This is a genomic window from Aeromonas sp. S15(2024) (assembly GCF_041402265.1).
GTDB lineage: Bacteria > Pseudomonadota > Gammaproteobacteria > Enterobacterales > Aeromonadaceae > Aeromonas > Aeromonas dhakensis.
Map to the genome: position 1 here is coordinate 1 of NZ_JBGLQY010000010.1, position 110,205 is coordinate 110,205.

At 61.0% G+C, this 110,205-nt stretch carries 123 protein-coding genes (1 of these 123 only partly in view); 46 read left to right on the top strand and 77 right to left on the bottom strand.

Annotated elements, in window-relative coordinates; all coding sequences use genetic code 11:
- Window positions 1-170 precede the first annotated feature (170 nt).
- The 28 genes from rplQ to rpsJ form a co-directional block, all read right to left on the bottom strand.
- Window positions 171-554, bottom strand: a complete 384-nt coding sequence (gene rplQ / locus ACB033_RS17660; RefSeq protein ID WP_005307999.1) for a 50S ribosomal protein L17 — start codon at window positions 552-554, stop codon at window positions 171-173.
- Window positions 555-597: 43 nt separating this feature from the next.
- Window positions 598-1,587 carry a DNA-directed RNA polymerase subunit alpha gene (rpoA, locus tag ACB033_RS17665; protein WP_005307997.1) on the bottom strand — a complete coding sequence of 330 codons (990 nt, stop codon included), beginning with the start codon at window positions 1,585-1,587 and terminating at the stop codon, window positions 598-600.
- Between the two features lie 25 nt (window positions 1,588-1,612).
- On the bottom strand, window positions 1,613-2,233 hold the full coding sequence (gene rpsD, locus ACB033_RS17670) for a 30S ribosomal protein S4 (RefSeq protein ID WP_005307996.1): 621 nt from the start codon (window positions 2,231-2,233) through the stop codon (window positions 1,613-1,615).
- A gap of 39 nt (window positions 2,234-2,272) precedes the next feature.
- Window positions 2,273-2,662, bottom strand: a complete 390-nt coding sequence (gene rpsK, locus ACB033_RS17675) for a 30S ribosomal protein S11 (RefSeq protein WP_005307993.1) — start codon at window positions 2,660-2,662, stop codon at window positions 2,273-2,275.
- A gap of 14 nt (window positions 2,663-2,676) precedes the next feature.
- Complete coding sequence (gene rpsM / locus ACB033_RS17680; protein ID WP_005307991.1) at window positions 2,677-3,033, bottom strand: 30S ribosomal protein S13; 357 nt, start codon at window positions 3,031-3,033, stop codon at window positions 2,677-2,679.
- Window positions 3,034-3,172: 139 nt separating this feature from the next.
- A complete protein-coding gene (gene rpmJ, locus ACB033_RS17685; RefSeq protein ID WP_005319705.1) occupies window positions 3,173-3,286 on the bottom strand; it encodes a 50S ribosomal protein L36 in 114 nt (37 codons plus the stop codon).
- A 27-nt stretch (window positions 3,287-3,313) separates the two neighbouring features.
- The gene (secY, locus tag ACB033_RS17690) at window positions 3,314-4,642 is read right to left on the bottom strand and encodes a preprotein translocase subunit SecY (RefSeq protein WP_005307989.1); all 1,329 of its coding nucleotides are present in this window, start codon (window positions 4,640-4,642) and stop codon (window positions 3,314-3,316) included.
- 8 nt (window positions 4,643-4,650) lie between these two features.
- Complete coding sequence (rplO, locus tag ACB033_RS17695; protein WP_005307987.1) at window positions 4,651-5,088, bottom strand: 50S ribosomal protein L15; 438 nt, start codon at window positions 5,086-5,088, stop codon at window positions 4,651-4,653.
- A gap of 2 nt (window positions 5,089-5,090) precedes the next feature.
- Window positions 5,091-5,270, bottom strand: coding sequence for a 50S ribosomal protein L30 (gene rpmD / locus ACB033_RS17700; RefSeq protein WP_005307985.1), 180 nt, complete (start codon window positions 5,268-5,270; stop codon window positions 5,091-5,093).
- A gap of 6 nt (window positions 5,271-5,276) precedes the next feature.
- Window positions 5,277-5,777 carry a 30S ribosomal protein S5 gene (gene rpsE / locus ACB033_RS17705; RefSeq protein ID WP_005307983.1) on the bottom strand — a complete coding sequence of 167 codons (501 nt, stop codon included), beginning with the start codon at window positions 5,775-5,777 and terminating at the stop codon, window positions 5,277-5,279.
- 14 nt (window positions 5,778-5,791) lie between these two features.
- Window positions 5,792-6,145, bottom strand: a complete 354-nt coding sequence (gene rplR, locus ACB033_RS17710) for a 50S ribosomal protein L18 (RefSeq protein WP_005340606.1) — start codon at window positions 6,143-6,145, stop codon at window positions 5,792-5,794.
- Between the two features lie 9 nt (window positions 6,146-6,154).
- The gene (gene rplF, locus ACB033_RS17715; RefSeq protein WP_005307981.1) at window positions 6,155-6,688 is read right to left on the bottom strand and encodes a 50S ribosomal protein L6; all 534 of its coding nucleotides are present in this window, start codon (window positions 6,686-6,688) and stop codon (window positions 6,155-6,157) included.
- Between the two features lie 13 nt (window positions 6,689-6,701).
- A complete protein-coding gene (gene rpsH, locus ACB033_RS17720; RefSeq protein WP_005307980.1) occupies window positions 6,702-7,094 on the bottom strand; it encodes a 30S ribosomal protein S8 in 393 nt (130 codons plus the stop codon).
- A 20-nt stretch (window positions 7,095-7,114) separates the two neighbouring features.
- Window positions 7,115-7,420, bottom strand: a complete 306-nt coding sequence (gene rpsN / locus ACB033_RS17725; protein WP_005307979.1) for a 30S ribosomal protein S14 — start codon at window positions 7,418-7,420, stop codon at window positions 7,115-7,117.
- A 10-nt stretch (window positions 7,421-7,430) separates the two neighbouring features.
- A complete protein-coding gene (gene rplE / locus ACB033_RS17730) occupies window positions 7,431-7,970 on the bottom strand; it encodes a 50S ribosomal protein L5 (protein ID WP_005307978.1) in 540 nt (179 codons plus the stop codon).
- A gap of 13 nt (window positions 7,971-7,983) precedes the next feature.
- On the bottom strand, window positions 7,984-8,301 hold the full coding sequence (gene rplX / locus ACB033_RS17735; RefSeq protein ID WP_005307977.1) for a 50S ribosomal protein L24: 318 nt from the start codon (window positions 8,299-8,301) through the stop codon (window positions 7,984-7,986).
- 11 nt (window positions 8,302-8,312) lie between these two features.
- Window positions 8,313-8,681 (bottom strand): 50S ribosomal protein L14, encoded by a 369-nt coding sequence (gene rplN, locus ACB033_RS17740; protein ID WP_005307975.1) that lies wholly within the window; start codon window positions 8,679-8,681, stop codon window positions 8,313-8,315.
- 147 nt (window positions 8,682-8,828) lie between these two features.
- Window positions 8,829-9,077, bottom strand: coding sequence for a 30S ribosomal protein S17 (gene rpsQ / locus ACB033_RS17745; RefSeq protein ID WP_005307966.1), 249 nt, complete (start codon window positions 9,075-9,077; stop codon window positions 8,829-8,831).
- Entirely contained in the window at window positions 9,077-9,268 is a 192-nt protein-coding gene (gene rpmC / locus ACB033_RS17750; RefSeq protein ID WP_005307965.1) for a 50S ribosomal protein L29, read from the bottom strand. Before rpmC ends, rpsQ begins: the two co-directional genes overlap by 1 nt.
- Window positions 9,268-9,681: a 50S ribosomal protein L16 gene (gene rplP, locus ACB033_RS17755; RefSeq protein ID WP_005307963.1), complete on the bottom strand. Its 414-nt coding sequence runs from the start codon at window positions 9,679-9,681 to the stop codon at window positions 9,268-9,270. Before rplP ends, rpmC begins: the two co-directional genes overlap by 1 nt.
- Window positions 9,682-9,694: 13 nt before the next feature.
- Window positions 9,695-10,408 carry a 30S ribosomal protein S3 gene (rpsC, locus tag ACB033_RS17760; RefSeq protein ID WP_005307962.1) on the bottom strand — a complete coding sequence of 238 codons (714 nt, stop codon included), beginning with the start codon at window positions 10,406-10,408 and terminating at the stop codon, window positions 9,695-9,697.
- Between the two features lie 3 nt (window positions 10,409-10,411).
- Entirely contained in the window at window positions 10,412-10,756 is a 345-nt protein-coding gene (gene rplV / locus ACB033_RS17765; RefSeq protein ID WP_005319741.1) for a 50S ribosomal protein L22, read from the bottom strand.
- 10 nt (window positions 10,757-10,766) lie between these two features.
- On the bottom strand, window positions 10,767-11,045 hold the full coding sequence (rpsS, locus tag ACB033_RS17770) for a 30S ribosomal protein S19 (RefSeq protein WP_005307960.1): 279 nt from the start codon (window positions 11,043-11,045) through the stop codon (window positions 10,767-10,769).
- A 22-nt stretch (window positions 11,046-11,067) separates the two neighbouring features.
- Window positions 11,068-11,889, bottom strand: a complete 822-nt coding sequence (rplB, locus tag ACB033_RS17775; protein ID WP_005307957.1) for a 50S ribosomal protein L2 — start codon at window positions 11,887-11,889, stop codon at window positions 11,068-11,070.
- A 15-nt stretch (window positions 11,890-11,904) separates the two neighbouring features.
- Window positions 11,905-12,207 carry a 50S ribosomal protein L23 gene (rplW, locus tag ACB033_RS17780; RefSeq protein ID WP_005307955.1) on the bottom strand — a complete coding sequence of 101 codons (303 nt, stop codon included), beginning with the start codon at window positions 12,205-12,207 and terminating at the stop codon, window positions 11,905-11,907.
- A complete protein-coding gene (gene rplD, locus ACB033_RS17785) occupies window positions 12,204-12,809 on the bottom strand; it encodes a 50S ribosomal protein L4 (RefSeq protein WP_005307949.1) in 606 nt (201 codons plus the stop codon). The genes rplW and rplD overlap by 4 nt, the downstream gene beginning before the upstream one ends.
- A 17-nt stretch (window positions 12,810-12,826) precedes the next feature.
- A complete protein-coding gene (gene rplC, locus ACB033_RS17790; RefSeq protein ID WP_005307947.1) occupies window positions 12,827-13,459 on the bottom strand; it encodes a 50S ribosomal protein L3 in 633 nt (210 codons plus the stop codon).
- A gap of 22 nt (window positions 13,460-13,481) precedes the next feature.
- Complete coding sequence (gene rpsJ / locus ACB033_RS17795; RefSeq protein ID WP_005307944.1) at window positions 13,482-13,793, bottom strand: 30S ribosomal protein S10; 312 nt, start codon at window positions 13,791-13,793, stop codon at window positions 13,482-13,484.
- A 364-nt stretch (window positions 13,794-14,157) separates the two neighbouring features.
- Here rpsJ and ACB033_RS17800 point away from each other — a divergent pair, with 364 nt between their 5' ends.
- On the top strand, window positions 14,158-15,072 hold the full coding sequence (locus ACB033_RS17800; RefSeq protein ID WP_017785388.1) for a DMT family transporter: 915 nt from the start codon (window positions 14,158-14,160) through the stop codon (window positions 15,070-15,072).
- Window positions 15,073-15,109: 37 nt separating this feature from the next.
- On the opposite strand, the gene envZ is transcribed toward ACB033_RS17800, so the two are convergent.
- Window positions 15,110-16,420: a two-component system sensor histidine kinase EnvZ gene (gene envZ / locus ACB033_RS17805; RefSeq protein WP_010635419.1), complete on the bottom strand. Its 1,311-nt coding sequence runs from the start codon at window positions 16,418-16,420 to the stop codon at window positions 15,110-15,112.
- Complete coding sequence (gene ompR / locus ACB033_RS17810) at window positions 16,417-17,136, bottom strand: two-component system response regulator OmpR (protein ID WP_005307934.1); 720 nt, start codon at window positions 17,134-17,136, stop codon at window positions 16,417-16,419. Before ompR ends, envZ begins: the two co-directional genes overlap by 4 nt.
- 225 nt (window positions 17,137-17,361) lie before the next feature.
- On the opposite strand from ompR, the gene greB reads away from it, so the two are divergent.
- Both greB and ACB033_RS17820 read left to right on the top strand, forming a co-directional pair.
- The gene (gene greB / locus ACB033_RS17815; RefSeq protein WP_042050306.1) at window positions 17,362-17,835 is read left to right on the top strand and encodes a transcription elongation factor GreB; all 474 of its coding nucleotides are present in this window, start codon (window positions 17,362-17,364) and stop codon (window positions 17,833-17,835) included.
- Window positions 17,836-18,114: 279 nt separating this feature from the next.
- Window positions 18,115-20,424 (top strand): Tex family protein, encoded by a 2,310-nt coding sequence (locus ACB033_RS17820; RefSeq protein ID WP_139726238.1) that lies wholly within the window; start codon window positions 18,115-18,117, stop codon window positions 20,422-20,424.
- A 58-nt stretch (window positions 20,425-20,482) separates the two neighbouring features.
- Here the strand turns inward: ACB033_RS17820 and ACB033_RS17825 are convergent, their stop codons facing one another.
- From ACB033_RS17825 to bioH, 4 genes are all read right to left on the bottom strand, one after another.
- Window positions 20,483-20,761 (bottom strand): hypothetical protein, encoded by a 279-nt coding sequence (locus ACB033_RS17825; protein WP_005307922.1) that lies wholly within the window; start codon window positions 20,759-20,761, stop codon window positions 20,483-20,485.
- 88 nt (window positions 20,762-20,849) lie between these two features.
- On the bottom strand, window positions 20,850-21,647 hold the full coding sequence (locus tag ACB033_RS17830) for a putative metalloprotease CJM1_0395 family protein (RefSeq protein ID WP_139726239.1): 798 nt from the start codon (window positions 21,645-21,647) through the stop codon (window positions 20,850-20,852).
- Window position 21,648: 1 nt separating this feature from the next.
- A complete protein-coding gene (locus ACB033_RS17835; RefSeq protein WP_017788654.1) occupies window positions 21,649-21,882 on the bottom strand; it encodes a flagellar basal body rod C-terminal domain-containing protein in 234 nt (77 codons plus the stop codon).
- Window positions 21,883-21,953: 71 nt separating this feature from the next.
- Window positions 21,954-22,718: a pimeloyl-ACP methyl ester esterase BioH gene (gene bioH / locus ACB033_RS17840; RefSeq protein ID WP_139726240.1), complete on the bottom strand. Its 765-nt coding sequence runs from the start codon at window positions 22,716-22,718 to the stop codon at window positions 21,954-21,956.
- Window positions 22,719-22,755: 37 nt separating this feature from the next.
- On the opposite strand from bioH, the gene ACB033_RS17845 reads away from it, so the two are divergent.
- Together ACB033_RS17845 and nfuA are read left to right on the top strand one after the other, a co-directional pair.
- Window positions 22,756-23,484 (top strand): ComF family protein, encoded by a 729-nt coding sequence (locus ACB033_RS17845; RefSeq protein ID WP_139726241.1) that lies wholly within the window; start codon window positions 22,756-22,758, stop codon window positions 23,482-23,484.
- Window positions 23,485-23,564: 80 nt separating this feature from the next.
- On the top strand, window positions 23,565-24,143 hold the full coding sequence (nfuA, locus tag ACB033_RS17850; RefSeq protein WP_011704302.1) for a Fe-S biogenesis protein NfuA: 579 nt from the start codon (window positions 23,565-23,567) through the stop codon (window positions 24,141-24,143).
- Between the two features lie 85 nt (window positions 24,144-24,228).
- On the opposite strand, the gene gpsA is transcribed toward nfuA, so the two are convergent.
- Genes gpsA through ACB033_RS17865 form a run of 3 tightly spaced genes read right to left on the bottom strand, consistent with a single transcriptional unit; the run spans window position 24,229 to window position 26,185 of the window.
- A complete protein-coding gene (gpsA, locus tag ACB033_RS17855; protein WP_025202380.1) occupies window positions 24,229-25,233 on the bottom strand; it encodes an NAD(P)H-dependent glycerol-3-phosphate dehydrogenase in 1,005 nt (334 codons plus the stop codon).
- 2 nt (window positions 25,234-25,235) lie between these two features.
- Window positions 25,236-25,706, bottom strand: a complete 471-nt coding sequence (gene secB, locus ACB033_RS17860) for a protein-export chaperone SecB (protein ID WP_005307878.1) — start codon at window positions 25,704-25,706, stop codon at window positions 25,236-25,238.
- Window positions 25,707-25,753: 47 nt separating this feature from the next.
- Complete coding sequence (locus tag ACB033_RS17865; RefSeq protein ID WP_005307875.1) at window positions 25,754-26,185, bottom strand: rhodanese-like domain-containing protein; 432 nt, start codon at window positions 26,183-26,185, stop codon at window positions 25,754-25,756.
- Window positions 26,186-26,510: 325 nt separating this feature from the next.
- Between ACB033_RS17865 and gpmM the strand changes: the two genes are divergently transcribed.
- A complete protein-coding gene (gene gpmM, locus ACB033_RS17870; protein WP_025202381.1) occupies window positions 26,511-28,040 on the top strand; it encodes a 2,3-bisphosphoglycerate-independent phosphoglycerate mutase in 1,530 nt (509 codons plus the stop codon).
- A gap of 9 nt (window positions 28,041-28,049) precedes the next feature.
- A complete protein-coding gene (locus ACB033_RS17875; RefSeq protein ID WP_139430983.1) occupies window positions 28,050-29,390 on the top strand; it encodes a peptidoglycan DD-metalloendopeptidase family protein in 1,341 nt (446 codons plus the stop codon).
- 110 nt (window positions 29,391-29,500) lie between these two features.
- Here ACB033_RS17875 and ACB033_RS17880 read toward each other — a convergent pair whose 3' ends face one another.
- Window positions 29,501-30,151, bottom strand: coding sequence for a Qnr family pentapeptide repeat protein (locus ACB033_RS17880; RefSeq protein WP_017778597.1), 651 nt, complete (start codon window positions 30,149-30,151; stop codon window positions 29,501-29,503).
- A gap of 90 nt (window positions 30,152-30,241) precedes the next feature.
- On the opposite strand from ACB033_RS17880, the gene ACB033_RS17885 reads away from it, so the two are divergent.
- The gene (locus ACB033_RS17885; protein WP_139726242.1) at window positions 30,242-31,249 is read left to right on the top strand and encodes a substrate-binding domain-containing protein; all 1,008 of its coding nucleotides are present in this window, start codon (window positions 30,242-30,244) and stop codon (window positions 31,247-31,249) included.
- A gap of 98 nt (window positions 31,250-31,347) precedes the next feature.
- On the opposite strand, the gene ACB033_RS17890 is transcribed toward ACB033_RS17885, so the two are convergent.
- The 3 genes from ACB033_RS17890 to ACB033_RS17900 are packed head-to-tail and all read right to left on the bottom strand — an operon-like array spanning window position 31,348 to window position 34,301.
- Window positions 31,348-31,989 (bottom strand): bifunctional 4-hydroxy-2-oxoglutarate aldolase/2-dehydro-3-deoxy-phosphogluconate aldolase, encoded by a 642-nt coding sequence (locus tag ACB033_RS17890; RefSeq protein WP_139726243.1) that lies wholly within the window; start codon window positions 31,987-31,989, stop codon window positions 31,348-31,350.
- Between the two features lie 9 nt (window positions 31,990-31,998).
- The gene (edd, locus tag ACB033_RS17895) at window positions 31,999-33,795 is read right to left on the bottom strand and encodes a phosphogluconate dehydratase (RefSeq protein WP_139726244.1); all 1,797 of its coding nucleotides are present in this window, start codon (window positions 33,793-33,795) and stop codon (window positions 31,999-32,001) included.
- Window positions 33,792-34,301, bottom strand: a complete 510-nt coding sequence (locus ACB033_RS17900; protein WP_005307862.1) for a gluconokinase — start codon at window positions 34,299-34,301, stop codon at window positions 33,792-33,794. Before ACB033_RS17900 ends, edd begins: the two co-directional genes overlap by 4 nt.
- Before the next feature lie 245 nt (window positions 34,302-34,546).
- Between ACB033_RS17900 and gntU the strand changes: the two genes are divergently transcribed.
- From gntU to ACB033_RS17920, 4 genes are all read left to right on the top strand, one after another.
- On the top strand, window positions 34,547-35,887 hold the full coding sequence (gntU, locus tag ACB033_RS17905) for a gluconate transporter (RefSeq protein WP_005307857.1): 1,341 nt from the start codon (window positions 34,547-34,549) through the stop codon (window positions 35,885-35,887).
- A 146-nt stretch (window positions 35,888-36,033) separates the two neighbouring features.
- Entirely contained in the window at window positions 36,034-37,383 is a 1,350-nt protein-coding gene (pssA, locus tag ACB033_RS17910; protein WP_005307852.1) for a CDP-diacylglycerol--serine O-phosphatidyltransferase, read from the top strand.
- Window positions 37,384-37,562: 179 nt separating this feature from the next.
- Window positions 37,563-39,632 (top strand): ATP-dependent DNA helicase RecG, encoded by a 2,070-nt coding sequence (gene recG, locus ACB033_RS17915; protein ID WP_042050321.1) that lies wholly within the window; start codon window positions 37,563-37,565, stop codon window positions 39,630-39,632.
- Between the two features lie 170 nt (window positions 39,633-39,802).
- Window positions 39,803-41,869 (top strand): AsmA-like C-terminal region-containing protein, encoded by a 2,067-nt coding sequence (locus tag ACB033_RS17920; protein ID WP_139726245.1) that lies wholly within the window; start codon window positions 39,803-39,805, stop codon window positions 41,867-41,869.
- Between the two features lie 62 nt (window positions 41,870-41,931).
- Here the strand turns inward: ACB033_RS17920 and ACB033_RS17925 are convergent, their stop codons facing one another.
- The gene (locus tag ACB033_RS17925; protein ID WP_139726246.1) at window positions 41,932-42,840 is read right to left on the bottom strand and encodes a bifunctional GNAT family N-acetyltransferase/hotdog fold thioesterase; all 909 of its coding nucleotides are present in this window, start codon (window positions 42,838-42,840) and stop codon (window positions 41,932-41,934) included.
- A 295-nt stretch (window positions 42,841-43,135) separates the two neighbouring features.
- Between ACB033_RS17925 and ACB033_RS17930 the strand changes: the two genes are divergently transcribed.
- Window positions 43,136-43,813: a spermidine synthase gene (locus tag ACB033_RS17930; RefSeq protein ID WP_162852114.1), complete on the top strand. Its 678-nt coding sequence runs from the start codon at window positions 43,136-43,138 to the stop codon at window positions 43,811-43,813.
- On the opposite strand, the gene dtd is transcribed toward ACB033_RS17930, so the two are convergent.
- The 3 genes from dtd to typA form a co-directional block, all read right to left on the bottom strand.
- A complete protein-coding gene (dtd, locus tag ACB033_RS17935; RefSeq protein WP_005307813.1) occupies window positions 43,802-44,239 on the bottom strand; it encodes a D-aminoacyl-tRNA deacylase in 438 nt (145 codons plus the stop codon). The two genes, ACB033_RS17930 and dtd, sit on opposite strands and share 12 nt — an antisense overlap.
- Before the next feature lie 80 nt (window positions 44,240-44,319).
- The gene (locus ACB033_RS17940; protein WP_010635440.1) at window positions 44,320-45,192 is read right to left on the bottom strand and encodes a virulence factor BrkB family protein; all 873 of its coding nucleotides are present in this window, start codon (window positions 45,190-45,192) and stop codon (window positions 44,320-44,322) included.
- Window positions 45,193-45,363: 171 nt separating this feature from the next.
- Window positions 45,364-47,175 carry a translational GTPase TypA gene (gene typA, locus ACB033_RS17945; RefSeq protein WP_005307808.1) on the bottom strand — a complete coding sequence of 604 codons (1,812 nt, stop codon included), beginning with the start codon at window positions 47,173-47,175 and terminating at the stop codon, window positions 45,364-45,366.
- 364 nt (window positions 47,176-47,539) lie between these two features.
- Between typA and glnA the strand changes: the two genes are divergently transcribed.
- From glnA to add, 5 genes are all read left to right on the top strand, one after another.
- The gene (gene glnA, locus ACB033_RS17950) at window positions 47,540-48,949 is read left to right on the top strand and encodes a glutamate--ammonia ligase (protein ID WP_005307807.1); all 1,410 of its coding nucleotides are present in this window, start codon (window positions 47,540-47,542) and stop codon (window positions 48,947-48,949) included.
- 91 nt (window positions 48,950-49,040) lie between these two features.
- Window positions 49,041-49,622 carry a DUF4124 domain-containing protein gene (locus ACB033_RS17955; RefSeq protein WP_139726248.1) on the top strand — a complete coding sequence of 194 codons (582 nt, stop codon included), beginning with the start codon at window positions 49,041-49,043 and terminating at the stop codon, window positions 49,620-49,622.
- An 80-nt stretch (window positions 49,623-49,702) separates the two neighbouring features.
- The gene (gene glnL, locus ACB033_RS17960; RefSeq protein ID WP_005307805.1) at window positions 49,703-50,758 is read left to right on the top strand and encodes a nitrogen regulation protein NR(II); all 1,056 of its coding nucleotides are present in this window, start codon (window positions 49,703-49,705) and stop codon (window positions 50,756-50,758) included.
- Window positions 50,759-50,767: 9 nt separating this feature from the next.
- A complete protein-coding gene (glnG, locus tag ACB033_RS17965) occupies window positions 50,768-52,186 on the top strand; it encodes a nitrogen regulation protein NR(I) (protein ID WP_371140667.1) in 1,419 nt (472 codons plus the stop codon).
- 141 nt (window positions 52,187-52,327) lie between these two features.
- Entirely contained in the window at window positions 52,328-53,329 is a 1,002-nt protein-coding gene (add, locus tag ACB033_RS17970) for an adenosine deaminase (RefSeq protein ID WP_324039928.1), read from the top strand.
- Between the two features lie 67 nt (window positions 53,330-53,396).
- On the opposite strand, the gene hemN is transcribed toward add, so the two are convergent.
- From hemN to ACB033_RS17990, 4 genes are all read right to left on the bottom strand, one after another.
- A complete protein-coding gene (hemN, locus tag ACB033_RS17975) occupies window positions 53,397-54,770 on the bottom strand; it encodes an oxygen-independent coproporphyrinogen III oxidase (protein WP_017778608.1) in 1,374 nt (457 codons plus the stop codon).
- Window positions 54,771-54,796: 26 nt separating this feature from the next.
- Entirely contained in the window at window positions 54,797-55,237 is a 441-nt protein-coding gene (locus tag ACB033_RS17980) for a DUF2489 domain-containing protein (protein WP_005307801.1), read from the bottom strand.
- Between the two features lie 11 nt (window positions 55,238-55,248).
- Window positions 55,249-55,827 carry a Der GTPase-activating protein YihI gene (gene yihI, locus ACB033_RS17985; protein ID WP_026141129.1) on the bottom strand — a complete coding sequence of 193 codons (579 nt, stop codon included), beginning with the start codon at window positions 55,825-55,827 and terminating at the stop codon, window positions 55,249-55,251.
- 830 nt (window positions 55,828-56,657) lie between these two features.
- Window positions 56,658-57,275, bottom strand: coding sequence for a cytochrome c (locus ACB033_RS17990; protein ID WP_005307797.1), 618 nt, complete (start codon window positions 57,273-57,275; stop codon window positions 56,658-56,660).
- Window positions 57,276-57,417: 142 nt separating this feature from the next.
- On the opposite strand from ACB033_RS17990, the gene yihA reads away from it, so the two are divergent.
- Entirely contained in the window at window positions 57,418-58,068 is a 651-nt protein-coding gene (yihA, locus tag ACB033_RS17995) for a ribosome biogenesis GTP-binding protein YihA/YsxC (RefSeq protein ID WP_005307794.1), read from the top strand.
- 790 nt (window positions 58,069-58,858) lie between these two features.
- On the opposite strand, the gene ACB033_RS18000 is transcribed toward yihA, so the two are convergent.
- From ACB033_RS18000 to ACB033_RS18040, 9 genes are all read right to left on the bottom strand, one after another.
- Window positions 58,859-59,119: a DUF1488 domain-containing protein gene (locus ACB033_RS18000; RefSeq protein WP_005307791.1), complete on the bottom strand. Its 261-nt coding sequence runs from the start codon at window positions 59,117-59,119 to the stop codon at window positions 58,859-58,861.
- Complete coding sequence (aroE, locus tag ACB033_RS18005) at window positions 59,116-59,937, bottom strand: shikimate dehydrogenase (protein ID WP_371140668.1); 822 nt, start codon at window positions 59,935-59,937, stop codon at window positions 59,116-59,118. The genes ACB033_RS18000 and aroE overlap by 4 nt, the downstream gene beginning before the upstream one ends.
- A gap of 102 nt (window positions 59,938-60,039) precedes the next feature.
- The gene (gene hemF / locus ACB033_RS18010) at window positions 60,040-60,948 is read right to left on the bottom strand and encodes an oxygen-dependent coproporphyrinogen oxidase (RefSeq protein WP_042005820.1); all 909 of its coding nucleotides are present in this window, start codon (window positions 60,946-60,948) and stop codon (window positions 60,040-60,042) included.
- A 106-nt stretch (window positions 60,949-61,054) separates the two neighbouring features.
- On the bottom strand, window positions 61,055-61,615 hold the full coding sequence (locus ACB033_RS18015) for a Sua5/YciO/YrdC/YwlC family protein (protein WP_123246588.1): 561 nt from the start codon (window positions 61,613-61,615) through the stop codon (window positions 61,055-61,057).
- Between the two features lie 133 nt (window positions 61,616-61,748).
- Window positions 61,749-62,252 carry a 5-(carboxyamino)imidazole ribonucleotide mutase gene (purE, locus tag ACB033_RS18020; RefSeq protein WP_005307779.1) on the bottom strand — a complete coding sequence of 168 codons (504 nt, stop codon included), beginning with the start codon at window positions 62,250-62,252 and terminating at the stop codon, window positions 61,749-61,751.
- A gap of 74 nt (window positions 62,253-62,326) precedes the next feature.
- Complete coding sequence (locus tag ACB033_RS18025) at window positions 62,327-62,884, bottom strand: type I DNA topoisomerase (RefSeq protein WP_139430997.1); 558 nt, start codon at window positions 62,882-62,884, stop codon at window positions 62,327-62,329.
- A gap of 55 nt (window positions 62,885-62,939) precedes the next feature.
- Complete coding sequence (locus ACB033_RS18030) at window positions 62,940-63,413, bottom strand: DUF494 family protein (RefSeq protein WP_005307774.1); 474 nt, start codon at window positions 63,411-63,413, stop codon at window positions 62,940-62,942.
- Entirely contained in the window at window positions 63,406-64,521 is a 1,116-nt protein-coding gene (dprA, locus tag ACB033_RS18035; protein WP_139726255.1) for a DNA-processing protein DprA, read from the bottom strand. The genes ACB033_RS18030 and dprA overlap by 8 nt, the downstream gene beginning before the upstream one ends.
- Window position 64,522: 1 nt before the next feature.
- Window positions 64,523-65,611: a LysM peptidoglycan-binding domain-containing protein gene (locus tag ACB033_RS18040; protein ID WP_139726256.1), complete on the bottom strand. Its 1,089-nt coding sequence runs from the start codon at window positions 65,609-65,611 to the stop codon at window positions 64,523-64,525.
- Between the two features lie 108 nt (window positions 65,612-65,719).
- Here ACB033_RS18040 and def point away from each other — a divergent pair, with 108 nt between their 5' ends.
- The 5 genes from def to ACB033_RS18065 all read left to right on the top strand — a co-directional run bounded on the left by def (window position 65,720) and on the right by ACB033_RS18065 (window position 71,601).
- Window positions 65,720-66,232, top strand: a complete 513-nt coding sequence (gene def / locus ACB033_RS18045; protein ID WP_005307765.1) for a peptide deformylase — start codon at window positions 65,720-65,722, stop codon at window positions 66,230-66,232.
- Between the two features lie 12 nt (window positions 66,233-66,244).
- Window positions 66,245-67,189 carry a methionyl-tRNA formyltransferase gene (gene fmt, locus ACB033_RS18050; RefSeq protein ID WP_139726257.1) on the top strand — a complete coding sequence of 315 codons (945 nt, stop codon included), beginning with the start codon at window positions 66,245-66,247 and terminating at the stop codon, window positions 67,187-67,189.
- Window positions 67,190-67,245: 56 nt separating this feature from the next.
- On the top strand, window positions 67,246-68,538 hold the full coding sequence (gene rsmB, locus ACB033_RS18055; protein ID WP_017785240.1) for a 16S rRNA (cytosine(967)-C(5))-methyltransferase RsmB: 1,293 nt from the start codon (window positions 67,246-67,248) through the stop codon (window positions 68,536-68,538).
- 147 nt (window positions 68,539-68,685) lie between these two features.
- On the top strand, window positions 68,686-70,062 hold the full coding sequence (trkA, locus tag ACB033_RS18060; protein WP_005307752.1) for a Trk system potassium transporter TrkA: 1,377 nt from the start codon (window positions 68,686-68,688) through the stop codon (window positions 70,060-70,062).
- A gap of 96 nt (window positions 70,063-70,158) precedes the next feature.
- On the top strand, window positions 70,159-71,601 hold the full coding sequence (locus tag ACB033_RS18065; protein WP_005307750.1) for a TrkH family potassium uptake protein: 1,443 nt from the start codon (window positions 70,159-70,161) through the stop codon (window positions 71,599-71,601).
- 128 nt (window positions 71,602-71,729) lie between these two features.
- Here the strand turns inward: ACB033_RS18065 and rmuC are convergent, their stop codons facing one another.
- Window positions 71,730-73,070, bottom strand: coding sequence for a DNA recombination protein RmuC (gene rmuC, locus ACB033_RS18070; protein WP_139726258.1), 1,341 nt, complete (start codon window positions 73,068-73,070; stop codon window positions 71,730-71,732).
- Window positions 73,067-73,282, bottom strand: coding sequence for a hypothetical protein (locus ACB033_RS18075; protein WP_005307744.1), 216 nt, complete (start codon window positions 73,280-73,282; stop codon window positions 73,067-73,069). The genes rmuC and ACB033_RS18075 overlap by 4 nt, the downstream gene beginning before the upstream one ends.
- A gap of 138 nt (window positions 73,283-73,420) precedes the next feature.
- Between ACB033_RS18075 and ACB033_RS18080 the strand changes: the two genes are divergently transcribed.
- Window positions 73,421-73,933, top strand: a complete 513-nt coding sequence (locus tag ACB033_RS18080; RefSeq protein WP_005307741.1) for a ferredoxin-type protein NapF — start codon at window positions 73,421-73,423, stop codon at window positions 73,931-73,933.
- A gap of 60 nt (window positions 73,934-73,993) precedes the next feature.
- Here the strand turns inward: ACB033_RS18080 and ACB033_RS18085 are convergent, their stop codons facing one another.
- The 6 genes from ACB033_RS18085 to ACB033_RS18110 all read right to left on the bottom strand — a co-directional run bounded on the left by ACB033_RS18085 (window position 73,994) and on the right by ACB033_RS18110 (window position 80,581).
- Window positions 73,994-74,446, bottom strand: coding sequence for an Rrf2 family transcriptional regulator (locus tag ACB033_RS18085; RefSeq protein ID WP_005307739.1), 453 nt, complete (start codon window positions 74,444-74,446; stop codon window positions 73,994-73,996).
- Window positions 74,447-74,744: 298 nt separating this feature from the next.
- On the bottom strand, window positions 74,745-75,584 hold the full coding sequence (locus tag ACB033_RS18090; protein ID WP_005307736.1) for a PfkB family carbohydrate kinase: 840 nt from the start codon (window positions 75,582-75,584) through the stop codon (window positions 74,745-74,747).
- 119 nt (window positions 75,585-75,703) lie between these two features.
- Complete coding sequence (ald, locus tag ACB033_RS18095; protein ID WP_139726259.1) at window positions 75,704-76,819, bottom strand: alanine dehydrogenase; 1,116 nt, start codon at window positions 76,817-76,819, stop codon at window positions 75,704-75,706.
- Window positions 76,816-77,571, bottom strand: a complete 756-nt coding sequence (locus tag ACB033_RS18100; RefSeq protein ID WP_139726260.1) for a glutamine amidotransferase — start codon at window positions 77,569-77,571, stop codon at window positions 76,816-76,818. Before ACB033_RS18100 ends, ald begins: the two co-directional genes overlap by 4 nt.
- Window positions 77,572-77,655: 84 nt before the next feature.
- Window positions 77,656-79,152: a CoA-acylating methylmalonate-semialdehyde dehydrogenase gene (locus tag ACB033_RS18105; RefSeq protein WP_139726261.1), complete on the bottom strand. Its 1,497-nt coding sequence runs from the start codon at window positions 79,150-79,152 to the stop codon at window positions 77,656-77,658.
- Between the two features lie 97 nt (window positions 79,153-79,249).
- The gene (locus tag ACB033_RS18110; protein ID WP_139726262.1) at window positions 79,250-80,581 is read right to left on the bottom strand and encodes an aspartate aminotransferase family protein; all 1,332 of its coding nucleotides are present in this window, start codon (window positions 80,579-80,581) and stop codon (window positions 79,250-79,252) included.
- 185 nt (window positions 80,582-80,766) lie between these two features.
- Here ACB033_RS18110 and ACB033_RS18115 point away from each other — a divergent pair, with 185 nt between their 5' ends.
- The 6 genes from ACB033_RS18115 to ACB033_RS18140 all read left to right on the top strand — a co-directional run bounded on the left by ACB033_RS18115 (window position 80,767) and on the right by ACB033_RS18140 (window position 86,006).
- Window positions 80,767-81,309 carry a cupin domain-containing protein gene (locus ACB033_RS18115; protein ID WP_005307724.1) on the top strand — a complete coding sequence of 181 codons (543 nt, stop codon included), beginning with the start codon at window positions 80,767-80,769 and terminating at the stop codon, window positions 81,307-81,309.
- A gap of 260 nt (window positions 81,310-81,569) precedes the next feature.
- Window positions 81,570-83,066, top strand: a complete 1,497-nt coding sequence (locus ACB033_RS18120) for an aldehyde dehydrogenase (protein WP_139726263.1) — start codon at window positions 81,570-81,572, stop codon at window positions 83,064-83,066.
- Between the two features lie 125 nt (window positions 83,067-83,191).
- On the top strand, window positions 83,192-83,365 hold the full coding sequence (locus tag ACB033_RS18125) for a hypothetical protein (RefSeq protein ID WP_005307716.1): 174 nt from the start codon (window positions 83,192-83,194) through the stop codon (window positions 83,363-83,365).
- A gap of 125 nt (window positions 83,366-83,490) precedes the next feature.
- Window positions 83,491-84,393: an EamA family transporter RarD gene (gene rarD / locus ACB033_RS18130; RefSeq protein ID WP_017766217.1), complete on the top strand. Its 903-nt coding sequence runs from the start codon at window positions 83,491-83,493 to the stop codon at window positions 84,391-84,393.
- Window positions 84,394-84,459: 66 nt separating this feature from the next.
- Entirely contained in the window at window positions 84,460-85,278 is an 819-nt protein-coding gene (locus tag ACB033_RS18135) for an AraC family transcriptional regulator (protein WP_139726264.1), read from the top strand.
- 80 nt (window positions 85,279-85,358) lie between these two features.
- Window positions 85,359-86,006: a LysE family translocator gene (locus tag ACB033_RS18140; protein ID WP_139726265.1), complete on the top strand. Its 648-nt coding sequence runs from the start codon at window positions 85,359-85,361 to the stop codon at window positions 86,004-86,006.
- Window positions 86,007-86,105: 99 nt separating this feature from the next.
- Here ACB033_RS18140 and mgtA read toward each other — a convergent pair whose 3' ends face one another.
- Window positions 86,106-88,868 (bottom strand): magnesium-translocating P-type ATPase, encoded by a 2,763-nt coding sequence (gene mgtA, locus ACB033_RS18145; RefSeq protein ID WP_139726266.1) that lies wholly within the window; start codon window positions 88,866-88,868, stop codon window positions 86,106-86,108.
- A gap of 228 nt (window positions 88,869-89,096) precedes the next feature.
- Between mgtA and ACB033_RS18150 the strand changes: the two genes are divergently transcribed.
- Window positions 89,097-89,321: a hypothetical protein gene (locus ACB033_RS18150; RefSeq protein WP_017778624.1), complete on the top strand. Its 225-nt coding sequence runs from the start codon at window positions 89,097-89,099 to the stop codon at window positions 89,319-89,321.
- A 776-nt stretch (window positions 89,322-90,097) separates the two neighbouring features.
- The gene (locus tag ACB033_RS18155) at window positions 90,098-91,207 is read left to right on the top strand and encodes a YeeE/YedE thiosulfate transporter family protein (protein ID WP_193557981.1); all 1,110 of its coding nucleotides are present in this window, start codon (window positions 90,098-90,100) and stop codon (window positions 91,205-91,207) included.
- Between the two features lie 78 nt (window positions 91,208-91,285).
- Here the strand turns inward: ACB033_RS18155 and ACB033_RS18160 are convergent, their stop codons facing one another.
- Window positions 91,286-92,491 (bottom strand): DUF2920 family protein, encoded by a 1,206-nt coding sequence (locus ACB033_RS18160; RefSeq protein WP_162519971.1) that lies wholly within the window; start codon window positions 92,489-92,491, stop codon window positions 91,286-91,288.
- A gap of 127 nt (window positions 92,492-92,618) precedes the next feature.
- Window positions 92,619-93,239, bottom strand: a complete 621-nt coding sequence (locus ACB033_RS18165; RefSeq protein ID WP_005307702.1) for a LysE family translocator — start codon at window positions 93,237-93,239, stop codon at window positions 92,619-92,621.
- A gap of 101 nt (window positions 93,240-93,340) precedes the next feature.
- On the opposite strand from ACB033_RS18165, the gene ACB033_RS18170 reads away from it, so the two are divergent.
- Window positions 93,341-94,225, top strand: coding sequence for a LysR family transcriptional regulator (locus ACB033_RS18170; protein ID WP_139726268.1), 885 nt, complete (start codon window positions 93,341-93,343; stop codon window positions 94,223-94,225).
- 9 nt (window positions 94,226-94,234) lie between these two features.
- Here the strand turns inward: ACB033_RS18170 and ACB033_RS18175 are convergent, their stop codons facing one another.
- On the bottom strand, window positions 94,235-94,909 hold the full coding sequence (locus ACB033_RS18175; RefSeq protein WP_005307696.1) for a chromophore lyase CpcT/CpeT: 675 nt from the start codon (window positions 94,907-94,909) through the stop codon (window positions 94,235-94,237).
- 270 nt (window positions 94,910-95,179) lie between these two features.
- Here ACB033_RS18175 and ACB033_RS18180 point away from each other — a divergent pair, with 270 nt between their 5' ends.
- The 4 genes from ACB033_RS18180 to ACB033_RS18195 all read left to right on the top strand — a co-directional run bounded on the left by ACB033_RS18180 (window position 95,180) and on the right by ACB033_RS18195 (window position 97,467).
- Window positions 95,180-95,836 carry a DUF3313 domain-containing protein gene (locus ACB033_RS18180; protein ID WP_139726269.1) on the top strand — a complete coding sequence of 219 codons (657 nt, stop codon included), beginning with the start codon at window positions 95,180-95,182 and terminating at the stop codon, window positions 95,834-95,836.
- Window positions 95,837-95,939: 103 nt separating this feature from the next.
- On the top strand, window positions 95,940-96,302 hold the full coding sequence (locus ACB033_RS18185; RefSeq protein WP_139726270.1) for a cystatin domain-containing protein: 363 nt from the start codon (window positions 95,940-95,942) through the stop codon (window positions 96,300-96,302).
- Between the two features lie 124 nt (window positions 96,303-96,426).
- Window positions 96,427-96,939 (top strand): cupin domain-containing protein, encoded by a 513-nt coding sequence (locus tag ACB033_RS18190; RefSeq protein WP_017783328.1) that lies wholly within the window; start codon window positions 96,427-96,429, stop codon window positions 96,937-96,939.
- A gap of 78 nt (window positions 96,940-97,017) precedes the next feature.
- A complete protein-coding gene (locus tag ACB033_RS18195; RefSeq protein WP_005307686.1) occupies window positions 97,018-97,467 on the top strand; it encodes an SRPBCC family protein in 450 nt (149 codons plus the stop codon).
- An 80-nt stretch (window positions 97,468-97,547) separates the two neighbouring features.
- Here the strand turns inward: ACB033_RS18195 and ACB033_RS18200 are convergent, their stop codons facing one another.
- Window positions 97,548-98,213, bottom strand: coding sequence for a hypothetical protein (locus tag ACB033_RS18200; protein ID WP_139726292.1), 666 nt, complete (start codon window positions 98,211-98,213; stop codon window positions 97,548-97,550).
- 188 nt (window positions 98,214-98,401) lie between these two features.
- Window positions 98,402-98,902, bottom strand: a complete 501-nt coding sequence (locus tag ACB033_RS18205; protein ID WP_139726271.1) for a DUF1993 domain-containing protein — start codon at window positions 98,900-98,902, stop codon at window positions 98,402-98,404.
- Between the two features lie 262 nt (window positions 98,903-99,164).
- Between ACB033_RS18205 and ydfZ the strand changes: the two genes are divergently transcribed.
- The 3 genes from ydfZ to ACB033_RS18220 all read left to right on the top strand — a co-directional run bounded on the left by ydfZ (window position 99,165) and on the right by ACB033_RS18220 (window position 100,994).
- A complete protein-coding gene (gene ydfZ / locus ACB033_RS18210) occupies window positions 99,165-99,362 on the top strand; it encodes a putative selenium delivery protein YdfZ (protein ID WP_010635475.1) in 198 nt (65 codons plus the stop codon).
- Between the two features lie 109 nt (window positions 99,363-99,471).
- Entirely contained in the window at window positions 99,472-99,612 is a 141-nt protein-coding gene (locus tag ACB033_RS18215; protein ID WP_162519972.1) for a hypothetical protein, read from the top strand.
- Window positions 99,591-100,994 carry a hypothetical protein gene (locus ACB033_RS18220; RefSeq protein WP_026141223.1) on the top strand — a complete coding sequence of 468 codons (1,404 nt, stop codon included), beginning with the start codon at window positions 99,591-99,593 and terminating at the stop codon, window positions 100,992-100,994. The genes ACB033_RS18215 and ACB033_RS18220 overlap by 22 nt, the downstream gene beginning before the upstream one ends.
- Window positions 100,995-101,090: 96 nt before the next feature.
- Here the strand turns inward: ACB033_RS18220 and ACB033_RS18225 are convergent, their stop codons facing one another.
- Window positions 101,091-101,432 carry an SH3 domain-containing protein gene (locus ACB033_RS18225; protein WP_139726272.1) on the bottom strand — a complete coding sequence of 114 codons (342 nt, stop codon included), beginning with the start codon at window positions 101,430-101,432 and terminating at the stop codon, window positions 101,091-101,093.
- Window positions 101,433-101,668: 236 nt separating this feature from the next.
- Between ACB033_RS18225 and ACB033_RS18230 the strand changes: the two genes are divergently transcribed.
- A complete protein-coding gene (locus tag ACB033_RS18230) occupies window positions 101,669-102,454 on the top strand; it encodes a hypothetical protein (RefSeq protein ID WP_139726273.1) in 786 nt (261 codons plus the stop codon).
- Window positions 102,455-102,600: 146 nt separating this feature from the next.
- Window positions 102,601-103,494 (top strand): LysR family transcriptional regulator, encoded by an 894-nt coding sequence (locus tag ACB033_RS18235; protein ID WP_139726274.1) that lies wholly within the window; start codon window positions 102,601-102,603, stop codon window positions 103,492-103,494.
- 109 nt (window positions 103,495-103,603) lie between these two features.
- Here ACB033_RS18235 and ACB033_RS18240 read toward each other — a convergent pair whose 3' ends face one another.
- Window positions 103,604-104,086 carry a hypothetical protein gene (locus tag ACB033_RS18240; protein ID WP_162519974.1) on the bottom strand — a complete coding sequence of 161 codons (483 nt, stop codon included), beginning with the start codon at window positions 104,084-104,086 and terminating at the stop codon, window positions 103,604-103,606.
- Between the two features lie 502 nt (window positions 104,087-104,588).
- Between ACB033_RS18240 and ACB033_RS18245 the strand changes: the two genes are divergently transcribed.
- The 3 genes from ACB033_RS18245 to ACB033_RS18255 all read left to right on the top strand — a co-directional run bounded on the left by ACB033_RS18245 (window position 104,589) and on the right by ACB033_RS18255 (window position 107,223).
- Window positions 104,589-105,749 carry a glycosyltransferase gene (locus tag ACB033_RS18245; protein ID WP_139726276.1) on the top strand — a complete coding sequence of 387 codons (1,161 nt, stop codon included), beginning with the start codon at window positions 104,589-104,591 and terminating at the stop codon, window positions 105,747-105,749.
- Between the two features lie 292 nt (window positions 105,750-106,041).
- A complete protein-coding gene (locus ACB033_RS18250) occupies window positions 106,042-106,479 on the top strand; it encodes a DUF2846 domain-containing protein (RefSeq protein WP_139726277.1) in 438 nt (145 codons plus the stop codon).
- Between the two features lie 213 nt (window positions 106,480-106,692).
- Window positions 106,693-107,223, top strand: a complete 531-nt coding sequence (locus tag ACB033_RS18255; protein WP_139726278.1) for a transposase — start codon at window positions 106,693-106,695, stop codon at window positions 107,221-107,223.
- Window positions 107,224-107,277: 54 nt separating this feature from the next.
- Here ACB033_RS18255 and ACB033_RS18260 read toward each other — a convergent pair whose 3' ends face one another.
- The 3 genes from ACB033_RS18260 to uvrD all read right to left on the bottom strand — a co-directional run.
- On the bottom strand, window positions 107,278-108,423 hold the full coding sequence (locus ACB033_RS18260) for a DUF1963 domain-containing protein (RefSeq protein WP_099358843.1): 1,146 nt from the start codon (window positions 108,421-108,423) through the stop codon (window positions 107,278-107,280).
- Between the two features lie 249 nt (window positions 108,424-108,672).
- Window positions 108,673-108,795, bottom strand: coding sequence for a hypothetical protein (locus ACB033_RS18265; RefSeq protein WP_265342823.1), 123 nt, complete (start codon window positions 108,793-108,795; stop codon window positions 108,673-108,675).
- 537 nt (window positions 108,796-109,332) lie between these two features.
- Window positions 109,333-110,205: the 3' end of a DNA helicase II gene (uvrD, locus tag ACB033_RS18270; RefSeq protein WP_139726280.1), read on the bottom strand. The gene runs 1,299 nt beyond the window's last position; the window shows 873 of its 2,172 coding nt (coding positions 1,300-2,172); the start codon falls outside the window, past its right edge; its stop codon occupies window positions 109,333-109,335.

Genomic DNA, 110,205 nt, shown 5'->3' on the forward strand with positions numbered 1-110,205 from the left:
AGTTGAGGCAGTTGAGGCAGTTGAGGCAGTTGAGGCAGTTGAGGCAGTTGAGGCAGTTGAGGCAGTTGAGGCAGTTGAGGCAGTTGAGGCAGTTGAGGCAGTTGAGGCAGTTGAGGCAGTATCAGAATCCACTAAAAGAAAAGCCGGGACAAGCCCGGCTTTTTCTTTTATCACTCAGCAGCTGCTTCAGCAGCGGCCGGGCGGTCTACCAGCTCAATGTAAGCCATAGGGGCGTTATCGCCAGCACGGAAACCGCATTTCAGAATGCGAGTATAACCGCCGGCGCGCTCCAGGTAGCGCGGGCCCAGTTCATTGAACAGCTTAGCCACGATCGCGTTATCGCGAGTGCGGGCAAATGCCAGGCGACGATTAGCAACGCTATCAGTCTTGGCAAGGGTGATCAGCGGTTCAACTACACGACGCAGCTCTTTTGCCTTAGGCAGAGTCGTCTTGATGATCTCATGACGAACCAGGGAGCTGGCCATGTTGCGGAACATAGCCTGACGATGGCTGCTGTTCCGGTTCAGTTGACGACCACTCAAACGATGGCGCATGACCTTATCCTTCTAACTAAATCTGTGAAACCCGTAATCTGGATTACTCGTCAGCGATGCTGGCGGGCGGCCAGTTCTCAAGGCGCATGCCAAGAGACAGACCACGGGAGGCCAACACGTCCTTGATCTCAGTCAGGGACTTCTTACCGAGGTTAGGAGTCTTAAGCAACTCAACTTCGGTACGCTGTACCAGATCACCAATATAGTGGATAGCTTCTGCCTTCAGACAGTTCGCAGAACGAACTGTCAGCTCCAAATCATCGACAGGACGCAGCAGAATCGGATCAAACTCGGGTTTCTCTTCTTTCTTCTCGGGCACGCTGACATCGCGCAGATCCACGAAGGCTTCCAGTTGCTCGGCCAGAATAGTGGCAGAACGACGGATGGCTTCTTCAGGATCCAGGGTACCATTGGTCTCCATGTCGATGACCAGCTTGTCCAAGTCGGTACGCTGTTCAACCCGTGCTGCCTCAACATTGTAGGCAATACGAACGATGGGGCTGAACGCGGAGTCCAGCAGCAGGCGACCGATAGGACGCTCTTCATCATCGTTGTGAACACGAGCAGAAGCAGGCACATAACCACGACCGCGCTGAACTTTCAGGCGCATGCTGATTTCAGCATTGGCACCAGTCAGGTGGCAGATTACGTGCTCCGGGTTTACGATCTCGACTTCATCACCGTGAGTGATATCACCAGCGGTAACGGGGCCTGTTCCAGACTTGGTCAGGGACAGAGTTACCTCGTCCTTGCCTTCCAGCTTCACAGCGATACCTTTCAGGTTGAGCAGGATTTCAAGAATGTCTTCCTGTACACCTTCTTTGCTGCTGTACTCATGCAGTACACCGTCAATTTCGACTTCAGTAACTGCACAACCGGGCATAGAAGACAGCAAAATACGACGCAGGGCGTTGCCCAGCGTGTGACCAAAGCCACGCTCGAGTGGCTCAAGAGTCACTTTCGCATGAGTCGGGCTAACTTGCTCGATGTCAACTAGCCGCGGTTTAAGAAAATCTGTTACAGAACCCAGCATTGTGTCCTCTCTTTAGAAGCTAGCTTTACTTGGAGTAAAGCTCGACGATCAGCTGTTCGTTAATGTCGGCAGACAGGTCGGAACGCTCTGGCAGACGCTTGAAAGCACCTTCCATTTTAGCGGCATCAACCTCTACCCAAGTCGGCTTCTCGCGCTGACCAGCAACCTCAAGGGCAGCTTTGATACGCGCTTGCTTCTTAGCCTTCTCACGAACGCAGATCACGTCCTCAGGGGAAACCTGGAAAGAAGGAATGTTCACAACGCGACCGTTTACCATGATGGCCTTGTGGCTCACCAGCTGACGAGATTCAGCGCGGGTAGCACCGAAGCCCATGCGGTAGACGACGTTGTCCAGACGACCTTCCAGCAGCTGCAACAGGTTTTCACCGGTGTTACCCTTTTGACGGGCAGCGTCGCGGTAGTAGTTGCGGAACTGTTTTTCCAATACGCCGTAGATACGACGAACTTTTTGTTTCTCGCGCAGCTGAACACCGTAGTCAGACAGACGCGCTTTACGCGCACCGTGTTGACCAGGAACGGTGTCAATCTTGCACTTAGAATCAATCGCACGAACACCAGACTTCAGGAAGAGGTCGGTGCCCTCACGACGGCTAAGCTTAAGCTTAGGACCGATATATCTTGCCATCTTCTTTCTCCAACAATCCTAGACCAAGTAGCTACAGCGTTACACGCGGCGCTTCTTGGGAGGACGACAACCGTTGTGCGGGATCGGAGTCACATCAGTAATGTTAGTGATGCGGAAACCAGCCGCGTTCAGAGCGCGGATGGAAGACTCACGACCGGGACCCGGACCTTTAACCATGACTTCCAGGTTCTTCACGCCATATTCTTTGGCCATCTCACCAGCGCGCTCGGCAGCTACCTGAGCAGCGAACGGGGTGGACTTACGAGAACCACGGAAACCGGAACCACCAGAAGTAGCCCAAGACAGAGCATTGCCCTGACGGTCAGTAATGGTCACGATTGTGTTGTTGAAAGATGCATGAACGTGCGCAATACCGTCGCTCACTTGCTTTTTAACGCGCTTGCGAGCACGAGTCGGAGTTTTAGCCATTTTCTACCTTCCCGTTACTTCTTGATAGCCTTGCGCGGACCCTTACGGGTACGAGCGTTGGTCTTGGTACGTTGACCACGAACAGGCAGGCTACGACGGTGACGCAAACCACGGTAGCAACCCAGATCCATCAATCGCTTGATGTTCATGGAAATCTGACGACGCAGGTCACCTTCAACGGTGAATTTACCTACTTGTTCACGCAGACTCTCGATCTGAGCTTCGTCCAGGTCTTTAATTTTCACATTCTCAGCGATACCGGCTGCGGCACAGATGGCCTTGGAGCGGGTACGACCGACGCCATAAATAGCAGTCAAAGCGATGACTGCATGCTTATGGTCAGGAATGTTAATGCCAGCGATACGGGCCACTATTCACTCCTACATATAGTAGATTACGACCACCACAAAGCCCGTGAGCGGATACGTGGCGGTCAACCAATACACAACAAAAGTTGGCTGGCTATATTAGCCAGCACAACTATTTGTTGCAAGTACTAACCGTAAAAAATTAGCCTTGGCGCTGTTTATGCTTTGGCTCGCTGCAAATCACACGCACCACACCGTGACGCTTGATGATTTTGCAGTTACGGCAGATTGCCTTAACGGAAGCACGAACTTTCATTGCTTAACTCCGTAACTACGCCGACCTTTAGCGGCCGTAGCCCTTCAGGTTGGCCTTCCTCAGGACGTCGCCATACTGATGAGACATCATATGGGTCTGAACCTGAGCCATGAAGTCCATGATAACTACCACGATAATCAGCAGCGAGGTGCCACCGAAATAGAACTGAACGTTCCAGGCAGTCATCAGGAACTGGGGTACCAGACAGATAAAGGTTATATAGAGCGCACCTGCCAATGTCAGGCGGGTCATAACCTTATCGATATAACGTGCTGTCTGCTCGCCCGGGCGGATCCCCGGGATAAAGGCTCCACTCTTCTTCAGGTTATCTGCTGTCTCGCGGGGGTTGAACACCAGCGCGGTATAGAAGAAGCAGAAGAAGATAATGGCTGCTGCATAGAGCATCTCATACAAGGGCTGACCCGGCTGCAGGACCATAGAGACCTGTTGCAGGATATCGGCAACCTTGCCCTCCCCCTGACCAAACCAAGAGGTAATGGTCCCTGGGAAGAGGATGATGCTGGATGCGAAAATCGCAGGAATCACACCGGCCATATTTACTTTCAACGGCAGGTGTGTGCTTTGCGCTGCAAATACTTGGCGGCCTTGTTGACGCTTGGCATAGTTAACGACGATACGACGCTGACCACGCTCCACGAACACCACAAAGTAAGTCACTGCGAAAACAATCAAGCCCAGCAACAACAACAGCAGGATGTGCAATTCCCCTTGACGTGCCTGTTCGGCCGTAGCGCCAATGGCATGAGGCAGACCAGCAACGATACCTGTGAAGATAATCAACGAGATACCATTACCAATCCCACGCTCGGTAATCTGCTCACCCAACCACATCAAAAACATGGTACCGGTGACCAGACTCACAACGGCCGTGAAATAGAAGCCCAAACCCGGATGAGTCACGAGTCCCTGCATCATATTCGGCAGACCGGTTGCAATACCAATGGCCTGGAAAGTTCCCAAAACCAGCGTGCCCCAACGGGTATATTGGCTAATCTTGCGACGGCCGGATTCACCTTCTTTCTTGAGTTCAGCAAGAGCGGGGTGAACCACAGTCAGCAGCTGGATGATGATCGAGGCCGAAATGTACGGCATGATCCCCAGCGCAAGAATAGAAGCACGCGAGAGTGCACCACCACTGAACATGTTGAACATCTCAATGATGGTGCCCTTCTGTTGTTGGAACAACTCGGCCAGTACGGCGGCGTCAATACCAGGAATCGGCACATAAGAGCCTGCACGGAAAACGATAATCGCCCCGAGAACGAAGAGCAGACGGCTCTTCAGTTCACTCAGACCACCCTGTGCTTTAACATCCAATCCTGGTTTCTTAGCCATTGTACTGATTATTCCTCGATTTTACCGCCAGCGGCCTCGATGGCTGCACGTGCACCCTTGGTGACGGACAGACCACGAACGGTCACAGCACGGTCAATGTTGCCAGACAGAACAACTTTAGCGAACACGATGTTTTTGGTAATAACACCGGCTTGCTTCAGAGTGCTCACGTCGACCACATCACCTTCTACCAGGGCGATTTCGTTCAGGCGCACTTCGGCAGAAACCAAAGATTTGCGAGAGAAGAAACCGAACTTCGGCAGACGGATTTTCAAAGGCATCTGGCCGCCTTCGAAACCGTTGCGGACTTTGCCGCCACCGGAACGAGAGGTTTGACCTTTAACACCACGACCACCGGTCTTGCCCAGACCAGAACCGATACCACGGCCCGGACGGTGCTTAACGCGCTTGGAACCAGCAGCCGGAGACAGAGTATTCAGACGCATGCTTAGCCCTCCACCTTAACCATGTAATAAACCTGGTTGATCATGCCGCGTACGCAGGGAGTATCTTCCAGCTCAACGGTGTGACCAATGCGACGCAGACCCAGACCACGCAGAGTCGCCTTGTGCTTTGGCAGACGGCCGATAGAGCTGCGAGTTTGAGTTACTTTTACAGTGTTAGCCATGTCGCATTACCCCAGAATTTCTTCAACGCGCAGACCACGCTTGGCAGCGATCTGTTCCGGGGATTGACCCTGAACCAGAGCGTCTACAGTGGCGCGAACAACGTTGATTGGGTTGGTGGAACCGTAGGTCTTAGCCAGCACGTTGTGGATACCAGCAACTTCCAGAACGGCACGCATAGCGCCGCCTGCGATGATACCAGTACCTTGAGAGGCCGGCTTCATGAACACGGTGGAACCGGAGTGAACACCTTTCACCGGGTGGTGCAGGGTGCCGTTGTTCAGCTCAACCTTGTTCAGGTTACGCTTAGCCTGTTCCATCGCTTTTTGAATAGCGGCCGGAACTTCACGGGCTTTACCGTAACCGTAACCTACACGGCCGTTACCATCACCCACCACGGTCAGCGCGGTGAAGGACATGATACGACCACCTTTAACAGTTTTCGAAACACGGTTTACTGCAATCAGCTTTTCTTGCAGTTCGCCGGCTTGAGATTCGACTTTAGCCATCTTCGACTCCTAGCTTAGAACTGAAGACCAGCGTCACGTGCAGCAGCTGCCAGAGCAGCGATGCGACCGTGATACTTGAAACCGGAACGATCGAAAGATACGTTCTGAACGCCTTTGGCAATGGCACGCTCGGCGATAGCCTTACCTACAGCGGTAGCAGCATCTGCGTTACCGGTGTATTTCAGAGCTTCACTGATGGCCTTCTCTACTGTGGAAGCAGAGGCCAGAACTTCGGAACCGTTGGCTGCAATAACCTGCGCATAGATGTGACGCGGGGTACGGTGAACAACCAGACGGGTAGCTCCCAGTTCCTGCATCTTTTTCCGAGCACGAGTAGCACGACGGAGACGAGCTGCTTTCTTGTCCATAGTGTTACCTTACTTCTTCTTAGCTTCTTTAGTACGCACTTGCTCGTTGGCATAGCGTACACCCTTGCCCTTGTAGGGCTCCGGAGCGCGGTAAGCACGGATATCGGCGGCGACTTGGCCAACCAGCTGCTTGTCGACACCACGCAGAACGATTTCTGTGGCAGTCGGGCACTCAGCGGTCACACCAGCCGGCAGCGCATGCTCTACCGGGTGAGAGAAGCCCAGAGCCAGCGCAACAGCATTGCCCTTGATGGAGGCTTTATAACCTACACCAACCAGCTGCAGCTTGCGCTCGAAGCCTTGGGTAACACCGATTACCATGTTGTTGACCAATGCACGGGCAGTACCGGCCTGAGCGTCAGCACCAGCGATGCCGTCGCGCGGGGCGAACTTCAGTACATTGTCTTCTTTGGTCACTTCTACACCGGCGTGAATAGAGCGAACCAGGGAACCTTTACCACCTTTGATGGACAGTTCCTGGCCGTTCAGAGTCACCTCTACGCCAGCAGGAATAGTGACGGGTGCCTTAGCAACACGAGACATTTCCTACCTCCTATTAAGCGACGTAGCAGATGATCTCACCGCCCATGCTTGCTTTACGGGCAGCACGGTCAGTCATCACACCTTTAGACGTGGACACGATAGCAACACCGAGACCGCCCATAACTTTCGGCAGATCAGTAGTGCGCTTGTAAATACGCAGGCCGGGACGGCTCACGCGTTGGATCAGTTCTACAACCGGCTTGCCCTGGAAATATTTCAGTTCAATTTCCAGTTCCGGTTTCACGTCACCAGCTACGGAGTAGCCAGCGATGTAACCTTCTTCTTTCAGCACTTTGGCAATAGCCACTTTCAGCTTGGAAGAAGGCATGGAAACCGCAACTTTGCTCGCCGCCTGACCGTTACGGATGCGGGTCAGCATATCCGCGATCGGATCTTGCATGCTCATAGTCTAACTCCCGAGATTCTTTACCAAGAGGCCTTTTTCAGGCCCGGAATTTCGCCCTTCATGGCATGCTCACGCACCTTGATGCGGGACAGACCAAACTTACGCAGGAAACCGTGCGGACGACCAGTAATGTTGCAACGGTTACGCTGACGGGACGGACTGGAATCACGGGGCAGCTGTTGCAGTTGCAGAACAGCATCCCAACGCGCTTCTTCAGAAGCGTTCATATCAACGATGATAGCTTTGAGCTCGGCACGCTTGGTCGCGTACTTGGCTACCAGCTTCGCACGCTTTACTTCACGTGCTTTCATGGATGTTTTAGCCATAACCCTAACCTTACTTGCGGAATGGGAAGTTAAAGGCAGCCAGCAGAGCACGGCCTTCTTCATCGGTATTCGCGGAAGTGGTGATGGTGATATCCAGACCACGAACGCGATCGACCTTGTCATAGTCGATTTCCGGGAAGATGATTTGCTCACGCACGCCCATGGAGTAGTTACCACGACCGTCGAACGCTTTAGCGTTCAGGCCACGGAAGTCACGGATACGCGGTACGGAGATGCAAATCAGCCGTTCCAGGAACTCCCACATACGCTCGCCACGCAGGGTTACTTTACAACCTATCGGGTAGCCTTCACGAATCTTGAAGCCCGCAACAGATTTGCGAGCTTTGGTGATCAGCGGCTTCTGACCGGAAATGGCAGCCATATCGGCAGCAGCATTTTCCAGCAATTTCTTGTCAGAGATCGCTTCACCAACACCCATGTTCAGGGTGATTTTCTCGATCCGAGGGACTTGCATGATAGTCTTGTAACCGAACTGCTTGGTCAGTTCATTTACTACATCTGATTTGTAGTAATCATGCAGTTTCGCCATCGTTAAACTCCAATTACTTCACAAGTTCGCCGGTGGATTTGAAGAAGCGAACTTTTTTGCCGTCTTCAATCCGGAAACCAACGCGGTCAGCTTTGCCAGTGGCAGAGTTGAACAGCGCTACGTTAGATACATCGATGGGGGCTTCTTTGGTGACGATACCGCCAGCCTGACCCAGTGCGGGTACCGGCTTCTGGTGTTTCTTCACCTGGTTGATGCCTTCCACGATTACCTTACCTTTAGCAATCAGAACTTGAGTGACTTTGCCACGCTTGCCCTTGTCTTTGCCGGTAAGAACAATCACTTCGTCTTCGCGACGGATTTTAGCTGCCATCGTTCGACTCCTTACAGTACTTCGGGTGCCAGGGACACAATCTTCATGAACTTCTCATTACGCAGTTCACGGGTCACCGGGCCAAAAATACGAGTACCGATCGGCTGCTGGTTGTTGTTAAGCAACACAGCCGCATTGTTGTCGAAACGGATGACAGAGCCGTCCGGACGACGAACGCCTTTACGGGTGCGTACGACCACCGCGTTATACACATCACCTTTCTTCACTTTACCGCGAGGAATAGCTTCCTTGATGGAAACCTTGATGATGTCGCCGATGCCGGCGTAACGGCGGTGCGAACCACCCAGAACCTTAATACACATTACACTGCGAGCGCCGGAGTTGTCGGCAACACCCAGCATACTTTGCATCTGGATCATCTTAGTGCTCCGCTTTGTTTACTTCTTATCCCTCTCGGGATCTGGCTGCCTTCAAAAGGCGCGAAACTATAACACAGGATTTTTAGAAAAGGTAGCCTAAAAAACAAACGGCCCCGTCAAGGGGCCGTTTAGACTACAAAGTACCGATTAGGCCTTTTCTACAACGGCAACCAGGGTCCAGGACTTGGTCTTGGACAGCGGGCGGCATTCGCGGATTTCCACGAGGTCGCCAGCTTTGCATTCGTTGTTTTCGTCATGCACGTGCAGCTTGGTAGTGCGCTTGATGATCTTACCGTAGATCGGGTGCTTTACCTTGCGCTCGATGGCGACGGTGATGGACTTGTCCATCTTGTCGCTGATTACACGACCCTGCAGAGTACGGATTTTATCAGTCATTACGCACCTGCCTTCTCAGTCAGTACAGTCTTGATACGTGCGACGTCACGACGCACTTGTTTCAGAGTGTGAGTCTGAGCCAGCTGGCCGGTGGAAGCTTGCATGCGCATGTTGAATTGCTCGCGCAGCAGGCCCAGCAGCTCCTGGTTCAGTTCTTCGACGCTCTTTTGACGCAGATCTTGGGCTTTCATCACATCACCGTCTTAATTACGAAAGTGGTCTGAACAGACAGCTTGGCTGCGGCCAGGGCGAACGCTTCACGCGCCAGAGCCTCAGGTACACCGTCCATCTCGTACAGAACCTTGCCAGGCTGGATCGGGCAAACCCAGTATTCCACGTTACCCTTACCTTTACCCATACGAACTTCGAGGGGCTTTTCGGTAATCGGCTTGTCCGGGAACACACGGATCCAGATCTTACCCTGACGCTTAACGTGACGGGTCATGGCACGACGGGCTGCTTCGATTTGACGAGCAGTCAGCTGGCCACGGGATGTCGCCTTCAGGCCAAAGGTACCGAAGGATACTTCGTTACCAGAGTTGGCCAGACCGCGGTTACGACCCTTGTGGGTCTTGCGGAATTTAGTACGCTTTGGTTGCAACATTTACCGAATCTCCTTACTTGGCAGCGCGGCGCTTGTTGTCACGCTTGGGCTTCGCAGGAGCTTGCTCTTGAGCAGCGGCAGCGTTGACAGCAGCCAGACCGCCCAGAACTTCGCCCTTGAAGATCCAAACTTTAACGCCGATCACACCGTAAGTGGTGTGGGCTTCAGAAGTTGCGTAGTCGATGTCGGCACGCAGGGTGTGCAGGGGCACACGACCTTCACGGTACCATTCGGTACGCGCGATTTCAGCGCCGCCCAGACGACCGGAAACTTCCACCTTGATGCCCTTGGCACCCAGGCGCATGGCGTTTTGTACGGCGCGCTTCATAGCACGACGGAACATTACGCGACGCTCCAGCTGGGAAGTGATGCTGTCGGCAACCAGTTTGCCATCCAGCTCCGGCTTGCGGACTTCGGAAATGTTGATCTGAGCAGGCACGCCAGCAATAGTGGCTACAGCTTTGCGCAGTTTTTCAACGTCTTCGCCTTTCTTACCGATCACAACACCCGGACGAGCGGTGTGAATGGTCACACGGATGCTCTTGGCCGGACGCTCGATGGTGATCTTGGACAAGGACGCGTTTTTCAGTTCCTTGGTCAGGAACTGGCGTACTTGAAAATCGCTGTACAGGTTGTCAGCGAAGTCTTTGGTGTTCGCGAACCAGGTAGAATTCCAAGGCTTGGTAATACCCAGGCGAATGCCATTAGGATGTACTTTCTGACCCATTGCTTATCTCCCAGCCTTAGCGTCGGATACCACTACGGTGATGTGAGCGGTACGCTTGAGGATACGATCCGCGCGACCTTTGGCACGAGGACGGATGCGCTTCATGGAGGGACCTTCGTCGACCATGATAGTAGCAACACGCAGGGCGTCGATGTCGGCGCCTTCGTTGTGCTCAGCGTTTGCAATGGCAGATTCCAGCACTTTCTTCACCAGAACTGCAGCCTTTTTCGGGCTGAAGGTCAGGATGTTCAGAGCCTTGTCTACGGACAGACCACGTACTTGATCGGCTACCAGACGAGCTTTCTGGGCAGAAGTACGGGCATAACGGTGTTTAGCGATAGCTTCCATCATTTATCCCTTAGCGCTTCTTAGCCTTCTTATCAGCAGCATGGCCGCGATAAGTACGAGTAGGTGCGAATTCACCCAGTTTGTGACCGATCATTTCTTCGGTAACGAAAACCGGAACGTGCTGACGACCATTATGGACAGCGATGGTCAAACCGATCATGTTCGGGATGATCATTGAACGACGGGACCAGGTCTTAACCGGCTTTTTATCCCCGCTTTCCACCGCTTTCTCTACCTTCTTCAGCAAGTGCAGGTCGATAAATGGACCCTTCTTGAGAGAACGTGGCATGGTGATTCCTCTATGTTAACAATTACTTGTTACGACGACGTACGATGTACTTGTCGGTACGCTTGTTCTTACGGGTCTTGAAGCCTTTAGCCTTCTGGCCCCATGGGGACACAGGCTGCATGCCCTTGTTACGACCCTCACCACCACCGTGCGGGTGGTCTACCGGGTTCATCGCCATACCGCGAACGGTCGGACGAATACCACGCCAGCGGTTTGCACCGGCTTTACCCAGTTGACGCAGCATGTGCTCGGAGTTACCAACTTCACCGATGGTGGCGCGGCACTCGGCCAGAACTTTACGTACTTCGCCGGAACGCAGACGCAGAGTTACATAGTTACCTTCACGAGCCAGGATCTGGATGAAAGTACCAGCGGAACGAGCCAGCTGGGCACCTTTACCAGGCTTCATCTCAACAGCGTGAACGGTAGAACCGACCGGGATGTTGCGCATCGGCAGGGTGTTACCTACCTTGATTGCGGCATCAGCACCAGAAGCGATTGCATCACCAGCTTTCAGGCCTTTCGGAGCCAGGATGTAACGACGCTCACCGTCTGCATACAGCACCAGGGCGATGTTTGCGGTACGGTTCGGATCGTATTCCAGGCGCTCTACTTTAGCCGGGATACCGTCTTTGTCGCGCTTGAAGTCGACGATACGGTAGTGTTGCTTGTGACCACCGCCGATGTGACGGGTGGTGATACGGCCGTTGTTGTTACGACCACCGGACTTGTCTTTCTTGTCCAGCAGAGCTGCAAAGGGCTTGCCCTTGTACAGGTCTTGGTTGACGATCTTGACGACGTGGCGGCGGCCCGGAGAAGTAGGCTTGCACTTAACGATTGCCATTTTTCAGAACTCCTCTTACTCGGCTGCGCCCATGAAGTCGATGTCCTGACCAGCTTTCAGGGTCACATAAGCCTTTTTCCAATCGGAACGACGGCCTACGCGTGCACCTGCGCGCTTGGTCTTACCCTTCATGTTCAGGGTACGGACGGTCTCAACTTCGACCTCGAACAGTTTCGCAACTGCAGCTTTGACTTCCGCCTTGGTGGCATCAACAGCAACTTTGAACACGATAGTGTTCTGCTTTTCTGCGACCATGGTGCTCTTTTCAGAGATGTGCGGAGCCTTCAGAACTTTCAGCAGACGCTCTTCACGGATCATGCCAGCATCTCCTCGATTTGCTTAACTGCGTCAGCAGTCATCAGAACCTTGTCGAAAGCGATCAGGCTGACCGGGTCGATACCGGCAACGTCACGCACGTCAACTTTGTACAGGTTACGAGCAGCCAGGAACAGGTTCTCATCGACTTCAGCAGTCACGATCAGAACGTCAGACAGTTCCATTTCTTTCAGCTTGGCGATCAGTTCTTTGGTTTTCGGAGCTTCGATGCCGAACTTCTCAACAACGATCAGGCGCTCTTGACGTACCAGCTCGGACAGGATGCTACGGATAGCGCCGCGGTACATCTTCTTGTTTACTTTCTGGCTGTGATCTTGCGGCTTAGCAGCAAAAGTCACACCACCGGAACGCCAAATGGGCGAACGGATGGAGCCAGCACGGGCACGACCAGTACCCTTCTGACGCCACGGCTTTTTGCCGCCACCAGACACTTCAGAGCGAGTCAGCTGCGCACGAGTACCCTGACGGGCACCAGCGGCATAAGCAACGACAACCTGGTGAACCAGAGCTTCGTTGAATTCGCGCCCGAAGGTAGTCTCGGAAACTTCAAGAGCGCTCTTGGCGTCTTTCATTACCAATTCCATTACTATCTCCTCAGACGTTACGCTTTGACGGCAGGTTTAACGATCACGTTGCCGTTGGTTGCACCCGGTACTGCGCCTTTGATGAGCAGCAGGTTGCGTTCAGCGTCAACACGAACCAGTTCCAGGTTCTGAGTCGTTACACGCTCAGCACCCATGTGACCAGCCATCTTTTTGCCCTTGAATACACGGCCCGGGGTCTGGTTTTGACCGATGGAGCCAGGTACACGGTGGGACAGAGAGTTACCGTGGGTCATATCCTGGGTGCGGAAGTTCCAGCGCTTAACAGTACCGGCAAAACCTTTACCCTTGGATGTGCCGGTAACGTCTACCAGCTTAACGTCAGCGAGAAGATCTACTTTCAGCTCGCTACCAACAGTGAAAGTTTCACCGTTGTTCAGGCGGAATTCCCACAGACCGCGACCGGCTTCTACACCAGCTTTGGCGAAGTGGCCAGCTTCCGGCTTGGTTACGCGGCTAGCTTTCTTGGAGCCAGTGGTAACCTGAATAGCGTTGTAGCCGTCGGTTTCTACAGATTTGACCTGAGTTACACGGTTAGCTTCAACTTCGATAACAGTCACGGGGATAGAAACGCCATCTTCAGTGAAGATGCGAGTCATACCCACTTTGCGACCTACAAGACCGATTGTCATTGTTATCAACCTCTTTCCGTAATTAACCCAGGCTGATCTGGACGTCTACACCAGCTGCCAGATCCAGACGCATCAGAGCGTCTACGGTCTTGTCAGTCGGCTCAACGATGTCTACCAGACGCTTGTGAGTGCGGATCTCGTACTGATCACGCGCGTCTTTGTTGACGTGCGGGGAGATCAGAACGGTGAAACGCTCTTTGCGAGTCGGCAGCGGGATAGGACCGCGAACCTGCGCGCCAGTGCGCTTAGCAGTTTCAACGATTTCCGCAGTGGATTGATCGATCAGGCGATGATCAAAAGCCTTCAGGCGGATACGGATTCTTTGGTTCTGCATTGACAGAGCTCCAATAGATAAAAGAACATAAATCAACACCGCCCGACCGAGATTACTCCCGCCAGAGGTGTGATTTTTCACGTTTCTCCCCATATCGGGGAGACTGTATGGCTGGCCTTCGCAAGCGAAAAACTCAGCAAGCAGACATGTCGTCTGGCTTACCTCATGGGTAAGCGGAGGGGATTATACGGATTTTTTCAATTTGCGCAAGGGAAGGCGAACAGAATGTGCACAATTTTATGTGACGGATGGATCTCTGCCGCCATCACATGATCCCCCGCTCCCCCGCCCGGCGCGGGTAACGACAATGTTGCAAACAGGCTGGTAGACTGTGCCACTGCCTTGATCACTGGAACGACGTCTCATGCTCAAAGATCAGAAAAAAGCCTATCAATATGGCCTCTGCGCCGTCGCCCTCTGGTCGACGGTGGCCAGCGCCTTCAAGATCTCCCTCACCTACTTCGAACCGGTACAACTGCTGCTGGTCGCGGCCTGCACCTCGACCCTGACGCTGGGGGTGATCGTGGCCTGTCAGGGCAAGCTGCCGCTGCTGCTCAGCTACATCAAGGGCCGCCCCCTCTACTACCTGGCGCTGGGAGTGCTCAACCCCTTCCTCTATTACCTGCTGCTGTTCAAGGCGTATGACCTGCTGCCCGCCCAGCAGGCGCAAACCCTCAACTACACCTGGGCCATCACCCTCAGTCTGCTGGCCGTCCCCTTCCTCGGCCAGAAGCTGCGCCGCCGCGACGGGGTGGCCATCGTGCTAGGCTACTTCGGTGCTCTGGTGATCGCCACCAAGGGGGATGTGTTCGGTCTGCAGTTCGACAGCCCCCTCGGCGTGACGCTGGCGCTGGTGTCGACCCTCATCTGGGCCGGCTACTGGATCCTCAACACCCGCAATCAGGGGGATCCTATCGTCAGCCTGCTGCTCGGCTTCATCATCAGCCTGCCGTTCATTGTCGTGGCGACCTGGCTGCTCTCCGATTTCGCCATGACCGCCTGGCAGGGATGGGCCGGCGCCATCTATGTCGGGCTGTTCGAGATGGGCTTCGGCTTCGTGCTCTGGCTGATGGCTCTGCGCCACGCCACCAACACGGCGCCCATCAGCAACCTCATCTTCATCTCGCCCTTTGCCTCGCTGGTGCTACTCAACCTGTTGATCGGCGAGACAATTCACCCGGCCACCCCCATCGGGTTGGCGCTCATCGTCGCCGCCCTGCTGATCCAGCAGCTGAAATACGGCAAGCGTTACCGCAAGGCGACCGAGCCGCAGGCCTGACAATGCAGAAGGGCGCATCCATGGATGCGCCCTTCGTTCAATCAATCCACTCCAGCGGCTGGTTCTTGGGCAGCCGGATCTCCACCAGCAAGCCCCCCTGCTCGGCACGCCCCAGCCTGATGGTGCCGTGATGCTGGGAGACGATCTTGGCGACGATGGCCAGCCCCAGCCCACTGCCGCTGCCGGTACGCGCCTCGTTGCCCTGGGTGAAGGGCTTGAGTACCCGGTAGTAATCCTGTTCCGGAATGCCGGGACCGTCATCCGACAAGCGCAGCCGGACCCAGTGACCGTCATCCTTGAGCTCGGCCTGCAGCCGGCTCGCCCCGTAGCGCAACGAATTGCCCGACAGGTTGTTGAGGATGCGCCGGATACTGATGGGATTGCAGGCGACCCGCACCGCCTCGGCTGGCAGCTCGAGCTCCACCTCCAGCCCCTGGTCGGTCTGCACCAGCAGCACATCGTGGATCAGCTGGGTCAGGTCCACCGGCTGGGTATCCAGCCCCTCGTCCGGGCGAATGTAGTCGATGAACTGGTCGATGATGCCGTTCGATTCGTCGATGTCCGCGTTGATGCTCTCCTTGAGATACTCATCCCCTGAGGACATCATCTCGGTCGCCAGCCGGATACGGGTCAGCGGCGTACGCAGATCGTGGGAAACGCCCGCCATCATCATGTTTCGCTCTTCGATAAGGCTCTTGATGGAACTCGACATGTGGTTGAAGGTGCGGGTCAGCCGGCGTACCTCCCGCGAGCCCTGCTCCCCCAGCGCATCGGGGAAGTTGCCGCGGGCAACCGCCACGGCCCCCGCCTCCAGCTCCTCCAGCGGCCGCACCAGCTGGCGGGCAAAGCGCCAGGCCGCGAACAGGGTCACCACCAGCAGCACGCTCATGTAGAGGATCAGCGGCTCGATGTCATCATCCTCGATCTCGGTCAGCGGGATGCGCACCCACACCTTGTTGGCCTGGGGCGGCTGGATCCAGATGATGTAGTGGTCCTGGATCTCGACCCGCACCTTGGTCTTTCCCCCCAACTCGCGACTGATGCTCTCTTCCAGATAGGTGTAGGGCTTGGACTCCTTGAGTCCGTGCTGCTCCGCCTCGGTCTGGGTATAGATGTCGCTGCCGGTCGCCACGTAGACCAGCGCCTCGGCATCTTCACTGAGCGCCAGCTGGTTGCTCTCGACCGGGAAGATGAGCTTGACCTGATTGGCCAGCAGGTGGCTGATCTGCTTGACGGTCGGCGCCAGCAGATAGTTGTAGAAGGTGGCATAGGAGACAAACTGATAGACCACCAGCACGGCGGCCAAAAACCAGAGCATGCGGGAGAACATGCTGCTCACTTTCTTCATTCGCCGTCACCGTCCGGCACGAACACATAGCCCAGACCCCAGACGGTCTGCAGATAACGGGGCTGCGCCGGGTCCTGCTCCAGCAGGCGGCGCAGGCGGGAGACCTGCACGTCGATGCTGCGCTCGGTGGCGGTATATTCGCGACCACGAGCCAGGTTCATCAGCTTGTCGCGGGAGAGAGGCTCGCGCGGATGGCTCACCAGTACCTTGAGCACGGCGAACTCACCGCTGGTCAGTGCCACCGGATCGCCATCGCGACTCAACTCACGGGTTGCCAGGTTGAGCTGATAGCTGCCAAAGCTCACCACCTTCTCGGCGGTAGAGGGGGCGCCCGGCAACTCGACGGTGTGGCGGCGCAGCACGGCCCGGATCCGGGCCAGCAGCTCACGAGGGTTGAACGGCTTGGGCAGGTAATCATCGGCTCCCATCTCGAGGCCGACGATGCGGTCCACCTCATCCCCCTTGGCGGTCAGCATCAGCACCGGGATCTGGTTGCCAGCTTCGCGCAGGCGGCGACAGATGGAGAGGCCGTCTTCCCCCGGCAGCATCAGGTCGAGCACCATCAGGCTGAAGTTCTCTCGGGTCAGCAGGCGGTCGGCCTGTTCGCCATTGGCGACGCCCCGAACCACGAACCCTTGTTCGGTCAGGTAGCGCTCCAGCAGGGAACGTAATTTCAAATCATCGTCGACGACCAGAACCTTGTATTGCTGACTCATTGCTTGCCTCTCCTCTCGATATGCTGCCAATACTAGAGCCCGGACTCGTAACGGCAAAGCATAAATATGTTACCGGTTATTGCCCGTACTGCTGGCATGACGCCTCTTTTCCCCTGCCCACAACGTCATCCGGCCTGCCAGTTTTTGCTCGACAGCAAGGCGACAGCGGATAAGATCTGCCGAGCCATAAGAGGCTCATCCGCCCCATCGACACAGGGACCCGCCATGAAGACCAAGTTGATCACCCGTGAAGGCTACAACAAGCTCAAGCAGGAGCTCGATCTCCTCTGGCGCGAGGAGCGCCCCGAGACCACCCGCAAAGTGGCCTGGGCGGCCAGCCTCGGCGATCGCAGCGAGAATGCGGATTACCAGTACAACAAGAAGCGGCTGCGGGAGATCGATCGGCGGGTCCGTTACCTGCGCAAGTGCCTCGAGGAGCTGGGGATCGTCGACTACTCCCCCGCCCAGGAGGGCAAGGTCTTCTTCGGCGCCTGGGTCGAGGTGGAAAACGAGGAGGGAGATACCAAGCGTTTTCGCATCGTCGGCTATGACGAAATCTTCGAGCGCAAGGATTACATCTCCATCGACTCCCCCATGGCCCGCGCCCTGCTCAAGAAAGAGGTGGGTGACGAGGCCATAGTGCGTACGCCAGTCGGTGACGCCTGCTGGTACATCAATGAGATCAGCTATCCCAAATAAGCCGCTGTCACGCCACAGCCACCAGCCCTGCCAACCGGCTACCACAGCCAGCATGGGTTTGCTTCGCCTCTCATCCAGGGCGGACACCGCCCTCTCTACCAGGGCTGGCATCCCGCTGCCCGAGCCCATATAGTGCTCACACCCGGCGCCTTGTGGCGCCAACCGGCCCGCGCGGCAGTGGCCTGGCTGATACCTTGAGTACCGCCCTGACAGCCTCTTGCCCGGCGACATCGCCCTCGCGCCAGCCCGTTGTTCTGGACCCGACTACAGAGACCCTCGATGCAAAGCCACGTAATAGAACATCAGATTGCCGGTGAGCTGAATGCCCGCCCGGAACAGGTGCAGGCCGCCGTTCGCCTGCTGGACGAAGGAGCCACCGTCCCCTTCATCGCCCGTTACCGCAAAGAGGTGACTGGCGGTCTGGACGACAGCCAGCTGCGCACCCTGGAGAGCCGGCTCGGTTACCTGCGCGAACTGGCGGATCGCCGCCAGGTGATCCTGCGCTCCATCGAAGAGCAGGGCAAGCTGACCCCCGAGCTGGCCCGCGAGCTGAGCGAGGCGGACAGTAAGACCCGGCTGGAAGACCTCTACCTCCCCTACAAACCCAAGCGCCGCACCAAGGGGCAGATGGCCATCGAGGCGGGGCTGGAGCCATTGGCCGACCTGCTGCTGAGCGACCCGATGAAAGATCCCGAACAGGAGGCGGCCCGCTTCCTCAATGCCGAGCAGGGGATCAGCGACAACAAGGCCGCCCTCGACGGTGCCCGCTACATCCTGATGGAGCGCTTCGCCGAGCAGGCGGATCTCCTTGAGAAGCTGCGGGACTATGTGTGGCAGAGCGCCACCCTGCGCGCCAGCGTGGTGGCAGGCAAGGAGCAGGAAGGGGCCAAATTCAAGGACTACTTCGAGCACGACGAGCCGCTGCACAAGGCCCCCTCCCACCGGGTGCTGGCCATGCTGCGCGGCCGCAACGAGGGGATCCTCAACCTGGCGCTGGTCACCGGTGACGACGAGAGCGCCAGCCCCTGCGAGGGGATCATCGCCCATCACCTCAGGCTCAACCTGCAAAGTCGCCCGGCCGACAAGTGGCTGCAGGGGGTGGTGAGCTGGACCTGGAAGATCAAGCTCTCCCTGCAGATGGAGACCGAGCTGATCGGCCGCATCCGCGAGTCAGCAGAAGAGGAGGCGATCAAGGTGTTCGCCATGAACCTCAAGGATCTGCTGATGGCGGCACCGGCCGGCATGCGCTGCACCATGGGGCTGGATCCCGGCATCCGCACCGGGGTCAAAGTGGCCGTGGTGGATGCCACCGGCAAGCTGGTCGATACCGCGACCATCTATCCGTTCGAACCCAAGCGCCAGATTGACCAGAGCCTCAAGACCCTGAGCGAGCTGTGCCAGAAGCACAAGGTCGAACTCATCAGCATCGGCAACGGTACTGCCTCACGGGAGACCGACCGCCTGGTGAGCGACCTGTTCGAGCGCTACCCGGCCGCCAAAGCCCAGAAAATCGTGGTGAGCGAGGCTGGGGCCTCGGTCTACTCCGCTTCCGAGCTTGCCTCCCAGGAATTCCCGGATCTGGACGTCTCCCTGCGCGGCGCCGTCTCCATCGCCCGCCGCCTGCAGGATCCGCTGGCCGAGCTGGTCAAGATCGATCCCAAGAGCATCGGCGTCGGCCAGTACCAGCACGACGTCGGCCAGAGCCAGCTGGCCCGCCGGCTCGATGCGGTGGTCGAGGATTGCGTGAACGCGGTGGGGGTGGATGTGAATACCGCCTCGGTCGCCCTGCTGAACCGGGTCTCCGGCCTCTCCCAGACCCTGGCCCAGAACATCGTCGCCTACCGCGACGAACACGGCGCCTTCCAGCACCGCCAGCAACTGCTGAAGGTGAGCCGGCTCGGTCCCAAGGCATTTGAGCAGTGTGCCGGCTTCCTGCGTATTCGTGGCGGCAGCAACCCGCTGGATGGCTCGGCGGTACACCCGGAATCCTACCCAGTGGTGGAGCGGATCCTCGCCAAACTGGAGCAGACCGTGGACAGCCTGCTAGGCAACAGCAGCCTGCTGCGCACCCTCAAACCCGCCGACTACACGGACGAGCAGTTTGGCGTGCCCACCGTCACCGACATCATCGGCGAGCTGGACAAGCCGGGCCGTGACCCGCGCCCCGAGTTCAAAACCGCCACCTTCAAGGAAGGGGTGGAGAAAATCAGCGATCTGGTGCCCGAGATGGTACTGGAAGGGGTGGTCACCAACGTCACCAACTTCGGCGCCTTCGTCGACATCGGCGTCCATCAGGATGGCCTGGTGCACATCTCCTCCCTGACCGATCGCTTCGTCAAGGATCCTCGCGAGGTGGTCAAGGCCGGCGACATCGTCCGGGTCAAGGTGCTGGAGGTGGACGTACCGCGCAAGCGCATCAGCCTGACCATGCGTCTGGATGAGAAGGCCGGCCAGCCGGCGCGCAAGCCGGCCGAGCCGCGCCATACCGGCAACAACGCCAAGTCGAAACAGGCCCCCCGTCAGAGCACCCCGACCGACGGTGCCATGGGCAGCGCCTTCGCCGCCGCCCTCTCCAAACTGAAGAAATAAGTCCCCAGAATGCAAAAAGCCCCGCGAGGGGCTTTTTTGTGCCGGTGGTGCTGCCGCCTCACTCGGCCAGTGCGCTCAGAATAGCGTCAGCCTCCTGATGGGCCGCCAGCACCTCCCGCAGCCGGTTGAATGCCTTGCAGGCCTCTTGTGGATATTTGCCATAAGAGACGACGCCGGTATGACTCCACCCTGCCGCCAGCATCACCTTTTTCTTGAAGTGGGTGCCTTCGGTACCGCCTCCACCGAGCTGCATCAAAAACTGCTCCATCTGGAGGTGCGGCGGAGGGACACGGGAGAAGGTGGCAAAATCTTCCGGTTTGACTTCATCAAAGTGCATGACGACTCCTGTGAGTGTGGATGGGATTACCCCTCAGAGTAGTTGCAAATAGTCGCGTGCGGGGGAAAAACAGGGGGAATTGCCAGGCTCAGACGCTCAGGTTGAAGCTCTGCGGAGTCGCTGGCTTGACCGCCTGCTGATAGCGCTGGGCAATGACCTGGTTGCGCTGCTCCATGTAACCATTCAACACCCCGGTCTTGGCACTGCCATCGGCCTTCAAGGTGGAGTCCGGATCGGCAGAGATCAGCGCCTTGCGGGCCTGTGCCTCCTTGGCCGCGGCACTCCTTGCCACACTCAGGTCCTGGGAGGAGGGTTGTGCCGGCGCCAGTGCGGCGGCACGTACCTGCTGCATCTTGGCGATGGTGGCCCTGGGGTCGCCGGGAATGACGCTGATGTCGATGGAAACGCCGCCACCGGTGGCATAGCGTTTGCCATCCGGCCCCATGGCAAACTGGTAGGTCGGGCTGCCGGCATACTGACCGCCAGTGCTCTGATGCGCCTGCTCGTGGGTTCGCACCTCCTGATCCCTGTCTGCCAGCTCCTTGACCTGCAGCTCCTGTTTCTGCTGCTGTTCTTGTTGTTTGGGATCCTGCTGCTTGTTGCGCTGGCCGTCTTCACCGGTGGCCTCGACGAAACGGTTGTCGACGGCAGCCTGCGGGTTGCCGGTCTGGGAGCCCTCCCGTGCCTGCTGGGAGGTCTGATTGGCGTTGGCCTGAGTGGATCTGGATTTGTCTTTCTGGGAGCCGACCTCGGGCTCGGCATTGAAGGCCTCGGTCTGGCGGCTCTGGGGGATGAGGGCTGCGCGGCGATTGTCAGTGCGTGCCGATTCCGTCTGCGGTTGCAGCTGGTTGGGAATGATGGTCGGCATACTGACATTGATGTTCATGTCACACCCGGATGTCGATCAGGGTTCCCATCATGTCGCTGGCGGTCTGGATCACCTTGGCGGAGGCACCGGCCTGCACCTCGGCACTCTTGAGGTTCACCAGTTCCTCGGGCAACTGTACTTTGTCACCGCTCGGGGTGTTGAGCCTGGCGATCTGATTGGATGCCTTGTCGGCGACCTGCTCCGCACGCTGGAACCCCTGTACACCGCTGTTCAATGCAGAATCTATACGCATGACAATTCTCCTCTGACTCTGGATTAATTATCCGTCACCCCAGAGGATTAATGAAGCAAATTGACTATTTTTCAACCTACAAAATGTTCAATGATTTCAATGAACTGCTGTGGATGAGAAATAAAGGGCGCGTGTGAGGCCTTTTCCAGCACCACACTGCGGCTGGCCGGGTAGCGCTCGTCCAGCAGAGGAATGGAGGCTTTGGGCACCAGCGAATCCAGCCGACCGTATACCCGCAGCCAGGGCAGGTTCAACTGCGCCAGCTCATCGCGCAGATCGACATCGGCCAGCAAATCGAGCCCCGCCTCCAGCGCAGCCAGCTGTGGGGCGGGCCGCTCCGCCAGCCAGTGGCGCAACTGACGGATGTCATCTCTGGCGTGTTCGCTGCCCATGGCCTGGATCGCCAGGAAGCGTTCGATGGTCTGCTTGAAGTCTCCCGCCAACATCTGGTTGAACCCGGTCAGCACCTTGGGGGCGATCCCCGGCCACTCGCCCTGGGCCATGAAACAGGGGGAACTGGCCACCGTGATCAAGGAGTGCAGTCGCTCGGGATGGTTCAAGGCCAATTGGCTTGCCACCAGGCCACCGAGGGACCAACCCAACAAATGGCACTGCTCCGGCAGGATGGCAGCAACCTGCTCCGCCAGCCAGGGCAGACTGTACTCGGCCTCACCCGCCAGCGGGCTGTTGCCAAAGCCTGGCAGATCCACCAGATGGACGCGATAGCGAGCCGCCAGGGCCGGCACAATGCCGTGCCAGACCGCGCCATTCATCCCCCATCCGTGCAACAGCACCAGATCGGGCCCCTGACCAAACCGCTCTACCGATACGCTCATCTAGACTCAAGATCCTGTTCACTCTGTTGGGGTCAGCATGTTAAAGCGGCTGCTCGCCAAAGCAAGTCCGATCCTCGGCAGTCATGCCGACTGGCAGGGCTGTTGCCTGCTCTGCCAGCAACCTTGCGATGTTGATCCCCTATTGTGCAGCTGGTGTCGACTGGCCCTGCAGCAGGCTGACCACAGCTGCCGCTTGTGTGCTGCCCCCTTGCCGGCACTGGATGAAGCACGCGAGCCGATCTGCGGTCGCTGCCAGCGCAGGCCGCCGCCCTGGGAGCGACTACAGGTCATCGGTGACTACCGGCCGCCCTACCCCATGCTGATCCCACGGCTGAAGTATTCCGGCCAGATCCTGTTGGCCCCGCTGCTCGCCAGGGTGCTGGCGGATCATCTGGATTGCCGCGAGCCGCCACAGGCCATCATTCCGGTCCCCCTGCACTGGTGGCGCCAGTGGTGGCGTGGCTTCAACCAAGCAGAAGAGATAGCCCGCGCCCTCGGCGAGCTGACCGGCATCCCCTGCGATAATCGGCTGCTGCGCCGGGTCAGGGCAACGCCGCAGCAGACCAAGTTGAGTGCGGGCCAACGGCGGCGCAATCTGCGCGGCGCATTCCAGATCCGCCCCCATGATTATCAGCACGTGGCGCTGCTCGATGACGTGGTCACCACGGGCGCCACCGCCGGCCACCTCACCCGCCTACTGCATGAGAGCGGAGTCACAAAGGTGGAAGTGTGGGCCATCTGTCGTACCCTCAAGCACCTCAAGTAGCCAACGGCACGCTACCCAAGCCTTGCCAACAGAGTTATCATGAATACCCTAGTCGTACACTCAGGTTTATGAGGATAGTGATGATCAGCATTTCCGACACCGCCCAGGCCCATTTCCGTAAACTGCTGGAAAAACAGCCTGATGGCACCAATATCCGGGTGTTTGTGGTCAATCCGGGAACCCAGAATGCCGAGTGCGGCGTATCATATTGCCCACCCGACGCGGTCGATCCGGAAGATCAACACCTGCCCTTCAGCGGCTTCGACTGCCTGGTCGACCCCCTGAGCGCCCCCTTCCTGGTGGATGCCACCATCGATTTTGTCACCGATCAGATGGGCTCCCAGCTCACTCTGAAAGCCCCGAACGCCAAGATGCGCAAAGTGGCCGACGACGCCCCGCTGATCGACCGTATCGAGTACGTGTTGATGTCCGAGGTGAACCCCATGCTGGCCGGTCACGGCGGCAAGGTCACCCTGGTCGAACTGACCGAGGACAAGCTGGCCATCCTGCAGTTCGGCGGTGGTTGCAACGGTTGCTCCATGGTCGATTACACCCTGAAAGAGGGGATCGAGAAGCAGCTGCTGGAGAAGTTCCCGGGCGAGCTCAACGGCGTCAAGGATGCCACCGAGCACCAGCGCGGCGATCACTCCTACTACTGATTTGCTGCCCTTGTGGTAAAGACATGCTGCAAAGAAAAGGCCCCGCCAGCTAGCGGGGCCTTTTGCATTCTGCGACGGGGGCGGATTATTCGTCCTTCTTGTCTCGCGACAGCAGGGCGATGGCCGCCTCTTTCGGATTCTTGCCTTCGTACAGCACCTTGAAGATCTGCTCGCAGATGGGCATCTCGACGCCACAGCGGGCCGCCAGCAGATGCACCTCCTTGGTGTTGCGATAGCCTTCCACCACCTGGCCGATCTCGGTCATGGCGGTGTTCACATCCTTGCCGGCCCCGAGGGCCAGACCGAAGCGACGGTTGCGCGACTGGTTGTCGGTACAGGTCAGCACCAGATCCCCGAGCCCCGCCATCCCCATGAAGGTCTTGGTGTCGGCCCCGAGCGCGGCGCCGAGGCGCTGCATCTCTACCAGGCCACGGGTGATGAGCGCGGTCCTGGCGTTGGCGCCAAAACCCAGCCCGTCGGAGAGACCGGCACCGATGGCGATGACGTTCTTGACCGCCCCGCCCAGCTGCAGACCGATGAAGTCCGGATTGGTATAGACCCGGAACGAACGGCCACAGTGCAGCAGCAGGGAGAGATCGTCAGCGAAATCGTCGTGGGTCGAGGCCACCGAGATGGCGGTCGGCAAACCGGCGGCCAGCTCCTTGGCGAAGGTAGGGCCGGAGATGACCGCCAGCGGCATCTCGTCACCCAGCACTTCGCGGGCCACGTCCTGCAACAGGCGGCCGCTGTCCGGCTCCAGCCCCTTGGTGGCCCAGGCGATACGGGTATCGGGGCGCAGGAAGGGTTTGACCCGGGCCAGTACCTGGCCGAACACATGGCTTGGCACGACCAGCAGCAGTACGGGGGCGGCTTGCACCGCCTGTTGCAGATCCGCGGTCAGCTGCAGATCGGCGGGAAAGGGGACATCCGGCAAGAATGCCTTGTTGCAGCGGTCCTGTTCCAGCTCGGCGACATGGGCAGGGTCGTGGCCCCACAGCAGGGTCGGATGACCGTTGCGCGCCAGAGAAATGGCAAGGGCGGAGCCGTAAGACCCCGCCCCCAAGACCGAGATAGCGATCTGGTCAGCCATTATCAGGCTTCCGCAGTCGCCTGCTGGGCCTGAGCCTGTGCCATGTGCTGGGCAAACAGGGCATCGAAGTTGACCGGTGCCAGGTTCAGCTGCGGGAAGGAACCCTTGCTCACCAGGTTGGCCACCGCTTCACGGGCGTACGGGAACAGGATGTTCGGGCAGAAGGCAGCTAGGCAGTGGGCCAGTTGCGGCTCCGGCAGGTTGCCGATGGTGAAGATACCGGCCTGCTGAACTTCACACAGGAAGGCAGTCTCGGTTTCCAGCTTGCAGGTGACGGTCAGGGTCAGTACCACTTCATAGACGCTGTCGGCCAGGATGTTGGTCTTGGTGTCCATGTCCAGCTTGACGTCCGGCTGCCACTCTTTCTGGAAGATGTGCGGGGTGTTCGGCGCTTCGAAGGAGACGTCCTTGGTGTAGACGCGCTGGATGTGGAATTCCGGTTGCACTTCCTGGTTGTTGATCTCTTCAGCCATTTTGTTTGATTCCTTTTTATGAAAATAGGTGGGCGCAGGCCCTTAAATCAGCGTTTTTTGGTCACCGGCAGATTTTCTGCACGCCACTGGGCCATGCCACCGCTGAGCACATACACCTGCTTGAAGCCGGCTTTGCTCAGTTGGCGACCCGCGCCACCAGCGGTCATCCCCGACTCGCACACCACTATGATGGGGGCATCTTTATGCTTTTCAACCGGGCCCAGGTTATTGCTCTGGATCTGGCTGAGCGGCAGGTGCTGGGCACCGGCCAGATGGCCCTTGGCAAACTCTTCCTGACTGCGAATGTCCACCACGGTGGCGTTTTCACGGTTGATCAGCAGGGTGGCGGTGTGATTGTTCACCGACTTGACCGGAGAAAAACGGGCACGCACCGTGGTGTAAACCAGAGTGCCCGCCAGGCCGAACCAGGCTGCGGTCAGCAGCGGGTTGCGGGCCGCAAAATCCAAATACTCTTGCATCTTCTACTATCCAGGGACCAAGACAAGTGCCCGAGTATACATGGGGACCCAGCCAAGATCAGCCATCTTGGCGGCAAAGCGGGAGCCGGCTCCCATCGGCTGGATACGGGATGCGACAGCAATATAAAAAGTGGTATCTGGCAGGCCTGACCGAGGATTCGTCGTGCAATGCGACAAGCCGGCGACAAAGGAGAAACAGGTCGGCAACAGCGTGCAGCCCCCACCGGACGAGGCTTGGCTATCAGGTGACTATTTCGGCAGATGTAGTAATATTACGCTAGTTTCACTTCCCGCAATTCATTCCTATCCGAGAGGACATAGCCTTATGTCAACAGCTAAGAAACCTTTGGTTCTGGTCATCATGGACGGTTGGGGCTACAGCACCAAGCAAGAGCACAACGCCGTCGCTGCCGCCAAGACTCCCAACCTCGACCGTCTCGCCCGTGACTACACCAGCACCCTGATCTCCGGCTCCGGCCTGGACGTGGGTCTGCCGGACGGTCAGATGGGGAACTCCGAAGTGGGCCACGTCAACATTGGCGCCGGTCGCATCGTCTATCAGGAACTGACCCGCATCTCCAAAGACATCCAGGACGGCCCCTTCTTCGAGAACGTGGAGCTGGCCAAGGCTGTTGACACTGCCGTGAGCAAGGGCAAGGCCGTGCACATCATGGGCCTGATGTCCCCGGGTGGCGTGCACAGCCACGAAGAGCACATCATGGGCATGATCGAGATGGCCGCCAAGCGTGGCGCCGAGCAGATCTACTTCCACGCCTTCCTGGATGGCCGCGACGTACCGCCGCGCTCCGCCCAGTCCTCCATCGAGCTGTTCGACGCCCTGTTCGCCCGTCTGGGCAAGGGTCGTTTCGCCTCCATGATCGGCCGTTACTACGCCATGGACCGTGACAACCGCTGGGATCGCGTACAGCAAGCCTATGACCTGATGACCCAGGGCAAGGGCGAGTTCACCGCCGACAGCGCCAGCGAAGCCCTGGCCGCCGCCTATGCTCGCGACGAGAACGACGAGTTCGTCAAAGCCACCCGCATCGGCGAAGCCGCCCCCATGCAGGATGGCGATGCGCTGATCTTCATGAACTTCCGTGCCGACCGCGCCCGCGAGATCACCCGCGCCTTCGTCGACAGCGACTTCACCGGCTTCGCCCGCACCGCCACCCCGGCGCTGAACTTCGTGATGCTGACCGAGTACGCGGCCGACATCAAAACCGCCTGTGCCTACCCGCCGACCGCCCTGGTCAACACCCTGGGTGAGTGGCTGGCCAAGCAGGGCAAAACCCAGCTGCGCATCTCCGAAACCGAGAAGTACGCCCACGTCACCTTCTTCTTCAACGGCGGCGAAGAGGCCTGCTTCACTGGCGAGGATCGCGAGATCGTTGCCAGCCCGAAAGTGGCCACCTATGATCTGCAGCCGGAAATGAGCTCCGAAGAGCTGACCGACAAGCTGGTTGGTGCCATCAAGAGCGGCAAATACGACGTCATCATCTGCAACTACCCGAACGGCGACATGGTCGGCCACACCGGCGTGTTCGATGCGGCCGTCAAAGCCTGTGAAGCCGTTGACCACTGCATCGGTCGCGTCACCGAGGCCCTGGCTGAAGTGGGTGGCGAGTGCCTGATCACCGCCGACCACGGCAACGCCGAGAAGATGATGGACGAAGAGACTGGTCAGGCCCACACCGCCCACACCAATCTGCCGGTTCCGCTCATCTACTTCGGTCGCAAGGCCGAGGTGCTGGAAGGCGGCAAACTGTCCGATCTGGCCCCCACCATGCTGACTCTGATGGGTCTGCCGGTGCCGCCGGAAATGACTGGCAAGCCCCTGATGATTCTGAAATAATCCTTCCCCATGCGGGGATGCGAAGTGATTTCAACCAAAACCAGTCGCGTCGGCCTGTTGGCCGGCGCGCTGTTTTTTTGTCTGTCGTTCGGGCCGGGCAAGGCCTGGGCTGCCAACCAGCAGCTGGGCGCCATGCAGTCCCAGATCAAGGAACAGCAGCAGACCATCAAGCTCAGCAAACAGGAGCTGGCCAAGCTCAACACCCAGCTCAAGGCCGATGAGCAGGCCATCTCGGCCGCCGCCGCCAAGCTCGACCAGACCAGACAGCAGCTCAGAGAGAACCAGCAGAAGCTGGTGGGGCTGCAACAGGACAAGCTGGACCTGGAACAGCAGGCCAGCCGCCAGAAGCAGTTGCTGGCCAAACAGGCGGAGAGCGCCTTTACCGCCGGCAACCACGATTACCTCAAACTGCTGCTCAATCAGCAGGATCCGGCCAAACTGAGCCGTTCCCTCGACTACTACGACTACCTCAACAAGGCACGCATCGAGGCCATCGAAGCCCTGCGGGCCACCCGCACCAAGCTGGCCAAAAACCAGCAGGCCACCAAAGAGACCGAAAGCCGGCTGCAATCCCTGCTCACCGAACAGCAGCAACACCATCAAAGTCTGCTGGCCAGCCAGCAGAGCCGTGCCAAGGTGCGCAACCAGCTGCAGCAGTCGGTACAGGATGACGAACAGAAGCTGACCAAGCTGGTCAAGGCGGAGAAAGCGCTGAAGGCCCGGCTGGAAGAGTTGCGCCGCCAGCGGGAAGAGCAGGAGCGCCGCGAGCGGGAGCGCCTTGCCAAGCTGAAGGCGGAACAGGAGCGGCAACGCAAGCTGGCCGAACAACGCCGCGCCGAACAGGAGCGGCTCGCCGCCCAGCAGAGCAAGGCGGCCCAGCAGCAGACCGCCAGCCGGGAGAGTACCACCAGCAAGCCTGAGCGGGGCTCCGGCATCAGCAGCGCCGGTTACTACAGCGGCCTCAAGACCAATGGCAGCCTACGCTGGCCGGTGCAGGGGCCGATCCTCATCGCCTACGGCTCGCCACGCACCGCCGAGCTGAAGTGGAAGGGCACCCTGATCGGCGCCAGCGAAGGGACCCAGGTCAAGGCGGTGGCACCGGGCCAGGTGGTCTATGCCGACTGGCTGGACGGCTTCGGCATGCTGCTGGTGATCGATCACGGTCGCGGCTACATGAGCCTCTACGGTCACAACCAGTCGCTGCTGCGCCAGGTGGGCCAGAACGTGGAACAGGGCGAACCGGTGGCGCTGGTCGGCGACAGTGGCGGCCAGGACAGACCCGGCCTCTACTTCGAAATTCGCTACCAGGGCGAGGCCATCAACCCCACCAAGTGGCTGGCCAAGCGCTGACGCCGACTTGCCTCCTCCCCCGACAGCCTGCCTTGCGCAGGCTGTCGTCCCTCCGGCAGCGCGCGGCGACGCGCTACCTTTGGTGAAAAATTACCTCTTTTTCAGGCTGTTCAAGGGAAGACGACCAGCCCTATCTGCTCCAGCAAGGCCTGTTGTTGATCTTCGTTGATCTGCACCCCGTGTAGATTGACCCGTCGCAGATCCAGCCCGGGCAGATCGCACTGACGCAGATCGCAGCCCTGCAGGTTGATGCGGCTCCAGTCCAGTTGGCCAAACTCGGAGCCGCTGAGATCCGAGCCCGCCAGCGAGGCGCCGAACAGGTTGGCCCCCTGCCAGCGATTGCCGCTCAATTCGCATTTTTCCAGCAGACAACCCTCAAAGTTGGCGTAGCTGAAGTTGTTGCCGGTGAGATGGGCTTCGCAGAAGTAGCTCTTGACGGTGATCTGGTTGGCAAAGCTGGCGCGGGAGAAGTTGATCCCCATCGCCTGGCAGTCGCGCAGCTCGAGCCCGAGGCACTGGCTGTGACTGAAGTCGGCCATGGTGAGATCGCAGCGCAGAAAACTCGCCTCGCGCAGATTGCAGCCCTGCAGCAAACAGTTCTGCTCGCTCTCCCGATCGTAGAAGCTGCAGTCGACGAAACGGCTCTCGCCGAGATCTAGCCTGGAGAAGTTGCAGCCGATGAAGCGGCATCCCTGAAACTGCTCCCCGGCCAGGTCCTGCTGCTCGAAGCGCACCCCCTCAAAGCACTTGGCCTTGATCATCCTGAGATTCCCCTTGTTGACGGCGTCATATGCTGACTTTGTTACAAAAAAACGGTAATGTTACACGTAACATTTGTCCCGGATCCAGAGATGAACGATACCCGCAAGCGCCGCCCCACCCTGCAGGACATAGCCGACCTGACCGGGGTCACCAAGATGACCGTCAGCCGCTACCTGCGCGACCCGCAAGCCGTGGCCGAGGGCACCCGCGAGCGGATCGCCGCCGCGGTGGAGGATCTCGGCTACATCCCCAACCGGGCGCCGGACATTCTCTCCAACGCCACCAGCAAGGCGATCGGCATCCTGATCCCCTCCCTCTCCAACCAGGTCTTCTCCGCCGTGGTGCACGGTATCGAGTCGGTGACTCGCCCCGCTGGCTACCAGACACTGCTGGCTCACTACGGCTACAGCCCGGAGCGGGAAGAGGAGCAGGTCGCCTCCCTGCTCTCCTATCACGTGGATGGGCTGATCCTCTCCGACAGCCAGCACACCGAGCGCACCCGCAAGATGATTGCCACCGCCGGCATCCCGGTGGTGGAGACCATGGATCTGCCGCAGAGCCCCATCGACATGGTGGTCGGCATGGATCACCGGGCGGCAGCCCGGGCCATGGTAACAGAGATGCTGCGGCGGGGCCGACGCAAGCTGATCTATCTCGGCGCCCGGCTCGACGTGCGCACCCAGCTGCGGATGGAGGGCTACTACCAGGCGATGCAGGATTTCGGCCTGAGCGGCCAGCACCTGCTGACCGAGCAATCCTCCAGCTTCACCCTCGGCGGCCAGCTGCTGGAGCAGGCGCTGGTGCGCTATCCCGATCTGGACGGCCTGTTCTGCACCAACGATGACCTGGCAGTGGGTGCCCTGCTGCAGTGTCAGGCCAAGTGGATACCCGTCCCCCAGCAGATCGCCATCGCCGGCAGCAACGCCCTCGACATCGGCCACGCCATGACCCCCAAGCTGGCCAGTATCGTCACGCCGCGCAAGGAGATCGGCCGTGCGGCCGCCACCATGCTGCTGGCCCGCCTCAACGGCCAGCCGCTGGCCGACACCCGGCTCGACATGGGCTTCTCCCTGTACGAGGGGGACAGCCTGGGCTGACGACGCACATCCCCGCCATTCAGCCATCACAGAGCAGGCCACCCGAGGGTGGCCTGCTTGCTTGGCACACGGAAGGTCCGGCTCACGCCGGCGTCAAATCAGGATGCGACCAGGGCGACGGCTTCGCGGGAGAGGCGGGTCACCTCTTCCCAGTTACCATTCTTCACAGCCTCTGCGGGCAGCATCCAGGAGCCGCCGACGGTGGCGACGCACTTGAGCGCCAGGTAGTCGGCCACGTTTTTCGGGCCGATACCGCCGGTGGGGCAGAACCGTACCTGGGGCAGCGGCGCGGCGATGGCGGCCAGCGCCTTGGTGCCGCCATTCGCCTCGGCCGGGAAGAATTTGAGGTGGTCGTAGCCCGCTTCCAGCGCCTGCATCACCTCGGATGGGGTGGCCACGCCCGGGATCAGCGGCGCCGTGCTCTTGGCTGCATGGGCCAGCAGGGCCGGGGTCATCCCCGGGGAGATGACGAAGCGGGCACCGGCGGCCACGGCGGCGTCAAACTGCGCGCAGTTGAGCACGGTACCGGCACCGACCATGGCCTCCGGCATCGCCTTGGCGATGAGGGCGATGGCCTCCAACGCCACCGGGGTGCGCAGGGTGATTTCGAACACCGAGATGCCGCCGGCCAGCAGCGCCTTGGCCATCGGCAGGGCCTGATCCAGCTCATTGATGACCATCACGGGTACCAGCGGGGAGGCGGCAAACACCTCGGCCGGGGTCACTTTCCAGTTCTGCATAGCTCTTCCTTAGTCAAAGATGGTGGCGCCACACTCGGCGCTCGATACCGCGCGACGCATCACGCTGAACAGTTCACGGCCCCACCCCTCTTGTTCCAGAGTGAGGTCGATCTCGGCCTGGGTACGGCCGCTCAAATCGGTCAGGCAGTCGAGGCTGCCGGTTACCGCATCCACCCGCAGCAAGTCGCCATCGGCAAGCAGGCCGATGGCCCCGCCGTGCAGCGCTTCTGGGGTGACGTGGATGGCGGCCGGGATCTTGCCGGAGGCGCCGGAGAGGCGGCCGTCGGTGACCAGCGCCACCTTGTGACCGGCTTTTTGCAGGTTGCCGAGCACCGGCATCAGCTTGTGCAGCTCCGGCATGCCGTTGGCGGCCGGGCCATTGTGACGCACCACGATGACGGCGTCCTGATTGAGATCCCCCGCCTTGTAGGCTGCTTCCACCGCATGCTGGGAGGAGAAGACCCGGGCCGGAGCTTCAATCACCCGATATTCGGGAGCCACGGCGGAGACCTTGACCACGGCGCGGCCCAGATTGCCGGAGAGCAGCTTGGTGCCGCCAGTGGCCTGGAATACGCTGCCGGAAGGCGACAGCACGCTCGCATCACTGCTCTCGCCCACCGGCTGCCATACCAGCTTGCCATCCACCAGTGCCGGACGGCTGAGGTAATCCTGCATCTCGCCGAAGACCGGGGTGGCATCCAGGTGGATCAGCCCCTCTTGCGCCAGCCGGCGCATCAGGCCGGGCACGCCACCCGCCTGCTCGAAGGCGTTCACGTCGGCCGGGCCGTTCGGGTACATGCGTACCAACAGCGGCACCACGTCGGAGAGATCGCTGATGTCATCCCAGGTCAGCACCAGACCGGCGGCGCGGGCCAGCGCCACCATGTGGATGCTGTGGTTGGTGCTGCCGCCGGAGGCGAGCAGGGCCACCAGCCCGTTGACCAGCGAGCGCTCGTCGATCACCGCACTCAGGGGGCGATAGGCCGGGGAGCCGGGGATCATGGCGCTGATGCGGCGGGCCGCCTCCTCGGTGAGGGCGCGGCGCAGCTCGCTGTGCGGGTGCACGAAGGCGGAGCCCGGCAGCATCAGGCCCATGGCCTCGAACACCAGCTGGTTGGTGTTGGCGGTGCCGTAGAAGGTGCAGGTACCCGCCGCGTGGTAGGCGCCGCACTCCATCTTGAGCAGGGCATCGCGACCCACTTCACCGGCGGCGTACTGCTGGCGCACCTTCACCTTCTCGTCGTTGCTGATGCCGCTCGCCATCGGGCCGGCCGGCACGAAGGCGGTGGGCAGATGAGCGTGGGAGAGCGCCCCCATGATCTGGCCCGGCGCTATTTTGTCGCAGATGCCGAGCAGCAGGGTGGCATCGAAGGTGTTGTGAGAGAGCGACAGCGCGGTCGCCTGGGCGATGAGATCGCGCGAAAACAGGGACATGTCCATCCCCGGCTGGCCCTGGGTCACCCCGTCGCACATGGCGGGCACGCCGCCGGCCACCTGGGCGCTGTGGCCGAGCTCAGCCAGCGCGGCCTTGATGATGTCCGGGTAGCCCTGATAGGGCTGATGGGCGCTCAGCATGTCGTTGTAGGCGGTGACGATGCCGACGTTGGCGCGGGTCATGTCGAGGATGCGACCCTTCTCGTCACAGCTGGAGGCGGCCACGGCATGGGCCAGGTTGCCGCAGGCCAGCGCGGCGCGGGTCTTGCCCTGATCGGCCTGACGCTGGATGCGGGCCAGGAAGGCCTGGCGACGGGCGGCACTGCGCTCGCGAATGCGGGCGGTGACGCTGGAAATAACCTGATGGATCATTGGGCTTGCTCCAGTGCGGTGACGGCGCGATCAACCACCTGTTCGAAGGTGCCGTCGATATCGATGTGGAATACACCGGCTTCGCCATCCGGGCGCTCCAGGGTATCGAACTGACTTTGTACCATGCTTTCGCGCATGAAGTGGCCCTTGCGGGCCCGCATCCGCTCGAGGATCAGCGGCTGGCTGCCGTCGAGGAAGAGGAAGCTGACCGACTCGTTGCCCTCGCGGATCTGGTCGCGATACTGCTTCTTGAGGGCCGAGCAGACGATGACGCCCACCTCGTTCTTCTGTTCCAGGCTGTAGGCCGCGTCGCGGATCCGCTCCAGCCAGGGAGCGCGGTCCTCGTCGTTGAGGGGGTTGCCACCGGCCATCTTCTGGATGTTGGCCCTGGGGTGCAGATCATCACCGTCGATGAACTTGGCGCCCAGCACGCTGGCCACCTTGAGGCCCACGCTGGACTTGCCGCTACCACACACACCCATCACGATAATGCTCTTACCCGCCATTGTTTGACCTCTATCTCATTTTTCAAAAAACGTGCTGCCGATGGGTTCTAACTTAGCACGTTACCGGTAACATGTTACCGGTAACAACAAGAATTGTGAAGTCTGCCACAGACTGAGCGCACTCATAGTCACCTGGGCAAGCGAGTTTGAGCCCTGGCCATAAATCTAAATAAATCATAAAGATATGGTCTGCCGACGGATCGGCAGGGTGTCGATACTGAACTTGGAACAAGGAATGCACAACAATGTCTGACCTCTCCCTGATCATGACGGCCGCCGGCTCCATCGTGCTGCTGCTCTTTCTGGTGATGAAGGCCCGCCTGCACGCGGTCGTCTCCCTCATCCTGGTCTCCATGGTGGCGGGGCTCGCCGCCGGTATGAACCCGGCCGACATCGCCGCCACCATCCAGAAAGGGATGGGCGGCACCCTCGGTTTCGTCGCCGTGGTGGTGGCACTGGGTGCCATGTTCGGCAAGGTGATGGAAGTCACCGGCGCCCTCGACCGGGTGGCCCACACCCTGCTCGGCAAGTTCGGCGTCAAGCGCGCCAACTGGGCCATGGCGCTGACCGGTTTCGTCTGCGCACTGCCGCTCTTCTTCGACGTGGCCGTGGTGCTGCTGATCGGCGTCGCCTTCGCCATCGTCCGCCGCGGCGGCGGCAGCGTGGTGAAGATCGGCATCGCCCTGCTGGCGGGCATCGCCACCTGCCAGGCCTTCCTGATCCCGGCGCCGGGCCCCATCCTGGTGGCATCCCAGCTGGGGGCCGACTTCGGCTACATGATCCTGTTCGGCCTGATCGCCGCCGTTCCTGCCCTGATCCTGGCCGGCCCGCTGTTTGGCGAGCTGATCAGCAAGGTGGTCGACGTGCCGCTGCCAGCCGACGCCCAGAGCAGTGCCCATGACGACAGCCAGAACCTGCCCTCCTTCGGGCTGGCCATGGGCCTCATCGGCCTGCCGCTGCTGCTGATCGGTCTCAAGACCATAGTCGGCCGCTTCGTCGAGGCCGGCACGCCCCTGCACGGTTGGCTGGAGTTCATCGGCCACCCCTTCACCGCCATCATGGTCGCCTGCCTGGCCGCCTTCTATCTGCTGGGGATCCGCCGCGGCATGTCCCGTGACGAGGTGATGAGCGTCTGCAACAGCGCCATCCAGCCGGCCGGCGTCATCATCCTGGTGACCGGTGCCGGTGGCGTGTTCAAGCAGGTGCTGGTGGATTCCGGTGTGGGCGCCGCCCTCGGCAACATGCTGGCGGACTCCGGCCTGCCCATCGTTGCGCTGGCCTTCATCCTGGCCGCCGCGGTGCGGGTCATTCAGGGTTCCGCCACCGTCGCCATGCTGACCGCCTGCGGCCTGGTGCTGCCGATGCTGGAGCCGCTCGGCCTCAGCGGCGCCCAGCTGGCGGCGGTCACCATCGCCATCGGCGGCGGGGCCATCGTGCTCTCCCACGTCAATGACTCCGGCTTCTGGCTGGCCAACCGCTACCTCGGTCTCACCGAGAAGCAGACCCTGCAAACCTGGACCGTAATGGAAACCATCATCGGCACCACGGGCGGCGTGATGGCCATGCTGATCTACAGCTTCCTCTGATCGCGACCGTGCAGAAAAAGGCCTCCGATGTGAGGCCTTTTTCATCTTTATGACGATTCTTTCTTTGGCTAACAGGGCGAGATTGCTAGAATCGCCTATCCATCGCTCCGAGTGGAACGCTTAACGCAGTGATTTCAGGTTTCTCTATGCATTCATCGGCACATTATCGACAGCTGCTGGCGCGCCTGCCCCAGATCGCCGTCGCCGCAGACCAGTTTGAAGTGCTCAGCAGCGCCAAGGACTTCAAGAGCCGGATCCTTTCGCTCATCGCCAGCGCGACTCGCCGCATCTATCTGGTGGCGCTCTATCTGCAGGATGACGAGGCGGGACGGGAGATCCTCGCCGCCCTCTATGCCGCCAAACAGCGCAACCCGGCCCTCGACGTCAAGGTGTTCGTTGACTTCCACCGTGCCCAGCGCGGCCTGATCGGTAAGGGCAAGCAAGGTGGCAACCACCTGATGTATCAGGAGATGGCCGCTCGCCATGAGCACCAGATCGCCATCTATGGCGTGCCGGTGAAAGGGCGTGAACTGCTCGGAGTGCTGCACCTCAAGGGGTTCATCTTCGATGACACCCTGCTCTACTCCGGTGCCAGCCTCAACGACATCTACCTGCACCAGCAGGATCGCTACCGTTTCGACCGTTATCACCAGATCACCAGCCCGGAGCTGACCCGCAGCATGGTCAACTACGTGGATGACCTGTTCCTGCGCAGCGAGGCGGTGCAGCGACTGGATCGCACCGACATCCCCAGCGCCAAGCAGCTGAAGGGACCGATCCGTCGCTTCAAGCACAACCTGCGCCTCGGCCAGTACCGCTTCGACACCATGCCGGTCAACAGCCAGGAGGTGGCCATCACCCCGATGAGCGGCCTGGGTAAGCGCGGCAACCAGCTCAACAAAATGATCCGCACCCTGGTGCGGGCCACCGAGCGGGAGATCTTCATCTGCACCCCCTACTTCAACCCGCCCAAGGAGTTGAACAAGGATATCGAGGCCCTGCTCAAGCGCGGCTGCAAGGTGACGATCGTGGTGGGCGACAAGACAGCCAACGACTTCTTCATTCCGCCGGAGGAGAAATTCTCCACCATCGGCGGTCTGCCCTATCTGTACGAGACCAACCTGCGCAAGTTCGCCGAGCGCAACCAGCATCACATCGATGCCGGCCGTCTCAACCTGATGCTCTGGTGCTGCGAGCGCAACTCCTACCACCTCAAGGGGATCTTCGTGGATGACGAGTGGGCCCTGCTCACCGGCAACAACCTCAATCCCCGCGCCTGGGCGCTGGATCTGGAGAACGGCCTGCTGGTCTACGATCGCCGCCACCTGCTGCGGCCCCAGTTCAACGCCGAGCGCGAGAACATCCTGACCAACACCAAGCGCATCAGCCACTTCGATCAGATCGAGCAGATCCAGGACTACCCGGATCAGGTGCGCAAGCTGCTGGCCCGGATCCACAGGGTCAAGGCCCATATCCTGCTCAAGCGCATCATCTGACCGGCGCGCATCGCGACCTCGGGTATCCTCACAAGGGCCTGCCGCATCTCGGCAGGCCTTTTTCATTCCTGGCTTCCGATCCCGCGGGCCGACCCCCAACCGCGCGACGCGGCTTGCGTCGGGACGGCAATAAACCCTATCATCTGGACATATTTACAGTGTTTTCGGGCATCTAATTGATGAAATTGGATAAAATCTCCCTCGACAGCCTCAAGGGCGTCGGCAGCAAGATGCAGGAAAAGCTCGAGCGGCTGGGGCTGGCCACGGTGCAGGATCTGCTGTTCCACCTCCCCCTGCGCTACGAGGACCGCACCCAGGTGTGGCCCATCGGCGATCTGCCGCCCGGCCTGCACGGCGCCGTCGAAGGGGAGATCCAGGACACTCAGCTGGTGATGGGGCGCCGCCGCATGCTGGTCTGCCGCATCAGCGACGGCACCGGCACCCTCACCCTGCGCTTCTTCAACTTCACCGCCGCCCAGAAGAACAGCCTGAGCCCTGGCCGGCTGATGCGCTGCTTCGGCGAGGTGCGCCCCGGCAAATACGGGCTGGAGATGGCCCACCCCGAGTACAAGCTGCTCGGCGAGGAGCAGGCCGGCCAGACCGAAGAGGCGCTCACCCCCGTCTACCCGACCACCGAGGGGCTGCGCCAGCTCACCCTGCGCAGCCTCACCGATCAGGCGCTGGCCCAGCTCGACCTCTACGGCGTGGAGGAGCTGCTGCCCGCCGGCCTCTATCCCCAGCAGATCGATCTGGCCGCGGCCCTGAAGCTGCTGCACCGTCCGCCCCCCTCGGTGGCGCTGGCCCTGCTCGAGAGCGGCCAGCACCCGGCCCAGCAGCGGCTGGTGCTGGAAGAGCTGCTGGCCCACAACCTATCTGTGCTCAAGGTGCGGGCCCAGGCACAAACCCAGCTCGCCCGCGCCCTCAAGCCGGCCCCGGCCCTGGTGGAACAGCTGCTCGGCGCCCTGCCGTTCACCCCCACCGGCGCCCAGAACCGGGTGGTGGCGGAGATAGGCAAGGATCTGCAACAGAGCCACCCCATGATGCGGCTGGTACAGGGGGACGTAGGCTCCGGCAAGACCCTGGTCGCTGCGCTGGCCGCCCTGCAGGCCATCGGCAACGGCTGTCAGGTGGGGCTGATGGCGCCGACCGAGCTGCTGGCCGAACAGCACGCCATCAACTTCGCCAAGTGGCTGGAACCGCTCGGCATCGGGGTGGGCTGGCTGGCGGGCAAGCAGAAGGGCAAGGCGCGGGAGGAGGCGCTGGCTGCCATCGCCGACGGCAGCGTCAAGATGGTGGTGGGCACCCATGCCATCTTCCAGGAGCAGGTGGTGTTCCAGCGCCTCGCCCTGGTGATCATCGACGAACAGCACAGATTCGGTGTACATCAGCGCCTCGCCCTGCGGGAAAAAGGGGAGCGGGAAGGGGTACATCCCCATCAGCTCATCATGACCGCCACCCCCATCCCCCGTACCCTGGCGATGACCGCCTATGCCGACCTCGATACCTCCATCATCGACGAGCTGCCACCGGGCCGCACCCCCATCACCACGGTGGCGCTGCCGGACAGCCGCCGCCAGGACGTGATCGAACGGGTCAGACTGGCCTGCGAGGAGGGCAAGCAGGCCTACTGGGTCTGCACCCTGATCGAGGAGTCGGAAGTGCTGGAGTGCCAGGCCGCCGAGGACACCGCCGCCGAGCTGCAAAATCTGCTGCCCGGCCTGCACATCGGGCTGGTGCACGGCCGGATGCGGCCGGTCGAAAAACAGCGGGTGATGGAGGAGTTCAAGGCAGGCATACTGCAACTGCTGGTCGCCACCACCGTCATCGAGGTGGGGGTGGACGTGCCCAACGCCAGCCTGATGATCATCGAAAATCCGGAGCGACTGGGGCTGGCGCAGCTGCACCAGCTGCGCGGCCGGGTCGGGCGCGGCTCGGTGGCCTCCCACTGCGTGCTGCTCTATCATGCTCCCTTGTCCAAGACGGCCCAGAGCCGGCTCGGGGTGCTGCGGGAGACCAACGATGGCTTCCTCATCGCCCAGCGGGATCTGGAGCTGCGCGGCCCGGGCGAGCTGCTCGGCACCCGCCAGACCGGTCTGGCCGACCTCAAGATCGCCGATCTGGTACGCGACCAATCGCTCATCCCGCAGGTGCAGAAGATGGCTCGCTTCTTGATGGACCGCCACCCAGATCATGTCGAACCCTTGATACGACGCTGGCTCGGCCTGCGGGATCACTACTCCAATGCCTGACCAAGGCAGAGGCAGAAGATGGACACATTGCCTGATGGATAGACACCCAGGCCATGTCGAACCCTTGATACGACGCTGGCTCGGCCTGCGGGATCACTATTCCAATGCTTGACCTGCGGGATCACGCTGCCAACGCCTGATCACTCAACCAATACAGGAGGAAAGCGCTTATGAATTCCTGGCTGCGCGGCCTGCTCTACACCCTTGCCTTCCTGTTGCTGTTTGTCTGGGTCGGGCTCGGCCTGTTCGACGCCGAGCGGGCCAAGGGGCCCATCGCCAGCTGGCTCAGCCAGCAGACCGGCGTACCCGTCACCATAGGCCGACTGGTGTTCAACCCGCTCCACCCCTACACCCTGCTGGCGGAGCAGGTGAGTTACGGCAACGCCGTGACCCTCGACAAGATCTATCTCGAGATAGAGAGCATCGACTGGCTGAACCGGGACGTGCGCATCGCGCATCTCGACCTCATTCGCCCGGCCATCAAGCTGCCGCTGCCCAACCAGCTGCCGAGCCTGCCGGTGCACTCCCTCACCATCACCGACAGCACCATAGACCGGCTCAGCCTGGAGAGCGACGGGCTGACCCTGCGCGGCCTCAACGCCACCCTGAGCGACTGGCAGCTGCTCAATCCGGTGCGCCCGCCCCAGGCCAACCTGACCCTCAACATCACTGAGCTGGCGACCCCGGCCTGGGCCCTCTCCCGCCTCAACCTGGCCGGTCGGCTGGAGGGGCAGGTGCTGAGCACCGACAAGCTGACCGCCAACCTGTTCGACGGTCTGCTCGAGACCGGCATGGTGCTCGACTGGCCCGCCCGCAGCCTGCGGCTGAACAACCTCAAGAGCCAGGGCATCCGCATCGAGTGGGGCATCCTCGCCAAAGCCGAATCCCCCCTACGCCAGGTCAGCCTGGATCTCGGCCAGATCCGGGATCTCAGCTTCAACGACATCGAGCAGGAGCTGGCCCTCAACAACCTCAGCGGCCAGCTGACCGCCTTCAACTGGCAGGCTGGCAACACGCCCAGCGGCTACTTCTCGGGGACCCTCGGTGATCTCGGCCGTGGCCTGTTCCAGCTGGAGGCCATTCAGGGCAAGGTCGCCTTCTCGCCCCAGCAGCTGGATGCGGAGCTGCAGGGCAAGGCCTATGAAGGGGAGTTCAATCTGGAGCTCTCCTTCGATCCCCTGCAGCAGAAGCTGACCCTGAAGGACATGGCGCTGAGCGGCATGGACATCAGCCTGCCGGAAGGGTGGTGGCAGGATTGGCAGAGCTGGCGCCCGCAGCAGATCGACATCCGCAAGCTGGCCTTCGACAAGCTCAAGGTGCTCTCCTTCGACGATACCCTGCCCCTGTCGCTGACCGGCTGGCAGCTCTATCTGACCGATCTCAGCCTGCGCGACAATCAGCCTGGGCCGCTGCTGGGCCGGGCCCGCCTCGAGAGCGCCTGGTTCGAACTGGTGTGGGACGGCCTCAGCGCCCGCAGCGGCGAGCTGGATGGCGAGCTGAGTGCCGGCTCCTGGCAGCTCAACAAGCTCACCAGCTCGCTGCCGGATGAGGGCAGCCTCAGCCTGAGCGGCCAGTGGGGACGCGAGCCGGGCCAGACCAGCCGGTTGCAGCTCAAGGGCGAGAAGCTGGATCTGGTGCAGTGGGGCAAGATCCTCCACTCTCCCGTTTCCTTCGCCGGCAAGCTGGACCTGAGCGCCGATCTGCAGGCGCTGCACGGCGGCACCCCGGGCGCCTGGCGCAGCTCCCTGCAGGGGAATTTTGCCCTCGATGCCACCGAACCCTTCTGGGACAAGGTGAAGATAGATCCGCTGCTGGATCAGTGGTTCAAGCAGGCGGCGGCGCCGACCCTCACCCCGGCCGAGCTCTGGCAGGCGATGCAGGAGGGCGACACCCCCTTCTATCGCATCAAGCTGCAGGGCAAGGTGGCTCAGGGCCAGCTGAAGATCGAACAGGCCGGCGCTTCCACCATCACCCACCTGTTGGGGCTGCAGGGCAGCGTCGATCTGGTCAATGAGCAGTGGCAGCTGGATCTGGGCGTTCTCAACGGCCAGCACTGCGCCGAGCTGCTCGGTCAGTGGCGCGGGCCGCTCGCCGAGCCGACCCTCAGCTGGGGTTTCAAGCAGAAGCAGGAGGGCTGTGGCTGGGAGACCGGTGTGCGCTACCCGCCCCAGGGCAACGGCAGCCCGCTCTGGCGACCGGCGCCGAAGGCCCCGGCCGCGCAGGCGGCCAACGGCTAGCCGATAGAAAGCAACAAGGCCTCGTGATGAGGCCTTGTTGTTTGATGGGATCCCGCGCGCCGCTACTGACCCGGCCGCTTGACCGGCTGCACCACGTAGTGACCGAGGAACTCGGCGGCCAGCTTGTCGCCGCTGAACAGCTTGATCTTGAGGCTGAACTTGGCGGACTCACCGGCCTTAAGCGGCTCGAGTACGGCGGGCATGCCTTCGCGGGCCACCCGCGCCTCCGGCTCCTCCTTGACCGGCCGGTAGTACTTGATGTTGCCCTCCGCCAGCACCGTGTCCCCCACCAGCCCCGCCTCCTTGAGTTGCAGCCAGATCAGGCCCCAGCCCGCCAGCACGCACTGGCTGTAGATGCTGCCGGCGAACATGGTGTCATGCACGTTGAGGTTGGCCGCCAGATTGGCCTTGAGGTGGAAGGTCTGACCGTCGTAGTGGGTGATGTGCACCCCCATCTTCTCGCTGATGGGAATGCCCTGCGACCAGCGGGTGGTGAGATCCTGGCACCACTCGGGGCGGTACTGGATGGTTTGCAGCGGGCTCAGAGACTTGATCATCTGGCGGTGCGGGATGCGGCCGAAGGAGACGGGGCCTTCCCCCACCTCGAGAAAGCCGCACTTGCGGTAGAACTCCACCGCCTCCTGGCGGGCATTCATCACCAGTCGCTTCACCTTCTCGCTGCAGGCCAGCTGTTCGAGATCCTGCACCATGCGGGCACCCAGCCCCTGACCGCGAAATTCGGGGCGCAGCGCCATGAAGCGGATCTGCGCCTCTTCACCGCCGACAAACAGCCGCCCCACCGCGATGGGTGTGCCGTCGGGGGCCAGCATCAGCCGGTGAATGGCGACGGTGTCGTATTCATCCCGCTCGGAACCGAGAGGCAGATTGAAGGGTTTACGCAGTAGTTCCCAGCGCAACTGGTAGTAGGCATCCAGTTCGGCGTCGGTTTGAGGAGTGACTACCCGGTACATAAAGCGATCCTTGAGTTGGCGCCGACGGACAGAGTGAAGGGCTTGCGCACCCATGCCTCCCAGCTCAATTGGTAATGGGCATCCAGCTCGGCTTCGGTTTGAGGGGTGACTACCCGGTACATAAAGCGATCCTTGAGTTGGCGCCGACGGACAGAGTGAAGGGCTTGCGCACCCATGCCTCCCAGCTCAATTGATAATGAGCATCCAGCTCGGCTGCCGTCTGGGGGGTGACCACCCGGTACATAGTTCCATCCTTGAGTTACACTGGTCGAAAACCATCTTGCCGTGCAAATTCATGGACTTCAATCTGCAAGCGTACCAAGCCGACCACTTATTGCACCTCAGCGCCAAGCCCCAGCGCCGGCTCACCGTGCAGGAAAATGCCAATCACCGCTGGCTGGAGATCGACGGCGTGGTGCAGTCGGCCATGTCCCTGGCCGAGCCCGCCACCCTCTGCCTGCCGCACCAACAGGTGATCGCCTACCTGCTGCCCGAACAGGCCGCCAGCATCCTCGAACTGGGGCTGGGAGGAGGCGATCTCACTCGCCATCTGCGCCGACGCTGGCCCGATGCCCGCCACGAGTGCGTCGACCTCGATGAAGAGGTGATCACTCTCTATCAGCTGTTCTTTCAGCCCGAACAAGGCAGCCAGCGCACACCGACCCTGCACCAGGCCGATGCCCTCGCCTTTCTGGAGCAGAGCGAGGCGCAGTACGACCTCATCCTGCTCGATCTGTTCAGCCAGGACGGCAATCCGCCGCTGCTGTTCCAGGAGCGCATCTATCAGGCGCTGGCCCCCCGCCTCAATGGCGAGCTCATCATCAACCTGCTGCCGCGCACCCGCCTCGAGCTGACCCGGGTACTGATGCTGCTGGAGCAGTGGGTCGGCCCCACCACCCCCTACCCGGTGCCTGGGCTGCGCAACATACTGCTGCACACCAGCCCGCGCGATCCGCTGGCGTCAGACCTGTAGCCAGAAGGTGACCGGGCCATCGTTGACCAGCGCCACCTTCATGTCGGCGGCGAAGCGGCCGGTGGCAGTCGGTATGCCGCTGGCGGCGGCTCGCGCCACGAAGTAGTCGTACAGCCGCTCGGCCTCGACCGGGTGGGCGCCGCCGGAGAAGCTGGGCCTCATCCCCTTGTTGGTGTCCGCCGCCAGGGTGAACTGGGAAACCACCAGCAGGCTGCCGCCGGCCTGGCTCACGTTGAGGTTCATCTTGCCGTTCTCATCGGAGAAGATGCGGTAGCCGCTCACCTTGTGCAGCAACTTGTCGGCCTTGGCCTCGTCATCCCCCTGCTCCACCCCGAGCAGCACCAGCAGACCCTGACCGATAGCCCCAGTCACCTCGCCCTCTACCGTTACGCTGGCCTCGCTGACCCGCTGAATCAGTGCAATCACATCCCTCTCCTCTCAAAACGAAACGACCGCCCCCATCTGCTGACGGGGGCGGTCGTCGATGCTAACAGCAAGGGGCCGGGTCAGGCCAACTCATCGGCACCCGGTCGCTCATATTCGCCGAGGCATGCGGTGGTTTCCGCGCCAAGCAAGACCACCAGCCAGCTCAGGTAGACCCAAACAAACAGAATGGGAATGGTCGCCAGGGCTCCATAGATGGCCTGATAGGAGGGGAAGTTGGTGATATAGATGGCAAAACCGCGCTTGGCCAGCTCGAACAGGGTGGCCGCCACCAGGGCGCCGATGAAGGCGTGCATCAGCCGCACCTTGCAGTTGGGCACCACGGTATAGACCAGCAGGAAAGTGAGCACAGAGAACAGGAATGGCAGGCCGCGCAGCAGCAGGTAACCGATGCCGAACAGGCTCTCGGCCCCGAACAGCCGCAGCGAGAAAATATAGGAGGAGATGGCGATACTGGCCCCGATGAGCACCGGACCCAGAGTCAGGATCATCCAGTACATGGCGAATGCCTGGGCCAGTGGCCTGCTTTGGGTGGAGCGCCAGATGTAGTTGAGATTCTTGTCGATGGCCGAGATCAACATCAGCGCCACCACGATCAGGGCGCCGATGCCGACCGCCGTGGTGTTGGTGGCGTTGGCCACGAAGCCGTCGATGTACTCCTTGAGCATCTCGCCGGCGGTGGGTACGAAGTTGTGATAGACGAACTGCTCCATTGCCTGCTTCAGGCTCTGGAACACCGGAAAAGCCGACATCATGCCGAACACCACGGCGATCATGGGCACCAGGGAGAGCAGGGTGACATAGGCCAGATAGCCAGCGGTAACCGTCAGCCTGTCCTGCTGGAAACGGCCCCAGACGAACTGGGCGAAATGGCGCCCATCATGGCGCAAGAAAGAGAGGGCGTGACCGAGACGGCCACCGGATTTCAGCTGCATTGTGCTTCCCGATGTCTTCATCATGCCGACATTGTGTCAGATCCCGTCACCGTTTGACCACCCGCGAGCCGGCCGGATGCGACTCGTCCGGGCGCGACCGTGGCTCCTTCTGCGGAAAACGACCATAAAAAAAGAGGCCCGCAGGCCTCTTTTCATCGCTGATGCAGCGGATCAAGCACGACCGGCGCGCTTGCGGTCCAGCTCGGTCAGCAGCTTCTTGCGGATACGAATGCTCTTCGGAGTGACTTCAACCAGTTCGTCGTTGTCGATGAACTCCAGAGCCTGTTCCAGCGACATGCGGATCGGCGGAGTCAGCACCTGGGCTTCGTCGGTACCGGAGGCACGCATGTTGGTCAGCTGTTTGCCCTTCAGGCAGTTGACGGTCAGGTCGTTGGAACGGGAGTGAATACCGATCACCTGGCCTTCGTACACTTCGGTCGCGTGACCGATGAACAGACGACCACGGTCTTGCAGACCGAACAGGGCATAGGTTAGCGCCTTGCCGGTAGCGTTGGAGATCAGCACGCCGTTCTGACGCTCACCGATGCTGCCACCCTTGTGCGGACCGTAGTGGTCGAAGGTGTGGTACAGCAGACCGGTACCTGAGGTCAGGGTCATGAACTCGGTCTGGAAGCCGATCAGGCCACGGCTCGGGATCATGAAGTCCAGACGGACACGACCTTTGCCATCCGGAGTCATGTTGGTCATCTCGCCCTTACGCAGGCCGAGTTGCTCCATAACGGAACCCTGGTGTGCTTCTTCCACGTCCACGGTTACGGTTTCGAACGGTTCTTGCAAAACGCCATCCACGGTGCGCAGGATAACTTCCGGACGGGATACCGCCAGCTCGTAACCTTCGCGACGCATGTTTTCGATCAGGATGGAGAGGTGCAGTTCACCACGACCGGAGACACGGAACTTGTCCGGATCATCGGTCTCTTCCACACGCAGGGCCACGTTGTGGACCAGCTCCTGGTTCAGACGCTCCAGGATGTTGCGGGAGGTCACGAACTTGCCCTCTTTACCGGCGAACGGAGAGGTGTTGACCTGGAAGGTCATGTTCACGGTCGGCTCGTCAACGGAGAGCGGCGGCAGCGCTTCAACAGCACCGTTGTCGCAGATGGTGTCGGAGATCTTCAGCTCGCCCAGACCGGTGATGGCGATGATGTCGCCAGCTTGCGCATCGGCCACTTCGGTACGGGACAGACCCAGGTAGCCCAGCACCTGGCCAACTTTGCCGGTACGGGTCTTGCCATCGGCACCCACTACGGTCACCTGCTGGTTGGTCTTGACGCGACCACGGGTGATGCGGCCGATACCGATAACGCCCACGTAGGAGTTGTAGTCCAGCTGGGAGATCTGCATCTGGAAGGCACCGTCGGTGTCCGCGGCAGGCGCTTCCACGTTGTCGACGATGGCCTGGAACAGGGGTTCCATGTTCTCGGACTCGACGTCTTGATCCAGGGTGGCCCAACCGTTCAGTGCAGAGGCGTAAACAACCTTGAAGTCCAGTTGCTCATCGGTGGCGCCCAGGTTGTCGAACAGATCGAAGACCTGATCCATTACCCAGTCAGGACGAGCACCCGGACGGTCGATCTTGTTGATGACCACGATCGGCTTCAGACCCTGGGCGAACGCCTTCTGGGTCACGAAACGGGTCTGCGGCATCGGGCCGTCAACGGCGTCAACCAGCAGCAGTACGGAGTCAACCATGGAGAGCACACGCTCAACTTCACCACCGAAGTCGGCGTGACCCGGGGTATCCACGATGTTGATGCGGTAGTCGTTCCAGCGGATCGCAGTGTTCTTGGCGAGAATGGTGATGCCACGTTCCCGTTCCAGATCATTGGAGTCCATGATCCGTTCCTGACCTTCGCTGGTGCGATCCAGAGTGCCGGATTGCTGCAGCAGCTTGTCCACCAGCGTGGTTTTGCCGTGGTCAACGTGCGCAATAATCGCAATATTGCGTAAATTCTCTAACATTCTCGCCTCAAATCACCGGGTAAAATTGGGCGCTAATTGTACTCTCGCCTTTGTGATCTGCCTAGCAGAATTGCAGTACATTCGCGCATAACAGGGGATCAGGATCATAGACCTTCTCATCAAAGCCTGCTTAAAAGCCTGCTTAGATAGGGGCCGACCGTATACCACGCACCATTTTAGTGCACCAAAACGATCCAAGGTTGCACTACTTTGAGGCGTAACGCGCTGAGATAGCGAGTCTCGGGGCAGGCCCGTAGTCGCAAATGCCCTGAAATCAAGCTGTCACAAACTTGGCACGATACTGGCTTATGTGAATGTGATGACGCATTCACCCTAAGAGTTTTAACACCGGAGGTTACTTAGCATGTCAGCCCAGAACGTTTTGGCCCTGATCCAGGAACACGAAGTCAAGTTTGTCGACCTGCGCTTTACCGATACCAAGGGTAAAGAGCAGCACGTATCCATCCCTGCCCACCAGGTCGACGAAGATTTCTTCGAAGACGGCAAGATGTTCGACGGCTCCTCCATCGGCGGCTGGAAAGGCATCAACGAATCCGACATGGTGCTGATGCCGGATCCCGCCTCCGCCAAGCTGGACCCGTTCACCGAAGAGACCACCCTGAACATCGTCTGTGACGTGCTGGAACCCGCTACCATGCAGGGCTACGACCGCGATCCGCGCTCCATCGCCAAGCGTGCCGAAGACTTCCTGAAAGCCAGTGGCATCGCCGACACCGTGCTGTTCGGGCCGGAGCCGGAATTCTTCATGTTCGACAACATCACCTTCTCGAACACCATGGGTCACAGCTTCGTGAAGATCGAATCCGAAGAAGCCGCCTGGAACTCCGGTACCAACTACGAGCACGGCAACAAAGGCCACCGTCCGTTCGTGAAGGGCGGTTACTTCCCGGTTGCCCCGGTCGACTCCTCTCAGGACATCCGCGCCGCCATGTGTCTGGTGCTGGAAGAGATGGGCCAGGTCGTTGAGGCTCACCACCACGAAGTGGCCACTGCCGGTCAGAACGAGATCGCCACCCGCTTCAACACCCTCACCCTGAAGGCTGACGAAGTACAGGTACTGAAGTACGTGATCCACAATGTGGCTCACGCCTACAACAAGACCGTCACCTTCATGCCGAAACCCATGTTCGGTGACAACGGCTCCGGCATGCACTGCCACCAGTCTCTGGCCAAGAACGGCGTCAACCTGTTCGCCGGCGACCTGTACGGCGGTCTGTCCGAGATGGCGCTGCACTACATCGGCGGCATCATCAAGCACGCCAAGGCCATCAATGCCTTCGCCAACCCGACCACCAACTCCTACAAGCGTCTGGTTCCGGGTTATGAAGCACCGGTCATGCTGGCCTACTCCGCCCGCAACCGCTCTGCCTCCATCCGTATCCCGGTGGTACCGAGCCCGAAAGCGCGCCGCATTGAAGTCCGCTTCCCGGATCCGGCTGCCAACCCGTACCTGGCCTTCGCTGCCCAGTTGATGGCCGGTCTGGACGGCATCATCAACAAGATCCATCCGGGCGATGCCATGGACAAGAACCTGTATGATCTGCCGCCGGAAGAAGCAGCCGAAGTGCCGACCGTGGCCGGCTCTCTGGACGAAGCCCTGGCCGCGCTGGATGCGGATCGCGAGTTCCTGACCCGCGGTGGCGTGTTCAGCGACGACTTCATCAACTCCTACCTGGAGCTGAAGCAGCAGGACGTTGACCGCGTGCGCATGACCCCGCACCCGCTGGAATTTGAACTGTACTACTCCGTTTAATCCGGATCCCAGCTCAGAACTTGACCAAACCCGCCGACAGGCGGGTTTTTTCTCTGATAGGATTAAGCAGAATCCCGTCAAGGAGAGATGGATGAAAACCGCCTACCCAGTATGGATGCTGAGCCTGTTGCTGCTGGCCACCAGTGCCGCCCAGGCCGCCAAGGTATACTCCTGGACCGACAACCAGGGGGTCGTCCACTACACGGATGCACCGCCCCCGGGACAGAAGGCCAAGGAGGTCGATCTGCGCGTCGCCCCCTTCATCGGCACTGCCCCCCGCTCGGTCCAGGTGGACAATTTCAACAGCCTGACCGGTGTCGACGCCAAAAAAGAGAAGGAAGCGGCCAAGCTGGTGATCGAGCTGCTCTCCCCGGAACAGGGCAGCACCCTGCGCGACAACACAGGCAACGTGGTGTTTCAGGGTCAGATCAGCCCGCAACCGCCGACCCAGTACGATGTGCGCCTGACCCTGGACGGCAAGGCGGCCCCCATCGTTAAAAACTCGCTCGCCATCCGGGTCGAAAACCTGGATCGCGGTGCCCACGAGGCCCAGCTCGAGCTGCTCGCCAAAGACGGTACGATCCTTGCTAAATCCAAGGCAGTCACCTTCTACCTGCACCGGGCCAGCATCAATTCAGCCCCCAAAGCGACCCCGCTCAACAACAAGGGGTGATCCTGTGCCTCGATACGGGTAGACTAAATGCACCACATTGGTGCATAGCTGGTGTATAGCACCGTTTTAGGGAGAAACCAGTGCCAACCCGCCCGGATCAAGCCAGGATACTGCTCGACAACCTGCTGACTGCCGTCATCCTGATGGATGAACGGCTCTGCATCCAGTTCGTCAACCCCGCCGCCGAGCAGCTGCTCTCCCTCAGTCAGCGCCGGTTGATCGGCATCGAGCTGCCCCATCTGCTGGAACATATCTCCCTCGATCTGCAGCGCCTCAAGCAGTGCCTCAGTTCGGGGCAGGGCTTCACCGACAGCGAAGTCACCCTGGTGGTGGAAGGGGAGCCCAGACTGGTGGAGATGAGCGTCAGCCCGCTGGCCGACCACGAACAGCGGCTGATGGTGGTGGAGCTGCGCAAGATAGACCAGCAGAAGAAGATCAGCCAGGAGTTGCAGCAACATGCCCAGCAGCAGGCGGCCAAGGAGCTGGTACGCGGCCTGGCCCACGAGATCAAGAATCCCCTCGGCGGTCTGCGCGGCGCGGCCCAGCTGCTGCAAAAGGAGCTGCCCGACCCCGCCCTGCGCGAATATACCGGCATTATCATCGAACAGGCCGACCGGCTGCGGGTACTGGTCGATCGGCTGCTCGGCCCCCAGCGCCCCGGTCGCCACCAGATGCACAACGTGCACTCGGTGCTGGAGCAGGTGCGCAGGCTGGTGGAGCTGGAGCTACCGCCAACGGTGCGCATCGAGCGGGATTATGATCCCAGCATCCCGGAGTTCGAGATGGAGCCGGATCAGCTGCAGCAGGCCTTTCTCAACATGGTGCGCAACGCCGCCGAGGCCATCGGTGAACAGACCGGCCTCATCCGCATCAAGACCCGCACCGCGTTCCAGATCACCATCCACGGCCAGCGCTACCGGCTGGCGGCCGAGATCAAGATCATCGACAACGGCCCCGGCATCCCGGATGCCATCCGCGACACCCTCTTCTATCCGATGATCACCGGCAAGGAGGGAGGTACCGGGCTCGGCCTCTCCATCGCCCAGAACCTGATCGACCAGCACAAGGGGCGGATCGACTGCATCAGCTGGCCCGGCCATACCGAATTCACCATCTTTCTACCGCTTCGCAAATAAGGGAACGTCATGACAGCAAAAGTGTGGATCGTCGATGACGACAGTTCTATCCGCTGGGTGCTGGAGCGCACCCTTGGCAGCGAAGGCTTCGAATGCGAAAGTTTCGCCGACGGCGAAGCCCTGCTGAGTTCACTGGAGATGCGCTCACCGGACGTGATCCTCTCGGATATCCGCATGCCGGGCATCGACGGCCTGAGCCTGCTGGAGCAGATCCATCGCCGCCAGGCCGATCTGCCCATCATCATCATGACGGCCCACTCGGACCTCGACAGCGCGGTCAACGCCTACCAGCGCGGTGCCTTCGAATACCTGCCCAAGCCGTTCGACATCGACGAGGCGGTCACCCTGGTACGCCGGGCCGAGAACCACCTCAAGGAGCAACGTACCAAGCGCAAGGCTCGCCAGCAGGAAGCCACCACCACCCCGGAGATCATCGGCGAAGCCCCTGCCATGCAGGAGGTGTTCCGCGCCATCGGCCGGCTGTCGCGCTCCAGCATCTCGGTGCTCATCAACGGCCAGAGCGGTACCGGCAAGGAGCTGGTTGCCCATGCCCTGCACAAGCACAGCCCCCGGGCCCACAAGAACTTCATCGCCCTCAACATGGCGGCCATCCCGAAAGATCTCATCGAATCCGAGCTGTTCGGTCATGAGAAGGGAGCCTTCACCGGCGCCAACAACATTCGTCACGGCCGCTTCGAACAGGCCGATGGCGGCACCCTGTTTCTCGACGAAATAGGCGACATGCCGCTGGACGTGCAGACCCGGTTGCTGCGGGTACTGGCGGACGGGCAGTTCTACCGGGTTGGCGGCCACCAACCGGTGCAGGTGGATGTGCGGATCATTGCCGCCACCCACCAGAATCTGGAGAAGCGGGTGGCCGACGGCGAGTTTCGGGAAGACCTGTTCCACCGCCTCAACGTCATCCGCATCCACATTCCCGCCCTCAAGGAGCGGCGCGAAGACATTCCCCAACTGGCCCGTCACTTTCTGCTGCGGGCAGCCAAGGAGCTGAACGTGGAGGCCAAGAGCCTGCATCCGGATACCCAGGCCTATATCAGCCGTCTGCCCTGGCCCGGCAACGTGCGCCAGCTGGAGAACGTCTGCCGCTGGCTCACCGTGATGGCCTCGGGGCAGGAGGTGCTGGTGAACGACCTGCCCACCGAGCTGCTGACTCCCATCACCAGCACCGCCGAGCCGGGCCAGCCGGCGCTGTCCGGCGGCTGGCAGCAGCAGTTGCAGGATTGGGTCGCCGCCAAGCTGGCGCTGGGGGAGACCGACATCCTGGCCGATGCCCTGCCCCAGTTCGAGCGGATCATGCTGGAAACCGCGCTGGATCACACCCATGGCCACAAACAGGAGGCGGCACGCCTGCTCGGTTGGGGACGCAATACCCTCACCCGAAAGCTGAAGGAACTCGACCTCTCATGAGTCCCGAGGAAAAACGATTCCCATCACGCCTTGGCAAATCGCCGACCAATAAGACCCCGTTTGATTTCAAACGGGGTATCTTTTTTGGAAGCCCCGCCTAGAATGGCAGGCTTTCCAACCCGACTCGAAGAAGGCGCCATCATGATTGACAGATCTCTTCCCCTGACCGACCTGCACCGCCATCTGGACGGCAACATCCGTCCGCAGACCATCCTCGAGCTGGGCCGTCAGCACAATATCCGGCTGCCGGCAGACGAACTCGAAGCGCTGCGCCCCCACGTGCAGATCGTCGAGAACGAGCCGAGCCTGGTCGCCTTCCTGAAGAAACTGGACTGGGGTGTGGCTGTGCTGGCCGACTACGATGCCTGCCGCCGGGTGGCCTACGAGAACGTGGAAGACTTGCTACGCGCCGGCATCGACTATGCTGAGCTACGCTTCAGCCCGGCCTACATGGCGATGGCTCACAAGCTGCACCCGCAGGGCGTGGTCGAAGCCATCATCGACGGCGTGGCGGCCGGTAGCCGCGACTTCGGCATCAAAACCAACCTGATCGGCATCATGAGCCGCACCTTCGGCACCGAGCAGTGCAAACAGGAGCTGGATGCCTGTCTGGCTCATCGCGACAAGCTGGTTGCCATCGATCTGGCCGGCGACGAGCTGGGCTTCCCGGGCGAGCTGTTCACCGAGCACTTCCGCCGGGTGCGCGATGCGGGCATGCGCGTCACCGTGCACGCTGGTGAAGCCGCCGGCCCCGAAAGCATGTGGCAGGCTATTCGCGAGCTGGGGGCCGAGCGTATCGGCCACGGCGTCAAGGCGATTCAGGATCCAGCTCTGATGGCCTACCTGGCCGAGCACCGCATAGGCATCGAATCCTGCCTCACCTCCAACATTCAGACCACTACGGTGGCGAGCCTGAGCGAGCACCCGATCCGCCAGTTCCTGGCCGCCGGCGTGCTGGCCTGTCTCAACACCGACGACCCGGCGGTAGAGGGGATCGACCTGCCCCACGAATATGAAGTGGCCGCTCCGGCCGCCGGCATGACGATGAGCGAGATCCGCACCGCCCAGCAGAATGGCCTGACCCTGGCCTTCCTGAGCGAGAGCGAAAAGGCCGAGCTGAGCGCCCGCGCAGCCCAGCGCTGAGTACTGCCAGGCCCAACAAAAAAACCGCCTCTCGGCGGTTTTTTATTTTCCAACAACATCGACCGGCCTAGATCACCCGGGAGAACTGCTGCTGGCGCGCCTTGCTCCGCAGGTAGACATCGAAACACATGCAGATGTTGCGGATCAGCAGCTGACCGGTGGAGACCACTTCCAGCCCCTCTTCGGTCATGCGCACCAAGCCGTCATCGATGAAGGTCTGCAGCAGCTTGAGGTCCTCGGCGAAGTACTCCTTGAACACCAGACCATGGGCCTGCTCGACGGCGGCAAAGTTCAGGGAAAAATCGCAGATGAGGCGCTTGATCACCTCGCGGCGGATCAGGTCGTCCCGATTGAGGGAACACCCCTTCCACTGGGCGTGCCCCAGCGTTTCTACCTGGCCATAGTAGGCTTTGAGCTCTTTCTGGTTCTGGGAATAGGCGTCACCAATCATGCTGATGGAGGAGACCCCCAGCCCCAGCAGGTCGCAATCCCCCTGGGTGGTATAGCCCTGGAAGTTGCGATGCAGCTTGCCCTCACGCTGGGCCACCGCCAGTTCGTCGTCCGGCTTGGCGAAGTGATCCATGCCGATGAACTGGTAACCCTGACCGGTCAGGAAGGCGATGGTGTCCTGCAGCATGGCCAGCTTCTCCTGCGGCGCCGGCATGTCCGCCTCCTTCAACTTGTGCTGGGCGGCAAAACGGCTCGGCAGGTGGGCATAGTTGAAGATGGAGAGGCGCGCCGGGTCGGTCTTGAGCACCTCTTCCAGGGTGTGGTGGAAGCTCTCACGGTTCTGATGTGGCAGGCCGTAGATGAGATCCAGGTTGGTGGAACGAAAACCCAGTTCGCGGGCTCGCTCCAGCATGGCGCGGATGAAGTCGTTGTCCTGCTCGCGGTTGACCGCGACCTGGACCTCCTTGTTGAAATCCTGCACGCCAAGACTGATGCGGTTGAAGCCGATTTCCCGCAGCACGTCCAGCATGGAGAGCTCGATCTCGCGCGGATCCACCTCGATGCTGATCTCCCCCTCTTCGGCGAAATGGAAGTGCTCCCGCAACATGGTCATCAGTCGGCGGGTCTGGGGTTCATCCAGATAGGTGGGCGTGCCGCCGCCCCAGTGCAGCTGGGTCACCAGCCGCTCCTTGAACAGCGGGGCCTGTGCCTTGATCTCCTGCTCGAGGTAATCGAGGTACTGGTCAGCCTTGTGGCGGTGACGGGTGATCACCTTGTTGCAGCCGCAGTAGTAGCAGAGCTTGTGACAGAAGGGGATGTGCACGTAAAGCGACAGGTTGCGCGCCGGATACTGGCTCGCGGCCTGGACGAAGTCCGGATAACCGAAGCCCTCGTTGAACTCCAGCGCAGTGGGATAGGAGGTATAACGCGGGCCGCTGTAATTATATTTTTCGATCAGGGCCTGATCCCACACAATCTGTTCTGCTTGCACGCTTGCTTCCTCCTGTTGTTATTGGCTCACCGGCTTAACTGAAAATCCTTCAGTCGGGCCACATCCTTGAGGATCTGCGCCTCCAGCTCGGCCTCATAGCCACTGCGTTCGAGATCCATCTTCATGATTTCATTGCGCTTGAGGGCCCGCCTCGCCTCATGGGTCGGCATCTCTTTCACCTTCTCGTAGAGACCGTACAGACCCGGAAATTCACCGGCAAAGGCACGACCGCCCTTGATCTGCAGTGCATCGAGCAGGTTGGTCAGCCGGATGGCACCTTCGGAGTAGTCGCACTGGCCGTCTCGTACCGCGTGGGCGATGACCCTGACGCTCTCGAGAATACGCTCATTGCGAGCTGCGATGGCCTGCTGCTGGCTGTCGTGCTGGCGCTTGAGACGGGCCAGCAGGGAACCGGCATAGAAGGCCAGCCCCAACAAAATCAGGCCGCCCAACAGGGCGGCCAGCATCCATCCACTCATCACTTTTTCTTCGGCTCAGGCTTGGGCTCCGGCTGATAGTCAACCTGAGTGAAACGATCCCACAGCTCCTCTTCGGAGGCTGGCTGGCTTGGCTCATCAAAGTCGGCATCATCAAAGTCCATGTCGTCTTCGTCGTCATCGTTGTCGATGATGCCAAGCTCGTCCATCAGCTCCTGATAGCGATCGACCCGCTGATCGACCCAGGCCTGCTCGGTCGCTTCCAGGGTTTCACCAGCATCCAGACGATCCAGCAGGTCATTGAGGCGATCATCATTCTCGATGGAGGCCAGCTCCTGCTCGGGTGTCATCACCAGCTTCTTCTCTTTGGCGGGTTTGGGCGCCACCGGCTTGCCACCCTTCTCTTCCACGATCAGCGCGACGGGCTTGCGGGAACCGATACGCGGGTCCTTGGCCTGCTTGGTACCGCCTTTCTTGCCGCTCTGCTCGACTTGCTGGCGGGATCCGGCCTTCAAGCCCTTGCGCTTGGCGGCGCGCTTGCGCTCACGGCCTTCCTGGGCACTGGCCTCTGATTCTTTGCGCTTACCGGCGGGCTTGCGATTGGGTTGTTTAGCCGACATGAATGACTGACTCCGACAAATAACTGGATTGAAACCCGTTCCCGGCCTGATCTGGGCCGGGGAGGATGCTGATACCGGGAGTGATGGACGAGAAACAAAAAGTGGGATCCCGCACCCATCCGGCCATGAATGACCGCCAAATACCGCAGGATCGGCATCCTCTGGGCATGTTGCTGGTATTTTGACACAGAATGACCGGGCGGGTTAATGACCCAAAAGAAAAAAGGCAGCCGAAGCTGCCTTGATATGTTTATGCGAGTCCCATCCCTGGCTGCAAATCACCCTGTCCGTGGTGATACGTCTGCGCATCATATCTTTGTGTGTGGTCGTCCTGACCTTAATTGGTCGATCCTGAATGTGCGTGTGCTTGCCTGACCCATGCCGACGACGTCCGGTCATCTTCTGGGGTGGTTGCGTCCCGCAGCCCCGCTCTTCCTGAACGGTCACCATCCTGGTTTTTCAATCCTTTGCCTGCCACTTGCATGGCTCCGTGGCGTCCTGCCGCCTCGACATCCTGTCTTTCACGTCATCCCTGTCGTGAACTGCCCTGCGGGCGACTCCATGCATCCACTGTATCAACTTAATAAAGTGGCTCAATCCACCAGGAACGTTTTCAAACGGAAATAATCCATCTATTGTCATTTAACATATTGAAATTAATGAATTACTAAGCATTATTCCCGAATTTTTTAAGCCTTGGCCAGGCTCATGAATGGGAGATCTCTTACAACAATGCGAGAAAAAATTGGCCAAATGGTGTTAAAGGCCAAAAAGAAACGAGGAGCCGCTGGCTCCTCGTCAATATCTACGGGCTGGATAAACGACCGCAATCAGTGCAGGCCCGCCACATATTTGGACAGTACTTCGATATCCTGATCGGTCAGCTTCTTGGCCACGTCCCGCATCATGCCGTTTGGATCATTGTCACGAGCGGCAGCCCGGAAGGCGGTGAGCTGAGCCTTGATGTAGGCAGGGTGCTGGCCGGAGAGGCTTGGATACTTGGCCTGCTCGACCCCGGAACCACGAGGACCATGACAGGCGGTACAGGCAGCCAGACCGCGGCTCATGTCGCCCCCCATGTAGAGCGCCTTGCCTGCCGCCACAGCATCATCGGGCACGGCGATCGGCGTCACCTTCTGGCTGGAGAAGTAGGCAGCCAGGTCCTCCATGTCCTGCTCGGACAGGGGAAGCGCCATCGGCCCCATGATGGGCGCAACCCGACCAGTTTGGCCGGAAGCTGCAGCCTTCAGTTCAACTAACTGCTTTTTGATATATGATGCGTGCTGACCAGCAATCTTGGGATACATGTCGACAAGGCTGTTTCCGTCCGGTCCGTGACAGGCCGCGCAAACGGCAGCCTTGGTTTGTCCCGCAGCGGCATCGCCCTTGGCTTGTGCCATCCCCGTTACGCCAACCATCAGAGCAAGAGTAATGACTAGGTTCTTCATGGCGTTCCAACTTCTCGTTATTAGGCTTCCAGATCCCATGCCGCTGAAGGCATGTTAAAATAAACGCGTTTAAGCGACGCCATTTTACACGATTTCACAAAAAAGTAACTCTATAACCCTCTATCTCTATGGGGAATTTACGTTGGATACACAAACTCTGAATTTCAATAAGGTGCATTTTGTGACCAGCGCACCCGACATCCGTCACCTGCCAAATGATGGGGGTGTCGAGATTGCGTTTGCCGGCCGTTCCAACGCCGGTAAGTCATCTGCATTGAATACCTTGACCAAGCACAAGAACCTGGCGCGTACCAGTAAGACCCCGGGTCGCACCCAGTTGATCAACCTGTTCGAGCTGGAGCCGGGCAAGCGTCTGGTCGACCTGCCGGGTTACGGTTATGCGCAAGTTCCGCTGGAAATGAAGCTTAAGTGGCAAAAGTCCCTGGCTGAATATCTGCAGCGTCGCGAGTCCTTGAAAGGGCTGGTGATCCTGATGGACATCCGTCACCCGCTCAAAGATACCGACATGAACATGCTGGAGTGGAGCGCCCACCGCGCACTGCCTGTCATGCTGCTGCTGACCAAGGCCGACAAGCTGAGCCCGGGCCCGCGCAACAATCAGGTCATCAAGGTACGCCAGGCCGTGGCGGCACTGGGCCCGCATATCCAGGTGGAAGCCTTCTCCTCGCTGAACAACATCGGGGTGGAAAAGCTGGCCCAGACGCTGACCGGCTGGTATCAGGCTGGCGCCGATGAGGTGATTGACGACGAACAAGAGTCGATCGAGGAATAGCTCCCCTCTTGTTGACGCGGCAAGCAACCATGCAATTGGCGGAGCGACTCCTCCGCTGATTGAAAGGCTTTCAGCCTGTGAGCACCCTTCTCAGCCCTCCATCCACGCTTGGCTTACCTCCCTCCAAAAATCTGAATAACCATATTGATCAATGGGATAAACAGTTAATTTTATATAACAATTAACTTTTCATCCCATTGGCAACGTTTTCAAATTCATGCAGAGAAAAAGCGGCGATATCGCTTAATAAGTACCAAAATGAAATTTAATTACATTTTCTGTGGCGGAGGGATAAAAATGAGGCCGATGCTGCAGATGCAGTACCGGCCTTAAACAATCAGTTCAAAAATTGGGAAGAAGCTAAATCTTGAGAACAAAGACGACTGGTTTTTCCTCAAGAAGCCCTTTCATTCTAACAAATATTCACCGACATTAAAGCATTTACTCTAAACGCAACCCATAAAAAAACGCCCCGATGATGACTCACCGGGGCTGCTATTCAGCCACATTCAATTACGTGAAATAAAAGGTCTGAAAGATAGAACATCTTACCTCTGTACCCTACGTTGCTAACTGTATAGCAAAGCAGCAGAAAGTGAAAGTAATTTATGTAATTTAGTTTCACAAAAAATGAATTACATAAATTTTCTTACTTTTCATGCAGATAAAAAAATCCCCAGTACGAATACCGGGGCGTTATAAAGGTGACTAGCTAGCACTTCCTCAACTATCTAGTTAGTCCACGTCTCTTGGTACAAGTTCCGCTGCTTTGAGAAAAAACTCGTAGAAATCACAGATAGATTGCACCATCTTCGGCAAACTCTTGTTCTTCAATGAGTTTTTCAGCCATCTCTTCGATGTCAAAACGCACGCTTTCGAAGGCCCGCAGTATGTCCTCCTCCCTGGCCAGGGAGAGACCGGTCATTTTTTCCAGTCGCCGGCGGCTGATGTAGCAGTCGACCAGTGCCCCCATCTGCTGGGCGGGAAAATGGATGCGCTGTTCATGCGGTTGCCAGTCCGCCAGCTCGGGAAACAGGATGCCTTGATTCATAGGGTCCCCAGATTGCGTTGCAGTTCTCTCAATACCTGTTTAGTCCCTGGCCGGATTCCTCGCCACACGGTAAATGCTTCGGCCGCCTGTTCCACCAGCATACCCAGCCCGTCCATGGTCTGGCGGGCACCATGTTGTCTGGCCCAACCAATGAAAGGGGTATCCGTCGCACCATACATCATGTCGTAGATGGCGATGTCGGCATGGATCAGGGCAGGATCCAGAGGCGGGAGCTCTCCCTGCAGACTGGCAGAGGTGGAGTTGATGATCAGATCGAAAGGACCGGCTAGCTGCGGGTAAGTCTGGGCACTGACGGATCCCAGATCAGCAAACTCGGCCGCCAGCTGCTCGGCCCGGGCGTGGGTCCGGTTGGCGATCACCACTTCGGCCGGCTGTTCGGCCAGCAAGGGCGCCAGGGCGCCGCGCGCCGCACCACCCGCTCCTAGCAACAGGATCCTGCTGCCGGCCAAATTCATCCCATGGGACTTGAGGTCAGCCACCAACCCGGCCCCATCGGTATTGTCCCCCAGCAATAGGCCGTCATCGGTCAACTTGATGGTATTGACCGCCCCCGCCCGTTTGGCCCTGGGGCTCAGCCGGTCGACCAGGGAAAATGCCTGCTCTTTGAAGGGGACTGTAACGTTGCACCCTTTGCCGCCCTGGGTAAAGAAGGCACGCAATGCGGTGGCGAACTCCTCGACTGCCGGCTCGGCCAGACCATATTCCAGCTCTTGCTGGGTCTGCCGGGCAAAGAGGGTATGAATGAAGGGGGATTTGCTGTGGCGCACCGGGTGGCCAAAAACCAGATAACGATCCATCAAGGCGTTCCTTTAGAGGGCAATCTCCCGATTTAACGGGTTTTCCCCCGCGGGAACAAGTCGAATATCGGCAACAAGAAGGGGCCGCGATGGCCCCTTGCTTCACAGCCACTCACGCGGCTTGAGATAGTCGGTGTAGAGCTGCGCCTCCGGGCTGCCAGCCTCCGGTTGCCAGTCATACTCCCAGCGGGCCAGTGGCGGCATCGACATCAGGATCGACTCGGTACGCCCCCCCGTCTGCAGACCGAACAGGGTACCGCGGTCGTACACCAGATTGAACTCCACGTAGCGACCGCGGCGATATAACTGGAACTCCCGCTCCCGCTCGCCATAGGCATCTCCTTTGCGTCGCTCGACAATCGGCAGATAGGCGGCGAGGTAGCCTTCACCCACCGCTCGCATGAAGGCAAAACTGTCGTCAAACGGCCAGCGATTGAGATCGTCGAAGAAGAGACCGCCGACACCACGGGTCTCGCCTCTATGCTTGAGGAAGAAGTAGCGATCGCACCAGGCTTTGAACTCGGGATAGATGTCATCGCCAAACGGCTGGCAGAGGTCGTGGGAGACTTGGTGCCAGTGCCGAACGTCCTCTTCGAACGGATAGAAGGGCGTCAGATCGAAGCCCCCTCCGAACCACCAGATGGGCGCCTCCCCCTCTTTTTCGGCGATGAAGAAGCGCACGTTGGCATGGCTGGTCGGCACGTAGGGGTTGTGTGGATGGATCACCAGCGACACCCCCATGGCTTCGAACCTGCGGCCGGCCAACTCGGGGCGATGGGCCGTGGCGGAAGCAGGCATGGCATCGCCATACACATGGGAAAAGTTGACCCCCCCCTGTTCTATCACCGCGCCATGGCACAGCACCCGGGTACGGCCACCGCCGCCCCCCTCACGCTGCCAGGCATCCTCCACAAAGTGCCCGGCACCGTCAGCCTGCTCCAGTCCACGGCAGATGTCGTCCTGCAACTGCAGCAGGAAGGCCTTGACCTGGGCTACATCCGGTTTGCTCATCTTGTCTCCAGTCAGCCAGGATCGTCGCCTGACCCTATTATCGTGATGTCCTCGAACCGGCACTCCGCCCGTCCGCATAGCCACCAGACCTCGTCACCAACGCCGCTCAGGAGGGGCGAATGACGGCACCGGTTCTGGCATCCTTGATCTCGGATGGGTTGGCCTGCCCCCCCACCTCGCCGGGCAGGATATAGGCCAGCTGGCTGGCCAGCAATTCGCCGATGTCGGCCAGCCGGCGGGCAGGCTCCTCGCCAGTCAGATTGGCACTGGTGGAGACCAGCGGCTTGCCAAAGGCACGACACAGCGCCTGTACCTGTGGATGTGCCGTGACGCGCACGGCCAGGGTGTCAAATTGTCCGGTCAGCCAGGCCGGCGTATCGGGACGAGCCGGCATGATCCAGGTAAAGGGACCGGGCCAGCTGGCCTCCACCCTGGCCAGCTGCTCGCTGGTAAGCTGTTCCAAATCGATGTAATCCTGCAGCTGGGCCAGATCGGCGGCAATCAGGATCAACCCTTTCTCTACCGGTCGTTGCTTGATCGCCAGCAGGCGTTGTACCGCCGCTTCGGAATCGGGGTCACATCCCAGGCCAAAAACCGCTTCGGTAGCGTAGGCAATCACCCCATCGTGCTGGAGTGCGGCAACAGCAAGTTCAAATTCTTTGGACATAAAAAATGCGACAGCCGGGCTGTCGCCTCATCATCAATTAAGGTTGACCCCGCAGGGTGGCAACCACCGCAGCCCCCTTCATCCCCCTGCCAACAACAGAGAGCGAGGCTGACCGTGGTTGCCGTCTCGGGGCTTACTTGAGTTGAGCCTGCAGGGCGGCATCCTTGGCCAGCACCTCGTCGGCATTCTTCTGGCGCTCGGCCCGAACCTTGGCCGCCAGTTCATCATCGGCCACCGCCAGCATCTGGGCTGCCAGATAGCCGGCATTTTTGGCACCGGCTTTACCGATAGCCACGGTTGCCACCGGCACACCACCCGGCATCTGCACGGTGGAGAGCAGGGCATCCAGCCCCTTGAGCGGGCCACCATCAATGGGCACGCCGATCACGGGACGCGTAGTGATGCCAGCCACGGCACCAGCCAGGTGAGCGGCCAGACCGGCGGCGCAGATAAAGACCTTGCAGCCACGGGCTTCGGCATCGGTTACGTACTGGTGGGTCGCCGCCGGGGTACGGTGTGCGGAAGTCACCTTCACTTCCACCGCGATGTCGAACGACTTGAGAACCTCAAGAGTGGTCTGCATCACGGGAAAATCGGAATCAGAGCCCATCAATACGGCAACGAAAGGTTTAGTCATGGCGGGAATTTCCTTACTCCAAGTGGGGGGGGGAAGGTTGCCGAAAACGTTTCAATTCGCTCAAGGCGGCGCGATTATACCCGCTCGCTCTGGTGACCGCATTTCTTTTGCGGACAGACCCAGCGCACTGTTCCCCGCACCTTTTTCTCCACCATGATACCCCAGCCGCACTGCGGGCAAGACATGGCAACCGGCTTGTCATTGACGACGTATTTGCAGTGGGGATAGCCGTCACAGGAGTAGAACTGCTTGCCATAACGCGAAGTACGGCTGATCAGATGACCCTTGCCACACTCGGGACAGAGTACCTGGGTATCGTCACTCTCCTGCAGGGATTCGATGTGCTGGCAGGCCGGATATTGGGTACAGCCCACGAACAACCCATAGCGCCCCTTCTTGATCGCCAGCGGCTGGCCACAGTCCGGACAGGCAGAGCCCTCGAGCACTTTCTCGATGTCACGGCCGGAGGGGGTCAGGGAGCGAATGAAGTCGCAGGCAGGGTAGGCGGAACAGCCCAGAAAAGGGCCGTGCTTGCCCTGGCGGATCACCAGCTCGGCACCACACTGCGGGCATGGCTCACGTTCAAGCGCATGCTCGTGGGCAGAAAAGAGGTGGTGATCGATCTTTGACATGGGCCACGCCTTGAAATCCAGATGATCCGGATTCTACCAGCGCGGCTGCGGGCTGTCAGTGGATGACGCCATCTGACTCGTCAAACACCAGCTCTTCCATCTGCTGGTAGGCGTTTTCACTGCCGGGAACGTTGAAGAGCACCATCATGACCACCCACTTCAGGTCATCCAGCTCGATATCCGGCTTGTCCAGCTCGAGCAGACGCTCGATGCAGATTTCGCGGGTTTCGGCGTTGAGCACCTGGGCCTGCTCCAGAAACAGCAGGAAGCCGCGACACTCGGTGCTGAGACGGGCCAGTTCTTGCGGGGCATAGATGCGCATCGAGCCTTGCGTGCTGGCGGCCACGTAGACCTCCCGCTCGCTGTCGTGCAGATTGGCCAGTCTTTCCAGCCAGTCGAGTGCCTTCTCGATCTCCTCCTTGTCGAAACCGGCGCGGCTCAGTTCATCGGTGAGTTCGTTTTGTTCGACCGTCACATCTGCATCGCTGTGGATGTAGGTCTCGAAAAGGTACATCAATACATCAAACATGATTCGCCCTCCTCGCTCTGACGTATCCACCGGCTACCGCCATCACTGCTCCGGCCAGCTCCAGCTCAACCAACCTGCCCAATACCACTTCGACAGGAAGCTGGGTCCGCTCGGCAACGGTATCCACGCTCGTGGTCTCGTAATCTACGTTATCCAACAAATCGGCATAAGGCAATTCGCTATTATGCTGCTGCTCAGACATATCCGTCCCTTGATGGCTCAGGGCACAGAATCCCGGCAGCTCTTCCACTATATCGGCCGCGTTCAACACAAGTTTGGCCCCCTGCTGGATTAATTTGTTGCAGCCCAGCGCCTGCCCGTTCTGCGGTGCCCCCGGCACGGCGAAGACATCCCGTCCCTGTTCTAGCGCGTAACGGGCCGTGATGAGCGACCCGCTCTGCTCGGCCGCCTCTACCACCAGGGTTCCCAGCGACAGGCCGCTGATGATGCGATTGCGCCGTGGAAAGTGTTCCGCCAGCGGCCCCCTGTCGGGCACCAGCTCGGAGATGAGTACACCATCCTGCGCCAGGATCTGCTCTGCCAGCCCCTGATGGCGCTTTGGGTAGAGGCTGTCGAGCCCGGAGCCCAGCACTGCCAGGGTGATCCCCCCGTTTGTCAGCGCCTGTTGATGACAAATCCCATCGATGCCAAGCGCCAGACCTGAGGTAATGGCCAATCCGCACGCGACCAGCTCGCTGCAGAGGCGGGCAGCATTGTCCTTGCCGGCATAGGTCGGGTGGCGCGTGCCGACCATCGCCAGCTGGGGAACAGACAGTGCTGCCAGATTGCCGCGGCAGTAGAGCAACAGAGGGGCGGCTGGGATCTCCTTGAGCAGAGGTGGATAGGCGGGATCGTCGGGGCAGAGAAGATGATTGCCGGGCTCGGCTGCCCAGCTCAGCCCCTGTTCGACCACCGGCAGAGGCCATCGCATCTGCCGGATCTGGGCACTTTGCAGACCCAGTTCTCGCAAGGTGCCATCTTCCGAGTCGAACAGGGCGGCGATGTCGCCGCCGAAATGGGCGAGCAGACGAGCGGCAGTGACCGGGCCGATACCGGTGACGGCATCCAGTGTCAGCCACAGCGCGAGTCGCCCGGATGGAAGCGTCACGTCAGAAGTTGCTGACCTGATAGCCGGTGCCGACCATGTTCTGGCTTTGCAGGATCAGCCCGTAGCTCAACTTGTCATACACCTTGAACAGCATGACCCGCGCCACCGCCTCCGAGGGGAGCGGTGGTTTGCCGGCAGAATAGAAGGCCTTGTCATAGACGGAAGAGTACTCCCGATAGGCGACCTTGCCATTCTTGCTCACCAGCCGGGTCCCGGGTCGCAGGATCTCCAGCACATCGCCGGGAGCCACCTGATCCCGCAGACCCTTGTTGATGAGCACGACATCGAACTTGCCGCCCCCCCGGGCCTTGCTCGGCAGATCGACGATATAGCCGGGCGAGATGACGGGGGCCGCTTTGGGTGTAAACACGGCGGAGAGGCTCTCCTGCGGCGGGAACGGCATCAGCTTGTCTCCCTGATACACTTCCCGCTTGCTGTGGCTGAGGGTGACCCGGGTACGACCATCCGGCAGCAGGGCCTCCGCCCTGGCCGTACCGACGAAGACCGCCTCCTGCCCAAGTTGCTCGCCGGTTTTCCGATCCTTGTAGATGGCGCCAGGGTGGTAGATGCCGTAATCCTGGCCCGGGATCAGCGAACCCTGCACGTAGAGGGTATCGCCCTCCAGCATGCCAATATGGGCCTCATCATTGCCGAGCACGTAGGGCAACTGCTTCGCCTGCTGGCTGTTTGCCAGAATATGGTCGGTCTGCAGGAAGGGGCCTATCTCGCTGAGCGGCAGGGTCGGAATGGGATTGGCCTTGTTCTCGTAGCGGCTCTTGGGAGAGAGGCGGATCACCTGCTTGCCGCCCTGGGTCGCCTTGCCGAGCAGCGGCTCGCCATTGACCCAGCTCAGGTGCAGCACGTCACCCGGGTAGATCCAGTGGGGATTGGCGATCTGCGGGTTGATGTTCCAGAGCCTTGGCCAGAGCCAGGGCTCTGCCAGATACTGGCCGGAAATATCCCAGAGGGTGTCGCCTTTTTGCACCACATAGGTCTCGGGATAGCCTGCCTTCAGTTTGAGCTGGTCGGCCTGAGCTCCCTGGCTCAACGTGGCCAACAGGCAGACGAGGATGGTTTGCTTCAGATACATAACACTCCCTGTTACTTCTGCGCGCAAAGTGTTGCTGTTTTTTGTCGGCGTAAATGACTAGAATTACGCCAATATTGACTGCATTTATACGAAACTAAAGAAAAAACTATGGCCATTCTAGATGTATTGCGTTTCCCCGATGAGCGTCTGCGTACCATCGCAGCCCCTGTCGAGACCTTTACACCCGAGTTACAACACATTGTAGATGATATGTTCGAAACCATGTACGCGGAGGAAGGCATCGGCCTTGCCGCCACTCAGGTCGACATTCATCAGCGCATCATAGTGATCGATGTCTCTGAAAACCGTGAAGATCCTCTGGTATTGATCAACCCCGAGATCATCGAGCAGGCCGGCAGCACCGGCATCGAGGAAGGGTGTCTCTCCGTGCCCGGCAGCCGTGCCCTGGTGCCCCGCGCCGAGTGGGTCAAGGTGCGCGCACTGGATCGCCACGGCAAGGCATTCGAGCTGGAAGCAGACGATCTGCTCGCCATCTGCATCCAGCATGAGATGGACCATCTGGTCGGCAAGCTGTTTGTGGATTACCTCTCCCCGCTCAAGCGCCAGCGCATTCGCCAGAAGCTGGAAAAGATGGCCCGTGAAGATCGCAAAGTCCTCTGAGGATCTGCTCCATTGAATAAGTTGAAACTGATTTTTGCCGGTACTCCCGACTTCGCCGCCCGTCACCTGGCGGCGTTGTTGTCTTCCGACCACGAGGTCGTCGCCGTTTATACCCAGCCGGACAAGCCCGCCGGCCGCGGCCAGAAGCTCACCGCCAGCCCGGTCAAGGAGCTGGCGCTGGCCCACGATCTGCCGGTCTATCAACCGGCTTCCCTGCGCAAGGAAGAGGCCCAGGCCGAACTGGCGGCCCTTGGCGCCGACCTGATGGTGGTGGTGGCCTACGGCCTGATCCTGCCCAAGGTGGTGCTCGATACCCCGCGTCTGGGCTGCATCAACGTGCACGGCTCCCTGCTGCCGCGCTGGCGCGGCGCCGCCCCGATCCAGCGTTCCATCTGGGCGGGCGATGCCGAAACCGGCGTCACCATCATGCAGATGGATGTGGGGCTGGATACCGGCGCCATGATCCACAAGGTAAGCTGCCCCATCGCCGCCGACGAGACCTCCGCCAGCCTCTATGACAAGCTGGCCGAGCTGGGCCCGCAGGCGCTGGTCGACACCATCAACGCCATGGCCGCCGGCAACATCGCCGCCGAGGCGCAGGACGATGCGCTGGCCAACTACGCCGAGAAGCTCTCCAAGGAAGAGGCCCGCATCGACTGGTCGATGGAGGCCGTCGCCATCGAGCGCTGCATCCGCGCCTTCAATCCCTGGCCCATCAGCTGGTTCGAGGTGGCTGACCAGACCGTCAAGGTATGGCAGGCCGAGGTCATCACACAGGATCACGGCCAGCGCGCCGGCACCCTGCTCAAGGCCGACAAGCAGGGGATCGATGTCGCCACCGGCAAGGGGGTACTGCGCCTGCTGACCCTGCAGCCGCCCGGCAAGAAGGCGATGTCCGTGACGGATCTGCTCAACTCTCGCCGCGACTGGTTTGAACCCGGCACGCAATTGAATTGAACTGAATTGACACAAGGCGGGGCCCAGGCCCCGACTTGCGCATCTAAGGTAACACTATGAAAACACGCGCACAGGCTGCTCTCGTCATTCAACAGGTGCTGGATCAGGGCCAGTCCCTCTCAGCCGTTCTGCCTGCTGCCCAGGAGAAGGTTGCGCCCCGCGATCGCGCCCTCCTGCAAGAACTCTGCTACGGTACCCTGCGCTGGCTGCCCCGCCTCGATGCGGCGGTCGGCGAGATGATGGACAAGCCGCTCAAGAACAAGAGCCGCATCTTCCACTACCTGATCCTGGTCGGTCTCTATCAGCTCATCTACACCCGCATTCCGGCTCACGCCGCGGTGGCCGAGACCGTCAACGCCGTCAAGCTGCTCAAAGGTACCTCTCTGCGCGGCCTCATCAACGGCGTGCTGCGCAACTTCCAGCGCAGCGCCGAAGTCATTCTGCTGCGTATCGACCGCGTACCGAGCGTGCGCCTCGGCCACCCCGAGTGGCTTACCAAGCGTCTGCGTCAGGCCTATCCGGATGAGTGGGAGTTCATCATGGAGGCCAACAACCAGCGCCCGCCCATGTGGATCCGCAACAACAGCCAGCGCCAGAGCCGCGAGCAGATGCTGGCCCGCATGGCTGACGCCGGCATCAATGCGGTGGCCGGTGAAGAGGGCGAGGATTGCATCCTGCTGGAGCGTCCCTGCGACGTGACCAAGCTGCCCGGCTTCGAGGTCGGTGACTGTTCGGTACAGGATGGCGCCGCCCAGCAGGCGGCCGCCCTGCTCGACCCGCAACCGGGCGAGTGGGTACTGGATGCCTGCGCCGCCCCCGGTGGCAAGACAGCTCACCTGCTGGAGCGCCAACCCGCGCTGGCCGGCGTGGTCGCCGTCGATGCCGACGAGAACCGCCTCAAGCGGGTGCAGGAGAACCTGGATCGCATCGGCCTCAGCGCCAAGGTGATCCACGGCGATGCCAGTACCCCGGATCAATGGTGGCCAGAGGGGCAGTTCGACCGCATCCTGCTGGATGCCCCCTGCTCCGCCACCGGCGTCATCCGCCGCCACCCCGACATCAAGTGGCTGCGCCGGGATCAGGACATTCGCGAGCTGGCAGAACTGCAGCGCCGCATCCTCGGTGCCCTCTGGTCGAAACTGAAAAGCGGCGGTACTCTGCTCTACGCCACCTGCTCCGTGCTGCCGGAAGAGAACCGCGATCAGATCCGCGCCTTCCTCGCGGCCACGCCGGATGCCACCCTGGTGCCCCTGCACGCAGAGGACACACCGGAGTGCCCGGGGCGCCAGTTCCTGCCGGGCGAGGCCGAGATGGACGGCTTCTACTACGCCAGGCTGAGCAAGCGCTAAGCAGGGCCGCAAGTACGGGGGTGCCGCCGAACGGCACCCGTTACTGCCCAATATCGAGCACGTTTTCCCTATGAGATTCATGATGTTGATGACTGTCCCCGCGCACACAGGCAGAGCTGGCAAGGGTGACGTCCATGAGGCTGTTCTATGAAGATCATCATTCTGGGCGCCGGTCAGGTCGGCGGCACCCTGGCCGAGAACCTGGCCGGCGAGAACAACGACATCACCATAGTCGACACCGACAGCGATCGGCTGCGCGAGCTGCAGGACAAGTTTGACCTGCGGGTAGTGAACGGCCACGGCGCCCATCCCAAGGTGCTGCGCGAAGCCGGCGCCCAGGATGCCGACATGCTGGTCGCGGTCACCAACAGCGACGAGACCAACATGATCGCCTGCCAGGTGGCCTACTCCCTGTTCAACACCCCGAACAAGGTGGCGCGCATTCGCTCCCCGGCCTATCTGGTGGAGCGGGATCGGCTGTTCCTGCCCGAGTCGGTGCCGGTGGATCACCTGATCGCCCCCGAGCAGCTGGTGACCGACTATGTGCGCCGCCTGATCGAATACCCGGGCGCCCTTCAGGTGGTGGACTTTGCCGGCGGCAAGGTGGGGCTGGTGGCAGTCAAGGCCTACTATGGCGGCCCGCTGGTGGGCAATGCCCTCTCCACCCTGCGCGATCACATGCCCAACATCGAGACCCGGGTGGCGGCCATCTTCCGTCAGGGCCGCTCCATCCGTCCGCAGGGGACCACCATCATAGAAGCGGATGACGAGGTGTTCTTCGTGGCGGCAGCGGGCCATATCCGCGCCGTGATGTCAGAGCTGCAACGCCTCGAGAGCCCCTACCGGCGCATCATGATCGTCGGCGGCGGCAACATAGGCGCCGGCCTCGCCCGCCAGCTGGAGAAGCGCTACAGCGTGAAGCTCATCGAGCGCAGCCAGAAGCGGGCGGAGCAGCTCTCCGAGGTGCTGGAGCACACCATAGTCTTCTGCGGCGATGCGGCGGATCAGGAGCTGCTGGCGGAGGAGCACATCGACCAGATCGACGTCTTCATCGCGGTGACCAACGAGGACGAGGCCAACATCATGTCGGCCCTGCTCGCCAAGAAGATGGGCGCCAAGAAGACCATGGTGCTGATCCAGCGCAGCGCCTACGTGGATCTGGTGCAGGGCGGCTCCATCGACATCGCCATCTCGCCCCAGCAGGCCACCATCTCGGCCCTGCTGACCCATGTGCGCCGAGCCGACATCGCCAACGTCTACAGCCTGCGTCGCGGTGCCGCCGAGGCCATAGAGGCCATCGCCCACGGTGACGAGAACACCTCCAAGGTGGTCGGCAAGACGGTGGGCGAGCTCAAGCTGCCGCCCGGCACCACCATAGGTGCCGTGGTTCGGGGGGATGAAGTACTGATCGCCCACGACCGTACCCAGATCCAGCAGGACGACCATGTGGTGATGTTCCTGGTGGACAAGAAGTACATTCCGGAAGTGGAACGCTTGTTCCAGCCAAGTCCCTTCTTCCTGTAACCTGCCCATGTACCCAGGCAGCGCAAAGCAGACCCGGCACCGCCTCTCCAGGGGGTTGTCCGGGTCTTTTGTCAATCAACGACCAGGTTATCTTGCATGATCAAGCTGCGTCCCATCATCTTCACCCTCGGGCTGGTGCTCTCCAAACTGGCCCTGTTCATGTGGCTGCCCACCCTGCTGGCCCTGCTGACCGGCTCAGAGGGGTTCGTCGAGTTTCTCAAGTCGGTGCTGATCACCCACGGCGCGGCCCTGCTCTGCCTTCATTACGGCCGCAAGGCGGAGTTTCACCTCGGCGTGCGGGAGATGTTCCTGCTCACCACCTCGGTCTGGGTGGTGGCCTGCATCTTTGGCGCCCTGCCCTTCTTCTTCATCACCCACATCAACTTCACCGACGCCTACTTCGAAACCATGTCGGGGGTAACCACCACAGGCTCCACCGTGCTGTCCGGGCTCGACAACATGGCCCACAGCATCCTGTTGTGGCGTTCCATCCTGCAGTGGCTGGGCGGGGTGGGTTTCATCGTGATGGCGGTGGCGGTACTGCCCTACCTTAACGTGGGGGGCATGAAGCTGTTCCAGACCGAGAGCTCAGACTGGTCGGATAAAAGTGCCCCGCGCGCCAAGACGGTGGCCAACAACATAGTGCTGGTCTACCTGGTGCTCTCCATGCTCTGCTTCCTGGCCTACTGGGTGAGCGGCATGACCCTGTTCGAGGCGGTCAATCACGCCATGACCACCCTGAGTACCGGCGGCTACTCCACCTCCGATCAATCCATGTCCCACTTCTCCAACTCGGCGCACTGGATCGGCACCCTCTTCATGTTTCTCGGCGGCCTGCCCTTCCTGCTCTACGTGCAGAGCCTGAGCCGGCGCGATCACAGCCTGCTCAAGGATGCCCAGGTGCGGGGCTTCTTCTGGCTGGTGGTCTGGGTCACCCTGGTGGTCACCGTCTATCTCTGGTTGCGGGGCACCTACGACTTCACGGATGCCCTGCGCATCAGCAGCTTCAACATCGTCTCCGTGCTCACCACCACTGGCTATGGCCTCGGCGACTATGGCACCTGGGGCCCGCTCACCAGCATCATCTTCATCGTGCTGCTGGCGCTCGGTGCCTGCTCCGGCTCCACCGCCGGCGGCCTCAAGATCTTCCGGGTACAGGTGGCCTTCGCCCTGTTCAAGAAGCAGATGCGCCAGCTGATGCACCCCTCCGGGGTCTTCCCGCAGAAGTACAACGGCCGGCCGGTCAACGACGCCATCATCCGCTCGATGATCTCGTTCGTGCTGGCCTACTTCGCCATCATCTTGCTGATCGCCGCCCTGCTCGGCGCCATCGGGCTGGATCCCCTGACCGCCATCTCTGGCTCCATCACCGCCGTGGCCAACGTTGGCCCGGGCATGGGCCCGGTCATCGGCCCCAGCGCCAACTTCGCCTCCCTGCCGGACTCGGCCAAGTGGATCCTGTCGTTCGGCATGCTGCTGGGGCGCCTCGAGATCCTGACCGTGGCGGTGATCTTCTTCCCCTCCTTCTGGAGGCAATAACCGACCAGGGCGGCAACCCGCATGCCGGTGAGTTCACACGTTCGAAGAGCGAAACCTGTGCGGACGCAGAAATACAAAAGGGCAGCCACTGGCTGCCCTTCTTGTTAGATGAAGCATGAGGCTCCGTCTCACTCGGCCGGGTCTTCCCGCTCCAGCGCCCGGTTGACCAGCGGCTCGGGCAGGGTCTTGGTCACCTCCACCCCCAGCTCGCGAAAGCGCTCCACCTGGGCGATCAGGTTGCCGCGCCCGTTCACCAGCCGCCCCATCGCCTTGTCGTAGCTCTCCTGTGCCTTGTGCAGGCTGCCCCCCAGTTGCTGCATCTCCTCCACGAACAGGCGCAGCTTCTCGTAGAGGCGGCCGGCCCGCTCGGCGATCTGGCGGGCATTCTGGTTCTGCCGCTCGTAGCGCCACAGATTCTCTATGGTGCGCAGCGCCACCATCAGGTTGGTGGGGCTCACCAGCAGGATATTGTTGTCGAGACCGTAGCGCACCAGCGAGGGGTCGGCCTCTACCGCGGTGAGGAAGGCAGGCTCCACCGCCACGAACATCAGCACGTAGTCGAGGGTGCGCACCCCGGGCAGCTGCTGGTAATCCTTGCGGCCCAGCTCGCGGATGTGGTTGCGCACCGAGGCGACGTGCTCTTTCAGCGCTACCGCCTTCTCCAGCTCGTCAGCGGCGTTGTACCAGCGCTCGTAGGCGGTCAGCGACACCTTGGCATCGATGATGATGTCTTTGTCCTGAGGCAGGTGGACGATGACGTCGGGCTGATAGCGCTTGCCCTTGTCCACCTCGATGTTGACCTGGGTGTGGTACTCGTGACCCTCGCGCAGACCGCATTCGCTCAGGATGCGCGCCAGCACCACCTCGCCCCAGTTGCCCTGCTGCTTGCTGTCGCCCTTGAGGGCGCGAGTCAGCGCCGCCGCCTCCTCGGTCATGCGGGCGTTGAGCTCGGCGAGGCGCTCCAATTCGAACTTGAGGCTGTGGCGCTGGGCCGTCTCCTGGGCGTGGGTCTCCCCCACCTGGCGGCGAAAGCCTTCCAGCTGCTCTTTCAGCGGGGTGAGCAGCAGATCCAGGCTGTTCTGGTTCAACTCGCGGAAGTTGCCCGAGTTTTGCTCGAAGATCCGGTTGGCGAGGTTCTCGAACTGCTGGCTGAGGCGCTGTTCAGCCTCCTGTTGCAGTTGCAGCTTCTCGGCGGCGGCCAGCCGCTCGCTGCGCAGGGTGGCCTCGGCATCCTTGAGACGGGCGGTGAGCTTGATCAGCAGGGTCTGCTGCTGATCCAGCTTCTGCTGGCCCAGCAATCGCTCATCCTGCAGCTCGTCATAACGCTCCTGCAGCGCCTGCAGGCGCTCCTGGCTCAGCAGCAATTCCCGGGCTTGCGCCGTGCCGCTGCGCCGCCCGATCCCCCAGCCAATGCCGATAGCCAGCAGCGCACCCGGCAGCAGCAGGGCCCAGAGCCCGGGCTCGATCATTTGCGACCCCGTTGGCGCAGGAACAGCTCGAGATAGCGGTTGAGCAGCAGCCAGATCAGCACGTAGAGCAGGTAGGCGGCCAGCACCACCCACTTGTGGCTGTTAACCCCGGTGTCGAGCTCGACGAATTCGATCCCCTTGATGCGGCAGTAGCCCCACATCAGCAAGGGGAAGACATAGAGCAGAGAAGCACGCCACAGAAATAACCACATGAGTTCATTCAATCCTGCAAAAAGACCCGCCTAGCTTACACAAGGGCAACCCGGCTTGCGATCCTGGCCGGCGCTATTCTCTGGCTTGCAAAGGGAAACTTGGATAAAATTAACCCCTAATAGGTATCAGGGGTGGGCATGACGCATTTTTTCTGTCGCTGGCTGACGCAGGCATTGGGAGGCTCCCGCAAACCCGAGGTGGTTTGCCATGAAGCCCGTCCCCCCTGGGCCATCGAAGAGTCCCAGTTCCTCTCCCTCTGCTCCCGCTGCGGCGAATGCTTCAAGGCCTGTCCCAACGGCCTGCTCAAGCCGGCCACCCAGCCCGAATACGATGGCACCCCCATCGCCGGCACGCCGCTGCTCGATCTCGCTTGCGGCCAGTGCAGCTACTGCGGCAGCTGCGCCAGAGCCTGTCCGACCGGCGCCCTCGACCTGCAACTTGGCCGTCAGGTGCAGACCCGGGTGCGGATCGAGGCAAGCTGTCAGGCCCGCCAGGGCTTCTACTGCCTGCTCTGTGAAGATGCCTGCCCCCAGCAGGCGATCAAGGCCTGCGCCGACGGCGTCAGCATCAACATGGCGGCCTGCGACGGTTGCGGCGCCTGCGGCCTCGCCTGCCTGCACGGCGCCATCACCCTGATCCCCCAACCCTGATCCCGCGTCCGGCGCAAACGACAAAGGGGCCCGTGGGCCCCTTTGTCGTGCTTGCCTGGCTTATGCCATGGCCAGGATGGAATCCTGTTCGATGCCGAGCAGGTGGCAGAGCCGGGTCGGGTCGCGCACCGCATCGGCCAGGGTGTATTCGCCCAGCACCTCGAGGAAGGCGTTCATGGCGCGACGCAAAATGCCCTGGATGCGGCAGCCACCGGAGAGGCGGCAGTTTTCACGCTTGCAGTCCACCGGGCAGAGCACGTGCTCCATGTCCATCACCACGTCGCGCAGGTTGATGGAGACGGCGGAGCGACCGAGCCGGATGCCGCCATGCTTGCCACGCACCGTCTCTATGTACCCCTTGATGCCGAGCTGGTGGACAATCTTGACCACGTGGTTGCGGGAGATGCCAAAGGTATCGGCCACCTCTGTGATGGTCGACAGGCGATCTCCCGGCTGGACGGCCAGAAAGGTGAGGGTACGCAGGGCATAGTCGGTAAATCGTGTCAGTTGCATGGTCGCACTTGCCTCTTACTACAAGCCAGAAATCAGGACGACGACCTAAAGCTAAGAGGTAGGGGAACCCCTGCGCCCGCGCAGTGTCCGCCTCTTAATCTGAGTCGTGGAGGTCAAGGTTAAGAGCAGCTCAGGCGGGTGTCGATGAAGATGCACATAAATCGACACTTTCTTTGATTGATCGCAAACTTGCAGGGTTAGCCCAAGGTTTTGGCGGGTTTTGACGGTGAAATTCGCCGGTTTCCTCCCTCGCCCCCATCGATGCTGCCATGTGTCATTCGCAACCGTTTTTGCCGATTCAATGGGGCTGCTTGAGCCAGTTCTTCAGAGCGCTGGAGGGGATGGAGCTCTCGGAGGCGACTGCGAAGGCGCCCCAGTCCACCGCGCACTGCAGCGCCTCCCGGATCGCCATACCCCGCGCCAGTCCGTGGATCAGGCCGCCGGCGAAGGCATCCCCCGCCCCCGTGGTATCCACCACCGACACCGGCCGCGCCGCCACCCGGATCTGCTCCTCGCCATGAATGGCCACCGCCCCCGCCTTGCCTTCGGTCAGTACCAGCCAGGCCAGCTGCTCGCCGGCGATCTGGCGGGCGTGCTGCCAGAGGTCGTCCACCTCGCCGAGATCGGAGCGGGAGGCCACCAGCACGTGGCAGGGGCGACGCGCCTGGCCGCCCTTGGGATACTGGGCCACTACGAAGCTCTTGCCGAGCATCTGGCGCATGTAACCGATGATGGCGGTGCCGGGATAGTTCACGTAGAGGCAGTCCACCCCCTCGCTCGGCAGATCCCCCGGCAGATCCGGACGCCGTGGCCGCCGGAGGATGGTACGCTCGCCAGTGGAGTCCACCAGGATCAGCAGCTCGCCGGTCTCGCCGCCGAAGCGCTCCACATGGCTGCAGTCCAGGCCGTAGCCCGCCGCCTGCTCCAGCAGCCAGTCGCCGGTTTCGTCCAGCCCGATGCGCGACGCAATGGTCACCTCGTGGCCAGCCCACACCAGCCCGATGCCGGTGTTGGCGGCGCCACCGCCGAGCCGGCGGCCCTGATCCACGTATTGCAGGCGGGCACCGGCCACCAGGGGTTCGGAGAGGGAGAGCACGTGATCACAGTTGAGATTGGCGAGCAGCAGAATGCGGGACATGAAGAGACCTCACTGACAGGGGAGCCCAGTATATGAGAAAGGGCCACAGCGGCCCTCCCTGAAATCGCGGGGTTTGTGAGCCCGCTCGACGTTTGCCGGGCGGGCCCGTGACGGCTGCGTCAGTCCAGAACCGCCTCGGCGCTGACGTACTCGTAGCCGAGCGCCTGCGCCACCGCCGCCTGGGTGATCTTGCCCTTGAACACGTTCAGACCGGCCCGCAGGTGGCGATCCTCCTGCAACGCCCGGGCATAGCCCTTGTCCGCCAGCGCCAGCACGAACGGCAGGGTGGCGTTGGTCAGCGCGAAGGTGGAGGTGCGCGCCACCCCGCCCGGCATGTTGGCCACGCAGTAGTGGATGATGCCGTCCACCACGTAGGTGGGCTCCTCGTGGGTGGTCGGGTGGGAGGTCTCGAAGCAACCGCCCTGATCGATGGCCACGTCCACCAGCACCGAGCCCTTGCGCATCAGTTTGAGCATCTCGCGGGTCAGCAGCTTGGGCGCCGCCGCCCCCGGGATCAGCACGGCACCGATCACCAGGTCGGCCTGGGCGATGCACGCCTCTATGTTGGTGCGGGTGGAGTAGAGGGTCTTGAGGGCCGGGCCGTACAGGCTGTCCAGCTCCCGCAGTCGCGGCAGGGAGCGATCCAGGATGGTGACGTCGGCCCCCAGTCCCAGCGCCATGCGCGCCGAGTTGACGCCGACCACCCCGCCCCCCAGCACCACCACCTTGGCGGGTGCCACCGCCGGCACCCCGCCCAGCAGGGTGCCGTTGCCCCCCTGCGCCTTCTCCAGGCTGTGGGCGCCGGCCTGGATCGCCATCCGCCCCGCCACCTCGGACATGGGCGCCAGCAGCGGCAGGCCGCCGCGATCGTCGGTCACCGTCTCGTAGGCGATGGCCACCGCCCCCGAGTGCACCAGCAGCTGGGTCTGCACCGGATCCGGCGCCAGGTGCAGATAGGTGAACAGCAGCTGACCCGACCTGAGCAGTTCGCACTCCTCCGGCTGGGGCTCCTTCACCTTTACTATCATCTCGGCCCGGGCGAAGATCTCCGCCGCGCTGGCCACCAGTTCGGCACCGGCTGCCTGGTACTCGGCGTCGGACAGCCCGATCGCCTCGCCTCCCTGCTGCTGCACCAGCACCTTGTGTCCCCGGGCCGTCAGCTCCTGCACTCCGGCGGGAGTCATGCCGACCCGGTATTCATGGTTTTTGATTTCCTTGGGTACGCCAATAATCATGCTCGCTCTCCTGCTGTGATCCCGCCGGCGGCCGTGTCGGCGCCGGGCAGGATGCCCAAAAATTGCAACAACCACTGCATCATGGTGGCCGAATCCACCTCTCCCTCCAACGAGGAGAGGCTGCGCTGATAGCGGTCATCGGACAGGAAGTCCCGCCGCCGCTCGATCAGCGCCCGGTTGTACGCCACCGAGAATTCCGGATGTCCCTGGATGGCCACTATGTGGTCACCCTGCAAAAACATGAAATTGGGACAAAAATCATTGCCCGCCAGCCGGGTGGCCCCCGGTGGCAACTGCTCCACCTGATCCTGGTGACTGGCCAGGATCCGGATGGTCTCGAGCTCAGGTTCCATCCAGGGTTGCCTGGCCAGCATGGGATGGACCGACACCCCCAGCCCCCAGCCCTTGGTGGACTTCACCACCTCGCCCCCCAGCGCCTGGGCGATCACCTGATGGCCGAAGCAGACCCCGGCCAGCTTGACGTCGGCATCGTGGGCGCGCCGGATCCAGTCGCGCAGCGCCTGGATCCAGGGAATGTCGCTGTAGGCATCGTGGCGCGAGCCGGTGATGAGCCAGGCATCGCACTCGTGCAGATCGGCCGGCAGCTCGCCATCGAGCGCCGACCAGACCCGAAATTCCAGCCCGGGGGCCAGTGCCCGGAAGCCCTTGATAAACATCTCGGAGTAAACGGGGCCGAAGTCCCCCGCCAAATCGGGGTCCAGCCGGTCACAATCGAGAATTCCCAGTCGCATCTGTTACTCCTTCACAGTGATAGCGGCGAACGAAGGTGGATTCCTGCCACCGGGCCATGTCCGGGCTAGCTGCTGCATGGTTGATTACTTCATGGTCGGCATGGAGAACTCCGCGCCCGCCCGCAGGCTCTGGGGCCAGCGGGCAGTCACCGTCTTCATCCGGGTATAGAAGCGCACCCCATCCGGCCCGTGCATGTTGAGCGGCCCGAAGATGGACCGCTTCCAGCCGCCAAAGCTGTGAAACGCCATGGGCACCGGGATGGGAACGTTCACCCCTACCATACCGACCTGCACGCGAGCGGTGAAGTCCCGCGCTGTGTCGCCGTCGCAGGTGAAGATGGCGGTGCCGTTGCCGTACTCGTGCTCGTTGATGAGCTTGAGCGCCGTCTCGTAGTCCGGCGCCCGCACGATGGCCAGCACAGGGCCGAAGATCTCCTCCCGGTAGATGCGCATCTCCGGGCTCACCCGGTCGAACAGGCTGCCGCCGATAAAGTAACCCTCGCCCTGGCTCAGGCCCCGGCCGTCCACCACCAGTTCGGCCCCCTCGGCCACCCCCTGATCCACATAGCCACGCACCTTGGCCAGGTGCTCGCGGCTGATGAGGGGCCCCATCTCGTTCTCCGGGCTCTGGCCCAGCCCCGGGCCCACCCGCAGCGCCGCCACCAGCGGCGACAGCCTGGCCACCAGCGCATCGGCCGTCTCATCTCCCACCACCACGGCCACCGAAATGGCCATGCAGCGTTCGCCGGCGGCGCCGTAGGCCGCCCCCATCAGGGCGGAGACCGCCAGCTCGAGATCCGCATCCGGCATCACCACCATGTGGTTCTTGGCCCCGCCCAGCGCCTGTACCCGCTTGCCGTGGGCCGAGGCGGTGGCATAGATGTACTGGGCGATGGGGGTGGAGCCGACGAACGACACGGCGCCGACCCGCGGGTCGGTCAGCAGCGCGTCTACCACCTCCTTGTCGCCGTTGACCACGTTGAGCACCCCGTCCGGCAGGCCGGCCTGCTTGAGCAGCTCGGCCATGCGCAGGGAGAGGGAGGGATCCTTCTCGGAGGGCTTGAGGATGAAGGTGTTGCCGCAGGCGATGGCCACCGGGAACATCCACAGCGGCACCATGGCCGGGAAGTTGAACGGGGTGATGCCGGCGCAGACGCCCACCGGCTGCATCATGGAGTGGCTGTCGACCCCGCGGCCCACGTTGAGAGAGTGTTCCCCCTTGAGCAGATGAGGAATGCCGCAGGCGAACTCCACCACCTCGAGACCGCGGGTCAGCTCGCCCTGGGCGTCAGAGAACACCTTGCCGTGCTCGCGGCTGATCAGCCGCGCCAGATCGTCCCTGTGCTGCTCCATCAGCTCCTTGAAGCGAAACAGCACCCGGGCCCGCACCAGCGGCGGGGTCTGCGCCCAGTCGACCAGGGCGCGCTCGGCGCTGGCGATGGCATCCTGGCACTCGGCGGCGGTGCTGAGCACCACCTGGCCCTGCTGCTGGCCGGTGGCCGGGTTGAAGATGGCCCCGAAGCGCTCGCTGCGGCTCTCGGTCGTCTCGCCGTCGATGAAGTTGCTGACCCTGTATGTCATAAATCCTCCGTGATGGGTTATGCGTGCCTGCCCGCGCCGCCCGGGGAGCAGGCACGGGCAAGTGGCGCCGCGGCGGGCGCCATCAACCGGTTAAAAGTCAGTCCTGGGCCTGCAGGGCGTCCTGCAGCAGGGTGAAGAGATCGTCGATCTGGCTGCGCTCTATGATGAGAGGCGGCGACAGGGCGATGATGTCGCCGGTGACCCGGATCAGCGCCCCCTTCTCGAAGCAGCGCACGAACACCTCGTAGGCGCGCTTGCCCGGTGCATCCGGCATGGACTCGAGCTCGATGCCCGCCACCAGCCCGTAGTTGCGCACATCCTTCACGTGCTTGCAGCCCTTTAGCGAATGGGCCGCCTCCTCCCAGTAGCCCGCCAGATCGGCGGCGCGGCTCAGCAGGTTCTCGTTGCGATAGATTTCGAGGGTCGCGAGGCCCGCGGCGGCCGCCACCGGATGGCCGGAATAGGTGTAGCCGTGGAACAGCTCGATGGCCCCCTTGCCGGCCGCCATCATGTCGTCATAGATGTAGTTCTGTACCAGCACGGCGCCCATGGGGATGGCCCCATTGGTGAGCCCCTTGGCACAGGTGATCATGTCGGGGATGACGTCGAACTCCTGGGCAGCGAAGGGGGAGCCGAGGCGACCGAAGCCGGTGATCACCTCGTCGAAGATCAGCAGGATGCCGTGTTTGGTACAGATCTCCCGCAGGCGCTTGAGGTAGCCCTTGGGCGGCATCAGCACGCCGGTACTGCCGGCGATGGGCTCGACGATCACCGCCGCTATGTTGCTGGCATCGTGCAGGAAGACGATCTTCTCCAGCTCGTCAGCCAGGCTGAGATCTTCCTCCGGCAGCCCCTTGGTGAAGGCATTCTTGGTGATGTTGAGGGTGTGTGGCAAATGATCCACCCCGCCCAGCAGGGAGCCGAACCACTTGCGGTTGCCGGGAATGCCCCCCACCGAGATGCCGCCAAAACCGACCCCGTGGTAGCCGCGCTCACGGCCGATGAGCCGGGTACGGGTACCCTGACCGCGCGCCCGCTGCCAGGCCAGCGCAATCTTGAGCGCGGTATCCACCGATTCCGAACCTGAGTTGGTATAGAAGACGTGGCCAAGCCCCTTGGGGGCGATCTCCACCAGCCGGTTGGCCAGCTCGAACGGCAGGGGGTGCCCCATCTGGAACGTCGGGGCAAAATCGAGGTGAGAAATCTGCTGGGAGACCGCCTCGGCAATCTCGTGCCGACCATGACCCGCGTTGCAACACCAGAGCCCGGCGGTGCCATCCAGTATCTTGCGGCCATCCTCTGAGTGATAATACATTCCCTCGGCCGACTTCAGGATGCGCGGCGCCGCCTTGAACTGCTGGTTGGCGGTAAACGGCATCCAGAAGGCGGACATGTCGGAGGGCGTATTGATGTCGCTGATCGGTTTCATGGTCACCTCATCCTTAAGGTGTTTAGTAACTATCGGCCAATGCCTATTAAATTAAACACCTGAAATCTTAAAAAAGGGCTCAAACTTGCCCCATATGGTGTCACCCGGCTAGCTGCTCTGAGCGGGGTGGTATAAGATATTTAACACAAATTTAATAATAGTAAACAGTCAAGGAGTGTCTATCGATGGATATCGGTCACCGCCTCAAGGCGGTTCGCACCAAAGCCGCCCTCTCCCAGCGCGAGCTGGCCAAACGCTCCGGTGTGACCAACGGCTTTATCTCCCAGATCGAGAAAAATCAGGTGAGCCCCTCGGTCGCCTCCCTGCGCAAGGTGCTGGAAGGGATCCCCATGTCGCTGGCCACCTTCTTCACCGATGAGACGGAGATGGACTCCGAGGTGATCTTCCGCGCCGCCGACATGCCGGATCTCGGCACCCACCCCATCAGCTACCGCCTGGTGGGCCACAGCCGCGCCAACCGCGCCATCGGCATGATGCAGGAGATACTGCCACCGGGCGCCGACACCGGCGATGACATGCTGAGCCACGAAGGCGAAGAGTGCGGCATCGTCATCCAGGGCCAGGTGGAGGTCACCGTCGGCGAGCAGGTCTACCTGCTGGCGCCGGGGGACGGCTACTACTTCGACAGCCGCACCCCGCACCGTTTTCGCAATGTGGATGAGCACGAATGCGTGCTGATCTCGGCCAACACCCCCGCCAGCTTCTAAGCCATGAGAGGGGAGATCCCGCCCCTCGGCGGACCCAGCACAGCGACCAGCCCCTTATCACCGGCCTGCGGTTCGGCAGGCGTCGATGGCCACTCTTGCGGTGCGGTTTGCCCTGCCGGATACCCTCAATGGGACGGATTCCGGATGAGACCAAACCGGCAAGGTGTTTAACGAATTGTTACAAGATGGATTTACAAGCGGCAGGATGTTTAGCATATTGATACGCGGAAACTGACTTTTTGCCGGTTCAAGGAGTGAACATGAGTGACCTGACCCTGGCCCAGTGGCAACACAAGGCCTCCCACCTGACCCTGCCCTCGCAAGCCTTCATCGACGGCAGCTACCGGGACGCCATCAACGGCGCCACCTTCGACTGCATCAACCCGGCCAACGGCAAGCTGCTGACCAAGGTTGCCGCCTGCGACGCCGCCGATGCCGAACTGGCGGTGCAGGCCGCCCGCGCCGCCTTTGACGACAAACGCTGGAGCGGTCTGTCGCCCAAGCAGCGCAAGCAGATCCTGAAGCGCTTCGCCGAACTGATGCGGCTCAACAAGGTGGAGCTGGCGCTGCTGGAGTCGCTCGACATGGGCAAGCCCATCGGTGACGCCATGGGTTATGACGCCCCCGCCGCCGCCAACTGCATCGCCTGGAACGCCGAGGCCATCGACAAGATCTACGATCAGGTCGCGCCAGTCGAGGAGTCCGCCCTGGCGCTGGTGACCCGCGAGCCGCTCGGCGTCGTGGCCGCCATCGTCCCCTGGAACTTCCCGCTGGTGATGGCCTGCTGGAAGCTGGGCCCGGCGCTCGCCACCGGCAACTCGGTTATCCTCAAACCCTCCGAGAAATCCCCGCTCACCGCTTTGCGCATTGCGGGTCTGGCCAAAGAGGCCGGCATCCCCGACGGCGTGTTCAACGTGCTGCCCGGCTTCGGCCACACGGTCGGCGAGGCGCTGGCCATGCACATGGACGTCGACTGCATCACCTTCACCGGCTCCACCAAGGTCGGCAAGCATCTGGTGCAGTGCTCCGGCAAGTCGAACCTCAAGCGCGCCTTCATGGAGTGCGGCGGCAAGAGCCCCAACATCATACTGGCGGATGCGCCTGACCTGGACGCCGCCGCCCGCAGCGCGGCCGGTGCCATCTTCTACAACCAGGGCGAGGTGTGCACCGCCGCCTCCCGCCTGCTGGTGCAAAACAGCATCAAGCCGCAGTTCATGGAGCGGCTGCTGGCCCATGCCCGCGAGTGGATCTCGGCCAACCCGCTCGACCCCACCACCCGCATCGGCGCCATGGTGGATCACATCCAGATGGAGCAGGTGCTCAACTACATCGCCATCGGCCAGCAGCAGGGCGCCAAGCTGCTGCTGGGGGGCAAACGCACCAATACCGAGAGCGGCGGCTTCTATATCGAGCCCACCATCTTCGACGAGGTGACCCCAGAGATGCGCATCTTCCGCGAAGAGATCTTCGGCCCCGTGCTGGCGGTGACCGGCTTCGACACCCTGGAAGAGGCCATTGCGCTCGGCAACGACACCGACTACGGCCTGGCGGCCGCGATCTGGACGGCGGATCTCAACAAGGCGGTCAAGGGCTCCCGCGCCCTGCGCGCCGGCACCGTGTTCGTCAACAACTGGGATGGCGGCGACATGACCATGCCGTTCGGCGGTTTCAAGCAGTCCGGCAACGGTCGTGACAAGTCGCTGCATGCGCTGGAGAAGTACACCGAGCTGAAAAGCACCTGGATCCAGCTCGAATAGCATCAGAAATGACGCTCATTTATCGAAAAGGGGGAGAAATCCCCCTTTTTCATTTTTACCCTTTCATCGCCGGCCTCAATCGATATAATCATCAAATAGACAAGCCCTTAAATATAAAGATAAAAATGTTATTTTTTCTGGGAAGTGTACTGTTTCTGGTAATAGGACTGCCGCTGCTGTTCTACATACTGGGACACGGTGAGGCCTACGTGACCTGGGGTCCGTGGATCTCCGCCATCGCACTCATGCTGTGGCTGCTGCTGGACGTGGACAAGATCCGCCGCGGCGGAGGCCGCTGAGCCGGGCAGTACGCCGTTAAAATCCGCTGATCACCATTTATTCGCTTCTTTCCCCGCAAAAGGATCGCTACACTGATTTTTTGCGATGCGTTCCAGCATCCGCCTCTCCAGTGAAGGTTATCCGCATGCAGCAACACGTTCAGCGCCAGGGCGTCATCTACGCCTTGTGCGCCTATACACTTTGGGGCCTGGCGCCCATCTACTTCAAGACCATCGCCGCCGTGCCGGCCGCCGAGATCCTGACCCATCGCATGATCTGGTCGTGCGCCCTGCTGCTGGTGCTGACCCTGCTCGGCCGCCAGTGGCACAAGGTGCAGGCGGTACTGCGCCAGCCGAAGGTGCTGCTCACCCTGGCCTTCACCTCCATCACGGTCGGCGGCAACTGGCTGCTGTTCATCTGGGCCATCAACAACGGCCACATGCTGGATGCCAGCCTCGGCTACTACATCAACCCGCTGTTCAACGTGCTGCTAGGCATGCTGTTCCTGAGCGAGAAGCTGCGCCGGCTGCAGTGGTGGGCGGTGGGACTGGCGGCGATCGGTGTCGCCATCCAGATCATCGCCTTCGGCTCCCTGCCGTGGATCGCACTGGTGCTGGCATCGAGCTTCGCCATCTATGGTCTGATTCGCAAGAAGCTGGCCCTCGACGCGCTGACCGGCCTCTTGATCGAGACCCTGATCATGCTGCCGCCGGCCGCCATCTATCTGTGGGGCATCGCCGACAGCCCCACCAGCCATCTCACCCAGAATGACTGGCACCTCAACCTGCTGCTGATCGCCGCCGGTGCCGTCACCACGGCGCCGCTGCTCTGCTTCACCGCCGCCGCCACCCGGCTCAAGCTCTCCACCCTGGGTTTCTTCCAGTACATAGGGCCGAGCCTGATGTTCATCCTGGCGGTCACCCTCTATGGCGAAGCGCTGGCGCTGGACAAGATGATCACCTTCGCCTTCATCTGGAGCGCGCTGGTGCTGTTCAGTCTGGACGGGCTGCGCAGTGGCAAGCGCCGGCAGGCTGCGGAGCAGGCTTGACGGGACGCCGCTCGGCGCTGCAATAATCTACAAGCCCATGCCCGGGTTTCAGGTTATCAATAGCCGATGAGCGCACCCCAATCCCGCATCCACTACTGGCAATCCCGGCTGCTGCCGGGAGTTGAACTCTCCCACTCCCACCACAGGGAGTTCAGCTATGGCCGCCATGTTCACCTGGACTACCACATAGGTCTGGTGCAGCAGGGCGGCCAGAAATTCATCCACAAGGGCAACAGCCACCACCTGGTGCGCGGCGAGCTCTCCACCGTCAACCCGGACGAGATGCACGACGGCCTCAGCCTGCGGCCGGAAGGGTACGAGGTGCGGGTGTTCGCCATCGCCCCCGAGCAGCTGGCCCGCTGGCTGCCAGACAGCCCGGAACCCTTCTTCGACAAGGGGTTGCAGAGCCGCCCCGATCTCTATCAGGGCTTCGCCCGGCTGCACATGTACCTGGACAACCCCAGCCCCGACGGCCTGCTGGCGGAGAGCCAGCTGCTGGCCCTGCTCGGCGAGCTGCTGCACATAGCACCGGAGCGCCACGCCCTGGCCGACCCCCAGCTCAGGTACCTGCGCGACTATCTGATGGCCCGGCTGGATCAGCGCCACAGTCTGGAGGATCTGGCCGCCCTGTTCGGGCTGGATCGCTTCGCCTTCCTGCGCCAGTTCAAGAAGAAGACCGGCATGACCCCCTATGCCTGGCTCAAGCGGCTGCGGCTCGAGCAGAGCAAGCGCCTGCTCGGCAGCGGCCTGCCGGTGAGCGAGGTGGCGCTGGCGGTCGGCTTCTTCGATCAGAGTCACTTCCACCACGGCTTTCGCCAGGCGTTCGGCCTCACCCCCGCCGATTTTCGCCAGCAGATGCTGGCCGCCAACGGGCGCCCCGACTAACTCCGCACTGCAATCTTTTACAATCCTGCGCCCTCGCGATCCGCCATGCTGTCGCCTCGTACCATCATCGAGGTTTCACCATGTTCACCAGCCTGTTTCTGACCATAGGTCTCATCCACCTCATCGCCCTGGCGAGCCCGGGCCCCGACTTCGCGCTGATCCTGCGCACCAGCCTGCACAGGCCCACCGCCCTCGGGGCGGCGCTCGGCATCGCGCTTGCCATCCTGGTACATGCCACCCTCAGCCTCACCGGCATCAGCCTGCTGATTGCCGAACACCCCTGGCTATTCATGACGGTGAAGGTGGTCGGCGCCCTCTATCTGGGCTGGCTTGGCTGGGGGGCGCTGAAGGCGGCCTGGCACAGCTCGGCCGAGCTCACCCTGCACGCAGGCGGCGAGGCGCAGGGCTGGCGCAAGGGGGTGCAGCGCGGCATTGCCACCAACCTGCTCAACCCCAAGGCGCTGTTGTTCTTTATGGGGCTGCTGGCCGCCATGGTGACGCCCCAGGTGGACGGCCTGACCCGCGGCCTGCTGGTGCTGGAGCTGTTCCTGCTCTCGCTGGCCTGGTTCGGCGTGCTGGCCTGGAGTCTCTCCACCGTTCGCGCCCAGCGCCTGCTCGGCCGCGTGCAGCGTCCGCTCAATCTGGTCACCGGCCTGCTGTTTGGCGCGGTCAGCCTCTCCATCCTGACCGGCATGGCCGGCGAGGCCTCTGCCCTGGTCCTGCATTGACCCCTGTCTTCCAGATATGAAAAAGAGGGATGGCCCGGGCCATCCCTCTTTGCGTTCATTGCTCCTGACCGGGTAACCGGCCCTCTCACTGGCCCTTCATCAGAACCACTGACCGTGGCGCTTGATATAGAGGGTCTTGACGGTCTGGGTCAGCCCCATGTAGGCCAGCATGGTGATCACCAGCCACATGAAGTACTTGGGCCCATCCAGAGTGATGAAGCCGAAGTGCTCAGCCAGCGGCGAGAACGGCAGGTAGCAGCCGATGGCGATGGCGATCGAGGTGGAGAGCAGCACCGGCAGGGTGGCGGTACTCTGCAGGAAGGGGATCTTGCGGGTACGCAGCATGTGCACCACCAGCGTCTGCGACACCAGCCCCTCGATAAACCAGCCGGAGTTCATGATGGCCTGACCGTTGACCAGCGGATCCATGCTGCCGTTGGCGGTGGCATAGAGGGCGCCGGCGCCGAACACGAACCACATCAGGCAGTAGGTACTGATGTCGAACACCGAGGAGGTCGGGCCGAGCCACAGCATGAAACGCTTGATGTTGCTCGCCTCCCACTTGCGCGGCCGCTTGAGGAACTCGGGGTCCATCTTGTCCCACGGCAGCAGCATCTGGGAGACGTCGTACACCAGGTTCTGGATCAGCATCTGCATCGCCAGCATTGGCGCCCAGGGCAGCCAGGCGGAGGCCACCAGCACCGAGAAGACGTTGCCGAAGTTGGAGCTGGCGGTCATGTTGAGGTACTTCAGGATGTTGCCAAAGGTCTCCCGTCCCTTGATCACCCCCTCCTCCAACACCATCAGGCTCTTCTCCAGCAGGATGATGTCGGCGGTCTCCTTGGCGATGTCGGCACCGCTGTCCACCGAGATCCCCACGTCTGCATCCCGCAGCGCCGGCGCATCGTTGATGCCGTCACCGAGGAAACCGACGGTATTGCCGTTGGCCTGCAGCGCCTTCACCACCCGCGACTTCTGCAGTGGGGTGAGTTTGGCGAAGATGGTGGTCTGCTTGACCGCCTCGCACAGCGCCACGTCGTCCATCCCCTCAATATCCTTGCCGAGCAGCGGCACGCCGGGCGCCAGCCCCACATCACGACACACCTTGCTGGTGATGATGGGGTTGTCGCCGGTCAGCACCTTGACCGCCACGCCATAGTCGTTCAGCGCGCGGATGGCTGGTGCAGCCGAATCCTTGGGCGGATCGAAGAAGGTGAGGAAGCCGCGCACCACCAGCTTGGCCTCGTCGCGGGTCTGATAGCTCTGCTTGCACTCACCCGCCGGGATCTCGCGGGTCGCCACGATCAGCACCCGATAGCCCTCGGCGTTGAACTCCTCGCTCTGGCGCAGCAGAGCGCGGCGATCGGCGTCGGTCAGCTCCCTAACCTCCTGGCCATCGGCGATCTCGCTGGAAACGGCCAGCATCTCTTCCACCGCCCCCTTGGAGACCATCAGCTGCTGACCCAGATCGTCCTGCACGATCACCGACAGGCGCCGGCGCACGAAATCGAACGGCAGCTCGTCCACCTTGCGGTAGTTGGCCGGCTTGCAGCTCTCCCCCAGCGCATCGGCGTGCTCGACCACCGCGATGTCCATCAGGTTCTTCATGCCGCTCTGGTGAAAGCTGTTGAGCCAGGCCAGCTGCAGGATCCGGTCGTCCCGCTTGCCACGCACATCGTAGTGGTGCTCGAGGATGATCTTGTCCTGGGTCAGGGTGCCGGTCTTGTCGGTGCAGAGCACGTCCATGGCGCCGAAGTTCTGCACCGAGTTGAGCCGCTTCACCACCACCTTGCGCTTGGCCATGGCCACCGCGCCGCGCGCCAGGTTGGCGGAGACGATCATCGGCAGCATCTCGGGGGTGAGCCCCACCGCCACTGCCAGCGCGAAGGTGAGCGCCGACATCCAGTCGCCGCTGCTGACCCCGCTCAGCATGAAGACGATGGGCACCATCACCAGCATGAAGCGGATCAGCAGCTTGGTGACGCTGTTCACGCCGCGATCGAAACTGGTCTCGATGCGCTTGTGGCTCACCACGTTGCGGGCCAGCGAACCGAAGTAGGTGTCGCTGCCGGTGGCCACCACCACGGCGCGGGCGTTACCGCTCACCACGTTGGTACCCATAAAGCAGATGTTGGGCAGATCGAGCAGTCCCGCCTCCCCTGCGCCGGTGCCGTCCGCCGACTTGCCGGCCACGGCGCCCAGGGTGTCGTACTTCTCCACCGGCAGCGCTTCGCCGGTCAGCACCGCCTGGCTGATGAAGAGATCGCGGGATTCGATCAGCTTGATGTCGGCCGGGATCATGTCCCCCGCCTGCAGGTGCACTATGTCACCGGCCACCAGCTCGGTCATCGCCACCTCCTTGCGCTGGGGGGCAACCCCGGGCGAGGGGCGACGCTGCACGGTGGCGGTATTGCGCACCAGCGACTTGAGCGCCTCGGCCGCCTTGGCGGAGCGGTACTCCTGCCAGAAGCGCAGCAGGCCGCTCAGGCCCACCATGACGCCGAGGATGATCACCTTGACCCAGTCCTCGTCGCCCGGCTCGGCCATCAGCACGTCCATCACGTAGCTGACCAGCCCGAGCACGATCAGCACCATCACGAAGGGGTTCTTGAACGCCTGCAGCAGCTGGAGCAGCGCATGGGGCGGCTTGTCGTGGGTCACCTCGTTGGGGCCGAACTGGATCAGGCGGTTGGCGGCCTCGGTCGCGGTGAGGCCATCGATGTTGCCGCGCACGGCGGTGAGGGTGTATTCGAGGGATTTGTCGGCCTCGTCGAGCACCCGTGAGGAGAGTTTCTCCTTCTGGCTGCCCGGGGCGACGAACCCTCTCTGCTTGTGCCGGCTGGCGGTATGTTGTTGCTTCATGACTCTTTATCCTGATTTTTACGCGCAGGCGGGCGCTGTCGCGGACCGGGCCTGGCGTCAGTACTGAAATCGAAGGCTGTGAACCCAACACAATGCCGGCACGGTCAATCGCCGCACGCAGGGCGGCCCGTCAGACACATGTCTGCCGTCGTGCCAACCGGCATGGTCAGGTCGGATCAGGGGTCAGGACACCGCATCCCGTCCCGCAGGGATCAGGAGTGGGCAGGCGTGGACCCCGAGGGTCTAGGTTTGGGCTCTTCGGTCATGGCGGTTCCTCCGAGTTGGGCTGCAGCAAGCCGGCCCGACATCTCGATGGCACGGCTGGTCATCGCCGGCGGGCAGATCCGCGCGGCGGCATTATCGACAGGGCATGAATCGCGACGGCGACTCATTGCACAAAAGAAGATCAGGATAACGGCAGGCAACCATAACGGCATGATGGTCGAACAATAACGAGCTGCAGCTCATGGGCCGGTTCAGCAGGGAAACAACCGCACCCCATGAATATATTTCAAAATCACCAAGGCATATTTTGAAATATATATGGCAGAGGCTTTCATTATTTAAATTCGCAACCCGTCCTATCGAAAACAACATTGTTTTCAATACACACGGTTCATCCTGTTATTTCACGCCAGCCTGGCTGACCATGCTCACGAAGAAACCTTCGAGCGGCCATGACGGGCAGACACGTGCCCATTACCAAGGGCTCACGTGACAAGGCGTGCAATTGCTGGGGCGCGAGGCGGCATGGCTCGCAGAGGGAGTGGAACAATCCGGGGAGCAACACAGATCCCGGCGGGACTGGGTTGCAAGAGTCGGGATGACTCGCTAGATGCCACACTCTGAGCGATCAGAGTGAGGGAGAAGAAGGGATATCAACCTCAGTTCTGATTAGCCCACATCGCGCTGTGCAATCGGCTACAACTGTCGCTGTCCATAATATCCTTCCACCTGTTGATAACACGCCAAGATTCTACCCAGAAATATTGGGTGGCGCAAAATATAAATTCATCTTTCGTCATCAAATTCCAATTCAAGACGGCAGAGATATTAATTATTGCGCGAAAACGGATTCATCCTCATTTCGCTCTGCAACACAGGGTTAATTGATCTGGATGGGGTTTTGCCCGAATATTCCGGCCATCCACCGGATCCGGGCTGGAATCGGACTCAATGTGGGAATAGGATGCACGGCTTCCATCCATGACGCACAGGAAACAACAGGCATGAATCGAAAATGGTCGCTCCCCATCGTGGCAATCGCGGGGGGAGCGTTACTCTGGCTCGGCAACACCTTTGGTATGAAATGGGCTCTGATGGCCCTGATCGGATTCGGCTTCGGCTTCACCCTCTCCTTCAGCCGCTTCGGCATCGTGTTCGGTTGGCGTGAGATGCTGACCAAGCGCAACAGCTACTACGTGCGGGTTCACCTGCTCACCATCGCCATCGAAATTCTGCTGTTCACCTGCTTCCTCTCCTTTAGCCACGCCCTGTTTGGCGACGCCATGGTGGGCAACGTGATGGCCATCGGCATTCCCTTCATCGTCGGTGCCTTCCTGTTCGGCATCGGCATGCAGCTGGCGGGCGTCTGCGCCACCGGCACCCTCTACTGCTGCGGCGAGGGGCAACCCCGCTTCTGGCTGGTGCTGCTCTGCTACGGCATCGGCACCCTGCTCAGCAACCAGTTCCGCCCCGAACTGGAGGCCACCTTCTCCAGCCATGTGGTGCTGGCAAAAGACCTGACCGGCAATATCTGGAGCGGCATGCTGCTCAACCTGGCGCTGGTCGCCGCGCTGTTCCTGCTGTTTCGCAAGAGCGAACTCAAGCGAACCGGCGAGCTCAAGCCCCTCTTCAGCGGTGGCAACCTGTTCTGGCGCGATGGCCGCTTCACCGTGCTGACCGGTGGCATCATTATCGCGGTGCTCAACTCGTCCGTGGTCGCCCTGCACGGCTCGGCCTGGACCATCACAGGCGCCGTCTATGACATGGCGCTGCGCGGCGCCTCCCTGTTCGGTCTGTTCGAGGGGCACCCCAAGCTGGCCCAGCCGCTCTTCATCAACCCCATGGTCGGCATGTTCTGGCTGGGGATCCTGGGGGCCATGCTGGCGCGCTGCATCAGCGGTGGCGGCCAATTCGCCCCGATGCGGCTTGGCAACAGCCTGGCCTCCATCCTCGGCGGCCTGCTGATGGGAATGGGCGCCATGTACAGCGCCTGCAACCTCGGCGGCTTCTTCGACGGCACGGCATCGGGCAGCCTGCACGGCTGGGTCTGGATGCTGATGGCCCTCGCCGGCAGCCTGATCGGCATTCGCCTGCGCCCGCTGTTCAGGCTCTGAACCGCATATCATCGATAACAACAACGGGGGCCAGGCCCCCGTTGTTGTTTCGGCAAACACCCCATCCCGGCAGCAATGTCAGGTGGGTGCCATGCCCTCGATCCGCTGGCGTTGCAGCCGCACCTGCGGGTGTGCAAAGTTCAGGTGATAGAGCGAGTGGCCGGCATGCAGGGTCACCTCGGTGGCGTGAGTGGCCACGAAGGAGGGGGAGCGTTCGGCCAGCAGTGCCAGCCCCTGTTCGAAGAACTGCAGCATGGAGAGACCCATGCCGTGCTCCATGTTGCGGATGAACTCGCCATCGACACTCGACTCGTCGAACAGGATCAACTCGGCGTTGAAACCCCGTGCCAGCATGGCGCGCGCCATGGCCAGTTTGGCATCGGCAGGGGCGATGGCGTCATGAATGGCGTGCACCATCAGACAGAAGGTCTGCGTGCCTCCCTGTGCGGCCATCTGATCGAGCTGGGAGGCACTAAATGCCCGGATGATGAAGGCATCCACATCGAACTCGTGCGGGTGCCCGGCCACCATCCGCCAGGGGGAATCCACGCACAGCGCCAGCTCCACCCCGCCTTGCAGGCTGCACTGGTACTCCACCGCACCGATGTCCCGTCCCACTACATAGGCCAGGTTGGGCTCGGCCCAGGAGGAGTTGTCAAACAGGGCGCGGACATAGCCGGGGCGAAACTTGTTGACCAGCTGCGCCAGATAGCCGCCGTAAGAGGAGCCGACCAGTATCAGGTTGTCGCGACTGCCGCCGTAACGGAGCATCGCATCTTCGATAGCATTGAGGATGTCGAGGGCGGCCATTACCCCGAAGTTCTGGTAGGCCCCATCAGGCGGTATCAGCAAGCCGTGAAAGCGCAGTGGCGCCGCCGGTTGCAAGGTGTCCAGCGCACGCAGCAGTGCGGCATCGGACGTCGTGGCGGGCAACCCCAGCAGGGCGAGTGCACGCACACGCTCATCAGGCAGCAAGGAGATGACCGCCCCCACCGCCGGGCGCGAACGCATGCAGAAATAGTCGACACAAAGCGCCGCCATGCCGTGCTGCGCGGCCACCTTCTCGCAAAAGACCTGGCTGTAGGCCCCAAGATCACCGCCAAAGCCCGGGATATAGACCACCAGACCACTGCTGGCCTGCTCGGCCCCATGGATCCGGTAGCGCACCTGACGCTCGCCGCACAACCCCAGTTCGACGTCGGGATGACCGGCCACTTCGTGTTCGTAATAAGACATGCTGCCAACCTTGTTGAAAGGCCATGCCATGGGCATCGCCTCGACCATGTCAGTTGGGGTCCTGATTATCCTTGCCCCACTCCCTGAACCTGGGAGCATGCGGCATAAAGAGCGCCGATGGAATCTTATTTCTTCTGCTCACCCCATGCGGGACGCTCGCTGCCGGGTAATTCCCCTATCTCAACCCCTTGAACAACAGCAACAGGGCAAAACCGGTGAACATCACCGCCGACAGCCGGTTGATCCCCCTGGCGAAGCGTTCGCCATAGCCTTGCGCCCCCACCCAGTGAAACACCAGACAGTAGCCGCCATGCACCACCAGCACCACGGCGCTGAAGGTGACTGCCAGCAGCATGCACTGACCCAGCGCCCCGTGTTGAAAGTCGATGAACTGGGGGAACAGGCTGGTGAAGAAGATGATCGCCTTGGGGTTGAGCAGGCTGATGAGCGCCCCCTTGATGAAGCTGCGACGGCAATCCCGATCCGGCCCAGCCCCCGGCACCGGGCTCACCGCCCGCTGGCGCCAGGAGTTGAGCCCCAGATAGAGCAGATAGAGCGCGCCGCCCAGGGTGAGGATCTGCTGGCCCGCGGCCAGCCAGCGGGTGAACCAGAGCACCGCCAGCGAGGCCAGGCTCGCCACCAGCAGGATGCCCACCGCCACCCCGCAAAAGCCGGCGATGGCATGGCGAGCACCCCGGGTCAGGGTGTTGCCTATGGTGTAGATCACGGCGGGCCCCGGGCTCAGCACTGTGCCGATGGCGAGCAGCAGATAGAGGGCGTAATAGTCGAGCGTCATCGAGAGAGATTCCAGCTTGGATTGGCTGCCGCCCAGTATATTGACAGCCGCGACGCCAGCCAGACATAGTGGCGCCGGGCTTTATAAACCAGGAGTTTAGAGTGGATCGCTTGACCGCCATCGAGATCTTCGTCGAGGTTGCCCGGGCGGGCAGTTTCGCCGCCGTGGCGGAGCGCTTCGCGATGACGCCGGCCATGATCGGCAAGTACATCAAGTGGCTGGAGGCCAGGGTCGGCTCCCGCCTGCTCAATCGCAACACCCGTTGCCAGAGCCTGACCGAGGCGGGCCAGGAGTACCTCGCCGGCTGCCAGAACCTGTTGCAACACTACCGGGAACTGGAGCAGAACACCCTGGCCAATACCGGCCAGGCGGCGGGCAGGATCCGCATCAACGCCCCCGTCACCTTCGGCAGCTACCGGCTGACGCCGCTGCTGTGCCGCTTCATGGAGCGCTACCCGCAGATCCGCATCGAGCTGGATCTGTCGGATCGGCTGGTGGACGTCATCGGCGACGGCTTCGACCTCATCTTCCGGATCGGCCAGCCCAAGGATGCCGGCTACATCGCCCGGCCACTGACCAGCACGGACTCGGTGTTTTGCGCCTCGCCAGACTATCTGCAACGCCACGGCACTCCCCTCACGCTGGCGGATCTGGCCAGCCACCACTGCCTGGGATTCAGCCCCTGGCTCGGCCAGTCGCGCCTGGCCGAGGCCTTTCCCCTCGAACAGCTGCACCTGTGGGACAGCCCCTTCATCAGCAACCACGGCGGCGCCCTCAAGGTGGCCGCCCTCAACCACGCCGGCATCCTGCTGCAGCCGCGCGCCCTGCTGAGCGAGGAGCTGGCGCGCGGCACCCTGCAGGAGATCCTGGCGGATGCCCTGCCCGCCCCGCGCCCGGTCAACCTGCTCTACCCGGCCAGGGAGCCGCTGCCACTGCGCCTGCGGCTGCTCATCGACTACCTGATCGAGCAGCGCCACCAGCTGTAGGGGGCAAGCCTATTCGCCGCGCTGCTTCACCCGGCGCAGATAGACATAGCCCTCCCCCGGGCTGCCCCAGCGCTGATGAGCATCGGTGTCGTAGGCCCGATCCAGCAGTCGCACGCTGTGGGGGCCGATCCAGAGGTACTGCACCAGGGTGCTGGCGCCGCCGAAATTGGTGGAGCAGCTGCCCACCTTGCTGTGGCCGGCATACTCCCCCGACGGCTGGCGAGTCAGCCAGATCTCGCAGCCCTGGCGCAGGGAGAGTTGTTGCGGGGTGAGGGAGTCGAGCAGCTCGGGCCGGCGCCAGGCACCGGCGAAGTCGATGGCTCGCGGCATGGTCAGCTCGGCCATCAGGATGCGGCCATCGGGCACCAGCGAGAAGCGATAGATGCGCTGGCGAAACGGGCGCACCGCCCGCTCGGTCAGGAACTGCTCGGCATAGACCCAGCGAAAGCCCTTGTAGCCGGGCCAGATCTCCACCAGCCGCAGCTCGGCGCTGGTGAAGCGGCTGTCGTAGCTGGCCTGCTCGCGGCTGGAAAACTCGCCGGTAAACCAGGAGAGCAGCGGCTCCATGCTGGCAGGCTGCGTCGTGGTGGTGCTGTCAGGGGGCGTGGTGACGAAGGGGCCGGGTGCCGCCCAGGCCAGGCAGGAGAAGAGCAGCCCCCACAGGGCCGCCATCAGGCTGGTCATCGAATCCTTCCGAATCAGTGTCATGGCGGCGATTATATGAGCGAACGGCGTCAATATCCGCAACCTTGATCAAATGATTGCCGATCCGAAACAAAATCATCGTATTAGCGTCATGTCCCGGCAATCGGGTAGCCATCGACGTCAGGCTGGACCCTGCCTGAACACCCCGCATTCTGTCCTTGTGGGCGCTCTTTGAATCGGTTATCTCTCTTGCCATGCCCTGCGCAGCGGATGCCAGGGTCGGACAAGCAGCGCAATCAGGAGCAAGAGATGAAGAGAGCCGTAATCGCGGGCATGGTGGCCATTCTGCTGAGTGGCTGCGCGGTGAAGAACCAGGTCTCCCACAGCCTGCAGGCGATCCCGCTGACCGCCTTCCAGCAGAGTGAAAGCAACCCCAACCAGCGCATCTACAAGGAGTCCGGTGTGGATCTGCGCCAGTACCATCAGGTGCTGCTCGATCCGCTCCAGTTTATCCGGCAGGAAAATGGCCAGTGGTACCTGCTGACCGCCAACGAGCAGAACGAGATCGGCCGCTACTACCACGCCACCTTCCAGCGCGAGCTGTTGAATCACGGCGTCAGGATTGCCACTGCCCCCGGCCCCGGCGTGCTGCGGGTGCAGGCCGCCATCACCAACTTCGACCTGACCCGGCCAGACCCCAAGCTGCGGGATCTGCTGCCCGCCAAGATCGCCATCAACGTCACCCGTGAGGTGATCGGCAAGGAGCCCTATCTGCTCAGGGTGGGCAGCATGGCCCAGCTGCTCGACTCCCAAAGCGGCAAGCTGCTGGTGCGGGTGATGGATGCACGCGAGAGCCCGGACACCACCCACAAGGAGAGCCCCATCACCGCCGGCGAGATGGCGAAGATGATCGACCAGTGGGCCGCGGCCCGCGCCAAGCAGCTGGCCGACAACCTGGGTCGCTGAACAGGCCGGCCGCCACCCAAAAGGGGGGCTTTTGGAGCCATGACAGCTGCGTTATCGCCCGAATGTTGATAAGGTCATTACTTTATTGGCTGGAGAAAACGAGATGAAAAAAGCGCTGTTTCCCATTCTGGTTGCCGGCCTGCTGAGCGCCTGCAGCATGGCTCCGCAGCAGCAGGAGTGCGCCCCCATGGCTGGCGGATGGCATAGTCAGCCGTTGCCGAACGCAGAGGCCGAAGCGGCGCTGGCCAGCGTGCTGGCGCGCATGAACACCTCCGCCAGGCTGGAGCGCATTCTCGAGGTGCGCAGCCAGGTGGTCTCCGGGATCAACTACGACATCGCCTTCCGGCTCGACAACGGCGAGGTGTGGAATACCCGCGTCTATCGGGATCTCGCCGGCCACTACCAGATGACCCGGCCGGCCGCCCAGGGGGAATTGCCCGCCATGCCTTGCGTCAAGGCCAAGTAGCCCCGACCATCGGGCCCCTCGCCAGAGGGGCTCATCTGACCAGCAAATCTCTGCTGTTCTCCCCGCACTCCGGCAGTCAGGATGACCCTTCCCGTGACCACATCCCCATAGAAAAGGAACCACTATGACCCGTCACCCCAGCATCAAGCACTGGCGCGAGCTGCAGGAGCCCGAACCCGGCCGCTACTCCGGCAGCCAGGAGCCGCTCTCTCTGGGCAGTGCCCTCGGCAGACACTACGGCTTTGCCCGTCTCGGCATTCACCACGAGCTGCTGCCGCCGGGTCGGCGCACCAGCTGGCCTCACGCCGAGGAGACCGAGGACGAGTTTGTCCACGTGCTGGAAGGCACTCCGGACGTCTGGCTCGACGGTGTGCTCCATCGGCTGCAACCCGGCGACTCGGTCGGCTTCAAGGCGGGCGACGGGCTGGCCCACACCTTCATCAACAACACCGATCAGCCGGTGCGGCTGCTCTGCGTGGGCGACACCGATCGGGCGGACAACCACATCCACTACGCCCTGCACCCCGAGCGTAACCGCTTCATCGGTGAGCGGCACTGGGATGCGGTGCCCGAGCGCGAGCTGGGGGATCACGACGGCCTGCCCGACCAGCTGCGCGAGCGCAACGGCCCCTTCTAGGGCGCCGCGGCCGGCCTCTGGTCGGCAAGCGGACACAACCGACTATCCTTGATGGACCCAAGGCAACGAGGAAGAGAGATGAAGACAGGAACAGTGCGACTGCATCGGGTGCTCAAGGCGCCGCCGATGCGGATCTACCGGGCCTTTATCGAGGCCGATGCGCTGGCCAAATGGCTGCCACCCCACGGCTTCACCTGCCAGGTGGAACAGCTGGAGGCCAGGGTCGGCGGCCACTTCCGGATGGCGTTCACCCAGTTCGGCAACGGCCACAGCCACGCCTTTGGCGGCGAATACCTGGAGCTCGAACCGGGCAAGCGCATTCGCTACACCGACAGCTTCGACGACCCCAACCTGCCGGGGGTGATGCACGTGACCGTGATCCTGACCGGGGTGGTGTGCGGCACCGAACTCGTCATCGTGCAGGAGGGGATCCCCGCGGCCATCCCGGTGGAGATGTGCTATCTCGGCTGGCAGGAGTCCCTAGCCCAGCTGGCGGCCCTGGTGGAGCCGGAGATCCCGCCGGGCTGAGTGACACCCACGAAAAAGCCTGCCAGCCGGCAGGCTTTTTTATTGCTGGCAGCCTAGACGCGCCAAACCACCATCCAGGCTCAGCGGCCGGTGGCCTTGTCCAGCGGGAAGGCAAAGAGATCGCGGCGATAGGTCTCGACCACCAGGCTGAACGGCACGCCATCCCCCCGTGAGAGGATGGCCCTATGCTGCAGCACCCGCTCGGGGATCGCCAGCGGCTGGTCACTGCTGGTGAGGGTGGGCATCTGCATCTCCCAACCGGCCGGCAGGGGTGCCCACAGCAGGGTGGAAGAGAGGGTCCGGCGGCTGAAGTTCAGCGCCTTGACGGCCAGGCCAAACGGGGTATCGCTGGTGTCGAGGAGCCGGTTCATCTCCGGTGTGAGGCGGCTTTTCACGTACCAGTTGTCCGCTTCGGAGAAGACATGATCGCCGCAGGCGAGCTGTACCCGACGATAACCGACGGGCTCGTCGGCCGCGATCTTGAGCTGCTCGCGGACGGCGGCATCGGCCGGTTTGCGGGTATCCTGATCACGCAGGGCGCGGATGCGCGGCTCACCGGCCATCCGGTGGTCGGCGCACCAGTTCTGCAGGGTGACGGTGGCGCTCGGGTTGCTAAGCAGGGTGGCATTGAGGGTCTGCAGCAGCGCCTGCGCCTTGAGACGGGTGACGGGGGTGTCGGGCCAGCTTGCGGCGACGCTTTCCTGCGCCTGCGCGGCGCCATGGCACAGCAAGGCCGCCAGCATCATTACTCGGATCTTCATGTTTCTCTTACCCTTTCTACTTTGACGCCGGATTGTAACCGCGCGAGGGCCGAAGACCACGCCTTTATGCCCAGAGCCGTCGCCGGCGACCATGCAGCTAGATCTGGCTCGCCCTCCGTTCGCGGATAAAAAAAGCCTGCCAGGAGGCAGGCTTTTTTGCACCAGAGCCCGGCTTATTGCAGCTTGATGGCGCCCAGGTAATCTCCCTTGCCGAGCTCGACCCCGGCCTGGCGCAGCAGGGCATAGGTCATGGTGAGGTGGAAGTAGAAGTTGGGGATGCCGTATTCGTGCACGCAGGTGTGGCCGTCCATTCCCTTGCCACCGGCCCAGTAGGGGGTGTAGTGGCCGCTCGCATACTGGCTGAAGTCGGCATCCAGCTTGCTCTGCAGATAGGTGAGGGTCTTGGCCACATGGGCGCGCAGATCCGCCATGGTCTTGGGGTCATCCCCCAGCACCGGCGGCTCGCTCTGGCTGGCAGTGGCCACCACGGCGCGGGCGCTGTCGCAGCAGATCAGCACCTGCTTGGCCAGCGGCAACATGTCGACGATCAGCCGCTCATTGAAGAAGTTCTCCACGTTGAACTTCTTGGCGGTGGCATGGGCCTCGGCCTTGGCCAGACAGTGGTCGAGGTTGGTCAGCATCTTGATAAACTGGGCGGCGATCTCACGATTCATAATGCGCTCTCGGTTGGTTGAAGGCGGTTGCACGAGCGGCATCCACTATAGCGTATCCCCCCGTTTGTTCGAGCCCGCCCCCGCAAAATGCCGGCCCCGGCCAGCTGCCCAGCGACAGGATTGGACGGCCCCTGCGGCTGCCGATATGCCGAGGCCCTCTTTGGCTCTTTTTTGATCTGTGACATGCATCACTCTTTGGCAGGGGCGTAGGCTGATTCGCGCAGCCCGGGCATGTCGCCGGGCACCATCAAAGGAGAGTGCCATGAAAATCTATGACCGAAACCGCAATGCGCTGACACCGGGTCAGCGGGTGATGATCGCCGCCACCGGCGCCGTCGACGTACTGAAAGAGGCCCACACCGACAACCTGACCCCCTATCAGGCCGAGCACGAGCAGTGCGTGCTGCTGGCCAACTCCCGGGAGCGCTATGCCCCCATCGAGTTGATTAGACTAGGCTGATACCCCGCGTTACCTGTCACCCTACTCTTTACAATTCACCCGGCCGCCGCGCCCCGTTGGGGCCGGGTTTCTGCGCTCTACCTCCATCTCCACACCGCGTCATGGGAGCATGCACGCTATCGACACGGGGATCGCCATGAACAAGGTGTGGCTCAACCCCTTCCACTACATCTACTCACCTGTACGAACTACCCTCATCGGGGTGCCACATAACAAGGAGAGTGAATCATGTACGGGAAAATCCTTCTGATCGTCTGTCTGTTATTACAGGGTTGTACCAATACTCCTCAACGCCGGCTTGCATCGGCAGAAAAGCAATTGAGTACGGATGGTGAAACCACCATGCTGTATCACTCTGTTCTTTATTATCCGGATGAACTGAGTTTGCGTTTTGATGGTTATCTGATTGGCGTGGAAAAAAGCCCGCGTGATCTGGTCTCTACACCGCAAAGCGTGAAGGTCAGTACACCCTCAGAGAAGACCTTGAAAACATCAACAGACGCGTTATTAAACCAACCAAAGTTGTTGTATATCTCGCATATTCTGCGAGAGCAGGCCCAGCCCCAATCCGCCGAAAACCATACCTGTGCCTTGTATAACCTTTATCAACGATTGGAGCCCGCACAATCCCAGCTGGTTGAACCCTGCGCCGAGCAGAATATGCTACCGATGGCCACCACGCATCGGCGTTGCCAGGATAAAGAGGTCTGCGGTTATGACGACAGTTGGGATGCGCTGAAGCTGTTAAAACAGAGCATGATTCAGCGCCTGATGACGCAGGCCAATACAGGCAAGCCTTACAGCGACATTGTGGTCATTGTCATGGGCTGGAATACGGTGCAAGAAGAGGCCATTCGCAACTTCAACTCCATCATGCTCAATGTGAAACGCAGTGCCCCTGCCGATTTCAATCCCCTGGTTATCGGTGTCACCTGGCCTAGCCAATGGAGCAGCAGTTGGGTTGAACCGGTTTATCGACTCACCAGCTTCCCCACCAAGGCAGGCGACGCCGACGAACTCGGCCTGAGCTGGCTGGGTGTGCTGATACAGCAGACACTGCCGGAAGTAAAAGCCGCATTGCCTCAAGCCCAGCAAGCGCAACTCACGACCTCGCTGATTGGCCATAGCTTTGGCAGCCGTGCTTCCAATGTGGCCGCCTGCTTTGGTCCGGCCATTTATCAGGATCACTACCAGCCCCCCACTGCGGGCATTGATAACCTGATCAACCTGCAAGGAGCCTTTAAACTGACCCGGCTAACCGATAACGCCACATCGACCTCAGCGACGGTGTTTTGTCCTCTGGTCAAGCAGGTAGCGCTGACAGCATCGATCAATGATCAGGCCATGAACAAGGCGCCCGGGGGAGGCTATGCCGGCGATGCCAGGAGCTATGCAGAGATTTGCTCCAATACCAACACCCTTATTCACTGCGCCTTCGCCGATCATCACGGTAACCTGTTCGGTGTCAGCGGCCCAGCCCGCAGCAACATCACCTATATCGAGGCGAGCAGCCTCATCAGTGAGAACGCCTATTTAAGTGGTGGTGGCGCGCACAGTGACATCTATCGCAAAGAACATGGCCGTCTGATTTATCAGCTGATGCGACAGGGAAAAACTCCCCCTCTTGATTGAGGGAGCAGAGCAGGATTCATACAGAGCCCGCCTGTCTGCTGCGCCATATCGTTCCGGCGGGTGATCACAACACCTCACCCGCCACCATCAAGGACCTCAAGAGACTGGTGCGATGGCGCTGGCCGGGATCCAGCCAGATTGTCCTTGATCGTTATGTACCCAGAGCCAGCCTGCCAACTCCCACTCCACCCGTACCCACTCCCCCGCCGCCACGTCCAGCTCCCGGGCGGTATAGTCCTGACGCGCCTGTGCCTCCTCGGCGCCGATCGGGGTCAGCAGGGACAGGGGCGCCCACCCCTCGTTGCCGTCTGCGGTAAAAGTGCGCACCCAGCCCGGAAACTCGTCATCTTCGTGGCCGATGCGCACCCACTCTCCGGCCCGAAAGGCGATGGGATTGGGGTAACAGGTGTGGTGCGCCGTGGTGATCAACGCCAGCATTGTCTCGTCCTCCGACAGGTTCTGATGAGTAACGCCCAGAGTCATACCACAAGCAGGGCACAGTTGCGTCAACCGGGCTCACACCCTCTGGCAGAGGGCGATCTCCCCCGGGCGGGCCGACGGCTTTGATCCCCACGATTCATTACTATCAGTGAATTTTCATATCAACAGAGCGCCATTTCAGTGAACACATCACCGCCCTAGACTGCTTCTCGAACCTTAACGAGGAGTCTTGTATGAAACTCACCCATATTACTTTGCTGGCCGGCACCATCGCCTCGACCCTCTCTTTCAACACCTTCGCCGGTGACCTGGTCTCGGTGCAGTTCAGCGATGGCCGCCCCGCCGTGACCGGAGTCGAGGCGGTCAATAAAGCGCTCAACCCCATCGGCGTCAACGTGATCACCGTCGACATCCCCGACGCAGCCAGGCCGCTGCTGGAGGCCTCCTACCGCCGCGCGTTGACCAAAGCGGAGCACGGCGCCCTGATTGCGGCCTTCAACCTGAGTCAGGGGGAGCTGCTGGAGCAGGCCAGGCTAGCAGGGCGTGCGCCCGCGGTGCAGGGGGGCGGCGTCGCCACCGAAGAGACAGGCGTCGGCCCCTACCCCAAGGTCTATGACCTGATGGCGCTGGACGAGCGCACCCGCAGCGCCGTGCTCGGCAAATATGGCCGCATGCACGTCAACTCTGCAGAGGATGGCACCGACATCGACGAGGTGATGACGGTGGTCAGCGGCGGGCCGTTCCGCTGGGGCTTTACCCTCAAAGACGGCAGCATCGCCCGCTTCCAGATAGACAAGGTGGGCCTTGAGGACAAGGCCGTGCGGATCAGCTATCACGGGCTCGGCATGCACGCCGGGCTGATGGATGCCAAACAGGGGCTGCTGGTGGCCTTCGCCCACGGTCCAAAGGAATTCACCATGCGCTACCAGGCCGACGTGCCCCACGCCCAACTGCTCGGCACCAACCCCTGGGCCGATGTCGGCATCAGCCTGCCTCCCGCACCGGGCAAGGTGCAATAAGCCACCACGGCACCAGGCGGTCGGGTCAAGGCCCTGCCGCCCTGGTTGCACCTCTCTGTTACCTGGCGCCCGGCGAGCCGGATTGGGTGAATTCACCGCGCCATGATGGCACCATCATTTACCAGTGGTGAATTATCGGAGGCAGGATGAACAAGATCACGGCGCTGAACGTCTTTCGCCGGGTGGTGGAGATGGGCACCTTCAGGGCGGCGGCAGATGACCTGCATCTCTCACAGGCGGCGGTCAGCAAGAACATCAACGAGCTGGAAGCCTATCTCGGCATTGCGCTGATCAACCGCACCACCCGGCGGCTGAGCGTCACCGAAGCCGGCATGACCTATTACCGCCAGATTTGCGCCGTGCTGGACGGCCTGGAGGCCGCCGACCAGTCCATCATGGCCACCTCTTTCACCCCCAGGGGCAGGCTGAGGATCGGCATGCCCATGTCCTACGGACTGATCCGGCTCAACCCCCTCGTCTGCGAGTTTCAGCGCCGCTATCCGGCGATCGGTATCGAGGTGATCCTGAGCGACGCCTATATGGACCTGGTGGATCAGGGGCTGGATGTGGTGATCCGGGGGGCTGGCACCCTGGAGGACTCCACCCTGCGCGCCAAACCCCTGTGCCAGGTGCAGCGGGTGCTGTGCGCCGCCCCCGATTACCTGAAGGAGGCGGGTCAGCCCGCCCACCCGGAGGATCTCAAGGCCCACAACTGCCTGCGCTACAGCCTCTCAGCTTCCCCCGGCAAGTGGTGCTTTAGCCGGGCAGAGGAGAGCGTGACTGTGGACGTGCGCCCTGCCAGCTTCTGCGCCAACAACGGCATCGCCCTCAAACAGGCGGCAGTGCAAGGGCTTGGGGTGATCCTGGTGCCACACGAGTTCGTGGCAAGCGAACTGGCGGACGGCACCCTGGTCAAACAGCTCCCCGACTGGCAACCCCACCCACACGCCCTGTTCGCCGTCTACCCCTTCCACAAGGAGCAGTCCCCCAACGTGCGGCTCTTTATCGAATTTATCGTCAAGGCGTTTCAGCTTAGGTAGCCCGACAGGCGGATGCCTGTTGGAACCCGCCTGCATGTAGGTTCGATTAGCGAAGCGTAATCGGACGTTCGTGGAATCGGACGATCGCGTCATCGATCGCTCCCTCTGGCTACCTCCCGCCGTCCAGGATGACGCCCCCTGCCTGTGTTGCCGATGTATCCGCAAATAGCCGCCTGCCAAGCTGGCGGATCAGCAGCAGCGGCGACAACAGGGTGAGCAGCAGCCAGTGGGTGTGGGGCAGGATAAAGCTCCAGATGATCTCGTGAGGTAGCCAGGTCGACGCGGTTGCCGTCATAAAGGCGATGTCATAGGTCTCCCACAACCAGAGCCCGGCAAAGAGCGGCAACAACAGCGGGCGGGGTGTCAGCAAAAACAGCGGCAAGTAAACACAGGCGAGTACGGCGCTGAACTCCAGCATGGCCGGGGTCAGCTCAGCCAAGGTATGACTGGGGGAGAGACCGCTCCATTGGACAGGCGTCCCCTCGGCCAGTGCAGGCCACCAGGATGCGTATTGAAACAGGGTAAACGAAATCAGAAACAGCAGGCTGGTCAGCAGCGCCAGCGCCGTTTTTCGCAACAGCCAGCGCCCCATCCGGCGCAGTGTCGGCATCCACTTAGACATCAATGACTCCCATCTGGTGACGAGGCAGTATGCCTTGGCTGGCGGCGTGATCAAAGCCGCCCTGCAGACTCTCTTGCCTACGCCCACACGCTTTTCTGCCTCCGAGTTACAGCCAAGACCGGCATGTTGGTTCGATTGGCCAAGCGTCATCGGGCATATGGGAAGCTAGACGGGTGCCCGCATCTGAAGATGCGTCATTCGTTGATACCCTGCCTGGGTGATTGTTGATTTACCAGCTTCGTGCGAGACTCAATTTCGCGTTATCCAGGGACAATTGAGACCAGTGTGGACAACGTCGCCTTGACGCCCCCTCTCTCCTGACAAGCCGAGAGGCCAGGGCCAAAAACAGGCCCATTCCATGATGGGGCAGCAAAACAGTCATCAGGACATGACGAGGGTACAGGGCTCAATGACATGAAGCAGGAGCCTGCAAGATCGTCCCCTCTCCATGACCAGACACAGGGGAGCAAACATGAAGGATCAGGCTGCAACCGTACTCTGCTTTGAGCATGTCACCATCGCGAGAGACTGCATGGACACGCTCCAGGCGTTGGGGTTTAACGTGATTCGCATCGCCTATTCTGCCGAGGTGTTTACCAGGCTGCCATTTCTCAATTTTGATTACCTTTTCAGCATCAACTTCAACCCCCTTCTCTCTCAAGCGGCCGAAGCGTTGCGCAAGCCCTACATTGCGTGGGTGGTCGATACACCCTGCTATGGCATGCATCATGACGCCATCTCCAATCCCCTCTCCTTCACGTTTGTCTACGACCTTGCCGTAGCAAGCAGGCTCAAGGAGCGGAGCAAGGGCAACGTCTACTACCTGCCGGTCGCCGTCAACGAGCAGCGCCAACTGCCAGCCGAGCCGGGTTATGATCACGATATCTCCTTCATCGCCAACCTGACCCCACCGGAATACCAGACCCACATCAAGCCACGGCTGGCCCCCGGACCGCTGCAAACGCTGGAAGAGCTGATTGGGCACATCGATGCGCACCTAGAGGGGCGGCCCCTGGCTGCACAACTCACGGAATCTCATATACGGCTTGTGAAAGAGGTGTATCCGCTGAGCGGGCTACCCTACCTGAGCGAATATGAAAAACTGGCCTATCTGCTGGGCCGCGAACACTCCTATCGGGAAAGGGTGTCCTGTATCCAGGCTCTGGCGGCCCGGTTTGAACGGGTCGCCGTGTACGGAAACCCGGAGTGGGCAACACACACGCAGAGCTATTGCGGATACGCAGAACATTACCAAGCGATGCCACGCCTGTTTCAACGCAGCAGGATCAACCTGAATCTGGTGCGCAGTTTCGTCGAGTCGGGGCTCCCCATGCGGGTGTTTGATATTCTTGGCGCCGGTGGATTCATGGTGACCAACGACAAGGAGGATCTGCATCATCTCTTCACCCCGGGCAAGGATCTGGTGATCTTCCGCGACAAGCAGGATCTGCTGGAGATCTGTCGCTATTACCTGCACCACGAGGAAGAGCGCGCCGCCATCGCCGCCCATGGGCAACAGACGGTGCTGACCCACCACACCTATCGAGCGCGCCTGATCAGCTTGTTCCAGACCGTCCAGAGTGAGCTGGCAAGCATGCAACACCCTGACGTAAAAGCACATTCGAATAACTGACGGCCATGTTTGATATCAGACGGTGAGTGGCCATACCCTCTGTCAGCCCGTGCAGGTTCGATCAGCGAGGTGTAATCGAACCTAAGTCCCTGGCCTGCGTAGCGTCAGCATCCATTTAGACATCAATGACAAGCGGTATGCCGCGGTTCGCTGCACCGTCCAAGTGCCGCACCATGCCGGTTAATTGCCGGAATATTGAATCCCGTCACACCGGCAGCGGTTTGAGTGGTTGCCCGGCCACAAAGCCTCATGCGAACCTTTAAATCCCGTTAACCCACTAAAACCAAACACTATGTTCAGGCAAATAATGATGAGTGCTGCCCTGCTGTCGGCGGCGCTGCTTTCCGGTTGTGCTTCCGTACCCATGGCCGATGCCACCGCAGATGCGCAGGCCAAGCAGTTTGTGGCGCCCAAGGATGCGGCCAACCTCTATATCTATCGCAACGAAACCTTCGGTGCGGCGGTGAAAATGCCGCTGCTGGTGGATGGTATGGCAGTCGGCGACACCGTGGCCCACAGCTATATCCTCAAGCGGGTGACGCCGGGCAGCCACACCATCACCTCCAAGTCGGAGAACGATGCCACCCTGACCCTCAGCACCGAGGCGGGTAAAAATTACTACGTCTGGCAGGAGGTCAAGATGGGCCTGCTGATGGCCCGCTCCAAGCTGAGTCAGGTCAGTGAAGAGGAAGGCAAGCAAGGGGTGATGGAGAGCAAGCTGGTTAAGTAATCTGATACCTGTGCCGAACAAACAGGGCGTAGCGTTACCAGCTACGCCTTGCTCAGAAAGGTGGGTGTCCCATATTTCCTGTCCGTGTAGGTTCGATTAGCGAAGCGTAATCGGACGATCGCGTAATGGAACATCCGCGTCATCATGGCCTGCAAGCAGATAGAAGTGAGGCAAGGCTATGCTTGGCTTTTCGGCCGAGGCGAGAGGAAGGGCATGGCCAATTGGCGGCGGGCATGGTGGCCCGGCGGAACCTGGTTCTTTACCGTCAACCTGCTGGAGCGGCGCAACAACCGGTTGCTGGTGGAGCAGATCGACCTGCTGCGCCACAGCGTTGCCAAGGTGCAACAGGCTCACCCCTTCGCCATTCACGCCTGGGTGGTGTTGCCCGACCATCTCCACTGCATTCTCTCATTGCCGGAGGGGGACACCGACTTCCCCCTGCGTTGGCGGCTGATCAAAAGCCACTTTTCTCGCGCCTTGCCGGTGAACGAGCGCCGCAGCCAGACCCGGCTACGCCACGGGGAGCGGGGCATCTGGCAGCGCCACTACTGGGAACACCTGATCCGGGATGAGCGGGATTACCGCCACCATATGGATTATGTCCATATCAACCCGCTCAAGCATGGTCATGTCACCCGGGTGGCCGATTGGCCGTATTCCACCTTCCATCGTTACGTGGCGAGCGGCGTCTATCCGCAGGATTGGTGCGGGTCGGTAGAGGGGACGTTGGGGGGATTGGAGTAAACCTCTCAAGGGTCATGCCCTTGTGAACGTCCGATTACGCGATCTACGGGCTATCTAGTAGTCATAGATGCAGTAAATACGATCGAATCTTCCTAACGTTAAATCCTCTCGGTGGACAATAAAATTCAACCGCATAGAGTGCTCACTATAGAGGACTTTGAGCAGCACCAGATAATCTTCGGCATTGCCGCCTAATTCAGCCGCAGCGTGAAGTTCGGGGGCTTTATAGCGACTATCACCATGGCTGTTAATGCTGGCGATACCATCATAATACGGCAGCGGCTGCTCGGGGACGAGCAATGCCTGTAAGTTGGGTGACTGCCAGTCGGTATTAGCCCATTGCGATTGAGTGAGAATCTGACCAGGGATAAACCCGTGCTCATTCAATTGTATCAGCTCATAGCCCTTGAGCTGCTCTTGCCACTCTGGTGCCAATTCATCATCTACAACCTCAAGGGCCTCCAGCACCATGGCTTGTTGCGGTTCTGGTAGCGCTTGTAAACGAGCCTTGGCTAACCCTACTAAATGCGGGTTGTCATTATTAATCATGTCAGTGGCTATCATCTTAATGCTAGCAATCCCCTGAAGTTGATAAGCCGCCTCATACTCATAATTTGCACAGACAGCCTCGTCGAACTTAGGTTCGACAATCGTTTTCCCAGAGTTAAGCTGCTGATCTTCAGCGACATAATAGACATGGCCGCGAAGCATTTCCGAGAATCGCCAGCGCTCCAAAAAGAATAACAGTCGCCCTTCTCGGGGCAAGTAAGATTGAAACGCCTTCAGTTCGCTACAATTGATTTGTGCGATAAATTGCATGGGCACACGAAAGGCCTGCGCCGCCTCGTCCCAATCCCAAAGATGCGCCTCATCAGCCTCCCAGTCGTCCTGCCAGTCCTCCCGCCAATGCTCATTAATAAACTCGCGAGTATGACCAAAGCTCTCAACATAGCCATCCAGCATCTCCTCCCTTCCAACCAAAGTCACCGGATAATCCATGCCGACAGGCAAATCCGGCAATCCACCCAATCGGCTGTTACCTAACTGGGCATAGTCTTCGTTTGCGCAGGGATAGAGGTCGACACTACTGCGCATAAACGCCGAGAGAACGTTGGCAAGCTTGGGGTCTTTAAACTGTGCCAGCTTTTGCTCGAGCAACTGCTGACGAATGGGGGAATTTTCTGCTAACAACATATCCATATTTACCTCACCAAAAAAATTATTATGCCCCCCCTGCCTTTGGTAACCCGGTCACTTGGTAGTGGGATCGATAGGCCACAGTTTGCTAATTGCCCTATGATCTTCTCCGCTTGGGATCAATCAAATAACGGGCTCATAGGCTCAAATAGCGAATCACATTCGGACGATCGCGTCATTAAATATGTTGCGATAACGGATATAACCAACCCGGCCTAAAGCCGGGTTGGTTATATCAAAAGACGGAAGAAATCAGAGCGCACCCAATCTGGCATACGCAGTCACCAGCCACTTGGCGCCGACGTCGTTGAACTGGATCTGCCCCCGGCTCTGCTGGCCGAGCATGATGCCGCTGGCTTCGAAGATCTGTTGCACTTCGTTCTGACTAAAACGGCCGTGCAGGAACACCAAAGTCAGAGGCTGGCACGGTATTGATCCCCCTCCAATCCGCCGAGGGGAAGGCACAAGGTCAGGAGCGCCATCAGGGATGATGGCGCAGCCGCAGCGGGGCATGGATGCCCCATCTGCGGCGCTCCGTCCGACCTTGTGACTGACCCGAGGGCAACCGCGAAGCGGTCGGATTGGTGGGGGAGAAGACCTTTGGTGACTTTGGGTCTTTCCAAAGTCACTCGCCCAAGCCCGAAGGGCGGGCGAAACCCTGTCGAGGGCCATGCCCTCGCGTCCTGCACGGCGCCAGCCGTGCCATCAGAAAGCGCCCCTCATCCCCAACCCTTCTCCCGCAAGGGGAGAAGGGAGCAAAGACGATCTCGGAAACAGGCCCCTCTCCCGCCATGGGAGAAGGAAGCAAAGACGATCTCGAGAACAAGCTCCTCTCCCACCATGGGAGAAGGAGGCAAAGACTATCTCGGGGATGAACCCCTCTCCCGTTGGGAGAGGGTCAGGGTGAGGGGATTAAAGCGCCTCCAATCTCGCATACGCCGTCACCAGCCACTTGGCGCCGACGTCGTCGAACTGGATCTGCACCCGGCTCTGCTGGCCGACCCCTTCGAAGTTGAGCACAATCCCTTCCCCGAATTTCGGATGGAGCACCCGCTGGCCCAGCTTGATGCCGCTGACGTCAAAGCTCTGCTGCACCTCGTTCTGGCTAAAGCGGCCGTACTGGGTGGGGCGGCTGACCTGGGTGCGCAGCCGGATCTCTTCCAGACACTCGGCGGGCATCTCGCGGATAAAGCGGCTCGGCTTGTGGAACATCTCGCGGCCGTAGATGCGGCGGCTCTCGGCATAACAGATGTAGAGCTTCTCCATGGCGCGGGTCATGCCGACGTAACAGAGGCGGCGCTCCTCCTCCAGGCGGCCCGACTCCTCGGTCGATTGCTGGCTGGGGAACATCCCCTCTTCCACCCCCACCAGCAGCACCAGGGGATATTCCAGCCCCTTGGCGCTGTGCAATGTCATCAGTTGCACCGCATCGGCGTATTCGTCCGCCTGATTCTCGCCGGATTCCAGCGCCGCGTGGGCGAGGAAGGCGGAGAGATCGCTCATGTCTTCCAGCTCGTCCGGGCGCTGGTACTGGCGGCAGGCGGTGACCAGTTCGTCCAGGTTCTCTACCCGCGCCTGGGATTTCTCGCCTTTTTCCGCCAGATACATCGCCTTGAGGCCGGAGTTCTGGATGGCGATATCCGCCTGCTGGTGCAGCGGCAGCAGGGAGACCTGCTCCTCCAGCGCGTCGATCAGCTCGACAAAGCCGCGCACCGCGTTGCCGGCACGGCCGGTCAGCACCTTGTCGTTGAGCAGCGCCTTGGCCGATTGCCACAGGTTCTGGCC

Coding starts and splice junctions, on each gene's coding strand:
- rpsQ (WP_005307966.1), bottom strand. CDS start 9,077: ATGACTGATAAAATCCGTACTCTGCAGGGTCGTGTAATCAGCGACAAG.
- rplR (WP_005340606.1), bottom strand. CDS start 6,145: ATGGACAAGAAAGCAGCTCGTCTCCGTCGTGCTACTCGTGCTCGGAAA.
- gpsA (WP_025202380.1), bottom strand. CDS start 25,233: ATGGCTGACCAGATCGCTATCTCGGTCTTGGGGGCGGGGTCTTACGGC.
- rplN (WP_005307975.1), bottom strand. CDS start 8,681: ATGATCCAGATGCAAAGTATGCTGGGTGTTGCCGACAACTCCGGCGCT.
- ACB033_RS17930 (WP_162852114.1), top strand. CDS start 43,136: ATGGACTTCAATCTGCAAGCGTACCAAGCCGACCACTTATTGCACCTC.
- ydfZ (WP_010635475.1), top strand. CDS start 99,165: ATGAAAATCTATGACCGAAACCGCAATGCGCTGACACCGGGTCAGCGG.
- glnA (WP_005307807.1), top strand. CDS start 47,540: ATGTCAGCCCAGAACGTTTTGGCCCTGATCCAGGAACACGAAGTCAAG.
- rplQ (WP_005307999.1), bottom strand. CDS start 554: ATGCGCCATCGTTTGAGTGGTCGTCAACTGAACCGGAACAGCAGCCAT.
- purE (WP_005307779.1), bottom strand. CDS start 62,252: ATGACTAAACCTTTCGTTGCCGTATTGATGGGCTCTGATTCCGATTTT.
- recG (WP_042050321.1), top strand. CDS start 37,563: ATGAAATTGGATAAAATCTCCCTCGACAGCCTCAAGGGCGTCGGCAGC.
- edd (WP_139726244.1), bottom strand. CDS start 33,795: ATGATCCATCAGGTTATTTCCAGCGTCACCGCCCGCATTCGCGAGCGC.
- rpsJ (WP_005307944.1), bottom strand. CDS start 13,793: ATGCAGAACCAAAGAATCCGTATCCGCCTGAAGGCTTTTGATCATCGC.
- rplE (WP_005307978.1), bottom strand. CDS start 7,970: ATGGCGAAACTGCATGATTACTACAAATCAGATGTAGTAAATGAACTG.
- ACB033_RS18015 (WP_123246588.1), bottom strand. CDS start 61,615: ATGTCCAAAGAATTTGAACTTGCTGTTGCCGCACTCCAGCACGATGGG.
- rarD (WP_017766217.1), top strand. CDS start 83,491: ATGCAGCAACACGTTCAGCGCCAGGGCGTCATCTACGCCTTGTGCGCC.
- rplB (WP_005307957.1), bottom strand. CDS start 11,889: ATGGCAATCGTTAAGTGCAAGCCTACTTCTCCGGGCCGCCGCCACGTC.
- secY (WP_005307989.1), bottom strand. CDS start 4,642: ATGGCTAAGAAACCAGGATTGGATGTTAAAGCACAGGGTGGTCTGAGT.
- ACB033_RS18140 (WP_139726265.1), top strand. CDS start 85,359: ATGTTCACCAGCCTGTTTCTGACCATAGGTCTCATCCACCTCATCGCC.
- add (WP_324039928.1), top strand. CDS start 52,328: ATGATTGACAGATCTCTTCCCCTGACCGACCTGCACCGCCATCTGGAC.
- ACB033_RS18125 (WP_005307716.1), top strand. CDS start 83,192: ATGTTATTTTTTCTGGGAAGTGTACTGTTTCTGGTAATAGGACTGCCG.
- ACB033_RS18115 (WP_005307724.1), top strand. CDS start 80,767: ATGGATATCGGTCACCGCCTCAAGGCGGTTCGCACCAAAGCCGCCCTC.
- ACB033_RS18205 (WP_139726271.1), bottom strand. CDS start 98,902: ATGAATCGTGAGATCGCCGCCCAGTTTATCAAGATGCTGACCAACCTC.
- ald (WP_139726259.1), bottom strand. CDS start 76,819: ATGATTATTGGCGTACCCAAGGAAATCAAAAACCATGAATACCGGGTC.
- ACB033_RS18160 (WP_162519971.1), bottom strand. CDS start 92,491: ATGGTCGAGGCGATGCCCATGGCATGGCCTTTCAACAAGGTTGGCAGC.
- ACB033_RS17865 (WP_005307875.1), bottom strand. CDS start 26,185: ATGCAAGAGTATTTGGATTTTGCGGCCCGCAACCCGCTGCTGACCGCA.
- gpmM (WP_025202381.1), top strand. CDS start 26,511: ATGTCAACAGCTAAGAAACCTTTGGTTCTGGTCATCATGGACGGTTGG.
- hemF (WP_042005820.1), bottom strand. CDS start 60,948: ATGAGCAAACCGGATGTAGCCCAGGTCAAGGCCTTCCTGCTGCAGTTG.
- ACB033_RS18220 (WP_026141223.1), top strand. CDS start 99,591: ATGTACGGGAAAATCCTTCTGATCGTCTGTCTGTTATTACAGGGTTGT.
- rplC (WP_005307947.1), bottom strand. CDS start 13,459: ATGACAATCGGTCTTGTAGGTCGCAAAGTGGGTATGACTCGCATCTTC.
- rpsC (WP_005307962.1), bottom strand. CDS start 10,408: ATGGGTCAGAAAGTACATCCTAATGGCATTCGCCTGGGTATTACCAAG.
- ACB033_RS18225 (WP_139726272.1), bottom strand. CDS start 101,432: ATGCTGGCGTTGATCACCACGGCGCACCACACCTGTTACCCCAATCCC.
- glnG (WP_371140667.1), top strand. CDS start 50,768: ATGACAGCAAAAGTGTGGATCGTCGATGACGACAGTTCTATCCGCTGG.
- rpsH (WP_005307980.1), bottom strand. CDS start 7,094: ATGAGCATGCAAGATCCGATCGCGGATATGCTGACCCGCATCCGTAAC.
- bioH (WP_139726240.1), bottom strand. CDS start 22,718: ATGAGCGTATCGGTAGAGCGGTTTGGTCAGGGGCCCGATCTGGTGCTG.
- ACB033_RS18195 (WP_005307686.1), top strand. CDS start 97,018: ATGAAGACAGGAACAGTGCGACTGCATCGGGTGCTCAAGGCGCCGCCG.
- mgtA (WP_139726266.1), bottom strand. CDS start 88,868: ATGAAGCAACAACATACCGCCAGCCGGCACAAGCAGAGAGGGTTCGTC.
- ACB033_RS17825 (WP_005307922.1), bottom strand. CDS start 20,761: ATGCACTTTGATGAAGTCAAACCGGAAGATTTTGCCACCTTCTCCCGT.
- ACB033_RS17835 (WP_017788654.1), bottom strand. CDS start 21,882: ATGCGTATAGATTCTGCATTGAACAGCGGTGTACAGGGGTTCCAGCGT.
- rpsE (WP_005307983.1), bottom strand. CDS start 5,777: ATGGCTAAAGTCGAATCTCAAGCCGGCGAACTGCAAGAAAAGCTGATT.
- rmuC (WP_139726258.1), bottom strand. CDS start 73,070: ATGATCGAGCCCGGGCTCTGGGCCCTGCTGCTGCCGGGTGCGCTGCTG.
- yihI (WP_026141129.1), bottom strand. CDS start 55,827: ATGTCGGCTAAACAACCCAATCGCAAGCCCGCCGGTAAGCGCAAAGAA.
- ACB033_RS17820 (WP_139726238.1), top strand. CDS start 18,115: ATGCAAAGCCACGTAATAGAACATCAGATTGCCGGTGAGCTGAATGCC.
- ACB033_RS17920 (WP_139726245.1), top strand. CDS start 39,803: ATGAATTCCTGGCTGCGCGGCCTGCTCTACACCCTTGCCTTCCTGTTG.
- ACB033_RS18065 (WP_005307750.1), top strand. CDS start 70,159: ATGATCAAGCTGCGTCCCATCATCTTCACCCTCGGGCTGGTGCTCTCC.
- rplW (WP_005307955.1), bottom strand. CDS start 12,207: ATGATCCGTGAAGAGCGTCTGCTGAAAGTTCTGAAGGCTCCGCACATC.
- envZ (WP_010635419.1), bottom strand. CDS start 16,420: ATGAAGAAAGTGAGCAGCATGTTCTCCCGCATGCTCTGGTTTTTGGCC.
- rpsK (WP_005307993.1), bottom strand. CDS start 2,662: ATGGCTAAAACTCCGACTCGTGCTCGCAAGCGCGTTAAAAAGCAAGTG.
- secB (WP_005307878.1), bottom strand. CDS start 25,706: ATGGCTGAAGAGATCAACAACCAGGAAGTGCAACCGGAATTCCACATC.
- ACB033_RS18200 (WP_139726292.1), bottom strand. CDS start 98,213: ATGATGCTGGCGGCCTTGCTGTGCCATGGCGCCGCGCAGGCGCAGGAA.
- ACB033_RS17980 (WP_005307801.1), bottom strand. CDS start 55,237: ATGCTGGCCGCCCTGTTGGGCGGCCTGATTTTGTTGGGGCTGGCCTTC.
- rpmD (WP_005307985.1), bottom strand. CDS start 5,270: ATGGCTAACACTGTAAAAGTAACTCAAACTCGCAGCTCTATCGGCCGT.
- ACB033_RS18025 (WP_139430997.1), bottom strand. CDS start 62,884: ATGTCAAAGATCGATCACCACCTCTTTTCTGCCCACGAGCATGCGCTT.
- ACB033_RS17900 (WP_005307862.1), bottom strand. CDS start 34,301: ATGGCGGGTAAGAGCATTATCGTGATGGGTGTGTGTGGTAGCGGCAAG.
- ACB033_RS18250 (WP_139726277.1), top strand. CDS start 106,042: ATGTTCAGGCAAATAATGATGAGTGCTGCCCTGCTGTCGGCGGCGCTG.
- ACB033_RS17880 (WP_017778597.1), bottom strand. CDS start 30,151: ATGATCAAGGCCAAGTGCTTTGAGGGGGTGCGCTTCGAGCAGCAGGAC.
- trkA (WP_005307752.1), top strand. CDS start 68,686: ATGAAGATCATCATTCTGGGCGCCGGTCAGGTCGGCGGCACCCTGGCC.
- ACB033_RS18085 (WP_005307739.1), bottom strand. CDS start 74,446: ATGCAACTGACACGATTTACCGACTATGCCCTGCGTACCCTCACCTTT.
- ACB033_RS18075 (WP_005307744.1), bottom strand. CDS start 73,282: ATGTGGTTATTTCTGTGGCGTGCTTCTCTGCTCTATGTCTTCCCCTTG.
- nfuA (WP_011704302.1), top strand. CDS start 23,565: ATGATCAGCATTTCCGACACCGCCCAGGCCCATTTCCGTAAACTGCTG.
- ACB033_RS18080 (WP_005307741.1), top strand. CDS start 73,421: ATGACGCATTTTTTCTGTCGCTGGCTGACGCAGGCATTGGGAGGCTCC.
- rpsN (WP_005307979.1), bottom strand. CDS start 7,420: ATGGCTAAAACATCCATGAAAGCACGTGAAGTAAAGCGTGCGAAGCTG.
- typA (WP_005307808.1), bottom strand. CDS start 47,175: ATGTTAGAGAATTTACGCAATATTGCGATTATTGCGCACGTTGACCAC.
- ompR (WP_005307934.1), bottom strand. CDS start 17,136: ATGAGTCAGCAATACAAGGTTCTGGTCGTCGACGATGATTTGAAATTA.
- rplF (WP_005307981.1), bottom strand. CDS start 6,688: ATGTCTCGTGTTGCTAAGGCACCCGTCACTATTCCTGCTGGCGTAGAG.
- ACB033_RS18235 (WP_139726274.1), top strand. CDS start 102,601: ATGAACAAGATCACGGCGCTGAACGTCTTTCGCCGGGTGGTGGAGATG.
- ACB033_RS18165 (WP_005307702.1), bottom strand. CDS start 93,239: ATGACGCTCGACTATTACGCCCTCTATCTGCTGCTCGCCATCGGCACA.
- rpsD (WP_005307996.1), bottom strand. CDS start 2,233: ATGGCAAGATATATCGGTCCTAAGCTTAAGCTTAGCCGTCGTGAGGGC.
- ACB033_RS18230 (WP_139726273.1), top strand. CDS start 101,669: ATGAAACTCACCCATATTACTTTGCTGGCCGGCACCATCGCCTCGACC.
- ACB033_RS18155 (WP_193557981.1), top strand. CDS start 90,098: ATGAATCGAAAATGGTCGCTCCCCATCGTGGCAATCGCGGGGGGAGCG.
- rsmB (WP_017785240.1), top strand. CDS start 67,246: ATGAAAACACGCGCACAGGCTGCTCTCGTCATTCAACAGGTGCTGGAT.
- ACB033_RS18215 (WP_162519972.1), top strand. CDS start 99,472: ATGCACGCTATCGACACGGGGATCGCCATGAACAAGGTGTGGCTCAAC.
- ACB033_RS18040 (WP_139726256.1), bottom strand. CDS start 65,611: ATGTATCTGAAGCAAACCATCCTCGTCTGCCTGTTGGCCACGTTGAGC.
- rplV (WP_005319741.1), bottom strand. CDS start 10,756: ATGGAAGCTATCGCTAAACACCGTTATGCCCGTACTTCTGCCCAGAAA.
- ACB033_RS18110 (WP_139726262.1), bottom strand. CDS start 80,581: ATGAAACCGATCAGCGACATCAATACGCCCTCCGACATGTCCGCCTTC.
- ACB033_RS18030 (WP_005307774.1), bottom strand. CDS start 63,413: ATGTTTGATGTATTGATGTACCTTTTCGAGACCTACATCCACAGCGAT.
- ACB033_RS18260 (WP_099358843.1), bottom strand. CDS start 108,423: ATGGATATGTTGTTAGCAGAAAATTCCCCCATTCGTCAGCAGTTGCTC.
- ACB033_RS17830 (WP_139726239.1), bottom strand. CDS start 21,647: ATGAACATCAATGTCAGTATGCCGACCATCATTCCCAACCAGCTGCAA.
- ACB033_RS18190 (WP_017783328.1), top strand. CDS start 96,427: ATGACCCGTCACCCCAGCATCAAGCACTGGCGCGAGCTGCAGGAGCCC.
- ACB033_RS17800 (WP_017785388.1), top strand. CDS start 14,158: ATGCTCAAAGATCAGAAAAAAGCCTATCAATATGGCCTCTGCGCCGTC.
- ACB033_RS18120 (WP_139726263.1), top strand. CDS start 81,570: ATGAGTGACCTGACCCTGGCCCAGTGGCAACACAAGGCCTCCCACCTG.
- ACB033_RS17875 (WP_139430983.1), top strand. CDS start 28,050: ATGCGGGGATGCGAAGTGATTTCAACCAAAACCAGTCGCGTCGGCCTG.
- ACB033_RS18000 (WP_005307791.1), bottom strand. CDS start 59,119: ATGAATCAAGGCATCCTGTTTCCCGAGCTGGCGGACTGGCAACCGCAT.
- ACB033_RS17845 (WP_139726241.1), top strand. CDS start 22,756: ATGTTAAAGCGGCTGCTCGCCAAAGCAAGTCCGATCCTCGGCAGTCAT.
- rpmJ (WP_005319705.1), bottom strand. CDS start 3,286: ATGAAAGTTCGTGCTTCCGTTAAGGCAATCTGCCGTAACTGCAAAATC.
- ACB033_RS18175 (WP_005307696.1), bottom strand. CDS start 94,909: ATGACCAGCCTGATGGCGGCCCTGTGGGGGCTGCTCTTCTCCTGCCTG.
- rpoA (WP_005307997.1), bottom strand. CDS start 1,587: ATGCTGGGTTCTGTAACAGATTTTCTTAAACCGCGGCTAGTTGACATC.
- ACB033_RS17990 (WP_005307797.1), bottom strand. CDS start 57,275: ATGAAGAACCTAGTCATTACTCTTGCTCTGATGGTTGGCGTAACGGGG.
- ACB033_RS18100 (WP_139726260.1), bottom strand. CDS start 77,571: ATGCGACTGGGAATTCTCGATTGTGACCGGCTGGACCCCGATTTGGCG.
- ACB033_RS18185 (WP_139726270.1), top strand. CDS start 95,940: ATGAAAAAAGCGCTGTTTCCCATTCTGGTTGCCGGCCTGCTGAGCGCC.
- ACB033_RS17925 (WP_139726246.1), bottom strand. CDS start 42,840: ATGTACCGGGTAGTCACTCCTCAAACCGACGCCGAACTGGATGCCTAC.
- def (WP_005307765.1), top strand. CDS start 65,720: ATGGCCATTCTAGATGTATTGCGTTTCCCCGATGAGCGTCTGCGTACC.
- rpmC (WP_005307965.1), bottom strand. CDS start 9,268: ATGAAAGCCCAAGATCTGCGTCAAAAGAGCGTCGAAGAACTGAACCAG.
- gntU (WP_005307857.1), top strand. CDS start 34,547: ATGTCTGACCTCTCCCTGATCATGACGGCCGCCGGCTCCATCGTGCTG.
- pssA (WP_005307852.1), top strand. CDS start 36,034: ATGCATTCATCGGCACATTATCGACAGCTGCTGGCGCGCCTGCCCCAG.
- ACB033_RS18090 (WP_005307736.1), bottom strand. CDS start 75,584: ATGTCCCGCATTCTGCTGCTCGCCAATCTCAACTGTGATCACGTGCTC.
- ACB033_RS17940 (WP_010635440.1), bottom strand. CDS start 45,192: ATGCAGCTGAAATCCGGTGGCCGTCTCGGTCACGCCCTCTCTTTCTTG.
- ACB033_RS18105 (WP_139726261.1), bottom strand. CDS start 79,152: ATGACATACAGGGTCAGCAACTTCATCGACGGCGAGACGACCGAGAGC.
- ACB033_RS18245 (WP_139726276.1), top strand. CDS start 104,589: ATGAAGGATCAGGCTGCAACCGTACTCTGCTTTGAGCATGTCACCATC.
- rpsS (WP_005307960.1), bottom strand. CDS start 11,045: ATGCCACGTTCTCTCAAGAAGGGTCCATTTATCGACCTGCACTTGCTG.
- ACB033_RS17955 (WP_139726248.1), top strand. CDS start 49,041: ATGAAAACCGCCTACCCAGTATGGATGCTGAGCCTGTTGCTGCTGGCC.
- ACB033_RS18135 (WP_139726264.1), top strand. CDS start 84,460: ATGAGCGCACCCCAATCCCGCATCCACTACTGGCAATCCCGGCTGCTG.
- aroE (WP_371140668.1), bottom strand. CDS start 59,937: ATGGATCGTTATCTGGTTTTTGGCCACCCGGTGCGCCACAGCAAATCC.
- ACB033_RS18180 (WP_139726269.1), top strand. CDS start 95,180: ATGAAGAGAGCCGTAATCGCGGGCATGGTGGCCATTCTGCTGAGTGGC.
- rplP (WP_005307963.1), bottom strand. CDS start 9,681: ATGTTGCAACCAAAGCGTACTAAATTCCGCAAGACCCACAAGGGTCGT.
- rplO (WP_005307987.1), bottom strand. CDS start 5,088: ATGCGTCTGAATACTCTGTCTCCGGCTGCTGGTTCCAAGCGCGTTAAG.
- ACB033_RS18240 (WP_162519974.1), bottom strand. CDS start 104,086: ATGGGGCGCTGGCTGTTGCGAAAAACGGCGCTGGCGCTGCTGACCAGC.
- rplD (WP_005307949.1), bottom strand. CDS start 12,809: ATGGAATTGGTAATGAAAGACGCCAAGAGCGCTCTTGAAGTTTCCGAG.
- rplX (WP_005307977.1), bottom strand. CDS start 8,301: ATGGCAGCTAAAATCCGTCGCGAAGACGAAGTGATTGTTCTTACCGGC.
- ACB033_RS17890 (WP_139726243.1), bottom strand. CDS start 31,989: ATGCAGAACTGGAAAGTGACCCCGGCCGAGGTGTTTGCCGCCTCCCCG.
- ACB033_RS17885 (WP_139726242.1), top strand. CDS start 30,242: ATGAACGATACCCGCAAGCGCCGCCCCACCCTGCAGGACATAGCCGAC.
- ACB033_RS18255 (WP_139726278.1), top strand. CDS start 106,693: ATGGCCAATTGGCGGCGGGCATGGTGGCCCGGCGGAACCTGGTTCTTT.
- greB (WP_042050306.1), top strand. CDS start 17,362: ATGAAGACCAAGTTGATCACCCGTGAAGGCTACAACAAGCTCAAGCAG.